The following is a 106,251-nucleotide window of genomic DNA, read 5'->3' as shown; positions in this document are numbered from 1 at the left end:
GGCCAGACCTCGGCGAGCTCCTGCTGCCGCCGCCGCGCGCGGCCGGACACGACGGCGACCGGCGCCCACGCACCGATCAGCCCGAACGCGACCGCCACCGGCGGGGTCCCGGAGACGACCTGGAGCACCAGCGTGGTGAACGCGCCGCAGACGACGCAGAGCGCGACGAAGGTCGTCACCGACACCTGGCCGAGGCCGGCCCGCGCGAGCAGCTCGGTCGCGCGGCCCGACGTACGCGACGAGCCGGGCGGGGTGCGCGGCAGGAAGAACGCGCTCCACACCAGCATCAGCCCGACGCCGACACCGAGCCCGACCAGCGCGCCCACGTCAGCGCTCCCCCGCGAGCAGCCGGTGCACGTCGATCCCGACCCGCTCGTAGCGCTCCGGGTGGGGTGGCCGCCCGCCGGTGCGGCGCAGCTCGCCGCCGCGCCGCTCGAAGATCGACTCGGTCTCGATGACGTCGCTCTCGACCCGGCCCGGGACGCCGACGACCTCGTTGACGCGGCGTACGCCGTGGTGGTCGATGCCGAGGTGGACGACGAGGTCCACGCTGCTGGCGACGGTGGGGACCACGAAGCTGCTGGAGATGTTCTCGCCGGCCAGCAGGGGCAGCGTGCACATCTTGACCAGCGCCTCGCGCGCCGAGTTCGCGTGGATCGTGCACATGCCGGGCAGCCCCGCGTTGAGGGCGAGCAGCAGGTCGAGGCACTCCTCGGCGCGGACCTCGCCGACGATGATCCGGCTCGGGCGCATCCGCAGGCTCTCCTTCACCAGCTCGCGCAGCCGGATCTCGCCGGTGCCCTCCAGCCCGGACTGCCGGGTCTGGAGCGCCACCCAGTCGGGGTGCGGGAAGCGCAGCTCGAAGACCTCCTCGGCGCTGACCACGCGCTCGCCGCCGGGGATCGCCGCGGCCAGGCAGTTGAGGGCGGTCGTCTTGCCCGCTTGGGTCCCTCCGGCGACCAGGATGTTGAGCCCGGCCCGGACCGAGGCCTCGAGGAACGCCGCGGCCTGTGGGGTCAGCGACCCGAGCTCGACCAGGTCGCCGAGGCGCGCAGCGCGGAGGACGAACTTGCGGATGTTGACCGCGGAGAACCCGCGGCTGATGCCCTCGAGCACCACGTGCAGGCGGTGGCCCTCGGGGAGCATGGCGTCGACGAACGGCTGGCTCAGGTCGATCCGGCGGCCGCTCGACTTCAGCATCCGCTCGACGAGCTCCTGGACCTGGGCGCTGGTGAGCACGAGGTTCGTCAGCTCGTGGCGGCCGTTGCGGGCGATGAAGACGCGACTCGGGTCGTTGATCCACACCTCCTCGACCGCCGGGTCCTCGAGGAACGGTTGCAGCGGCCCGAAGCCCGACACCCGGGCGACCAGCTCGCCGACCATCGAGTCGACGTCGGGCACGGGGGCGACCTGCCCGGTCAGGCTCCGGTCGTCGTGCGCGCGGACGACGCCCTCGGCGATCCGGCGCACCACGGCCGCCTCGCGCTGCGGGTCGACGGCCTCGCGTCGTACCAGCTCGCGGACGTGCTGGTCGAGCTGCTCGACGAGCTCGTCGTGCGCGTTCGCGGCGCGTGCGGACGGATGGGTCAAGGACATGGGATCCCCCGAGACGGAACCAGTGGCCGTCAGTCTTTCCGGATCGGCGCCGAGTTCAAACCGCCCTCGGGGAGACCTGTGGACAACGGGACCGATGAGGCGGTTGAGGCGCTCGACAGGTCCAGCCTGGCATTGCCGAACGAGTCGTTCGGTGCGACCGTCAGGCCGTGACCCACAGCCTGGACGACGCCGCTGCCGAGTTCTACGCAGCGCTCGGCGCCGTGCTCGGCGGGGACGCCGGACCGATGCTCGAGCTGTGGTCGCACGAGGACGACGTCAGCTACATGAGCCCGTTCGGCGAGCTGCTCCGAGGCTGGGAGCCGATCCGCGCGTCCTGGACGGGGCAGGCGGAGGCGCAGCTGGGCGGAGTGGTCCGGGGCGAGGAGCTGCACCTCGTCGAGGGCGACCTGCTCGGCTTCGCCGTCGGGTTCGAGCGCGGCGAGGTGCTGGTCGACGGAACGCCGACCCCGGTCGACATCCGCGCGACCAGCATCTTCCGCCGCGAGGACGGTCGCTGGCGGATGGTCGGGCACCACACCGACCCGCTCGGCTGAGCCGCTCCCTGCGACCGGCCGGGACGTCATACGAGGTGGTCGCCTCGGCAGCCAGGTCGCATGACGTCCCGGGCGACCCCGGGCGGACGTCATACGGAGCGGTCGCCCCGGCAACCAGGTCGTATGACGGCCCGGGTGCGACCGGGGGAACGTCATACGAGGTGGTCGCTCCAGCAACCAGGTCGTATGACGTTCTCAGCACGCACGGACCGAGGGCGCCACTCGCCGGTCAGAACTCCCGACTCAACGGGTCAGAACTCCCGACTCAACTGGTCAGAACCCTCGACTCAACCGGGCGACAGCCGGCCGCGGCGGAGGAGGAGGTCAGTCCAGTACGCCGGGGGCGACGTCCTCGTCCTCGACCCACTCCTCCGCGGTGTCGAAGACGTCGGGACGACGCTTCTTCTCGTCCTTGCCGTTGCGCCCGCTCCGACCGGCAGCGGTCGAGCCGGTGCCGCGCGCACCCGGGCCGCTGCGACCGCCGGAGGCCGAGCCGCGACGGCCGGCGGCCGCCGAGGACCCGCCGCGTGACGTGGCGCCGGTCCGTGCCGTGCCGCCGGTCCGTGCCGCGGCGCCGGTCCGGGCCGCGCCGGTCGAGCCGGAGGTGACCGAGCCCGCGCCGACGCCGCCGGAGCGGCCGAGCGCGCCACTCACCCCGGTGCGAGCCGTCGCACCGATGCCGCGGACCGCGCCGGCCGCGGTACCGCCGTTGCTGACGATGGGGGCGACCGCGCCGCCGCGGATCCCGCCCGCGGTGATGCCGGTGCCGAGCAGTCCGCCGGCCGCGCCACCGGCAGCAGCACCGGCCAGACCGACCCCGGTGCCGGCGCTGACGCCGCTCGCGGGAGCGCCGGTCGAGCCGCCGAGCACGCCGCCGGCGGTGCCGCCCGTCGCGGGCAGCCCGGCCGGGTCGACGGGGCCGCCGCCCTGCGGCGAGCCCACTCCCGAGGTCCCGCCCGGGTCGGTGCCCGGGTCCGCCGGGTCGTAGCCGGGCCCGGGGTCGGGCACGGGGACCGGGCCCGGGTGCCCGCCGGTGTGGCCGGGACCGCCGGTGTGGCCGACGTGACCCGAGCCGCCCGAGCCCACCGAGCCGCCGGAGCTGCCGGAGCTGCCGGAGCCACCCCGGACACCGCCGCCCCGCGTGCCGCCGCCCTGGTCGGTGGGCTCGGGGTCCGGCTCTCCGTGGATCTTCTTCATCGTCGCGGTGGACCGCTGGAAGACGTGGTCCATGGCGTCGGCCTGCGCCTTCGCGCGGGCCTCGTGGTCGGCGTACGCCGCCTGGTACTGCTGGTGCGCCTGACGGTTCTGCGCCTCGGCCCGGAGATCGGTCTTCGTCGGCGGCCCCACGGGGCGCTGGTACGCCGGCGGCTCGCTGAGCGGCTGCGCGGCCAGGCGCTGCTGCTCGGCCCGTGCCGCCCGGATGGCGTCGGCGGCATCGGCCAGCGCCGCGGCGCCCTCGGTGAGCTCGGCGCCCTTGTCGTGCATCCCGGTCGCGGAGCGGTGGAAGGCGGCGTCGACCGCAGGGCCGGTGCGCCCCCCGATCCGGTCCTTCACCTGCGGGGAGGCCGTCTCCAGCGCGAGGGCGATCTGGGTGAGGATGTCCTTGCAGCGCCGCCACTCGTTCGCACTGAGCTCGATGGCGCTCTCATGGGCGCCGTCGAGGGCGCGGTCGAGCCGGGCGCGCTGGGGTCCGTTCGCCACGTCAGTCCCCCTCGGTCGGCAGGGTGCAGGCGGAGTTCGTCTCGAAGCTCGGCGCCGCCACGCAGGCGGTGGACGTCGCGAGGTTGCTGAGCGCGGTCGCGCTCGAGGCGTCGGTCTCGCCGAGGTCGTCGACGAACCCGGCGAGGTTCTCGCGGTAGCCGCGCAGGCCGGCGGCCATCTGCAGGACCGCGTGCGAGACCTTCTGCTGGGCGACGCCGCTGTGGTGGCTCAGCTGGCCACCGGCGTCCGACCCGCCGAACACGGCGCCGATCGGCCCGACGTTGTTGTCCTCCAGGTCGTCGGCGCGCTTGCCGAGCATCCCCCGGACGTCGTCGATGAGGTCTTCGGGCAGCCCGAGCTCCCCGAGCATGTCCAACGCGTACATCTGGTGGTGTTCCTTCCCCCGAACGAAGGCCTGCTGCGTCACCGGCCACCTACCCCCCGGCTCCGGGGACCGAAACCTCCCACCGGCTAGATTTCCGGCAACCTCTCGGACCAGGAGCCTCTCGATGCGCCGCACCGCCGCCCCCGCCCGACTCCTCTTCCCCGGCCGACCGCCGGGTCACCCGCTGGGCCCGTCGCTGGGCCCGTCGCTGGTCCTCTCGCTGGTCCTCGCCGCCGGCCTGCTGACGGGCTGCAGCGGCAGCGACGACCCCCCGAGCACCGCAGCGAGCAGCCCGTCCGGCGGGTCGTCGTCGGCGAGCCCCACCGACGACGCCAGCACGGCCTCCGGACCCGCGCTGACGCTGCCGCACAGCACCGTGTCGGCCCCGGCAGGCTGGAAGGACACCCGTCAGATCGTCCGGGGCAAGGTCGCCGTCCGCAGCGCGGACTCCGCCTCCTTCATCTCCCTCGGCGAGATCGAGGCGTTCGGGTCGACAGCCGGCCCCGAGGAGCTCGGCCGGAACCGGCTCGCCGCCGAGGTGTCCCCCCGCAAGCCGGAGCTGCTGGCGCCGGCGACGCTCGACGGCGTCCCCGCGTACCACGTGGCCGGGTTCGTGAGTGAACGCGAGTACCTCGAGGAGTACGGCGCGATCCGCGACGACCGGATCGTCACCCTGACCTTCTCGTTCGACAAGTCCGTGCCGGAGGAGGAGCGCCGGGCGGTCGTCGACGAGGTGCTGCCGACGTTCCGCTGGCGGTGAGCCGCGGGACCGCCCAGCAGGAGATCAGCGGTAGCGCAGCGTGCCCGGGAACCAGTGGTCGGTCCACAGCTTCTCGGTGCGCACCCGGGCGCCGGAGTACGGCGCGTGCAGCACCCACCGATGGCCGTGGCTCGACCCCGCGTAGATGCCGACGTGGTAGACGCCGCCACCGTCGGTGAAGAAGATCAGGTCGCCGCGACGCATCGCGGAGCGCTTGATGTGGCGGGCGAAGTGCGCCTGTGCCGACGACGTGCGCGGCATGTGCCGGAAGCCGGCCTTGCGGAAGGAGTAGAACGTCAGCCCCGAGCAGTCGAACGCGTTCGGGCCGGCGGCGCCGTACCGGTAGGGCTCGCCCTTCTGGTGGGCGGCGATCGTGGCCGCGCTGGAGACCCGGCGGGCGGAGCGGCCGAGCGCGGGCCGCTGGGCGGAGCGCTCCCCGGCGTGGGTGACCGGGCGGTCCGGCGCCGTGGCGGCGCGGCCGGGGGTGGCGGGCGCGGTGCTGAGCAGGCCGACGGCGAGCGCGCCGCTCGCGAGCAGCCGGACACCGGTGCTGCGCGAGGCGCGCGCGACGGCAGGCAGGGTGGGCAGGGTGGGCATGCGGGTGGTTTCCTTCCCACGCCTGTGAGGTGAGCTGTCGGGTTCGGGCGAGAAGGTGCCCGGCCACCGGCTGGTGGCTTCACCCCGAGCGGCGGGGGCCGCGTGGAACGGTGGGTCCCCCACTCCTGCCTGTCCGTGGACGGTCGACGGCTCCGGGTGGCAGAACTCGGCGTGCCCGGGCCGGTGTCGCGTGGTGCGACCGGTCCCGGACCGTAGCCGGACCACCCGCCCGCAAGCCAACCGGAACGGTGTGGTTTCCCGTGGTCCGGGCCACACTCCCCGCCTGGGACCGGCTGCCGGATGGTCGAAGGTCACACAGTTACACGCCTGTCACCCGGCCCTCGTCGAGCCGCACCACCCGGTCGGCGACCTCCCACACCCGGGGGTCGTGGGTGGCGACCAGCACCGCGGAGCCGGCTCGGGCGGCGGCAGCGATCACGGTGACGACCTGGGCCACGTGGTCGTCGTCCTGGTGCCCGGTCGGCTCGTCGAGCACGGCCAGCCGCGGGCCGAGCAGCAGCGCCCGGGCGACCGCGGTCCGCTGCTGCTCGCCGAGGGAGGTCTCGCGGACCCCGCGCTGCGTGAACGCCGCCAGGTCCAGCTGCTCGGCGAGCCGGGCGAACGCCTCAGCCGGATCGACGCGGGCGCGGTAGGCCGGCAGGCAGACGTTGTCCTCGACGCTGAGGCCGGCGAGCAGCCCGTGCTGCTGCGGTACGACGGCGACGACCGACCAGTCCGCGGCACCGGTGGCGGGCCGGCCGTCGACGGTCACCGTCCCGCGGTCCGGCGTCTCGAGGCCGGCAGCGAGGTGGCACAGGGTGCTCTTGCCCGACCCCGACGGTCCGGCCAGCGCCACCAGCTCGCCCGGGGCGACGGTGAGGCTCACGTGGTGGAGCACCTCGACCCGGCGGCCCCGGGCGCCGTACCCGTGGCCGACCTCGTGGACGGTCAGCCCGACGGCGGCGTGCCGCCCGGTCACGACGGCTCCTGCGGCCGGCGGAGCCGGACCTGGTCGCCGTCGGCCTCGACGACGACCCGGCGGTCGGGGAACAGGTCGAGCAGCTCGGGCGGCAGCTGGAGCCGGCCGGTCGCGTCGATCACCGCCGCGGCGGTCCGCCGGCCCGAGGTCTCGCTCGAGACGACGCCGTGGCGCAGCCGGAGGAGCCGGTCGGCCCGGTGGGTCACCCGGTCGTCGTGGCTGCTGATGACGACCGTCGACCCCGCAGCGGCGACGTCGAGGAGCGCGTCCATCACCCGGTCGGCGTTGGCGTGGTCGAGCTCCGCGGTCGGCTCGTCCGCGACGACCAGCGCGGGCCGGCCCACCAGGGCCATCGCCACCGCGAGCCGCTGCTGCTCGCCACCCGACAGGGCGTCGCTGCGGTGCCGGGCCCGGTCGGCGAGCCCGACGGCCTCCAGCGCCGCGGCGGGCTGGTCGCGGCCGGCACCCCGCCAGCCGGCGACCTGGCGCAGCTGGTCGAGCGCGCGCAGGTGCGGGAAGACCGCGGCCGAGGCGCGCTGGGGCACGAACCCGATCCGGCGCCGTCGAAGCCCGCGCAGCTCGCGGGTGGAGGCCGTCCCGACGTCGCTGCCGAGCACCGTGAGCCGTCCCGCGCTGGGGCGGTCGCGGGCACCGAGGAGCGTCAGCAGGCTGCTCTTGCCGCTGCCGGAGGGGCCGGCGACCACGGTGAGCGCCCCGGGGTGCAGCTCGAGCCCGATCCCCCGCAGCGCGTGGGTCTCCCCCGTGACGGAGCGGAAGACCTTCACCAGGTCCTCGCAGGTCACGGTCCCGTCCAGGGCCCTCCCCAGGTCAGTCGCCGGCACGGAGCACCTCCGCGGCCGACCGGCGCCGGGCCAGCACGGTGCCGAGCAGCCACGCGGCGAGGACGAGGAGCGCCAGCACCGCGAGGAGCGCGACGGCGTCGGCGAGACCGGCCCGGGGCCGCGTGAGCGGCGGGACGCCGGCCGCGGCGTCGATCGTCGACGGGCCGAGGACCAGCACGGCGACGGCGACCGTCGCGGCCAGCACGCCGGCCGCGACGGCGTACCCGACCTCCCAGGCGCGTGCCCGGGCCAGGTCGCCGGCGGCGTACCCCATCCGGCGCAGCAGCACGTCGGAGACCGTGTCCCGGTCGGCGAGCCGCAGCACCAGCACCAGGCCGGCGGCCAGGGCGAGGGCCAGGGCGACCGCGCCGAGCGCGAGCACGTAGCCGGCCGCCCACGTGGAGGCCACCAGCCCGGCGTCGATCCGGGCCTGGGCGGCGGTCGTGACGGCGCCGCTGGTCTCGAAGCGGGCGTCGGTCAGCTGCGAGCGCAGGTCGGCGACCGGGCGGCTGCTCCACACGGTGGAGGTGAAGGCACCCGCGTCGTCGCTGGTCGCGCCGCGCACCCGGGGGTCGACCACCGGCGGGGTCCGCCCGAGCACCTTGAAGAGCCGGCGGCTGTCGATGACGACCGTCATCGTGCCGGTCTCGCGCTCGGAGCCGGGGAAGGCGGGGACGACGCCGAGGACGGAGACCGGGACCGTCGACCCGGCGGTGAAGCTGAGGACCGCCTGGTCGCCGGCGACCAGGTCGGTGTCACCGGCGAGGATCACCGGGAGCCCCTTCGCCGGGCGGGCCAGGTCGGGCACCAGGTCACGGCCGGCGTCGAGCTCGCCCGAGCCGCCCCAGTCCGCGACGTCGGCGAAGGTGTCGGGGTCGATGGCCAGCACGGGGACCTCCCCGAACACCGGCGGCACCGAGACGCCCCGGCTCCACACCACTGTGCTGTCGGGGACCGGTGGCGTCACGGCCCGGTCGGTGCCCTCCGGGTCGGTGCCGTGGCCGCGCAGGTCCTCGGCGACCTCGATGCTCGAGGCCGACCCGGTGAGGGCCGCGGTCTTGTCGGCGACGCCCTCGTCGATGCCGCGCTGCACGGAGAGGGTGTACGCGAACAGCCCGAGCGCGACGGCGACGACGCCGGCCAGGGCGTAGACCTCGCGGACCACCGGTCCGCTGCGCCGGGCCGCGAGCCAGCGCGGGGTGCCCGGCCGGGCCCGGGTACGCCGGCGGGCGCGCAGCCAGCCGAGGCCGCGCAGCACCAGCAGCGCGACGCTGGCGGCGACCAGGAACGGGAAGACGGTCGTGAGCGGGGTGCTGCTGCGCTTCCCGACGTCGACGGTCAGCACGGCAACGGTCACGACGGCCGTCGCGGCGAGCAGCGCGCTGCCCCACGGAACCGCCGTGCGGGCACCGCCCAGGCGGGAGACCCGGTCGAGCCGGTCCGTGGTGAACCCGGCCACCCCGGCCGCTGCCGCCAGCAGCACCAGGGCCAGGCCCGCCGCCACCGCCGCCCGTTGCACCTGCGCCGCCGTGAGCGCGATCGGCTCCGCCGACCCGGGACCGGCCACCGCGACACCGAGGTGGGCCAGGGCGAGGCCCGCGGGCACCGCCAGCACGCACGCGAGCAGCACCTCGAGCGCGGCGAGCCCGGCCAGCTCGACGGGTCGCAGCCCGAGGCCGGTGGCCAGGAGCTGCTCGCGCCGCCGGCTCAGCCCGAGCAGCACCCACGCGGCGACGAGCAGGACCACCGCGAGCACCTCGCCGCCGACGGCGTACGGACGGACCTGCTCGCGCGCGGAGTCCGCGGTGCGGTCGGCCGCCTCGACGATGACGGGCAGCCCGGTGATGACGCTGGGCGCGGCGCCCTCGGGCCTCCCGGTCGCGAAGTCGCCGTAGAGGTCGCTCCCGCCGTCGAACGCGTCGTCGTTGAAGGCGTCGACGGCGGCGACCGCCGCATGGGCCTCGTCGGGGGTCACGTCCGGGTCCAGCCGGAGGTCGGCGACGTAGAGCGGGTCCGCGTCGATGCGCGGGGCGACCCGGTCGAAGGTCGCCTTGTCCACGACCGCGATCGGCGCCGGCACGCTCGGCTCCTGGGGGTCGAACGGGACGAAGAGCCGGTCGGAGTCCGGTTGGTCCGCCACGGCCTGCGGGAGCGTCGACCCGGCCGCGGCGTCGAAGGTGCCGGCCAGCACGACCGGGACCAGCGCGGGCTTGTCGCCGAAGAAGGTGTCGACGGTGCCCAGCCGGAACGGGTCGCCGACCTCGAGACCGAGCTCGCGGGCGGTCGCGGACGTGAGCCAGACCCCGTCGGTGACGGGCTCGCCGCCGAGCGCCTCGACCGCGCCGTCGCGGTACCAGACGACCGCCGGCGCCTGCCGGTCCCCCGCGACCGCGACCCCGTGCTTCGACAGGCTCTGGGCGGTGCCGGACGCGGTGAGGGTCGGCTCGCCGTACGCCGGGATCGCGGCCAGCCGGTCGAGCACGGCCGCCTCGGCGCGGTTGCTCAGCGGCGCGTCCCAGGTGACCCGGAGGTCGCCCGACTCCTTGCCGTAGGGGTTGCCCGCGGTCGCCGTGAGGCCGTCGGTCAGCGCCGTCGCGCGGGCGGTGTCGACGAACAGCGGAGGGGCGACCACGGAGGCCACGAGCAGGGTCGCGGCCACGAGGAGCAGCCCGAGCCACCCCGGCGTGCGCAGCAGGCGGAACGGCGCGGCCCGCCACAGCGGTGGGACGGCCGGCCGGGTCACCGGGTCAGACTACGGTCGCGGGGGCCTCGTCCACCTCCGCCACGAGGTCCGCGATCGAGTCGACGACGCGGGTAGGCCGGTAGGGGAAGGTCTCCACCTGCTCGGGCCGCGTCGACCCGGTGGTGACCAGCACGGTCCGCAGCCCGGCCTCGAGCCCGCTGATGATGTCGGTGTCCATCCGGTCGCCGATCATCACGGTCGTCTCCGAGTGCGCCTCGAGCCGGTTGAGCGCGCTGCGCATCATCAGCGGGTTCGGCTTGCCGATGAAGTACGGCGTCCGCCCGGTCGCGGTGCTGATGAGAGCGGCCACCGAGCCGGTCGCCGGCAGCAGGCCGTGCTGGCTGGGGCCGCTCGGGTCGGGGTTGGTGGCGATGAACCGCGCACCGGCGGCGATCAGCCGGATCGCCCGGGTGATCGCCTCGAACGAGTAGGTGCGGGTCTCCCCGAGCACGACGTAGTCGGGGTCGCGGTCGGTCATCACGTAGCCGATGTCGTGGAGCGCCGTGGTCAGGCCGGCCTCGCCGACGACGTACGCCGTGCCCTGCGGCCGCTGCTCGGCGAGGAACTGGGCGGTCGCCAGTGCCGAGGTCCAGATCGCGTCCTCGGGCACGTCGATGCCGCTGCCGAGCAGCCGGGCCCGCAGGTCGCGGGGGGTGAAGATCGAGTTGTTGGTGAGGACGAGGAAGCGCCGGCCGGACGCCTTCAGCGCCTCGATGAACTCCTGGGCGCCCGGGATCGGCACCTCCTCGTGCACCAGCACGCCGTCCATGTCGGTCAGCCAGGTCTCCACCGGACGTGAGGTCATGGGGCCATCATCTCAACGGCGCGGCAGCAGCACGTCGATGCCGGCGGCTGGGTCGTCGCCGAGGACCCGGCCCCCGAGCGCCTCCACGACCGTGCGGGCCTGGGCGATCCGGTCGGGAACGTCGTCGTGGTGCTCGTTGCCGTGCTCCTCCAAGCGGCTCTCGGACTGCACGTGCACCCGCAGCTGGCCGCCCTCCTCGCCGTTGAAGACCAGCCGCACGGGGCCGGAGCCGCGGCGCACGACGTCGGCGAGGAGCAGGTCCGTGACGTGCTCGACCGGGCCCGGGGTGTAGGTGAGGGCGAGGTTGCCCTCCGCTGCCGCGCTCAGGGTGCGGCTGCGGGCGCTGAGCCGGTCGGCCCAGCGCTGGGCCAGCTGGGTGGCCAGGTCGACGAGTGGCAGCTCCGCGCCGGCGACCAGGCTGCCGCGCCGGGACATCTCGACCAGCTCTCCGGCAACGGTGCTGACCGAGTCGACCGCGTCGAGGCTCCGTGCCGCCGCCTGCTTGACGTCGGTCGGCACGTCGTCGCGCAGGGTGAGGTCCTCCAGCTCCAGGCGGAGGCCGGTGAGCGGGGTCTTGAGCACGTGCGACGCGTGCTCGGCGAACTGGCGCTCCCGGTGCACCCGGTCCTCGAGCTGGGTCGCGCTGGTGCGCAGGGCGTTCGAGATCGCGCGCGCCTCGGGGATCCGGGTGTTCGGGAGCTCGAGGTCGAAGCGGCCGCGGCCGAGGTTGCCCGCAGCGACCGCGAGCCGCTGGAACGGCGCGGACAGCAGCGAGGCGATGATGAAGCCGACGAGACCGGCGACGACCGCGATCAGCACGAAGAGCGCGGCCAGGGCGCCGAGGTCGCGCCCGATGATGTCCTTGATGACCTGGTCGGACTGGCTCATGGTGATCGTGCCGGCGTCGATGGTCGCGCTCGCGGACATGTCCTGCGCCGGGTCGTCGGTGCCGTCGTAGTCCGTGCCGTGAGTCACGACCGTGGCGCCGTCGGTCGACGCGTACTCGATGCGCGCGTCGTCACCGACCACGGACCGCAGGAAGGCCTCGTCGACCGCGCCGCCGGCGGCGAGCCGGTCCTCGGCGATCGCCGCGACCAGCTCCACCTCCTGGTGCAGGTGCGCGGACTCCTGCTCCCGGATCAGGTCGCGGAGCACGAACGAGCGGACCACCCCGGCGCCGAGCAGCAGGACGACGGTGAGGAGGACGAACGCGATCGTGAGACGTTCACGCATCGGGGGTGCCGCCTTCGAGGCGGAACCCCACGCCTCGAACGGCCACGACGCGATCCGTCACACCCACGCTCTCGAGCTTCTGGCGCAACCGACCGATCGTGACGTCGAGCGTCTTGGTCGAGCCGTACCAGTTCTCGTCCCACACGTCGGCCATCAGCCGGCCGCGGGAGACGACCTTGTCCCGGTTGGCGGCGAGGATGTTCAGCACCTCGAACTCCTTGCCGGTCAGCGGGACCTCCTCCTCGCCGGCGTAGACGCGGCGTGCGTCCACGTCGATCCGCAGCCCGTCGGTCGGACCGTCGGCGGTGCCGGCAGCGGCGGAGGTACGGCGCAGCAGGGCGCGGACCCGCGCCTGCAGCTCGGCCAGGCCGAACGGCTTGGCCAGGTAGTCGTCGGCCCCGTAGTCGAGGCCGACCACCCGGTCGAGCTCGCCCGCCCGGGCCGTGACGATCATGATCGCTCCCTCGAAGCCCGCCTCCCGAGCGCGCCGGCAGACCTCGAGCCCGTCGATGTCGGGCAGGCCGAGGTCCAAGATGACCACCTCGGGAGCGGTCGACAGGCTGTCCAGCGCCTTCTGGCCGCTGTCGACCCACGACACGTCGTACCCCTCGCGCTCCAGCGTGCGGACCAGGGGGAACGCGATGTCCTCCTCGTCCTCCACGACAAGAACTCGATGCGCCATGGGAGCGAGCATAGGGCCCACGAGCGGGGCGTCGGAGTCAGTCGTCACTGTTCGACCCCGCTCCCGCGCCCACCGGCGTGGCGGGCGCGGCCCGGGCGCGCCTGCTCCCGGTCGTCACGAGCAGGAGCAGCAGACCGGCGGAGCCGGTCGCGAGCAGCCAGAGAAGCGGTTCGGCCGCGAACAGGTAGGCGTAGCCGACGTACGGGAGCGCGAAGGCGACGCGCGGGACGACGGTGTCGCCGGGCTGGAGCAGCCAGGGGTCGGGCGCTGCGTTCGCGTCCCCCTGGGTGCGGATCCCGTCGGGCCCGATCGCGACGATCCGGTGGGTGACCATCCCGTCGACGTGCGCCGACGGCGGGGGCCGGAAGGTGATCACGTCGCCGGTGCGCAGGTCGTCGACGGGGACCAGGCGCTCGTAGACGACGGCGCCGCGCGGGATGCCGCCCGGCCGGTCACCGTCCATCGAGCTGCTGCTCATGACGTAGCGCTGGAGGCCGAGGCCGATGGGGAGCAGGACGAGGACCGAGACCGGTCCCAGGACGACGGCGAGCGCGACCAGCCGCCCCCACGGCGTCGACGCCGTGCGGTGCGGGGAGGTCGTGATCTCCATGTGGGGAACTTTCCGAGAGAGGGTCGTGCGGACCGCCCGTCCGGCGCGCCCCCCAAGCGCGCCGGCCGAGACCGTCCGTGTGTCACCGGTGCCGGGTCCTCCCGTCCGCGCTCCCCCCAGGTGCGCGGCCGGTCCTCCCGGTCACCTCGCGAGTGTCATCCACTCCACGATTCAGCACCGACATCCGAGTTGACCCAGTTGTACGCCGCCGATGCCGGAGCACCCTGGTTGGCGAACGGCGCGTCGTCCGGGAGCGACACGGTGAAGGTGAACGTGCTCGATCCCCCCGGATCGAGGACGCCGACGTCCTGTGCGACGTCGCTCATGGCGGCGAAGTCGCCGTCGTAGAGCGACCTGCCGTCCTGCTCGATCTTCAGCTGCAGCTCGCCGTCGGCGAACGGCGACGGGTCGCCGGTCTCCTGGAACGTGAGTCGGGACGGCTGACCACCCGAGTTGCGGATGGTCACGCTGCGCGAGACGGACTGACCGGGCTCGATCTTCGAGATGGTCAACGTCGCGCCCTGGTTGTCGTCGGCCAGCAGCCGGATCCCGGAGGAACCGTCGCCGGCGTTGGACCACGGCACACCCATCAGCATGGCCACGAGACCAGCGGCCACGATGCTGCCGACAGGAAGGATGAACTTCCTGGCCGTGGTGACAGCATTCGCGGTGCTCATCGACATAGCAGTCATGGACGCCCCCGGTACCTCTGCGATTCGTCCTCCAACGTAGGCCGGGCGGGTGCACGGAAGATCCACGCGATGTCCAAGGAACATCCACCGTTCGGTAACAGTCACCCGAACAGGTCGCCACGCTCCGCGACGCGCTCCAGGACCTCCTCGAAACGCAGCTGACCGAGGCCGTCGACGTCCTCGGCGCCCTCCTCGACCTCGTCCCACGACACGGGGGTGGCGACGGTCGGGAGCTCGCGGCCGCGCAGGGAGTACGGCGCGATCGTGGTCTTCGAGCCCGCGTTCTGCGACCAGTCGAGGAAGACCTTCCCGGTCCGCCGCGACTTGGTCATCGTCGCGGTGACCAGCGCCGGGTGCTCGCGCTGGAGCTCCTCGGCGACCTCCTTGGCCAGCGCGGTCGACTCGTCGGGGGGCAGCCGCTTCGGCAGGGTGGCGTAGAGGTGCAGCCCCTTGCTGCCGCTGGTCACCGGGCGGGCCTCGAGGTCGCGCTCGGCGAGCCGCTCGCGCACCAGCAGGGCCACCTGGCAGCACTCGTGCAGACCGGCCGGCTCCCCCGGGTCGAGGTCGATCACCAGGCGGTCGGCACCGCGCGGCCGGCCCTTGCCGTCCACGGTCCACTGGTGCACGTGCAGCTCCAGGGCGGCGAGGTTGACCAGCCAGGTGAGGGTGGCGAGGTCGTCGACGATCGGGAAGACCAGGGTGTCCCCGTTCTTGCTGGGGCCCCGGGACCCGGTCGTGGGGACCTTCGCGGTGTGCACCCAGGAGGGAGTGCCGTTCGGGACGTTCTTCTCGAAGAAGCTGCCGTCCTGGACGCCGTGCGGCCAGCGGATCCGGGTGACGCACCGACCCGCGAGGTGCGGCAGCAGCACGGGCGCGACCTGGGCGTAGTAGTTGAGCACCTCGCCCTTGGTGGTCCCGGTGCGCGGGTAGAGCACCTTGTGCAGGTTGCTGATGGTCAGGGTGCGGCCGTCGACGTCGACCCGCAGCTCTTCTCTCTCGGGCATGTCAGCGGCCGATCGCGATCACGGGGTGGCGGTCGGGGTCGAGGCGGAACATCAGCGCGCGGACGAAGCCGCGCGGGGCGCTCACGCAGCCGGCGGTGGCCCCCGAGCCGTTGACGTGCAGGAAGATCCCGGCGCCACGGTGCCGGACCTGGCCGCGGTTGAAGCCGGTGACGATCGACCACTCGTACTGCCGACGGTAGTCCAGCAGCCGCTCGGAGCTGTTCTCGGCGCTGGGCGCGAGCCACCACCGGAAGCCGCCCCGGCTCTTGTTGCGGTAGCGGTTGTAGAAGTCGCTGCCGTTGTCCTCGACCCAGTAGTCGCCGCGGCGCACCCGGCGGTAGTCGAGGTCCCACGCGGCTTCGCGCGGGTGCATGCCGAACGCCGACAGCAGGCCGTAGCTGCCGAGCGGGGTCGTGCCGGTGCCCTGGTGCCGGTGCCGGCCGACCACGAGGCCGCCGTACCCGGTCCGGCCGTCGGTCGTCCGGAGCCGGTGCTCCCAGTGCCCGTCGGCCAGCACCCACCAGGTGACGCGGGCGCGGTAGCCGTGGGTGTGGTGGACCGTGACGACCTGCGTCGTGCCGGGGTGCAGGCGGACCGTGACCCCGTCGAGCCGGACGGCGTCCCGGGCGCCCGGGACACGGGGCTCCGTCGCACGCGCGTCGGCCGGCGCCGTGAGGAGGAGCGCGACGGTGAGGGTGGAGAGCACGAGGCGCTTCATGCGAGGAGGTCCTCCGGTGCCAGGTCGGAGCGGACGCCCTGGAAGGACGGCTGACGCAGGCGTTCGTACCCACGTCCGTGCGTGTCGATGTCGACGACCAGCACCGGCTCCAGCCAGTGGGTGCCGCGAGCGTCGACGGCGGGGACCTCGTCGGCGAACGGGCTGTCGTCGCGCGCGAGTCCGGCCACCTGCTCGGCCAGCGCCCGGGACTGCTTGGGCCCGATCCCGCTGCCCACCCGCCCGCGGTAGCGCAGGCCGTCCTCGGTGAGCTCCCCGACGAGGAGCGCGGCGAGCCGGTCGGTCGTGCCCTCCTGCGGGCGCCAGCCACCCACGACGTAGGAGAGCCGGTGCCGGTGCGGCAGCTTGAGCCAGTGCGGCGTGCGCTCGCCGAAGCGGTAGACGGAGGTGCGGCGCTTGCTGACGATGCCCTCCAGGCCCTGCTGGAGGGTCGCCTCGTGGAGCATCGCGCCGTCGTCGTACTGCGGCGGGACCTGCCAGGTGCTGTCGAGCCCGAGCGCCTCGAGTCGCGCGCGCCGGGTCTCGAGCGGCTCCGAGGTGAGGTCCTCGCCGTCGAGGCGGAGCAGGTCGAAGACCATGTAGACGGCCGGCACCCTCGTGGCGAGCCGCTCGGCCGTCGCCGCCTTCCGGACGTGCATCCGCTCCTGGAGGGTGCGGAAGTCGGGGACGCCGCGGTCGTTGAGGGCGATGATCTCGCCGTCGACGAGCAGGTCGCGGTCGCCGTACGGGCTGGAGGCGAGCTCGGGCCAGGCGACGGTGATGGCGTTCTCGTTGCGGCTGGTCATCCGCAGCACCCCGTCGCGGACCTCGGTGAGCGCGCGGACCCCGTCCCACTTCACCTCGTGCACCCAGGCGTCGCCCGGGGGGACGTGCTTGCCGGGGGTGGCGAGCATGGGGCGCATGCGGTCATCCTGCCTGACCGAGGACCGGTCCCGGTCGGTCCGACCGATGACTCCGGGCATTCCCATGAGTCACACTGGGCACCATCCGTGTCGGGGTCGACCCTCGACCGGCGTCGGCAGGAGGCAACATGCGAGCGATCTGGAAGGGCGCGGTGTCCTTCGGGCTGGTCAGCGTGCCCGTGAAGCTGTACGCCGCGACCGAGTCGCACGACGTGTCCTTCCGGCAGGTGCACGCCAAGGACGGCGGCCGGATCAAGTACCAGCGGGTGTGCTCGGTCGACGGCGAGGAGGTCGCGTACGCCGACATCGCCAAGGGCTACGAGACCGAGGACGGCGAGATGGTCATCCTCACCGACGACGACCTCGCCGAGCTCCCGTCGACCTCCTCTCGCGAGATCGCCGTCGAGAAGTTCGTGCCGACCGAGCAGATCGACCCGATGCTCTTCGAGAAGTCCTACTACCTCGAGCCCGAGAAGTCCGGGGCGAAGCCCTACGCGCTGCTGCGCCAGGCCCTGCTCGACGCCGACCGGATGGCCGTCGTCACCGTCGCGCTGCGGCAGCGGACGACGGTCGCGGTGCTCCGCGTGCGCGACGACGTGATCGTGCTCCAGACGATGATGTGGCCCGACGAGGTCCGCACCCCCGACTTCTCCGTCGAGACCGGCGACGTGAAGCCGGCCGAGGTGAAGATGGCGACGATGCTGGTCGAGACCCTCGCGGGCGACTTCGACCCCGCCGAGTTCGAGGACGACTACGCCGAGGCCGTCGAGGCCCTGGTCAAGGCGAAGATCGAGGGCGGCGAGATCAAGCGCACCGCCACCTCCACCAAGTCCTCCGGCGAGGTCGTCGACCTCCTCGCGGCGCTCCAGCGCTCCGTCGACGCGGCCAAGACCGCACGCGGCGAGACGTCCGCGTCGGCCGCCGACGACCAGGACGACGACGAGAAGCCGGCGAAGAAGGCGTCCTCGAAGAAGACCGCCGCCAAGAAGGCGCCGGCCAAGAAGGCCGCCGCGAAGAAGACCGCGTCGAAGAGCGCCGCCAAGAAGACGACGAAGAAGGCCGCCGCGCGCAAAGCCAGCTGAGGTCGGCTGAGGTCGGCTGCTGCCGGCGGCTTGCGGGTCGGCTGGGGTTGCGACCGACAGGCAGTGACGCGGGTGCGGCGGGGCTTCTGGTGGCGGCTGGCTTCTGGCTCGCGGGTTGGCTCTGGTTGCGACCGACAGGCAGCGACGCGGGTACGGCGGGCGGCGGGTCACGCTCGCCTCCCGGCTCGCGGCGCTTTGAACCGGTGGTCTCTCCCGCGAGCGCCAGCGAGCGTCGTCGAGACCCCGGAAGATGCGCGGGGCGGTGACTGTCGGCATCTCGCCGTGGTCTCGGGTTGCGACCGACAAGCAGCAACGACGGGTACGGCGGGCTTGGGGTTGCGGTTGCCTACCGGGTCACGGTCGGCGCTCCCGGTGGTTGAGGTGCGAGGAGCGCCAGCGACGAACCTCGAAACCACCACCAGCAACACCCCGACGATGATGCCGAATCGTTACCTTCGGTTGGCTCAGATCCCTGTGGATACAGGGGATTCTCGCCTCTGACTGTCGGTGGCGAGTGCTTGAGTAGACCCATGAACCAGCAGGCCGGCACCTTGACTCCAGAGTCGGTGCTGACTGCCGCCCAGGCCCGACACCGGGTCGCGGTCGAGGCCGAGATCGACCTGCTCGTCCTGGCCACCGACTGGGTCGTCCTGCACCCGGGCGAGCAGGTGGACACCTCGATCGAGTTCGGGATGCGGGACCTCCAGATCGCCGGCGACGGCGCCCCGACCATCGACGAGGCCGCGGTGGCGGAGTTCGCGCTCGCGGTCGGGAAGACCACCGACGCCGGCCGACTGTTCCTCGGTGACGCGGTGGAGCTGCGGCACCGATTGCCGCGGCTGTGGGCTCGGGTGGTCGCGGGTGAGGTGGCGGTGTGGAAGGCCCGCAAGGTCGCCCAGGCCACCACCAGCCTCCCGCCCGGCGCCGCGGCAGCCGTGGACCAGCGGCTCGCGTGGTGTGCGCACCGGTGCTCGTTCGCCGAGATCGAGCGGCAGGTCGAGAAGGCCCGCCTCGAGCACGACCCCGACGCCGCGGAGCAACGCCGGGTCGCGGCGCTGGAACGGCGCCGGTTCGACATCGACCTCGACCACGCCACCCCCGAGGGCCTCGTCCACGTCGAAGGAGAGCTCGACCTGGCGGACGCGGTCGCGCTGGAGGAGCAGATCCGGGCGAAGGCCGCGACCCTGGACCTCGACCTGCCGTTGAAGGTGCGCCGGTCGATGGCCGCCGGCCGGCTCGGCGCCGGTGACGAGGACACCACCGAGGTGGTGGTCTACGCCCACGTCCGTCCCGGCCAGGTGAGTGTGGACGTCGACAACACCCGGTCCTCGATCACCCCTGAGCACCTCAAGGTCTGGTGCCAGGCCGCCGGCACCAGGGTCACCGTGCGGCCCGTCATCGACCTGAACGCCGAGCTGTCCACCGAGACCTACCGGCCGACCGAGCTGATGAAGGAACAGATCGGTCTCCGCGACCGGCAGTGCTGCTTCCCCGGCTGCACCCGCCCCGCCCGCAGGTGCGACGCCGAGCACCAGGTCCCCTGGCCCGAAGGCCCCACCGCCTCCTCCAACCTGGCCCCCGCCTGTCGGACCCACCACCGCCTCAAGACCCACGCCGGCTGGGACTACCAGCGCACCGCCGGGGTCGGGTTCGTGTGGACGACCCCGATGGGCCGCACCTACGTCAGCCCGTTCGTCACCGAACCACCGCTCGCGCCCGCAGCGCGACATACCCGCTGACCAGGACCCCGCCGACCACCGCCGACGGGGTCAGAGCCATGTCCGCAGGCGTGCTCTGGGGCGGCGACCCGAGACCCACGACGACCGGTCGGACTCAGCGGCCCCGGGCGGCCTTGGAGTCCGGGAACATCCGGTCGAACCGGTGGAACAGCCGGTCGGCCAGGCGCGGGGCCACCAGGTTGAGAAGCTCGCCGATGTTGCCCGCGACGGTGTTGACGTTCGGTGGGCGCCGCTCGATGGCGCGGACCACGCGGGCGGCCGCCTGCTCGGGCGAGGCGCCGCGGCCGGCGTACGCCTCGGTGGGGGCGGACATCGCGGTGCGGACCAGCGAGAACCGCATGTTGGTGAAGGTGACGTTGTCGCCCCAGGTCTCGCGGGCGGCGACCCGGCTCCAGGAGTCGAGCGCGGTCTTGGAGGCGATGTAGGCACTGAACTTCGGCGCCTTCATCTGCACGCCCCAGGTGAGGACGTTGACGACGTGGCCGAGCCGCTGCTCCCGCATCGCCGGCAGCAGGCCGAGGGTGAGCCGCACCGGCCCGAAGAAGTTGATGGCCATGCTCCGCTCCACGTCGTGGAAGCGGTCGTAGCTCAGGGCCAGCGAGCGCCGGATCGAGCGCCCGGCGTTGTTGACCAGCACGTCGACCGCGCCGTGCTCGGCCAGCACCTGCGCCACCAGCGTGTCGATGGCGTCGAGGTCCGTCAGGTCGCAGGGGTACGACGACGCGCGGCCGCCGGCGGCCTCGATCTCCGCGCGGACCCGGTCGAGCTCGTCGGCGCGGCGGGCCACCAGCAGGACGGTCGCACCGCGCGCGGCGACGGCCCGCGCCGTCGCCTCGCCGATGCCCGAGGACGCGCCGGTGACCAGCACCGTGCGCCCCGGCAGGGCCAGCGCGCGCCGCACCTCAGGCGTCGCCGGCGAGGATCGGCCACGGCCGGGCCTGCTCGAGCTGGGCGGACAGGGCGAACAGGGTCGCCTCGTCGTCGGTGCGGCCGACGAGCTGGACCGCGACCGGGAGCCCGTCGGCCGCGGTGCCGCACGGCACGGACGCGGCCGGGTTGCCGGCGACGTTCCAGAGCGCGGCGTAGGCGATCGACGGCATCGACCGGAGCGCGGCCGTGACGGTGCCGACCCCGTCGAGCCGACCCACCCGCGGTGGCCGGTTCGCGATCGTCGGCGTGAGCAGGACGTCGACCTCGTCGAAGACCCGGTTGGCCTTCGCCGACACCTTCTCGGTCTGCGCGAGCGCCCACTCGAGCACCTTCGGTGTCACCCAGGCGCCCAGCCGGTAGGTCTCCCGGGTACGACGCTCGAGCCGGTCGGGGTGCTCCACCAGGTCCGCCTCGGTGCGGATGCCAGCGAAGAACTGCGGCACGAACGCGGCCGTCGGGTCCGGGTAGCGCGGGTCGACCTCGCGCACGTCGTGGCCGAGGTCGGCGAGCAGGGCGGCCGTCTCGCGCACCGCCTCGACGTGCACGGGGTCCGGACGCACCCCGACGCTGACGGCCTTGGTGCTCCACCCGATCCGCAGCCGGCCGGGGTCGCGTCCGACGGCGGCGGCGAACGGCTCGTCGCCGCCGGCGGTGTAGAGGTCGCCGGCGACGTTGCCGCGGATCGCGTCGTAGACGACCGCGCTGTCCATCACGCTCCGCGTCAGCGGTCCGGCGGTGCCGAGCGCCCACCACAGGTGCGGGTGCGGCGCCGTCGTGACCCGGCCGCGCTGCGGCTTGAGCCCGAACAGCCCGCAGCTCGCGCTCGGGATTCGGATCGAGCCGCCGCCGTCGCCACCCATCCCGACCGGCACCATGCCGGACGACACCGCGACCGCCGTGCCGCCGCTGGAGCCGCCGGGCGTGCGGGAGGTGTCCCACGGGTTCCGGGTGATGCCGCGCGAGGACGACTCGGTGAAGGGGAACGCCCCGAACTCCGGCATCGTCGACTTGCCCACGACGACCGCGCCCGCGGCGCGGAGCCGGCGCACGACCTCGGCGTCGGCGGTGACCGGCGTCGAGTTGGCCTCGCCGCCGAAGGTCGTCACCGTGCCGGCGACGTCGATCTCCTCCTTGATGACGACCGGGACGCCGTGCAGCGGTCCGGCCGACTCCCCCGCCGCGAGCGCCTCGTCGCGGGCCTGCGCCTCGGCGATCGCCTCGTCGACGAGCAGGTGGGACAGCGCGTTGAGGCCCCGGTCGCGCTCCTCGATCCGGCCGAGCGCCTGCTCGACCACGCCTCGTGCCGACACCTCGCCGCTGGCGACGAGGTGGGCGGTCTCGGCCACGCCGGCCCGAGCGAGATCGGTCATGCCCGGCACCCTACCGACGAGTCACATGTCGTTGCCGATGAACTCCGGATCCCCGCCCTCGGTGCTCAGGTCCCCCAGCCGCTCGCACGGTGCGGTGGACACGGGGCAGTCGTAGACGACGACCGGGCCGCCCTTCTCGAACGCCGCCGCGAGGACCGACCCGTCGGTGTCGATCGTGAAGAACGTCGCGCCGCGCGGGACGCCGAGCCGGAGCGGCTCGCCGCCGTCGGTCGGCTCCAGCGTGGGCGACCACGCGAGGACGTACTTCCCGTCGTGGGTGAGCTGGGAGTCGATCGCTCCCTTCACGAGGTCGAAGCGGGACGCGGCCGGGCCGTCCGGGACCGGTCCGTCGTAGAGCAGCGTGCCACCGCGCAGGTCCGCGACCCGGGTGTCCGAGCCGGCGAGCCGGGCCACGCTCCCGTCGGCGACGTCCCACGCCACGGTGCCGGAGCCGTCGCGGAGCAGCACGACGCCGTCGTCGAGCGCGTCGATGACGACGCCCTCCCCGGCCTCGCGGTGGGCGACCTCCTCGCCGGTGCCGGTGTCACGGACGACGACCGTCGGCCGGCCGTCGAGGACCGCGCCGTACGCGACCCACGGGTTGGCCGCGTCGGCCTTCGCGGTCGGCGTGAAGCCGCCCCGATCGGCGCCGGGCTCGAGCTCGCGGGACCGCCCGGACACGTCGAGCAGGAGCGGGACGCCGTGGTCGTAGTAGACGATCCCGTCAGGGGTGGCGGCCGCGTCGGTGTCGAGCCCCGCCAGGTCGCCGTAGGAGAAGGTCTGGCCGCCGAGGTGCAGCTCGACCCCCGGGTCGGCGTAGGCCCGCAGGCCCTCGCTGTAGTCCAGCCGCCCCAGTGGCTGGACGCCGCGCTCCTGGGCTGGGGCGGCGCCACCGTGCTGGAGGAGGAGCACGCCGACCACGGCCCCGGCCGCCAGCACCCCGACACCACCGGCCGCGGCCCGGCGGCCGGTGCGGATCCGACCGCCACGGCGTCGTACGCCGGCCAGGTCGCCGGTCGGGACCTCCACCCGCTCGAGCTCGTCGTGCAGCACCTCGCGCAGCGCCGTCGTCATGCCAGGTCTCCGTTCGGTAGGACCACCGCGCTGCGGCGGAGGTTGGCGAGAGCGGCGGACGCCTGCGACTTGACCGTGCCCGGCGAGCAGCCGAGCACCGCGGCGATCTCCCGCTCGGAGAGGTCCTCGTAGTAGCGCAGCACGATCACCGCGCGCTGGCGCACCGGCAGCTCCTGCACGGCGGCCCACACGACCTGCCGGTCGGCGACGCCGTCCTCGGGCGACTCGAACCGGCCGGCGAGCTCGGGCTCGGCCACCGGCCGCTCCCGCCGCCACCAGCCGCGGCGGCGGTCGCCGATGATCTCGTTGACGACCATCCGGCGCACGTAGGCCTCCGGGTGGTCGGCGGCCGTCACCCGCCGCCACGACGCGAACGCCCGGGCGTACGCCGCCTGGAGGGCGTCCTCCGCCGAGGCCGCGTCGCCCGCGACGGCGTACGCCGTGCGGAACAACCGCGGCCAGGTGGCACGGAAGAACTCGTCGAAGTCGTCCCCAGGTGCGCCCACACCCCACAGATGCCCCCGGTGCTCTCGCGGGTTGTCCCGGGGCGGCACCTTTCTCAGCCGGTGGACAGCAGGCCACGCACCACGCGCAGGCCGACCGAGAGCCGCGCCAGGTCGGCGTGGTCGTCGGCGCAGATCTCGCCGAGGGTCTCGGCCGCCCGCGGGATGAGGACCGCGTTGTCGTCCTCCCAGGCCGAGATCCGCCGCGGAGCCGGCTCGTCGGCGGACGTGGTGGCGAGCACCCGCGCGGTGAGCTGCGCGTGCACGGCGTGCAGGTCGTCGCGCAGCGCCGCCCGGGCCATCGTCTGCCACCGGTCCGCGCGCGGCAGGCCGAGGATCCGCTGCACCAGGGCGGTCAGCCCGAGCCGCTCGCCGAGCGTGAAGTGCACGCGTGCCACCTCCGCCGGGTCGAGGTCCTCACGCAGCGCGATCTCCACGACGTTGAGGAGCATGTACGACGGCGGCAGGACCGCCACCCGCGACGCGAGGTCCTCGGGGACGCCCTCGCCGACCAGCTTGTCGCGACGGGCCTGGAAGGCTGCCAGCTCGCGACCGGTGATCAGCTCGGGGAGCACGGCCATCACCTGCTGCACCGGCGCGGTGAACTGGTCGACGGTGCCCTGGCTGTCCAGCGGCGGCCGCCGGTTGTTGACGAGCCAGCGCGAGGCCCGCTCGACCAGGGTGCGCATCTCCAGGCGCATCCGGGTCTGCACGGCGGCGTCGAGCTTGTTGTCCCACGACGCCAGCTCCTCGCGCATCGGCAGCGAGCCGAAGATCTCGCGCGCCACGAAGTTCGCGCGGGCCAGCTCGGCCGGCGAGACGCCGGTCTCGCCCGCGAGCCGCGGGACGAAGGTCAGGCCGGCACCGTTGACCAGGTCGTTGACGACCTGGGTCACGATGATCTCGCGGCGCAGCGGGTGCTCGTGCACCTGGCGCTCGAAGCCCTCGCGGACCGGGCGCGGGAAGTAGGAGCGCAGGTCCTGGTCGAAGTAGTGGTCGTCCGCGACCTCGGAGGACTCCAGCAACTGCTCGGCCAGGACGATCTTCGTCCAGGACATCAGGACTGCGATCTCGGGCGCCGAGAGCCCCTCGCCGTTGTCCAGCCGGCGCCGGACCTCCTTGCGGTTCGGCAGCCCCTCCAGCTCGCGGTCGAGCACCCCGTCGCGCTCCAGCGACCTGATCCAGTCCTCGTGGACGTGCATCAACGACGGCGCGTGGGCGACGGCGTTGGCCAGGGCGAGGTTCTGCTCGTAGTTGTCGCGCAGCACCAGGGCGGCGACCTCGTCGGTCATCTCCGCGAGCAGGTGGTTGCGCTGCTCCTCGGTGAGGTCCCCGTCCTTCACGACCCGGTCGAGCAGGATCTTGAGGTTCACCTCGTGGTCGGAGGTGTCGACACCGGCCGAGTTGTCGATGAAGTCGGTGTTGATCCGGCCGCCGCGCCGGGAGGCGTCGGAGCGGCCCCGGCCCTCGCGGGCGTACTCGATGCGGCCGAGCTGGGTGAGGCCGAGGTTGCCGCCCTCGCCGACCGCGTGGGCGCGCAGGTCGCGGCCGTCGACGCGGATCGCGTCGTTCGCCTTGTCCCCCGCGTCCGCGTGGGTCTCGGTCGACGCCTTCACGTAGGTGCCGATGCCGCCGTTCCACAGCAGGTCGACCGGCGCGAGCAGGATCGCACGCATCAGCTCGGCCGGGGTCATCGACACCACGTCGGCGTCGAGGCCGAGCGCGCGCCGGACCGGCTCGCTGATGGTGATCTTCTTCAGCGAGCGCGAGTACACGCCGCCGCCCTCGGAGATCACGTCGTGGTCGTAGTCCTGCCAGCTCGACCGCGGCAGCTCGAAGAGCCGCTTGCGCTCAGCGTACGACGTCGTGGGGTCGGGGTCGGGGTCGAGGAAGATGTCGCGGTGGTCGAAGGCCGCGACCAGCTTGATGTGCTCGGAGCACAGCATCCCGTTGCCGAACACGTCACCGGACATGTCGCCGATGCCGACGCAGGTGAAGTCCTCGGCCTGGGAGTCGATCCCCCGCTCGCGGAAGTGCCGCTGCACCGAGACCCAGGCGCCGCGGGCGGTGATGCCCATCGCCTTGTGGTCGTAGCCGACCGACCCGCCGCTGGCGAACGCGTCGCCCAGCCAGAAGCCGTACGACTTCGCGACCTCGTTGGCGATGTCGGAGAACGTCGCGGTGCCCTTGTCGGCAGCGACGACGAGGTAGGAGTCGTCGCCGTCGTGGCGGACCACGTCCTGCGGCGGCACGGTCCGCCCGTCGACGAGGTTGTCGGTGATGTCGAGCAGGCCGGAGATGAAGGTCCGGTAGCAGGCCACACCCTCGGCCAGCCACGCGTCCCGGTCGGAGGAGTCGGGGAGCTGCTTGCAGAAGAAGCCGCCCTTCGCCCCCACCGGCACGATCACGGTGTTCTTCACCATCTGCGCCTTGACCAGCCCGAGCACCTCGGTGCGGAAGTCGTCGCGGCGGTCCGACCAGCGCAGGCCACCGCGGGCGACCGCACCGAAGCGCAGGTGCACGCCCTCGACCCGCGGCGAGTAGACGAAGATCTCGTAGCGGGGCTTGGGCTGGGGCAGGTCGGGGATGCCCGACGGGTCGAGCTTGAAGGAGATGTAGGAGCGCGGTCCGCCGTCGGGCGCCTGCTGGTAGTAGTTCGTGCGCAGGGTGCCCTTGATGTGGGCGAGGTAGGACCGCAGGATCCGGTCGTGGTCGAGGCTGGCGACGCCGTCCAGCGCCCTCTCGATGCGGGCCTCGACCTTCTCCGCGCGGCTGAGGTCGGCCGTGGGGTCGAACCGGACCTCGAAGAGCAGCACCAGCAGCCGGGTGATGTCGACGTTGAAGCGCAGCGCGTCCTGGATGTAGTCGAGGGCGAACGGCGAGTTCCCCTGGCGCATGTACTTGGCGTAGGCGCGCAGCACCGTCGCCTGTCGCCAGGTCAGCCCGGCACCGAGGACCAGGGCGTTGAACCCGTCGATCTCGTTGTGCCCCTCCCAGATCGAGCGGATCGCGTCCTGGAACAGCTCGCCGGAGTCGTCGGGCAGCGCCCGGGCGTAGCGCAGCCCGAACTCGTAGATGTACGTCGGACGCTCCAGCCCGTCGAGCTGGTAGGGCCGCTCATCGACGACCTCGACGCCCATCGACGACAGCATCGGCAGCACGTGGGAGAGCGAGAGCGGCGAGCCGATCCGGTAGACCTTCAGCCGCGCCTCGCCCTGGCCGGCGTCGAGGTCCTGGTAGAGCGACAGGTCGATGCCGCCGCTCTCACCGACCGTCAGGGACTCCAGCCGTCCCAGGTCGACCGCGCCGGTGGCCGGCGGGAAGTCCTCCTTGTAGGCCTCCGGCAGCGAGTCCGCGTAGCGCCGGGCGAGCCGGGCACCGACCTGCTCGTCGTACTGGCTGAGCACGGCGCTGACGAAGTCGTCGCGCCAGGAGCGGGACGCCTCGGCCATCCGGCGCTCGAGGTCGGCGGCGTCGACCTCGAGGGTGGACGCGCCCTTCGGCGGGTGCACGACGAAGTGGACGCGCGCGGTCGTGGACTCGGTCAGCCGCACGGTGAACTCGACCGAGTCCCCGCCGAGCTGCTCCTTGAGGATCTGGACGAACCGCTCCCGGACCGCGGTGTTGTAGCGGTCGCGAGGCAGGTAGACGAGCACCGAGACGTAGCGGCCGTAGGTGTCGCGGCGGATGAAGAGCTTCAGCTGGCGCCGCTCCCGGGCGTGCATCGCCTGCTCGGCCATCGGCGCGAGCTCGTCGACGGTGGTGTGGAACAGCTCGTCGCGCGGGTAGGTCTCGAGGGTGTCCATGAGCGCCTTGCCGTCGTGGCTGTCGGGCGCGAACCCGATCCGCTTCAGGACCAGCTCGGCGCGGTCGCGCAGCAGCGGGATGCGGGTCAGGGACTCGGTGTAGGCGGCACTGGAGTAGAGCCCGAGGAAGCGGCGCTCGCCGACGACCTCGCCGTCCTCGAACTTCTTGACGCCGACGTAGTCGAGGTACGCCGGGCGGTGCACCGTCGAGCGCGAGTTCGCCTTCGTCAGCACCAGCACGGTCTTCTCGCGCGCCTTCGCCGCCGCCGCGGCCGGCAGCTGTCCGGCCTGCGCCATGTCCGGGTCGGCGCGCAGGATCCCGAGCCCGGTGCCCGGCACGGCGCGCAGGCACTCCCCGCCGTCGCGGCGCTCGAGGGAGTACTCGCGGTAGCCCAGGAAGGTGAAGTGCTCTTCGGCCAGCCACTGCAGCAGGTCGCGGGCGCGGTGCACCTCGTCGACGTCCACGCCCTCGGGCGGCTCGGTCGTGAGCTCGTGCACGATGTCGGCGATCTGGGCGTGCATCTTCGGCCAGTCCTCGACCGCCTCGCGGACGTCGCGGAGCACCCGCTGGATCGCGGCCTCGATCGCGGCGACGTCCTCGCCCTCGGTCAGCCGGTCCATCTCGACGTGCATCCACGACTCGCGGCGCGTGGTGCCCTTCTCGTCGACGTCCTCGTCGGGGCCCGCCCCCTCGGCCACCGGCCGGACCTGCTGCAGGGCGCCGGTGATGTCGCGGGTGACGTCCAGGAGCGGGTGCACCACCAGGTGCACGTCGTGCAGCTCGCGGGAGAGCTCCATCGTCAACGAGTCGACGAGGAACGGCATGTCGTCGACGACGACCTCGACCACCGAGCGCCCGTCGGCGGACCACCCGTCGTCGGCGGTGGTGGGGGTGAACACGCGCACCCGGGCCGTGCCCTGGGGCCGGTGGGACGCGAGCCCGTAGTGCGAGGCGACCGCGCCGTAGAGGTCCTCGCTGCTCCGCGAGGTCAGGTCCTCGACCGCGACGTGGCGGTAGTAGGCCCGGACGAGCGTGTCGACCGTGTCGTCCGGCGGACCGCCCGGGTCCCTCCGGGACCGGGCCAGCTCGATGGCTCCTGAGAGGAGGGTGGACAGGTCCTGCTCACGCGTCGACGTTGACACCCTCCGACACTAGAACCCCGGACCACCTACCAGCCAGTCACCCCCCGGCCAGCCGCTCAGAGCTGGCTGCGCAGGTCCCAGAGGAGCGGGTAGTACTGCACCGGGAGACGCGAGCGCAGGTAGGTCGAGCCGCTCGAGCCACCGGTCCCGGACTTGCTCCCGATCATCCGCTCGACCATCACGACGTGCCGGGCGCGCCAGCCCGCGGCGAGCTCGTCGTGCTGCAGCAGCGCCTCCCCGAGGGCCCACACCACGGCGTAGGTGTCCCGGTCGTGGGCCACGGTCCGCATCGACGCGGACACCTCCGCGTCGTTCCCGGCGGGGAGCCCGGAGGACGCGAGCACCGCGACGAACGCGTCCCAGAGCGTGGGCTCGGCGAGCCGGGCGTCGAGACGCGCCTGCTCGGTGGCGGTGATCCCCTTGAACCGCCGGAGGTAGGCAGCGTCCTTGGCCCCCGACAGGAACTCCAGCTCGCGGAACTGGACCGACTGGAAGCCGCTCGCCGGCGCGAGGCGCTGGCGGAACTGGAGGAAGTCCTGCGGGGTCATCGTCTCCAGCACGTCGACCTGCTGGACGAGCACCCGCTCGATGACGTGCGCGCGGGTCATCAGGTGCTGCGCCCACCAGAGCCGGCCGCCCTCGACCCCGCGCAGCATGGCGTCGCGCGCCGAGGTCAGCTCGTGCAGCAGCTGCTTGAACCACAGCTCGTAGACCTGGTGGATCGTGATGAAGAGCAGCTCGTCGTGCGCCGGCGGGTCGGACTCCAGGTGCTGGGAGTCGAGCAGCTGCGGCAGCCGGAGGTAGGAGCCGTAGGTCAGCTGCGCTCCCTGCTCTCCGAAGGATACGAACGTCTCGTCGGTCATGACCTGAGACTATGGCCGCATGAAGTTCCGACACGAGATGACGTACGACGCCTCCCCCGCCGAGGTCTTCGAGATGCTGGCGGACCCCGGCTTCCGCGAGGCCTCCGCCGCCGCCCAGGACGTGATCTCGGCCGACGTGGTCCTCGAGAGGGACGGCAACAAGTTCGAGCTCACGGTCGACCAGATGCAGCGCACCGACGACCTGCCGTCCTTCGCCCGTACCTTCGCGGGCCACTCGACCCACGCGATCCAGCGCGAGTCGTGGGCGGACACGACCGGCGGCACCCTGCAGATCGACACGCCCGGCAAGCCCTCGACGCTGATCGGGACGATCACCCTGCGCCCCGAGGGCTCCGGCACCCGCGAGATCGTCGAGCTCGAGATCAAGGTCAAGCTCCCGCTCATCGGCGGCAAGCTCGAGAAGCTGCTCGGCGAGAAGGTCGCCGCGGGCATGGACGCCGAGCACGAGGTGGGCGTCACCTGGCTCGCCGGCGGGCGCTGATGGCCACCCGGCTCATCCACGACATCACCTACGACGCCCCGCTCGACCAGGTCTCGGCGATGCTCGGGGACGCCGCGTTCCGCGAGGACGTCTGCGCCTACCAGCGGGTGCTGAGCTCCTCGGTCGACGTCGAGGAGCACGCCGACGGCACCCGCACCGTGGTCGTCGAGCAGGTGCAGCCCGCCCGGGGCATCCCGTCGTTCGCGAAGAAGTTCGTCGGCGACGAGATCGACATCGTCCAGCGCGAGGAGTGGACCTCCGCCGATGCCGCCGAGCTGCACGTGACGATCCCCGGCAAGCCGGGCGAGATGATCGGCACGATCCGGCTCGAGGAGCGTGACGGCCGGACGACCGAGACCGTCGACGTGCTCATCAAGGTCCACGTGCCGCTGGTCGGCGGCAAGATCGAGGGCCTGATCGCCGAGCTGCTGCGCAAGGCGCTGGACGCCGAGAACGCCGTCGGGCGCGGCTACCTCTCGGCCTGAGAGCCACCCTCGAGCCCGTCGGGGCCCTCGAGCTGCTCGGCGCGCGCGTCCTGGCGGCGGCGCACCCACACGACCGCCGCCAGGACGAGGAACGGGCCGAAGGCCAGGACCAGGGTCAGGGCCTTCTCCGCCGGGTGCAGGGCACCCAGGTGCAGCAGGATCACCCGAGGTACGGGTAGCGGTAGTCGGTCGGCGGGACGAAGGTCTCCTTGATCGACCGCGGCGAGGTCCAGCGCAGCAGGTTGACCGCCGCGCCCGCCTTGTCGTTGGTCCCGGAGGCCCGGCCGCCGCCGAACGGCTGCTGGCCGACGACGGCGCCGGTGGGCTTGTCGTTGATGTAGAAGTTGCCGGCCGCGAAGCGCAGCTCGCGCTGGGCCCAGGCGATCGCCCGGCGGTCCTGGGCGATGATCGAGCCGGTCAGGGCGTACGGCGCGATCGACTCCATCCCGCGCACGACCTTCTCGAAGTCGGCGTCGTCGTAGACGTGGACGGCCAGGATCGGGCCGAAGTACTCGGTCGTGAACATCTGGTCGGTCGGGTCGGTGGACTCCACGACCGTCGGGTGGACGAACCAGCCCACCGAGTCGTCGACCCGGCCGCCGGCGATCACCTCGAGCTTCTTCTGCCGCTTGGCGCGGGTGATCGCGGCCTTGTGCTTGGCGAACGCCCGGTCGTCGATGACCGCACCCATGAAGGTGGTGAAGTCGGTCGGGTCGCCGACGGTGATGGTCTCGATCTCGGCGAGGAAGGAGTCCTTCATCTTCTTCCACACCGAGCGGGCGACGTACGCCCGGGACGCGGCCGAGCACTTCTGGCCCTGGAACTCGAAGGCGCCGCGGATCATCGCGGTGCGGACCACGCCCGGGTCGGCCGACGGATGGGCGACGATGAAGTCCTTGCCGCCGGTCTCGCCGACGATGCGGGGGTAGGAGCGGTAGTTCTCGATGTTGTTGCCGACCTCGCGCCACAGGTGCTGGAAGGTCGGCGTCGAGCCGGTGAAGTGGATGCCGGCCAGGTCCGGGTGGGCCAGCGCGACCTGCGAGACCTCGAGCCCGTCACCGGGCAGCATGTTGATGACGCCCGGCGGCATCCCCGCCTCCTCCAGCAGCTCCATCGTCAGCGACGCGGCCAGCTGCTGGGTGGGCGACGGCTTCCAGATGACGGTGTTGCCCATCAGCGCCGGGGCGGTCGGCAGGTTGCCGGCGATCGCGGTGAAGTTGAACGGGGTGATCGCGTAGACGAAGCCCTCGAGCGGCCGGTGGTCCGTGCGGTTCCACACGCCGGGGCTGTTGGCGATCGGCTGGTCGGCGAGGATCTCGCGCGCGTAGTGGACGTTGTAGCGCCAGAAGTCGATGAGCTCGCAGGCGGCGTCGATCTCGGCCTGGAACGGCGTCTTCGACTGGCCGAGCACGGTGGCGGCGTTGAGCCGCTGGCGCCACGGGCCGGCGAGCAGGTCGGCGGCCTTGAGCAGGATCGCCGCCCGGTCGTCGAAGTCCAGCGCCCGCCACTCCGGCGCCGCGTCGGCCGCGGCCTTGACGGCGGCGCGGGCGTCGGCCTGGGTGGAGTTCTTCAGGGTGCCGAGCACGTGCTGGTGGTCGTGGGGCTGGACGACCTGGATCTCCCGGCCGCCCCCGGCCTTCCACCGCCCGCCGATGTAGGCGCGCAGGTTCTTCTGCTCCTTCTCGAGGCGCTCGATCTCGACGTGCAGCGCGTCGCGCTCGGGGGTGCCCGGTGCGTAGGTCAGGTTCGGCTCGTTGGTGGGAGCCGGCGGGGTGGTGACAGCGTCCATGCCAGCGAGGGTAGCGAGCACAAGGGCCCGGGGCCGAGCCGGTACGTCCTGCCCCGGGAGTGGTGCATTCGTACCGGGTCGCCACCGGTCGTAGTCCTCTAGTGACCAGCGCCCTACGCCCGTGCTCGGCACGCCCTGGCCGGAGGAGGCTTCAGGTGTCAGATCGACCACACCCAGAAGCCACCGAGGAGGTGACCTTCGATGAGTACCACCCCCCAGCAGATCATTGTCGGAGTCGACGAACGGCCGCAGACCGCGAAGGTCGTCGCCTGGGCGGCGCGGGAGGCCGTCCTCCGCCGGTCCTCGATCCTGCTCGTCCACGCGGTCGGCAGCCAGGTGGCCACCCACCTCGACATCGGCGAGGACCTCGGCACCGTCATCAACCGGGCGTCGGCCGACGGCCAGCGGATCATCGACCGCGCCCGCGCCGAGATCCGCGCCCTGGCCCCCGGGCTCACCGTCGAGGACTCGGTCAGCCTCAGCACCTCCGCGACCGCGCTGGCCAACGTCGGCTCGGTCGGGTCGATGGTCGTCGTCGGACCGCGCTCGGGTCGGGCCGGATCCACGCTGGACGGTCTCGGGGTCCAGCTGGACGGCGACCTCGGCTGCCACCTCGTCGGACAGAGCCCCGCGGGGTGGTGGGCTTTGAGGTGATCCTCGGTGCCTACTCGCCGGCCTCGATGGCGGCGATGTGTCCAGTATCGCTGTCGGGGTAGAGCAGCGCCATGGATCCCTCGGATAGGTAGCGGCGGTCACCGGTTGCCATTCGTGCATGCATGTCTGCCAGCACGGCTCCGACGAGCCTGATGACGGCGGCGGGGTTGGGGAAGATCCGACCCGCGCGGGCGCGCTTGATCTCCTTGTTGACCTCGTTCGAGCGGGTTGGTGGACCAGATCTTCTGCCAGTGCGCCCGCGGGAACGCGGTGAACGCGCACCTCGGCCTTGGCGTCGTCCATCAGCGGCCCGATCTTGGGAACGACTTGGCGAGCTGGTCGCGGACCTCGTCCCACGCGGTGCTGACGGCCTCGGCGTCGTCGGGGCTGGGCGAAGACCGTGCATACCACCGCGCCGCGACCATGTCGGTGTGGGACTTGGGCACGTGCGCGAGCAGGTTGCGGGCGAAGTGGACCCGGCACCGCTGGTGTCCGGCGCCCTGGAAGGACCGCTTGAGTGCCTTGACCAGCCCGGAGTGCTGGTCTGAGATCACCAGCCGCATGTCGTGCAGGCTCTGCTGCTTGAGCGCGACCAGGAAGCCGCGCCAGAAGGTCTCGTCCTCGCTGTCGCCGACGTCGAGTCCGAGGACCTCGCGGGAGCCGTCGGCAGCGATCCCGGTGGCCACGACCACGGCCATGGACACCACTTGGCCGGTGGCATTGCGGACGTTGAGGTAGTCGCGTCGAGGTAGACGCGGAACTCGGTGTGCTCCAGGGACCGGGGTGCGGAACGCGTCTACCTGTTCGTCGAGGCCGGCGCAGATCCGGGACACCTCGACTTGCTGATCCCGGCGTCGACGCCCATGGCTTCGACCAGCTCGTCCACGGCGCGGGTCGAGACACCGTGGACGTAGGTCTCCATCACCACCGCGTACAGCGCCTGGTCGATGGCGCCGCGGTTCCAGGATGACCAGGAAGAACGACCCTTGCGGAGCTTGGGGATCGTAGCTCGACATCACCGGCCTTGGTCGACAGCATCGAGGCCGTTGTTGATGCGGTCGGTGACCCGATCCGGGTGCGTTCGTGCAGGTGCTGCGCCGATCCTCCTCGGTCGCTTCGGCTTCGATCAGCTCCACCGGCGCGACGCCAGGCCGATTCACGGTCGAGTCCATGTCCTTGCGCAGGAACGCCTCGAGCAGCTCGAACAGGGCCGAAGTTGCAGACTGGGGCAAGGCCATCGGTGGATCTCCTTCAGTGTGTTGCTTGGTCGTTTCACACCGAAGATCCCGCCGGTGGCCGCCTACGTCAGCACGCCTCGCCGGTGAACCTCAAACCCCACCACTCCCTGGGACGCCTACCCTCGTCGAGGTCACGGCCGCGCCGACCGCCGACGGGGTGCTCGCGATCAGCGACGGCACCGTCTGGGCGATGCCGATCCTCGACGCCGCCTTCGAGCTGGCCGCCCTGCACGGCCTGTCGCTCACGGTGGTGCACTGCCCCGAGCCGGACGCCGACCCCGGCCTCCAGCGCTTCCTGCGCACGGTGCTCACCGACCAGGTCCACCAGCTGATCGACTGCTACCCGACCGCCGAGGTCGACCTCGTCACCGAGCCCACCGCCGTGCGGGCCGCGCTCGCCGCCGCCCCGGCCACCGCCTCCCACGTGGTGGCGGACGCCGCCCTCGTCGACGAGCTCCCGCAGACCTGCGTGCGCATGCTCGTCCACACCGAGCGCCGGCCCGAGGTCGTCGACGAGCCGGCCCCGGCGCCGACCCAGGTCGGCGGTGCCCGCCGCGAGCGGACCGACGTCACCGCCGAGCTCGAGTCGTGGTGGCAGCTGCCCGCCGCCGAGCCGGCCGTCAAGCCGGCCCTGGTCCGGGTGCGTCGCCGGCACCTGCGCCGCTTCGGCTCCGAGGCCTGACCCGGCCGGTCAAAACAGGTCCGGGACCTCCTGGGTCGCGAACCACGCCAGGTCCTCGTCCGGGTCGGCGCCGGCCGGCCGGTCCTCGACGTCGGCGTGCACGGCGACCACCTCGCGCCACGGCACCGCGGCGCCGACGGCCGGCTCGGCCGCCAGGTCGGCCACCACGACCACGCGTCGCCCGGCGCCCGCGAGCTGGACAGCCGAGGCGTCGGCGGCGGTCATGAGCGCGGCGTACTCGGCGTCCTCGCTGTCGTCCTCGGCGACCACCGCCCCGTCGGGCACGAGCACCGCTCCGGCGGCGTGCTGCTCGGCGAGCAGGGCGAGCGTCGTCGGCAGGTAGATCCTCACCGAGGCTCGTCCTTGCCGGGTGCCTTCGCGGGTGCCTTCGCGGGTGCCTTGCGCCGGCGCCGTCCGCGCGGTGCCCGGGTCCGGCCGCCGGTGGCGGAGTCGAGCAGCTCGTCGAGCGACTCGCGCAGGCACGGCCCGAGCAGGTCGGCGTCCGGGAGCATGTCGCGGTCGGCCGTGAGGCCGTAGTAGACGTGGCCGTCGTACGACGTCACGCCGATCGCCAGCGGGTGTCCCTCGAGCAGCGGCGGGACCGGGTAGGTCTCGAGCATCCGGGCCCCGGCGGCGTACAGCGGCGCCTGCGGTCCGGGCACGTTGGTGACGTTGAGCTGGTAGGAGCGGCGCTCCCGCGCGGCGAGCCGCGAGCCGATCGCGTGGAAGGTGGCCGGCGCGAAGCCCGAGATGCTCGTCAGCCGGCTGGCCGCGACGGCCCGGCCGGTCTCCTTGTGCGCCTGGAAGGAGTAGGAGACCTGGTGGAGCCGCACGACCGGGCTGGGCTCGCGGACCGGCAGGTCGACGAAGTGCGCCGCGATCTGGCTGCCGAGCGAGGTGGCCTCCATCTCGTCGTCGATCACCGAGATCGGCACCACGGCGCGCACCTCGCTCACCCCGTGCATCGACTCGGAGCGGGTCAGCAGCCAGGCACGCAGCGCGCCGGTGATCGTCGCGAGGATGACGTCGTTGACGGTGCCGCCGTGCGCCTCCCGGATCTTGCGGTGGTCGGCCAGGTCGGTGCGCACCGCGACGACGCGGCGCTGCTGCGACAGCGGGCCGATGATCGGCGAGCCCGCGGACGGCGTGCGGTTGGCCAGGGCGTCGAAGACCCGCCCGGCCGAGCGGGCGGTGTCGGCGACGCCACGCAGCACCGACCCGGTGGTGGTGCGGGCCGTGGCCGCGACCGTGGCGGGGTCGGTCAGCGAGTCGTGGACGGCGCCGGCCATCAGCCCGAAGGGTGACGGGTGGCCGCGAGGACGCCAGTCGTCGGTGCCGAGCTCCTTGGGCTCGGGCGACTTGTCCAGCAGCACCTGGCCGAGGTCGACGGTGTGCATGCCGTCGACGAGGACCTGGTGGGACTTCGAGAGCAGCGCCACCCGGCCGTGGGCCAGGCCCTCGACGAAGTAGATCTCCCACAGCGGCCGGCTGCGGTCCAGCGGACGCGAGACGATGCGCGCCACCAGCTCGCGCAGCTGGTCGTGGCTCCCCGGGCGGGGCAGCGCGGACCGGCGTACGTGGTAGCCCAGGTCGAAGTGGTCGTCGTCGACCCACAGCGGGTTCGCGAGCCGGCCCGGCACGGTCTGGATCCGCTGCCGGTAGCGCGGCACGAAGGAGAGCCGCTCCTGGACCAGGCGCACCAGCTGGGGGTAGTCGAAGCCGGACTGACCCGGGTCGAAGATCTCCACCGTGGCGTTGTGCATCGGCGTCGACGCCGACTCCTCGGCGAGCAGGGCCACGTCCCGCGGGCGGAGCCGCTCGCTCATGGTGCCGCCTCTCGTCGCATCACCGGGGTCACGTACCGACGGTTGGTATCACATGCGATTCTGACAGACGTCACGGACCGATCCGGTCACCTCCCCCCGAGCAGAAGGGCCCCGAGATCATGCGCCGAGCGCTGGCCAGCCTGACCCTCCTCGTGTGCGCGGCGGCGCTCGGCGCCTGCGGCGGCTCCGAGTCCGACGGAGGGCTCGGCGCCGACCCCAGCGCCGGCTCGGGCACCGAGCCGAAGGTCATCGACGTCACGGTCGAGGGTGACTCGGTCACCCCGAGCGGCGAGCGTGTCGAGGTGGAGGTCGGCCAGCCGGTCACCCTGCACGTCACCGCTGACGCCCCCGGCGAGATCCACGTCCACTCCAGCCCCGAGCAGGAGCTCGAGTACGAGCAGGGCGAGACCGACCTGGAGCTCACCCCGATCACCACGCCCGGCACCGTCGACGTCGAGTCGCACACGCTGGACAAGGTGATCGTGCAGCTCGAAGTCAGCTGAGGTGGCCACCGACGGCATCACCCTCGCCCACGGGATCGGCGGGGCCAAGGACCTGCCGATCTCGCCCGAGCTCGCGATCGCCGGTGCGACCGCCGCCCTGGTCATCTCGTTCACGGTCCTCGCGGTCGCCTGGCGCAACCCCCGGTACGACGCCGCGACGAGCGGCCGGCCCGCACCCGCGTGGCTGGCCCGGGTGGTCGACTCCGTCGGGTGGCGCGCGCTGTGGCGCACCGTCGGGATGCTCATCGCCCTCTTCACGGCGATGGCCGCGATCTTCGGCAAGGACCTGGTCATCAACCCCGCCCTCGGGATCTTCTACGTGTGGTGGTGGGTCGGGCTGGTCCCCCTCTCGATGCTCCTCGGCCCGGTCTGGAAGGCGATCAGCCCCGGGCGCACGATCAACCTGCTGTTCGCCAAGGTCGCCGGCGGCGACCCCGAGCGCGGCCTGCTGACCTATCCGGAGCGGCTCGGCCACTGGCCGGCCGCGCTCGGGCTGTTCGCGTTCGTGTGGATGGAGCTGGTCTACCCCTACTCCACCGAGCTCGGTCCGGTGCGGCTGTGGTGTGCGGGGTACGTCGCCGCGATGCTCGTGGGCGGCGCGGTCTTCGGCAACGTCTTCTACGAGCGCGCCGATCCCTTCGAGGTCTACTCCACGCTCGTGTCCCGGATCTCGGTCTGGGGCCGGCGCGGGGACCTGCTCGTGGTCCGCAGCCCGCTGGCCAACCTCGACACCACGCCGGTGCTGCCCGGCCTGCTCGCCGTCGTGTCGGTGCTGTTCGGCAGCACCGCGTTCGACTCGTTCAAGGACTCCACGCGGTGGGTCCAGTTCGTGCAGGGCAGCTCGGTGTCGTCGTACCTGCTCAACAACCTGGCCCTGCTGACGTTCTGCGTCGGCGTCGGCCTGGTCTTCGCGGTGGGCTGCGTGCTGACCGGGCTGGGCGACGACCTGCGGCGCCGCGAGCTGCCCAACCTGTTCGCGCACTCGGTGGTGCCGATCATCGGCGGCTACATCATCGCCCACTACCTCAGCTACCTCGTCGAGGTCGGCCAGCTGACCCTCATCCAGGCCAGCGACCCGTTCAGCAATGGCAGCAACTGGTTCGGGACCGGCGACCTGACGGTGAGCTACTGGCTCAGCCTCCACCCCACGCTGCTCGCCGACATCAAGGTGCTCGCGGTCGTGCTGGGCCACGTGCTTGGTGTGGTCGCCGCCCACGACCGCGCGATCCGGGTGCTCCCGAAGCGGCACCAGCTGACCGGTCAGCTGCCCCTGCTGTTCGCGATGATCGCGTTCACGGTCGGGGGCCTGTACCTACTGTTCGCTGCGTAGCCCGGCCGGCAGGCCACCGGACGTCATGCGCCCCGGTCGCCGGGGCAGCCGGACCGGATGACGTGCCGGCGCTCACCTGCCGCTGGTCGCGGGGCTCGCCGCGAGGACCGCGTCGGCCACGCGCGCGACGGCCCGGCCGAGCGGGGAGTCGCCGAGCTCGGCCAGGGTGCGGCCGGCGACCAGGGCACGGTCGACGGTCGGCTGGTCGTCGGGCAGGAAGTGCAGCCCGGCCGGCCGGGCGAAGCCGGCCACCATGCCGGCGATGTCGCGCTCGGACCAGCCGAGCGTCGGGCGCATCCGGTTGACGACCACGTGCACCGGCCGCCCGCCCAGCACCTCCCGGACCTGCACCAGCCCGCGTGCCAGCCGGGACAGCCCGACCGGGTCGGCGCCACCCACCACGACGACCTCGTCGGCCACGTCGAGGGCGCCGAGGGTGAGCTGGTTGCGCCCCGGTCGGGTGCCGTAGTCCGAGCCGGGGTCGTCCTCGAGGCTGAACCCGGTGTCGACCACCACCTCGCCCTGCGCTCGGGCCACCTCGAGCAGGTGCTCCACGGTGCCCGCCCGGACCTCGACCCAGCGGTCGCCGCGGGGCAGCCCGGTCACCACGCTGAGCCGGTCGTCGAGGCCCCGCTGGACCGATCCGAACCGCTCCTCCAGCTGGCCCGCCGACGCCAGCCGGGCCGCGGACAGCAGCCCCGAGACCTCGTCGAGGATGCCGAGCTGCTGCGCGACGGCGCCGCCGTAGGGGTCCGCGTCGACGAGGACGGTACGACGGCCGCGGCGTGCCACCTCGGCCGCGAGCCCGGTCGCGAGCGTGGTGCGACCCGGGGCGCCGGCGGGGCCCCAGACCGCGACCACCCGTCCCGGGCTGACCGGCCCCACCGCGCCGGTCGGCGGCGGTGGCGGGGGTCCGTCGGGCTGCGGCACCCGGACCGCGGTCTCGGGCGACTCCTCGTCGAGGACGGCGCCGGCGAGCGCGTCGAGGTCGTCGTCGGTGACCACCCGGGCGATGCCGGTGCGGGCGGCGCGGAGCCGGGCACCGTCGAGCGTGGCGCCGCCTGCGGCGATCGCGACCGGCCGGACGCCGTGCTTGCGGAGCAGGTCGACCGCGCTCCGGTCCAGCCCGGGCGAGTCCAGGCCGAGGACGGCGACGTGGGCCTGGCCCGCGGTGGCGGCCGCCAGCAGGTCGTCGACGTCGACGCACCGCTTGAGCAGCACGATGCGGGGGTGCTCGCCGAGGCGTTCGAGCACCGCCGGCTCCCAGGCCGCCCCGCTGGCGACCACGATGACGAGGGTGGGCTCAGCCATGGCGGAGGACGGTCAGGACCGGCTCGCGGACCCGGCCGACCTGCTCCAGGAACTCGGCGGCGTCGTCCGCGGGCACCGCGAGCACCAGCTGGCGGCGGCCGGTCGCGGACCCGAACGAGGTCGCCGGGCCGGGCGCGTCGACGACGGTCGCGCCGGTCAGCACGGCGCCGGCCCGGGAGCCGGCGAGGTAGATGTCGACCACGGACCCGGACCCGACCGACGGCGGCACCAGCTCGGCGTCGACGGCGACGGGCAGCTCGACGGCGTCGGCCGGCGCCCCGCTGCTGCCGACCGCCGCCCGCGGCAGCAGCTCGCCCGCGCCGACGCCGCGCACCAGGCGCAGCTCGGACGGCAGCTCGTCGTCGACGGTGAAGTAGCCGGCCAGGTCGGCGCCGTCCGCGAAGCGGACCCGGTGCGCGACGAGGTCGCCCGGGTCCAGCCGGGCACCCGGACCGGCGTCGGTGGAGACCGCCCACACCGCGACGGTGTCGTCGGCCGAGGCGAGCAGCCGGGCGCCGGCGACGACCGACACCGCCACGAGGAGCAGCCCGACCCACAGCCGCGGGTCGCGCCACGCGGACCGCGTGGCCCGGGTGGCGGCCGGCACGGCACCGGCCTCCGCCGCCGCGGAGGCGCGCTCTGCCGGCGCCGGCCGACGGGCCGGCGTCCGGGTCGTGCCGAGACTCACGCGGTCATTGTGGCCGGTGCCCGGCGCACCGAAACCCGTCCTCCACAGGCGGCGGGGCGCCCGCGCCGGCCGGTCCCGCCAGGTGCGACGATGGGCCCATGGCCGGCACCCCGCGCTTCCTCACGCTCGCCGACGTGGCCGAGGTCCTCAACACCTCCAGCGCCCAGGTCTACGCCCTGGTCCGGCGCGGCGACCTGGCGGCCATCAAGATCGGCGGCCGCGGCCAGTGGCGGGTGGAGGCCACCCAGCTCGAGGAGTTCATCCAGCGGATGTACGACGAGACCCGCACCTTCGTCGACGAGCACCCCTACGTCGAGACCGAGGCGCGCGACCAGGTGCCCGGCTCCGGTTCGGCCACGGAGGCAGCCGGCCCTCACTAGGGTGTGCCCGACCGAGGAGGGGCGATGCCGAGCACCCGGGTGCAGGAGTGGGCGGAGCGCGGGTCCAGCGTCCGCTGGCGCTCGACCACGCCCGAGAACGCCGGGCACGCCGACGTCACCGTCCGGGTCCAGGTCCGCGGCGACCGGGACCGGCCGGCGCTGGTCCTCGTGCACGGCTACCCCACCAGCAGCTACGACTTCCACCGGGTCGTGTCGCTGCTCGAGGACGACCACCTGCTGTGCCTGGTGGACCTCCCGGGCTACGGGCTCTCGGACAAGCCACGCGGGGACTACCGCTACTCGATCCTCGACGACGCGCGGCTGGTCGACCACCTGGTGCGCACGACCTTCGGGCTCGACCGGTTCACGCTCGTGACCCACGACCGCGGCGACAGCGTCGGGCTGGCGCTGCTGGACCTGGTGCGCACCGAGGGGGCGCCGTACGACGTCACCGGGCTGGTGATGCTCAACGGCAACGTCTGGCTGCCGCTCGCGCAGCTCACCGGCATCCAGAAGGCGCTGCTCAGCCCCGTCGCCGGTCCGCCGCTCTCCCGGTTGTTGCCCACGCGGGTGTTCGCGCGCGGCCTGGCCCGCCGCACCTGCACCCCGGCCCTGGACGCCGAGGAGACCGCGGCGATCGAGGGGATGCTCGCCCACCAGGACGGCATGCGCGTCCAGCACCGGCTGATCCAGTACCTCCACGAGCGTCGCGTCCACGAGGCCGCGTGGCTGGAGAGCCTGGCCGCCGGCCCGGTGCCGACCTCGGTCGTCTGGGGCGAGCTGGACACGATCGCGCCGCCCCGGGTGGCCGACCTCGTCTGGACCGAGCACCTGCAGGGCCGGCAGGTCCCGTCGGCGTCCTGGCGGATCCCGACGGCCAACCACTACCCGCAGCTCGACCGGCCCGAGGTGGTCGCGGCGCTGCTGCGCGTCCCACCGGGCACCGACCCCGGCCACCCGGTGCCGGGCGCCCGCCTGGTCGGCGCGACCGGTCCCACGGCCTGAGGTCAGCCGGTCTCGGACCCCAGTGTGAGGGTGATGGTCCGCTGGTCGCCGTCGCGGAGGACGGTGAAGTCGACCTGCTCGCCGGGCTGGTGCGCGCGGATGGCGACGATGAGCGCGATGCCGTCGGTGACCCGGTCGCCGTCGACCTCGACGATCACGTCCCCCTTCTCCAGGCCGGCGTCCTCGGCCGGCGTGTCCGGCAGGACCGAGTCGATCTCCGCGCCGTCGCCGTCGACCTGGCTGCCGGTCTTCACCTTGGCCCCGATGACGGGGTACTCGGCCTTGCCGGTGCGCAGGATCTGGTCGGCCGTGATGCGGACCTGCTCGATCGGGATCGCGAACCCGACGCCGATGTTGCCGGACTCCCCGCTGGCGGTGCCTCCGGTCGTGGCGATCGCGGAGTTGACCCCGACCACCTGGCCGCGCAGGTTGACCAGCGGCCCGCCGGAGTTGCCGGGGTTGATCGCGGCGTCGGTCTGGACCGCGTTGATGTACGACGAGTCGTCGCCGGTGCTCCCGGTCGTCACCGGTCGGTGCAGCGCACTGACGATGCCGGCCGTCACGGTCGAGCTGAGGCCCAGCGGCGAGCCGATCGCCACGACGCCCTCGCCCACGCGCAGCGCCTGGGAGGAGCCGAGCGCCGCCGGCACCAGGCCGCGGGCGTCCGGGACGGAGAGCACGGCGAGGTCGTAGACGGCGCTGCGGCCGACCACCTCGGCGTCGTACCGGTTGCCGTCCTCGTCGACGACCTCGATCGGCCCGTCGTCGGAGTCGGCGTCCTCGACGACGTGGTTGTTGGTGATCACGTGGCCCTGCCGGTCCAGCACGAAGCCGGAGCCGGTCGCGCCGCCCTTCTGGCCCTGGTACTCCGCCGAGATCTGCACGGTGCTCGGCAGCAGCCGGGCGGCGACCGCCTCGATCGACCCGTTGTCGTCGGGCAGCGGCGCCTCGGTGACGGTGTCGACGCCGGCCAGCCCGCTGAGCACGGTGCCGGAGCCGTCGTCGCGGACCTGCTCGTAGACCAGGCCGCCGATCGCACCGCCCGCGATGCCGACGACGAGGGCGAGCCCGCACACCAGCGGCCAGATCCAGCCGGGCACCCGGCCGCGCGGGACGACGTGCCGCGGCGCGGGCGGCGGCGGGGGCGGCGCCCACTGGTGGGGCGGCGACTGGACGGTCGGCGGCACCCAGCTCGGCGGCGGCATGCGCGGCGGCGGCGTGCTCGGCACGATCGGCTGGGTGGGCTCGTCCTGCGTCACCCCCCTATCTTGTCCGGTCGGACGAAACCCATGCCTTCCGGGTCAGCAACGGGCTCGTGGTGCGGGGGCCCTCGGACTGGCTGATCGAGGTCACCGGGGGCTGCCGGTCGACGCCGGGCGACGGAGCCGACGCGGGCCCCACGCCGAGGACCAGCACGCCCATGACCGCGGCACCCACCGCGCCGCCACCGATGGCGGCGAGGCCGGCGGCCCGGCGGCGCTCGGCAGGAGCCGACAGGAAGACGTCTCCGGGTGGGCCGGCGAACAGCGCCGCCCCGATGAGCGCTCCCTTGAGCCCCTCCGGGGTGGCCGGGGTGGCCACGTCGAAGGACAGCCCGGTGAGCCGGGACTTGATCCAGCCCTCGCGCTCGACGAGGTCACGGCAGGCGTGGCAGCCGTGCACGTGCTCCCACGCGCGCTCGGTCTCCTCGGGCGTCAGCTGGCCGTCGAGGAGCGCGCTGGTCCGTGAGCCGAGGTGCCCCATCACCGGGTGACCCCCCGGGGCGACAGCAGCGGACCGGCGTACCGGGCCCGGCCGGCGACCGGTGCGCGGTGGGCCAGGGCCGTGCGGAGCATCGCCCGGCCGCGGTGGATGCGGGAGCGGACGGTGCCGAGCTTGGCGCCGAGGATCTCGGCGATCTCCTCGTAGGTGAGCCCCTCGACGTCGCAGAGCACCACCGCGGCGCGGAAGTCCGGCGGCAGGGTGGCGAGCGCGCGCTCGATGTCGTCGTCGAAGGTCTGGTCGGCGTAGGCGACGTCCGGCGCCGGCGAGGCGCTGGTGAGCCGGTCGGCCCGCTCGTCGGAGAGCGCGTCGAAGCGGATCCGCTGCTTGCGGCGGGCCTGGTCGAGGAAGAGGTTGGTGGTGATCCGGTGCAGCCAGCCCTCGAAGGTGCCGGGGGTGTAGGTGGACAGCGAGCGGAACACCCGGACGAAGACCTCCTGGGTGAGGTCCTCGGCGTCGTGGCGGTTGCCGGTCAGCCGGTAGGCGAGCCGGTAGACGCGGTCGGAGTGGCGCTCGACGATCTCCTCCCACGTGGGCACGTGCTCATCCGGCTGGGTGTCCACCGGGGCCTCCTTGCCGCGCTCCCGCGCGTCTGCGCCGAACAGGGTCGTTGTCCTTCCTCACGGTAGGGACAGGTGCTGAAAGGAACCTGTGAGCCCGGCGTGTCCCTCCGGTGGGCTCTCGACAGGGAGAACGAGCGGGCGACCGGCGGTGTTCCCGGGTCGGGCGCCCGCGTCGCGATACGTTGAGCCCGTGAAGCCCGCGAGCTGGTCCTACGCCGAGGAGTACGTCGTCGAGGACGACGTGCTCGCCGCCGCCCGGTCGCGCGCCGCGGAGGTCGGGGTCGCCCCGATCGGCGCCGGCGGCGGGGCCGCCCTCCGCTTCCTCGCCTCGGTGCTCGACGCCCGGGCCGTGGTCGAGATCGGCACCGGAACCGGTGTCTCGGGGCTCTGGCTGCTGCGCGGCATGCGGGCCGACGGCGTGCTGACCACCGTCGACATCGAGGCCGAGCACCAGCGCCTGGCCCGGCAGTCCTTCGTGGACGCCGGCATCGCCGGTCAGCGGGTGCGCACGATCGCCGGCTCGGCGCTGGACGTGCTCCCGCGGCTGACCGACGGGCACTACGACCTGGTGTTCTGCGACGGCGACAAGGCGGAGTACACCGCCTACCTGCACGAGGCGTTGCGGCTGCTGCGCCCCGGCGGCGTCGTGGCCTTCGACAACGCCCTGTGGCACGACCGGGTGGCCGACCCCGCGCAGCGTGACGAGGAGACCGTCGCCATCCGTGAGCTGGGCCGGCAGGTCGCCGAGCACGACGACCTGGTCTCGGTGCTGCTCCCCGTGGGTGACGGGCTGCTGGCGGCGAAGAAGGAATGGACCCCCGCCAGCGAGTGACGTCCGCGGGCGGTCGATTTTCGTTCAATTGCTGGCGAGAGCCCGGCTGGGAGCGCGCCCACCACGGCCGGACCGCGCAATTGAACGAACCCCGGCACCCCGCAGGTTTCGTGGGCGCCGGCGTCAGTAGCGCGGTGCGGCGAGGAACCCGTCGCCACCCTCGGCGACCGCGACGACCGTGCACTCCTCGATCAGGACCGGCGGCGAGCCGATGATCTGCGAGCCCGGCGAGGTGGCCGCGGTCTCGCTGAAGCTGCGCTGGAACTCGGCGCGGGCCTCGTCGGAGGCGAAGACGTAGCAGCCCTCGAACCACTCCCCCGGCCGCATCCGCCAGGTCTTGAAGCGCAGCCCGTCCTTGCCCTCGAACCGCTCCCACGAGGTGTCCGCGACGTACGACGCCAGCTGGTCGGCCACCTCGGCGGGGGCGTCGGTGAGCGACCACCGGACGGTCAGGCCGTGCATCACAGGATCCCCTCGAGCGGGGCGTCGGAGCCGAGCCACTCCAGCAGCGCGCGGGCGCCGAACCCGGTGGGGCCGGCGGTCCACTCGTGCCGGTCCTCGGGGGCGTCGCCCACCGAGGCGATGTCGAGGTGCGCCCACGGCCTGTCGCCCACGAAGTGCTGGAGGAACAGCGCTGCGGTGATCGCGCCGGGACCGCCGGGCGCGTTGTCCGCGTCGGCCACCGAGGACGACAGCTTCTGCTCGTAGGCCTCGGCGAGCGGGAACCGCCACAGCGGCTCGCCGGCCGTGCGCGACGCGTCGACCAGCGCGGTCGCCAGCGCGTCGCGGTTCGCGAACACGCCGCCGACCTGCTGGCCGAGCGCGACCTTGATCGCGCCCGTGAGCGTCGCGACGTCGACCAGCACGTCGGCGTCGAGGTCGGCGACGGCGTAAGCGAGCGCGTCGGCGAGCACCAGCCGGCCCTCGGCGTCGGTGTTGGTGACCTCGGTGGTGCGGCCGCCGTAGTGGCGCAGCACGTCACCGGGGCGCAGGGCGTTGCCACTGATCGCGTTCTCGGCGGCGGCGACCAGCCCGACCACCCGGACCGGGCAGCCGACCTCGCGCAGCGCGGCCATCGTCGCCATCACGACGGCGCCACCGGTCACGTCGCGCTTCATGTTGACCATGGCCTCGCCCGGCTTGATCGACAGCCCTCCGGTGTCGAAGGTGATGCCCTTGCCGACCAGGGCCACCGTGGGGGTCCGCCGGGACGCCTTGCGCGGGGTGTAGTCGAGCCGGATCAGCCGCGGCGGCGTCGCCGAGGCCTGGCCGACCCCGAGGATGCCGCCGAAGCCGTGCTCGGCGAGCCACGTCTCGTCGCGGACCGTCACCTCGAGCCCGGCAGCCTCGGCGAGACGCTCCGCCTCGCCCGCGAGCCAGGCCGGGTTCTTCAGGTTGGAGGGCACCGTCGCCACCAGCCGGGAGCGCCAGCCGGCGCCGCCCAGGGCGACCGCCCGCGCCAGCACCGGCCCGAGCGAGTCGGGCAGGTCGGCCAGCACGATCCGCTCGACCGGCGGGTCCTCGACCGGGGTGGAGCGCCACTGGAACCGGAAGGACCCCAGCATCGCGCCGACGACGAACGCCGTCAGCCCGGCCTCGTCGACTACCGACGCCACCGTGGTGGCGACCGACTGCCGGCCCCGGACCTCCCGGGCCAGCGCGGCGCCTGCCCGGCGCAGGTCGTCGGGCCGCTGGGCGCCGACGCCGATCAGCGCGACGCACCGCAGCTCGCCGTTCTCCGGACCACCGAGCGGGACCGGCACGCACACCACCTCGCCCGCCCGGCCCGTCGCGCGGGCCGACTCGAGGATCCCCAGCAGGTCCAGGCCGAGCTGGTCGCCGAGCTCGGACCCGCCGGGCCCCAGGACCAGCGCGTCGTCCTCGCCCGGGAGCACCGGCAGGGCGACCACCTCGACGCCGCGCACGGCGTGGGGCAGGGCCGAGCTCAGCGCGAAGTCGGGCGGTGAGACCTGGGGCGGGAGCGTGTGGGTGTGTTTCGAGGGCACGTCAGCCGACGACGTCCTTGAGGGCGTCCCCGAGAGCGCCGGCCTCCTCGGCGTTGAGCTCGACAACGAGGCGGCCACCGCCTTCGAGCGGGACGCGCATCACGATGCCGCGCCCCTCCTTGGTGACCTCCAGCGGACCGTCGCCCGTCCGCGGCTTCATCGCCGCCATCCGCGCACCTTCCTTCGCATCGTCGAGTGCCACGGGGACCGAGCGGCCCCGTCTGCGCCATGCGCGCGGTCCATTATCCCTCATCCGGTGGTGACACGGAGCACAGGGACGAACCATGGCGCGCGCGTCGGCTGGCAGACTCGCCCCATGCAGGCTCGCTCGGCGTTGTTCGACGTGTACGGCGACCACCTGCGCTCCCGCGGCAGCCAGGCACCGGTGGCGGCCATCGTGCGGATGCTCGACCCGGTCGGGATCTCCGCTCCGGCAGTCCGCACGGCGATCTCGCGGATGGTGATGCAGGGCTGGCTCGAGCCCGTGCAGCTCGCCGGTGGCCGCGGCTACCGCACGACCGAGCGGGCCAACCGGCGCCTCGACGAGACCGGCAACCGGGTCTACGGCCGGGTGGTGCCGACCTGGGACGGGCGCTGGCACCTCGTCCTCGTCGGCCCGCCCGCGTCCCGCGCGGCCCGCACCCGGCTCCGGGCCGACCTCGCGTTCGTCGGCTACGCCGAGCTGGTCGACAACGTGTGGGTGAGTCCGTACCCGCGGGTCGAGCTCGAGGAGATCCTCGAGCGGGCCGGCGCGTCGGCCCGCACGGCGCGCGCCGACGGCTTCGACCCGGAGCCGACCGGCGCCTGGGACCTCGACCAGCTGCGCGCGTCGTACGACGTGTGGCTGGCCTCCGCGGACCAGCTGGTGCGTCACCACCTGGCGAGCCACGACGACCCGGACGAGGCGGCGTTCGCCGCGCGGTTCCACCTGGTGCACGAGTGGCGGAAGTTCCTCTTCGCCGACCCCGGGCTGCCGAGCGAGCTGCTCCCGGCCGACTGGCCCGGCCGCGACGCCGCCGACCTGTTCACCGCCGAGGCCTCGCGCCTCAAGCCCGGGACCGACCGGTTCGTCGCACGCTGCCTCGGGTCCTGACAGACTGCGGGCATGACCGACTCGCCCGTCCTCCTCGACGTCACCGAAGGCGTCGGCACCATCACGCTGAACCGGCCGGAGGCCTACAACAGCCTCGACGTCGCGACCAAGGAGCTGCTGCTCGCGACCGTCCAGCAGGTCGCCGACGACCCGGCCGTGCGGTGCGTGGTGCTGACCGGCACCGGCAAGGCGTTCTGCACCGGCCAGGACCTCAAGGAGCACATCCACCTGCTCCAGAACGGCGGCAGCGACGTGCTGTTCACGACGGTGGACAAGCACTACAACCCGACCGTCCTCGCGCTAGCCGGCATGGCGAAGCCGGTCATCGCCGCGGTGAACGGCGTCGCGGCCGGTGCCGGCGCGAGCCTGGCGTTCGCGTGCGACCTGCGCATCGTCGCCGACACGGCCGGCTTCAACCTGGCCTTCGCCAACGTCGCGCTGTCCTGCGACACCGGCGCCAGCTACACCCTCCAGCGGCTGGTCGGGCGCGCCAAGGCGATCGAGCTGCTCTACTTCCCGCGCACCATCCCCGCCGCCGAGGCGCTCGAGATGGGCCTCGCCACGAAGGTCGTGCCCCCCGACGAGCTGGACGCCGAGGTGGGCGCGCTGGCCGCCCGGCTCGCCGCCGGGCCCACGATCGCGCTCGGCGCGATGCGTCAGTCCGTCGCGTTCGCCGCCGGCCACTCGTTCGAGGAGTCCGTCGAGCTCGAGAGCGCGATGATGACCAAGACCGGCGCCACCGCCGACCACCAGGCCGCCGTCGCCGCGTTCGTCGCCAAGCAGAAGCCGGTGTTCGAGGGGCGCTGAGGCCGGCCCCGCGCCGCCGCAGGTTCACCATGGTGCCGTGGTGAACCTGCACTTCCCACGGCGAGCACGTCGTGGGAAGTGCGGGTTCAGCTGCAGACCGTGGTGAACCTGCAGCGCAATCCCGCCAGCAGGACCGCCTCACCAGGAGCCGAACGCGGTGCCGCCCCACTCGTCGGGCGCGACGTCGCGCACGGTCTGGGTGAGCTCCCAGCGGTGGCCGGCGAGGTCGGTGACCACGCACGAGCGCTCGCCGTACTCGTAGGTCGTCGGCTCGGACACGACCTCGCCGCCAGCGTCCCGCGCGCGGGCGAACGCCGCGTCGACGTCGGGGACCCGCACCTTGACCTCGTGGGTGTACCCGCTCCCCTGCGGCGCGACCCGGTCGCCGCCGTCGTCGGCGACCACCACGGCCCCGTCGGCGCCGACCCGCAGCTGGGCGCGGTGCGCGTCGCCGATGCGGACCCGCTCCTCGAACCCGAAGGCCGCCTCGAGCCACGCCACCGCCGCCCGCACGTCCGGGTAGACGAGGACGGGCGTCACGGTGACCGGCGGCGCCGATCGGTTGGTCAGCACGCGTCGACCCTAGCCCCGGCGGGCGGCCCCCGTCAGCGCCGAGTCGCGCCCCAGACCGACAGGATCTGGCGCGGCGCCGCGACGGTCATCCGGCGGTGGCCCGGGCGGGCGCCGTACTCGACGGTGACCGCCGAGCCGTGGAAGCGGCTGTTGAACCAGCCGGTCATCGTGCCGTGGCAGACGCCGCCACAGGTGAAGGACTTGCGCGGCAGGTCGAGCGCACGGGAGAGGCGGCGGGAGAACCGCTGGTTCTTGGTATCGGTGTCCACCCCGTTGAGCGGCTGGTGGAAGCTGACGATCCACTGCGGCCGGACGGCCTTGAGGAACCGCATCATCGCGCGGGTCTCGGGCTCCGAGCCGGGCCGCGGCCCGGACTCGTAGCTGCCGTCCAGGTCGGCCCAGTGGTAGGGGAAGTTGCGGTTGAGGTCGACGCCGTGGGCGTTCTTGCGCGTGTGGGCGGCGAGCCCGTCGGGGTTGTAGACCGGCAGCACCCAGAGGTTGAGGCCGTGCACCTCCTTGCCGTCGCGCAGCGTGGCCAGGATCTGCCGCGGCGCCCCCTCGTCGCCGTGCATGGTGGCGACCAGCAGCACCTTCGGCTCGCCCCGTTCGCCGAGCCGCCAGGCGGTGATCGGCCGGCCGCGCACGGAGTGCCCGATGACCCGCTTCTCGACGACGGCGCCGCGGTCGGCCGCCGCGGTGCCGGCGCCCGCGCCGGACGGTACGGCGGCCAGGCAGCCGACGGCGAGGGCGAGGGTCGTGAGCAGGGTCCCGAGGCGCATGGGCACCGACCCTAGGACACCGGCGCGGGCCGGACGGCTCACACCGCGGAGGTCAGGTAGGCCCAGCTGAACACCAGGACGCCGACCAGCATCCCGACGTGGGCCAGGATCGACAGACCCGGCCCCTCGGACCAGCTGTCCTCCTTGCCGTCCGACGCGTGCTTGCCGCGGGACGGCAGCCAGCGCACGAGGATCAGCAGGCCGGCGACGACCACGACCCACCAGAACGCGAGCGCGACGATGCCGAGCGTGTCGTTGCCTCCGACGAGGAAGGCGACCCAGAGCACGAGGGCCAGCACCCCCGCGCCGGTGTGCACGTTCAGGAGCGTCCGGCCCATCTGGAGCCGGCCCGCGCCGCCCTCGCCACGGCCCAGCCGCAGCCGGGTCAGGACGACCACCACGGCGGCGAGCGCAGTGAGGACGTAGACGATGACCTCGGTCGACATGGAGCGGAGTGTGCCCTACCCGGCGCTCTCCTCGCCACGCCGCGGCCCCTCCGGGGCGTCGGCCGGCGCGTCGACCGGCCCGCCCACCTGGTCGCTCACCGGGTCGCTCACCGGGTCGCCCACCGGGTCGCTCACCGGGTCGCTGATCGGCTCGCTCACCGGCTCGGTCACGGCGCCGGGCTCCAGCTGGCCGGCCACCCGGTCGAGCAGCGCGTCGACCTCCGACATCCGGTAGCCCCGCAGCGCCAGCGAGAAACGCACCCGCCGCAGGTCCTCGGCACGCAGCGGACCGTCCGCCGGGACGGAGGCGTCGGGCCGGTCGTCGTACACCTCGGCCAGCGGCGCCCCCCGGCCGGCGGCGACCAGCGCGATGCCGCCGAGCACCAGGACCACGAGGATCGCGAAGAACCACATCATCCGGCGTCACCCTCCCGCGCCGCGACCATCCGCGCGACGACCTCCTCGAGGTCGTCGGTCACGACCAGCCGCGCCAGGTCCTCCTCGCGGATGGTGCCGTTGGCGAGCGCCACGTCGCGCATCCAGGCCAGCAGGCCCTGCCAGTACTCCGTCCCGACGAGCGCGATGGGGAACCCGGTGATCTTGCCGGTCTGCACCAGCGTCGCCGCCTCGAACATCTCGTCGAGCGTGCCGACGCCGCCGGGCAGCACGACGAAGCCCTGCGAGTACTTCACGAACATCGTCTTGCGCGCGAAGAAGTACCGGAAGTTGACGCCGACGTCGACCCACTCGTTGAGGTCCTGCTCGTAGGGCAGCTCGATGCCGAGGCCGACGCTGACCCCGCCGGCCTCGCAGGCGCCCTTGTTCGCCGCCTCCATCGTGCCGGGGCCGCCGCCGGTGATGACGGCGAACCCCGCCTCGGCCAGGCGGCGCCCGACCTGCTCCGCGAGGGCGTACGTCGGGCTGTCGGCCGTCACGCGCGCCGACCCGAAGACCGAGATGGCCGGGCCGAGCTCGGCGAGCGCCCCGAAGCCCTCGACGAACTCCGCCTGCATCCGCAGCACCCGCCACGGGTCCTGGTGCACCCAGTCGGTCGGGCCGCGCGAGTCGAGCAGCCGCTGGTCGGTGGTCTCCTGGTCGACCTGCGAGCGGCGCTGGACGACCGGACCCTTGAACTTGGCCCTCACCACGAGAGCCACCTCCGCAGCTGCGCCTCACAGCGCTCGATGTGCTCCATCGGGACGTGCTCCTCCTGCTTGTGGGCGAGCATCGGGTCGCCGGGACCGAAGTTGACGGCGGGGACGCCGAGGGCGCTGAACCGCGCCACGTCGGTCCAGCCGAACTTGGGGTTCACCTCGCCGCCGACCGCCTCGACGAACGCCTTCGCGGCCGGGACGTCGAGCCCCGGGAGCGCGCCCGGCGCCGAGTCGGTGAGCGTGACGTCGTAGCCGTCGAAGAACTCGCGGACGAACGCCTCGGCCTCGGCCTCGGAGCGGTCGGGGGCGAAGCGGAAGTTGACCTCGACGACGCACTCGTCGGGCAGCACGTTGCCGGCCACGCCCCCGCGGATTCCCACCGCGTTGAGCCCCTCGTGGTACTCCAGCCCGTCGATGACCGGCCGCCTGGCGTCGTACTCGGCCAGCCGGCGCAGCACCTCGGCCGCGCCGTGGATGGCGTTGACGCCGCGCCAGCTGCGGGCGGAGTGGGCGCGCTCGCCGGTCGTGCGGACCTCGACGCGCAGGGTGCCCTGGCAGCCGGCCTCGACGACCGCGTTGGACGGCTCCATGAGGATCGCGAAGTCGGCGGCCATCAGCTCCGGGTGCGCCTCGGCGAGCAGCCGCAGCCCGTTGAAGCGCTCCTCGATCTCCTCGGCCTCGTAGAGCACGTAGGTCACGTCGCGGTTCGGCTCGGGCAGCGTGGCGGCCAGCCGCAGGATGACGGCGTCGCCGCCCTTCATGTCGCAGGTGCCGAGGCCGTGGAGGATCCCGTCCTCGCGCCGGGCCGGGAGGTTGTCGTTGACCGGCACCGTGTCGAGGTGGCCGGCGATGACCACGCGCTCGCCACGGCCGAGGTCGGTGCGCGCGACGACGGTGTGCCCGTGCCGGGTCACCGCGAGGTGGGGGTACGCCGCCAGCGCGCCCTCGACGGCGTCGGCGATCTCCTGCTCGTCGCGGCTGACGGACTCGATGTTGACCAGCTGCTCGGTGAGCGTGACCGCGTCGGTGGTGAGGTCGAGCATGTCCCTATCCAACCAGCCGGGCCAGCTTGGCCAGCGCCATCCTGGTGCCGGCCTCGTTCTGGTCCGGCGGGACGGCGTCAGGCATGCCGTCCAGGCGCAGCTCCACCTCGGTGCCGCCGTCGACGTCGCGCAGGGTCGTGGTCATCGTGATGACCCCGGCGAGGTCGGGGTCGTCGGCCTCGAACGCCACCAGCTCCACGACCCGCTCGTCCTGGACCAGCTCGAGGAAGCGGCCGGCGTACGTGTCGGTCGCTCCGTCGGTCTTGCCCGCCTCGGCGGGGTCGTCGTAGGTGAGCGAGATGCGGATCCGCCCGCCGACCCGGGGATCGAGCTCGTGGACCACGCCGGTCATCCCGTCGGGCACCCGCCAGGCGGCGACGGCACCCGGGTCCAGGAGCGCCCAGAACACCACCGAGCGCTCGGCCGGGACCACCACGCTCACGATCGTCGAGTACACGAGGGCGACCCTAGACTTCCACCGGAACTAGAACCCGTTCTATGTTTCGGTACGCTCGCTCCGCTCGCTACTCACCAACCGGAAGGCACAGTGCGATGCGCAACGGGCTCGTCCTCTTCACCTCCGACCGCGGGATCACGCCGGCCGCCCTCGGCGCGGCCGCCGAGGAGCGCGGGTTCGACACGTTCTACGTGCCCGAGCACACCCACATCCCGGTGAAGCGCACCGCGGCCCACCCCGGCACCGGCGACGAGACGCTGCCCGACGACCGCTACCTGCGCACCCTCGACCCGTGGGTCTCGCTCGCGACCGTGGCGGCGGTGACCACACGGATCCGCCTCTCGACCGCGGTCGCGCTGCCGGTCGAGTCCGACCCGATCACCCTGGCCAAGCAGATCGCCACGCTCGACCACCTCTCCGGCGGGCGGGTCGACATCGGCGCCGGGTTCGGCTGGAACACCGACGAGCTCGCCGACCACCACGTCCCCGCGGACCGGCGGCGCACCGTGCTGCGCGAGTACGTCGAGGCGATGCGCGCGCTGTGGACCCAGGAGGAGGCGTCGTACGACGGGCAGTACGTCTCGTTCGGGCCGTCCTGGGCCTACCCCAAGCCGGCCCGGCACATCCCGCTGGTGATCGGCGCCGGTGGGGGGCCGAAGACGTTCGCCTGGATCGCGGCGAACGCCGACGGCTGGATGACCACCCCGACGCAGCGCGACATCTCCGCGCAGATCGAGGCGCTCAAGAAGGCCTGGGTCGACGCCGGTCGCGACGGCGCCCCGGAGATCCGGATCCTCATCGCGTTCAAGCCGGACCCCGCGGACCTGGTGGCCTGGGCCGAGGCCGGCGCCACCGAGCTGATCTGGGGCGTCCCCGACCGGGCCCCCGACGAGGTGCTCGCCTCGCTCGACCGGTTGGCCGGGCGCCTCGGCCTCACCTGACCGAGTCCCCCACCTGGCCCGATCGGGCCATCCCGTCGAGCGGGCGCGGCTCCTAGGCTGAACGCTTCCTTGCCCCGGAGGTCCTGATGAAACGACTGCTCCACTCGCTCCTCAACCCGCCGATGGCCGTGGCGCTCCTGGCGCTGGTCATCGCTCTCGGGGGCACGTCGTACGCCGTCACCCAGCTGCCGAAGAACAGCGTGGGCACACCGCAGCTCAAGTCGAACGCGGTGACCAGCCCCAAGGTGAAGGACGGGTCGCTCAAGTCGACCGACTTCGGCGCCGGGCAGCTGCCCGCCGGTCCGCAGGGTGAGCAGGGTCCCCCGGGTGAGCAGGGCGCACCGGGCGCGGACGGGTCACCCGCGTTCGCGATGCTCAGCGGCCGCGGCACGATGACCGGGGCCAACCGGTCCTTCAGCCTCGACGGGGCGTTCTCCGGCGCCGCGACCGACGTGTCCACCCTCAGCCCCTCGGTGGAGGTGGTGGTCCGGAACTTCCAGGTCGAGGCGTCGGTCGCGCCCGGCGCCGGCAAGTTCTTCTCGCCGCGACTCAACGTCGACGGGGACCTGACCTCGCTCTGCAACATCCAGGACACCGCCACGTCGTGCACGGCGCCGGGCCCGATCACGATCCCGGCCGGCTCGCAGGTGCACCTCGGCGTCGTCGTCCCCGCCGGCACCCCCACCAGCGTGCTGCGCTGGGGGATGACCGTCGGCACCCCCTGACCCGGCGGGACGTCAGACGCTGGGAGCCACGGGTGACTCCGAGCGTCTGACGTCCCGGCCTCAGGCCGCGGGGCGGGCCCAGCCGGCGGCCCGCATCGCGGTCTCGACCTGGGCGAAGAACTCGTCGGGTCGCAGCCGGAGCCCGAGGAGCGGCAGGCGGAGGACCGTGTCGCCGTCGAGTGCGAGGGCGTTCTGCCGCAAGGCGTCGCCCACGACGTTCTCGGCCCACAGGTGGTGGATCCCGTCGATCTCGACGACCAGCTTCAGGTCGGGCCAGTAGAGGTCGAGGTAGTAGCGCCCGGCGCGGTCCTGGCGAAGCACCTGACGCACGGGCGCCGGCAGCCCGCGTCGACGCAGCTCGCGCCCGACGTCGAGCTCGCCGAGGCTGCGCGCTCCGTCCAGCAGGTCGTTCACGATCGCGTGGAGCAGGAGCCGCCGGCGGTCGCGGCGCACCCGCAGCAGCTCGGCGCCGATGGACTCCGGCCGTGCCAGGCCCTGCTGGACCACCAGGGTCAGCAGGTAGGTCGCCTCCTTGTCCGTGCGTGCCCACAGTGCGGCGCGCACGGCGGCCACCTCGACCCGGGTGCGTGGGATGCCGCCCGGAGCGAGGTCTTCCGCTGACCAGCGCCGGGTCTGCCGGATGTCGTAGCGACGGGTCCGCCGCACCCGCGATCCGCGCGGCACCGACACCCGGATGCTTCGGATCTCGAACCGCTGCAGCCCGGAAGCGACGAGGGCCGCGGCGCCATCGAGCCGGGCGTGCGGCCCGCCCTGGAGCACGGCTGCCCACAGGTGCCCGGTCAGGCTCACCTCGCTGTTGTGCAGGCACACCGCCTGGTCGTGGATGAGCTGCCACCGTCGAGCGCGCACGGCACTGCGGATCTCCCACCGCGTGACGCCCGACGCGTAGGCCTGCCGTCGCGACACGACACCACCCTGGTCGGCCGCAATCCGGCGCAGCGCGACCAGGCGCGGGTCGGGGTCCGGTGTCGGTCGGGTCACGCCGACGACCCTCACCCAGACCGGGCCCGTGCGCCAGCGCGATCGGGCGCACCTGTGGACGACCTCGGGACGTCAGACGCTGGGAGCCACGGGTGACTCCGAGCGTCTGACGTCCCGGCCTCAGGCCTTCGTCACCGTCACCGTCGGCTCGGCGCCGTCGGCGGCGACCACGTCGTACGACGTCGCGAGGGTCTCGCCGGTGATCAGGTCGCGGTGCGTGGTGGCTGCCGCCACGACCTCGGGCGAGCCGCCGATGGTCAGCGCGATCCGGTCAGACACGTCCAGGCCGGCGTCGCGGCGCGCCTGCTGGACCGCGCGGACCAGGTCGCGGGCGAGCCCCTCCGCGGCGAGCTCCGGCGTCACCTCGGTGTCCAGCACGACGAACCCGCCGCTGCGCAGCACGCCGGTCGCGGTGCCCGCGTCGGCGGAGCCGGCGACGGTCTCGAGGGTGTACTCCCCCTCGACCAGCGCGAGCCCGCCGGCGGTGACGGTGCCGTCCTCGGCCACCGACCAGTCACCCGACTTCGACCCCTTGATCGCCGCCTGGACGTCCTTGCCGAGACGCGGGCCGGCCGCGCGCGCGTTGACGGTGAGCTTCTGCTCGACGCCGTAGGAGGCGGCCTCCTCGGAGTCCGCCGACAGCAGCCGGACGCTCTTGACGTTGACCTCGTCGCGGACGATCGCGTCGAAGCCGGCCAGCGCCCCCGGGTCGTCGACGACCACGGTGAGCGTCGAGAGCGGCAGCCGGTTGCGCAGGTTGCCCGCCTTCCGCAGCGCGGACGTCGCCGAGCAGACCTCGCGGACGACGTCCATGGCGGCCACGAGCGGCTCGTCGGACGGCAGCTCGTCCACGAGCGGCCAGTCGGCCAGGTGCACCGACCGGCCACCCGTCAGCCCGCGCCAGACCTCCTCGGTGGCGAGCGGCATCAGCGGCGCGGTCGCGCGGCACACCGTCTCGAGGACGGTCCACAGCGTGTCGAACGCGTCGGCGTCGCCCTCCCAGAAACGGTCGCGGGAGCGGCGGATGTACCAGTTCGTCAGCACGTCGAGGAACGACCGGGTGGCGTCGCACGCGTCCGCGACGGCGTACCCGTCCAGCGCCACGGTCATCTCGTCGACGAAGTCGCGGCACTTGGCGAGCAGGTACCGGTCGAGCGGGTCGGTCGAGTCGGTGCGCCGCGTGGCGTCGTACCCCTGCCCACCCTCGTGGGCGTTGGCGTAGAGCTGGAAGAAGTACCAGCTGTTCCACAGCGGGATCAGCACCTGCCGCACCGAGTCGCGGATGCCCTGCTCGGTGACGACCAGGTTGCCGCCGCGCAGGATCGGCGAGGACATGAGGAACCAGCGCATCGCGTCCGCGCCGTCGCGGTCGAAGACCTCGCGCACGTCGGGGTAGTTGCGCAGCGACTTCGACATCTTGTTGCCGTCGGAGCCGAGCACGATGCCGTGGCTGATGCAGTTCTCGAACGCCGGCTTGTCGAAGATCGCGCTCGCGAGGATGTGCAGCGTGTAGAACCAGCCGCGGGTCTGGCCGATGTACTCGACGATGAAGTCGGCCGGGAAGTGGTGCCGGAACCAGTCCTCGTTCTCGAACGGCACGTGCACCTGGGCGAAGGACATCGAGCCCGAGTCGAACCACACGTCGAGCACGTCCGGGACGCGCCGCATCATCGACTTCCCCGTCGGGTCGTCGGGGTTCGGCCGGACCAGGTCGTCGACGTAGGGCCGGTGCAGGTCGGGCTCGCCCTCCTGGTTGCGCGGCAGCCGGCCGAAGTCGCGCTCGATCTCCTCGAACGAGCCGTAGACGTCGAGGCGCGGGTACGTCGGGTCGTCGCTCTTCCAGACCGGCACCGGCGATCCCCAGAACCGGTTGCGCGTGATCGACCAGTCGCGAGCGTTCTCGAGCCACTTGCCGAACTGGCCGTCGCGGATGTGCTCGGGCACCCAGTTGATCTGCTGGTTGAGCTCCATCATCCGCTGCTTGAAGGCGGTCACCTCGACGAACCACGACGAGACGCCCTTGTAGATCAGGGGCTCGCGGCAGCGCCAGCAGTGCGGGTAGCTGTGGTCGTAGGTCTCGCGGCGCAGCAGCACCGTGCCCGGCGTCACCGACCCGGTCGGCCCCTCACCAGCGGTGGTGTTGCGGAGGTGGTCGATGACGTGCAGGTTCGCGTCGAAGACCTGCATCCCCTCGTAGTCGGTGACCGGGAAGGTGAAGCGCCCGTCCTTGCCGACCGGCATCACCGCCTCGATGCCCTCGCGGTCGGTGACGACCTTGTCGTCCTCACCGAACGCGCCGGCGGTGTGCACCAGCCCGGTGCCGTCGGTGGTCGTGACGAACTCGGCCGCGACCACGCGGAACGCCTTCGGGTGCCCGACGTAGTAGGAGAACGGCGGCGTGTAGGTCAGGCCGACCAGGTCGGCGCCGAGCCCGCGCCAGGTCACCGACGGCGTCTCCCCCAGCTCGCGGGCGTACGACGCCAGCCGGCTGTCGGCGAGGAGGTACCGCTCGGTCCGGCCGGTGACGTCCGACTCCACGACGACGTACTCGATGTCCTCGCCGACCATCACCGCGAGGTTGCTCGGCAGGGTCCACGGGGTCGTCGTCCAGACGAGCAGCTTCACGCCCTGGAAGGGGCCCTCGGTCTCGACCTCGTAGCCGACCGTGACCGCGGGGTCCTGCCGGTTCTGGTAGACGTCGTCGTCCATCCGCAGCTCGTGGTTGGACAGCGGCGTCTCGTCGTTCCAGCAGTAGGGCAGGACGCGGAAGCCCTCGTAGACCAGCCCCTTGTCGTGGAGCTGCTTGAACGCCCACATCACCGACTCCATGTAGTCGGGGTTCATGGTGCGGTAGTCGTTGTCGAAGTCGACCCAGCGTGCCTGGCGGGTGACGTACTCGCGCCACTCGCCGGTGTACTTCATCACCGACGCCCGGCAGGCCTCGTTGAACTTCTCGATGCCCAGCTCGAGGATCTCGTCGGTGGTCTTGATGCCGTTGAGGCGCATCGCCTCGAGCTCGGCGGGCAGGCCGTGGGTGTCCCAGCCGAAGCGGCGCTCGACCCGGCGGCCGCGCATGGTCTGGTAGCGCGGGATCAGGTCCTTGACGTAGCCGGTGAGCAGGTGGCCGTAGTGCGGCAGCCCGTTCGCGAACGGCGGGCCGTCGTAGAAGACGAACTCGTTGGCGCCGTCCTCGCCGGCCTCGCGCTGGTCGACGCTGGCCTGGAAGGTGCCGTCCTGCTCCCAGTAGGCGAGGACCCGCTCCTCGATCTCGGGGAACCGTGGGCTCGACGGGACCGGGCCCGTGCCGGACGTGGAGACCTTCGGGTAGGTCATGGGTGGCTCTCCTGCGCTGCGTCGTCGTCGTGTGAGGACGACGCCCTGCTCGTCACAGGGACCCGCGGTACCACCCCACTTGCCCCCCACCCGAGGTCGGGGAGGAGCCACTCGTTCGAGGCTGTGACGGGCCCACCCGTCCGGTTCTACTGAGCCGGTGGTCTCGAGGCTCGCTTCGCTCGCCCCTCAACCACCGCGCTGTTCTTCCGGAGGCTCGCCGCTGATGACGGCTCAGACGCCTGTGCACACAGAGTACGGCGCCGCCCGGCTCGCCTGCCAATCGGATTGCCGTTGTCGGAGCCACGTGATCGGGTGGTCGCATGAGCAGCTTCTGGGAGCCGGACGGCGAGGATCCTCGGGACTTCTCCCCCACGCGGGGCGAGCGGCACACCGTGCAGACCTACCTGCGCAACTACCGGCACACGTTCCGGCTGAAGTGCGCCGGGCTCGACGCCGAGCAGCTGGCCCGGCGCTCGGTGCCGCCGTCGACGATGTCCCTGCTCGGTCTGGTCCGGCACCTCGCGCGGGTCGAGCACAGCTGGAACCACCGCATCCTCCAGGGCCACCGCGAGCTGCCGCGCCTCTACCGCACCGACGAGGACCCCGACCTCGACTTCAACGGCGCCATCGCCGACCCGGCGGTCGTCGAGGACGCCTGGGCGTCGTGGCAGCGCGAGACGGCCGCGGCCGACGACTGGCTGGCGCAGGAGCCCGACTGGGGCCGCCTGGTCGACGTGGACGGCGAGGAGATCGAGGTCCGCGACATCGCCGTGCACCTCGTCGAGGAGTACGCCCGCCACGTCGGGCACGCCGACCTGCTCCGGGAGTGCATCGACGGGCGGACCGGGCAGTGAGCCCGGCAGCGGCCGCCCCGGAGCCCGGCGAGCTCGCGACCCTGCGCCGGTGGCTGGCCGACTTCCGCGCGGCGGTCGAGCGCAAGACGGCCGGCCTCGACCCCGAGCAGCTCGCCCGCCGCTCGGTGCCGCCGAGCAGGCTGAGCCTGCTCGGGCTGGTCCGGCACCTCGCGCAGCTGGAGCACCACTGGTTCCGCCGGGTGCTCCAGCAGCACCCCGAGGAGACCCAGCTGTTCGTCGTCGACGGCGACTGGGAGTCGCAGTTCGACGGGGCGGTCGCGGACCCGGCCGTGGTCGCGGAGGCCTTCGCGACCTGGCGCGACACCTGCGCGCAGGCCGACGCCTGGCTCGACGGGCTGCCCGACGAGGCGCTGGCGTTCGTGCTGGACCCCGAGGACCGGATCTCGTCGATCCGCGACGTCTTCGTGCAGGTGCTGCAGGAGTACGCCCGCCACCTCGGCCACGCCGACCTGCTCCGCGAGGCGATCGACGGGCAGACCGGGGAGTAGCCGACCGGCGTACCGCAACTAGGCTGTCCCATCGTGACTGCGCCGACGACTGCCTGGGGCTTCGGCCTCGCCACCCTCGACACCTCCGGCTCGGTGCTCGACGTCTGGTTCCCGAGCCCGGCGCTCGGGGAGAAGCCCGCGGACGCGGTCTGCCCGGCCGACCTCGGCGCGCTCCAGGGCGCCGACAAGGACCGCGGCGTGACCCGCGACGTGCTGCTGGTCGAGATCGCCGACCTGCAGAGCCCGCCGACGACCACCGAGGACGTGTGGCTGCGCCTGCACCTGCTCTCCTCGCGCCTCGTGGCGCCGCACACGATCAGCATGGACGGCGTCTTCGGCCTGCTCACCAACGTCGTGTGGACCAGCGCCGGCCCCTGCGCCGTCGAGGGCTTCGAGGCCACCCGCGCCCGCCTGCGCGCCAACGGGCGCCACCTGACCGTCTTCGGGATCGACAAGTTCCCGCGGATGGTGGACTACGTCGTGCCGAGCGGCGTCCGGATCGCCGACGCCGACCGGGTCCGGCTCGGCGCGCACCTCGCCGAGGGCACCACCGTCATGCACGAGGGCTTCGTCAACTACAACGCCGGCACGCTCGGCGTCTCGATGGTCGAGGGCCGGATCTCCGCCGGCGTCGTCGTCGGCGACGGCTCCGACGTGGGTGGCGGTGCCTCGATCATGGGCACCCTCTCCGGCGGCGGCAAGGAGGTCGTCTCCGTCGGCGAGCGCTGCCTGATCGGCGCGAACGCCGGGATCGGGATCTCGCTCGGCGACGACTGCGTCGTCGAGGCGGGCTGCTACGTCACCGCCGGCACCAAGGTCGTCGTGGCCGACCCGGACCTGGCCCACAGCAGCACCCAGGTCATCAAGGCCGTCGAGCTGTCCGGCGCGAGCAACGTGCTGTTCCGCCGCAACTCGGTGACCGGTGCCGTCGAGGCGGTGCCGTGGAAGAGCGACGGCGTGGCGCTGAACGCCGTTTTGCACGCCAACTGACACTGGACGCATGAGGTTCAGGACGGGCGTGGCCCTGGTCGCGCTCGCCGGCGTCGGTGCGGTGGCGGCGGGGGTGTGGGGCGTCACGAGCCTCCTCGGCAGCGTGACGCCGTTCTTCAGCCCCGACGAGTGCACCGCGACCGTGAGCGGGCGCACGGTCACACTGTCGGTCGAGCAGGCCGAGAACGCCGCCCTGATCGCCGCCGTCTCGGTCCGTCGCGGGATGCCGGCGCGGGCCGCCACGATCGCGCTCGCCACCGCCTACCAGGAGTCGAAGCTCTACAACCTCGAGAGCGGCGACCGCGACTCGGCCGGCCTCTTCCAGCAGCGCCCGTCCCAGGGCTGGGGCACCCGCGCGCAGGTCACCAACCCCTACTACGCAGCCAACGCCTTCTACGACGCGCTCGACAAGGTCGACGGCTACGAGGGGATGCGGGTGACCGAGGCCGCGCAGGAGGTGCAGCGCTCCGGCTACCCGGAGGCGTACGCCGAGCACGAGGCCGACGCGCGGGTGCTCGCCTCCGCGCTCACCGGCAACTCGCCGCACGCGTTCAGCTGCCGCCTCGGCGGGGCACCGGACGCCGCCGGCCGCAGGCTCACCGACTCCGGGCTCACGCACCGGGCGGACGTCGTACGCCGGGAGGTCGACGAGGTGTTCGGCGACCCGCCGATGGGCGGGTTCGCCCCGGGCGGCGTCAGCACCGGCCACATGGAGGGATCCGCCCACTACGACGGCCGGGCGGTCGACGTGTTCGTGCGGCCGGTGAGCCCGGCGAACAAGATCCGTGGCTGGGCGATGGCGCAGTACCTCGTCGCGATGGCCGACCGGCTCGACATCGCGACCGTGATCTTCGACGACCGGATCTGGACGGCCGCCCGCTCCGGCGAGGGGTGGCGCGACTACGACCCGCCCGAGAGCTCCGGCGACCCCGCGGTCCTCGAGCACCGCGACCACGTCCACGTCGACGTGTTCGCCTGAGCAGAGGGCTCGGCCGGCGGCGGCGTGCCGACGACAGGGTTCGTCCGGACCCCTGCCTAATCCGTCGGGTGTGTTCTGGGTAACACCGGCTCCCGATTGAGGGGTGCGAGCGATAGTGGGAGCAGGCGAGCCCAGCCGCCTCGGCCACGCGCCACCCACCCGCGTGGCAGGAACGACGACGAAGGAACGACATGTGCAACCACACCCCGCGCTGTCCTGACACCCAGGCCTCCGACTGCTTCGACGCCCGCGTGGTCGCCGACCACCGGCACGACCAGGGCTGGTGCCGGCTGTGCAACGGCGTGATCCGGTTCGACGACGGCCACTACCTGACCCCCGACGGCCTCGACCACACGATCAGCCTCTCCGCCTGACCCCTCGGGTCCCTCTCCCCAGCGGACCAGACCAGGTTTTCGCACGGGTGGGTCGCGGAACCCTCCTGTCGGGAGGTACGACGATGTGCAATCACTCACCCGACTGTCCGGCCGCTGACGCCACCGACTGCGTCGCCGCGCACGTGGTCTCCGACCACCTGCACGACCAGGGGTGGTGCCGGCTCTGCAACGGCATCGTCCTCTTCGACGACGGCCACTACCTGACGCCCGACGGGCACGACGAGGTCGTCGTGCCGCTGTCCGCCTGACGGCCCGGGGGGCGGCTCGGCGCCGCCACCTAGGGTGGGCGGCATGCGATCTCGGGCGCTCTCCCTCTCCGTCGCCGGCCTGGCCGTGCTCGGCACCTCGCTCGTGGGTGCGGCGCCGACTCCGGCCGCCGGGCCCTGCTCGAGCCCGACGATTACCGGCACCGGGTCCGACGACCGGTTGCGCGGCACAGCGGGACCGGACGTGGTCGCCGGCCTCGGGGGTGACGACGTCCTGGTCGGCCTCGGCGGTGACGACGTCCTGTGCGGCGGCCCGGGGCAGGACGTGCTGCGCGGCGGCCCCGGTGCCGACCGCCTGCTGGGCGGCACGGACGCGAAGGTCGCCGAGGACACCGACTACTACGAGTACTACGGCGACGAGCTCGACGGCGGCCCGGGCTCCGACACCCTCGACGGCGGCCTCGACGCGCGCCACGACGGGAGCGTCGACCGGCTGACGTTCGCCGGTCTCCCCGACCCGGTCGTCCTGGACCTCCAGGCCGGCACCGCGACGTCGGGCGCCGACACCGACACCGTGACCGGCCCGGTCTCGGGCGTCCTCGGCACCGACCACGACGACGTGCTGATCGGCTCCGACGCGGACGAGAGCCTCGACGGGGGTCGCGGGAGCGACCAGGTCGAGGGCCGCGGCGGCGACGACTGGCTCGACGGCGGGACCCAGGGCTGGGACGACGAGAGCGGCGACGGGGACGAGCTGCCCAACACGCTCCTCGGCGGTCCGGGCGACGACGTGGTCGACGGCGACGCCGGCCCCGACCTCCTGCGTGGTGGCGGCGGCAACGACCTGCTCCAGGGGAACGAGGGCGTGGACCGGGCGTACGGCGGATCCGGCTCGGACGGCATCAACGACGAGACCTCCCCTGCTCCCGGCACCGTCCTGGACGGCGGCGCTGGTCGGGGCGACTACCTCGCCGGGGTCGCGCTGGTCGACGGGCGCGGGCGGTTCCGGGGCCACGTGACCGGACGCATCGACATGGCCGCCGGCACCCTCGCCGCCCGGATCGGGTCGACGGCCTGGTCGGTCGCGGTGCCCGGCTTCGAGGAGGTCCCGACCCCGCGGGGCGACCTCTGGACGGTCCTCGGCACCGACGGCCGCGACAAGATCTACGCCGGGTTCTTCTCGGACCCGGTGCGGATCCACGCCCGCGGCGGCGACGACAGCATCTTCGGCTCCGACCAGGACGACCTGCTCGACGGCGGAACCGGGGACGACCACGGCAGCGGCTGGGGCGGCCAGGACCGCTACGTCTCGGTGGAGCGCATCCGGGACCGCTGACGCCGTCCACCGGCGGTCGGGTCAGACGGTAGGTCAGACGGTCAGGCGGGCGACCGCGGCGTCGATGCGCTCGTCGGTCGCGGTGAAGGCGATCCGCACGTGGCGGGAGCCGGCGACGCCGTAGAAGGAGCCCGGCGCGACCAGGATGCCGCGCTCGGCGAACCAGGACACGGTCTCCCAGCAGTCCTCGTCCCGCGTGCTCCACAGGTAGAGCGACGCCTCGGAGTGGTCGATGGTGAACCCGGCGGTCAGCAAGGCCTCGCGCAGCTTGGCCCGCCGGGCGGCGTACCGGGCGTGCTGCTCGACCGCGTGCGCGTCGTCCTCGAGGACCGCCTGCATCGCGACCTGCTGCGGCCCGGGCACCTGGAGACCGAGGTTCTTGCGGACGGCCAGCAGCTCGGCCACGACGGACGGGTCACCCGCCACGAACGCGCAGCGGTAGCCGGCGAGGTTGGACCGCTTGGAGAGCGAGTGGACCGCGAGGATCCCGTCGTGGGAGCCGCCGCAGACGTCGGGGTGCAGCACCGAGACCGGCTCGGCCTCCCAGGCGCACTCGACGTAGCACTCGTCGGAGACCAAGAGGGTGCCGCGCTCGCGGCACCAGTCGACGACCTTGCGCAGGTGCTCGACCGGGAGCACCCGGCCGGTCGGGTTCGAGGGCGAGTTCAGCCAGAGCAGGGCCGGGACCTCGGGCCCGAACGACGTCAGCGAGTCGCGGGCGACCGGGGTCGCCCCGGCCAGGACCGCGCCGACCTCGTAGGTCGGGTAGGCCAGCTCGGGGTAGGCGACCAGGTCACCGGGGCCGAGGCCGAGGTGGCCGGGCATCGAGGCGATGAGCTCCTTGGAGCCGATCACCGGGAGCACCGAGCCGAGCGTCAGGCCGGTGACCCCGTGCCGGCGCTCCAGCCAGTCGATGCAGGCCTGCCGGGTCTCGGAGCGGCCGATCGTCAGCGGGTAGCCCGGGGAGTTCGCCGCCCCCCGGAGCGCTGCCTGGGCGACCTCGGGCGTCGGGTCGACCGGCGTGCCGACCGAGAGGTCGACGATCCCGTCCGGGTGCGCCCGGGCGCGCTCGCCGTGCTCGAGCAGGTGGTCCCAGGGGAAGTCGGGGAGCCGGCCCGACACCCGGCGCAGGCCCCGGCCCGGGGCCCGGTCGCGAGCGATCAGTGGTCCTGGTTCTGCGGCGGGAGCTCGGCGATCATCGGGTGGTCCTTGTCGATCTCACCCATCTTGGCGGCCCCGCCGGGCGAGCCGAGGTCGTCGAAGAAGTGGACGTTGGCGTCGTAGTAGCCCTTCCACTGCTCCGGGGTGTCGTCCTCGTAGAAGATCGCCTCGACCGGGCAGACCGGCTCGCACGCACCGCAGTCGACGCACTCGTCGGGGTGGATGTAGAGCATCCGCTTGCCCTCGTAGATGCAGTCGACCGGACACTCGTCGACACAGGCGCGGTCCTTCAGGTCGACGCACGGCTGGGCAATGACGTAGGTCACCGATTCCTCCTGTGGACTCGCGGCAGGTGGTGCTCCGGCACAGCCTAGTATCCGTGGGTGCCATCCGGTGACGACCCCCACGATGTGGCCGCCGGGGTGGCCGGGCACCTGCTCGGTCCCCACGTCGTCGGTCTGCGGGTGGTGGTCCGGCGGGTGCTGCGCGGCGAGACCGGCCCGAGCGGCGGACCGGCCATGACCGACGTGCTCGGCACCTGCCTCGCCTGGGCCGACGGCACCTGCGTCGTGCAGCCCGCGGAGGGTCCGCCGGTGACCATCGCGACCGCCGACATCGTGTCCGGCAAGCCGGTGCCGCCGCGCCCCTCGACCCGGCACCGGGTCGGCCCGCAGGAGGCGCAGCGGCGGGCGCTGGCCCTCTGGTCGGACCTGGTCACCATGCCGCTCGGCGACTGGCTGTTGCGGCACTCCCCCACCTCGACGGCCCGGCGCGCGAACTCGGTGCTGGCGATGGGCCCCTCCGGGGTCGCCGACGACTACGAGCGGGTGGTCGACTTCTACGCCGGACGCACCGGGCGGCCGATCGCCGCGGTGCTGCCCGGCTCGGCGGAGGACGAGCTCTTCCGGGGGCACGGCTGGGTCGCGGAGAGCAACGACGACGACACGCTGTTCCAGATCACCGGGGTGTCGGCCGCGCGGCGCGCGCTCTCGAGGCTCGCTGCGCCCGCACCTCGACCGTCGGCGGTCGAGGTGCGAGGAGCGCCAGCGACGAGCCTCGACACCACCGCGATCACCTACGACGAGGCCGGCGACCTCGTCACGGTGCGGGTCGGCGACGTGGCGACCGGGGTGGCGGCGTACGCCGAGGACTGGGTCGGCTTCCGCGGCATCCACGTCGACCCGGCGCACCGCCGGCAGGGCCTGGCGCTGGTCGTCATGGACGCGCTGCTGGAGTGGGGTGCCGAGCGCGGCGCCACGACGGCGTACCTCCAGGTGCTGGCCGACAACGCACCGGCGGTCGGTCTCTACGAGCGGCTCGGGTTCACCACCCACCACGCCTACCGCTACCTGGCGCCGCCCAGGTCCGCCTGACGGCCGAAGAACCGCTCCGACCAGGTCGTGACACGGGTCCAGCCGACCCGCATCAGCACCAGGACGAGCGCACCGGACAGCACCATGCAGCCGATGTTGATCCCGAGCTGCGCCGCGGACCCCCAGATCTCGCTCCGCTGCCAGAGCGCGAGGCCGAGCGCGAGGTTGCCGGCCGCCGGGACCGTGGTCACGCTGATGAAGACACCGACCATCGTCGCCGCCTTCGAGACCGCCAGGGCGAGCGCGCCGGCCGCACCGGCGAGGAGCGCCACGATCACCGACCAGGCGTCCGGGTGCCAGATGAAGCCGGTGTTGGGCCGCGGTCGCAGCACGTCGTCTGTCTCGACCAGCCCGATGCCGCGCCCGACCAGCGCGAGCAGCGCCACCACGAGGATCGCGAAGGCGAAGGAGTAGAGCAGCAGCTGCATGCCGCGGACGAAGAGCGACGGCCGGCGCAGGGCGACCCCGGCGCTCGCGGCGACCACCGCGCTGAACTCGGGTCCGACGACCATCGCGCCGACCACCAGCACCGCCGAGTCGGTGATCACGGCGATCGAGCCCAGCGCCACCGCGATGACCATGAAGACGAGGTACGACACGGTCGGCACGGCGCCGGCCTCGGCCTGCTCCTCCACGGAGTCCCAGAGCACCGCGTCGTCCGGATGTCCCGGCGCCGCCGCCTCGATCTGGTCCGCCGCGTCGAACGGCGTCCCCGTGGGCGTCGTGAGCACGATGCCGCCGCAGCTCTCGAGGCCGACGCGTCGCAGGTCGTCCATGGTCGAGCCCGCCTTCTCGCGGGCGACGTCGAACTCGACCACGTCGCCCTCCGGCCGCAGGCTCGCGCCCCGCTCCAGGGTCACGTTGGTGACCCACCCGTGGGGCAGCAGGAGGTCGACGACCTCCTGGGTGAGGTCGGCCGGCGTGGTCAGTCGGAAGTGCACGAGCACGGGTCGCACCGTATCCTGGCTCCGGCACCCGCGAGGCCTGACGAACCTCCCACGAGCCGGTGGAGCAGCGGCGCCCGCGCGTGCGGCGTACCGACGAGAGGCCGAACCCCGAGAAATCGGTAGAGCACTCGGCGAAGGTGTGGTGGCACCGCGATCTGGCCCCCGCCCACACCTCCAGGGCTTTCCGCCGACTGGAGGTCCTCGTGACATCGACACTGCAACGAACGCTCTGCTCCGACCTGCCCACCGCCGAGCCCGGGACGCCCGTCCGGCTCCAGGGCTGGGTCCACCGCCGCCGCGAGCTGGCGGCCCTCACCTTCCTCGTGCTCCGCGACCGCAGCGGCCTGGCCCAGGTGGTCGTCCGCGGCGGCGAGGTGCCGCCGGAGGAGACGACCGTCGAGGTCGTCGGGACGGCGACCGCCAACGCCCAGGCGCCGGGCGGCGTCGAGGTCACCGACCCCGTCATCACGGCGCTGACCGAACCGGCCGCGACGCCCCCGGTCGAGCTGTGGCGGCCGACGCTCTCCGCCGGACTCCCCACGATGCTCGACCACGCACCGGTGACCTGGCGGCACCTCGCGCAGCGGGCCCGGTGGGACCTGGCCGCGGCGTCGGTCCGAGGGTTCCGGGCCACGCTCGACGCGGCCGGCTTCACCGAGGTGCAGACGCCGAAGTTCGTCGAGTCGGCCACGGAGTCGGGGGCGAACGTGTTCGCCGTCGACTACTTCGGGCGGCCGGCGTACCTCGCCCAGAGCCCGCAGTTCTACAAGCAGCAGCTGGTCGGGGTCTTCGAGCGGGTCTACGAGGTCGGGCCGGTGTTCCGCGCCGAGCCCCACGACACGGTGCGGCACCTGGCGGAGTACGTCTCGCTCGACGTCGAGCTCGGCTTCGTCCGTGACCACCGCGACGTGCTGCGCGTGCTGCGTGACGTGGTCGCCGGCATGGTCGCCGGCATCCACGAGCACGCGGCGGACGCCATCGAGCGCAGCGGCGCGCAGGTGCCGGTCGTGCCCGACGAGATCCCGGTCGTCCACTTCCGCGACGCCCTGGCGATGGTCGGTGCGCCCGAGGACGAGCCCGACCTCGCTCCGGAGCACGAGCGGGCGCTCGGCGCGTGGGCGCTCGAGGAGCACGGCAGCGACTTCGTCGCGGTCGAGGGCTACCCGATGGCCAAGCGGCCGTTCTACACCCACCCCTGGTCTCGGGACGGCGCTGGCGCGCCTCCTCGACCACCGGGTCATGCGGGCTGGAGCAACAGCTTCGACCTGCTGTTCCGCGGGCTGGAGCTGGTCACCGGCGGGCAGCGGCTGCACACGCCGTCGTCGTACGACGCCGCGATCCGCGCGCGTGGCGAGGACCCGGAGGCGTACGCGGCGTACCTCCAGGCGTTCCGGCACGGCATGCCGCCGCACGGCGGCTTCGCGATCGGGCTGGAGCGGTGGACCGCGCGGCTGACCGGGGCGGCGAACATCCGCGAGGTGACCCTCTTCCCGCGCGACCTCCATAGGCTGACCCCGTGACCGCACCCGTGGACCTCGAGGCCGAGGGCGACCGGTTGCTCGGGTTCGCGCGGGCATCGGTGCACCCCGACGGCGGCTTCGCCTGGCTCGACGACGACGGCCGGCCCCAGCTCGACCGGCCGGTCGAGCTGTGGGTCAGCTGCCGGATGACGCACGTCTTCGCCCTCGCACACCTGCAGGGGCGGCCGTGGGCGGCCGCGCTGGTCGACCACGGGCTCGCCGCGCTCACCGGGCGGCTGCGCGACCACGAGCACGGTGGCTGGTGGGCGTCGGTCGACGCCGAAGGTCCGGTGGCCCGGACGAAGACGGCCTACGAGCACGCGTTCGTGGTGCTCGCGGCGTCCTCGGCGGCGGTCGCCGGGCGCCCGGGCGCGGACACGCTGCTCGCCGACGCGCTCGACGTGCTCGACCGGCGGTTCTGGGACGACGACGCCGGCATGGTCGTCGAGCAGTGGGACGAGGCCTGGACTCGGCTGGACGCCTACCGGGGGGTCAACGCCAACATGCACACGGTCGAGGCGCTCCTCGCGGCCGGCGACCTGGAGCGGGCAGGGCGGATCCTGGGCCGGGTCGTGCACGGGTTCGCGCGGTCGAACGACTGGCGGATCCCCGAGCACTTCGACGCGACCTGGACCCCGCTGCCGGACTACAACAAGGACGACCCCGCCCACCCGTTCCGCCCCTACGGCGCGACAATCGGCCACTGGTTCGAGTGGAGCCGGCTGACCCTCGCGCTCCGGGCCGCGCTCGGGGACGGAGCGCCGGACTGGATGCTCGAGGACGCCCGCGCGCTCTTCGACGCCGGCGTGCGCGAGGGGTGGGCCGTCGACGGCACCGAGGGCTTCGTCTACACCGTCGGGTGGGACGGGGCGCCGGTGGTGCGCCAGCGGATGCACTGGGTGGTCGCCGAGGCGCTGGCCGCGGCCGAGACGCTGCACCGGACGACCGGCGACCCGGCGTACCGGATCTGCGCCGAGCAGTGGTGGGCGTACGCCGACCGCCACCTGATCGACCACGAGCGCGGCTCGTGGCACCACGAGCTGGACCCCGCCAACCGGCCGGCCGCCGGGACCTGGGTGGGCAAGCCGGACGTCTACCACGCCTATCAGGCCACGCTGGTGCCGCGGCTCCCGCTGTGGCCGCCGTTCGCCCGGGCGCTGGCCGCCGGCTGACGTCCGGGGAGCGTCATACGAGGTGGTCGCCCCCGCAGCCAGGTCGTATGACGTCACCCCCGCCCACCCCGGGCCGTCATGCGAGGCGGTCGCCCCCGCAGCCGGTTCGTATGACGATCCCCGGGAGGCGGCAGCACGCTGACGGCCGAGGCGAGTTCTGTCGGCCGCCCCCGCCGATCAGGCGCCGCACCGACGCGCGCCCGGACGTCATGCGAGGTGGCCGCCCCCACGACCAGGTCGGATGACGTCACCCCCGCCCACCCCGGGACGTCATGCGAGGCGGTCGCCCCCACGACCAGGTCGGATGACGTCACCCCCGCCCACCCCGGGACGTCATGCGAGGCGGTCGCCCCCACGGCCAGGTCGTATGACGTCACCCCGGCCCACCCCGGGACGTCATGCGAGGTGGCCGCCCCTGCGACCAGGTCGTATGACGCCCCGGTGACCGGGGGCAGCCCGTCAGCAGGCCGGGCGGAACGCCGGGTCGGCGGGGCCGGGGCGCTCGAGGGCATTCAGGGCCCACTGGATCGCGGTGCGGCTCATCGGGATGAACACGTGCTCGGCGGTGTCGGTCGGGCACGAGTCCTGGATGGTGACGTTCGTGGTGCGCGGGCCGGGTGCGAGGTACGCCGAGGTGTACGGCACCACGACCTCGTCGTACCGCGTGGTGACCTGGGTGTAGCTGACGTCGCCGGGCGTCTCGTCGCCGCGGTTGAGCCGGGTCAGGAACGGCGAGCCGGCCGCCTGCTGGGCACACGCCAGGCAGAGGCCGCCGGTCAGGGGGTTCGAGGAGTCTCCGACGATCGTCGTGCCGTGGTTGGACGGCGAGAAGCCGACCAGGTCGTCGACGTGCGCGGCACCGCCGAGGAACTTGATGTAGTAGCGCGGCATCATCCCGCCCTGGGAGTGGCCGACCATCGACACCTTCGCGGCGCCGGTCGCGTCGAGCACCTTGGCGACGAACCGCTTCAGCTGACGGGCGGAGTCCCGGATGTCGCCGGTGCCCCGGTTGCCGTAGTCGAGGGAGAAGACGCAGAAGCCCTCGTCGACCATCGCCGAGGAGAGGTCGTCCAGCAGGCTCTTCCGGTCGCCGAACGTGCCGTGCACGATCACCACCGGCTCCGGTCGCTCGGCGCTGGGCCGGCACGACCAGTCGTTGGCGCCGGTCGGGTCACCGAACGGGTTGCCCGGGAGCGGGACGCCGTCGGCGCTCGCCGGCGCGGCCAGGCCGAGAACGGCGATCAGCAGGACGGACAAGGTTCCCAGGACGCGTCGCATGCCCGGCTCAACGAGTCCGGGTGACCGCAGTCACGGCGACCCCGTCCGGCGCGGCTGCAGGATCCTGCAGCCGGTGCGGTCACCGTGCACCGCTGCCGTACGTTTCGTCACGAGCCCGGCGGGTCACGCTCCGGGCGACCGCCACCGATCCCGGGAGGACACCACATGGTGCGCACGTTCGCCGCAGCCGTCGTCACCGTCGCCGCGCTCGCAGCGCCGGCCGCAGCCGCCGGTCACGGGGCCGGTCACGGGGCCACGACGACCGGCCGGGGCGGCCACACCGTCACCGTGCACGACGCCCGCGACGACGTCCGCGCCTACGCGCCGCGGACGAAGGCACCGCGGAGGTCCGTCGACATCCGCAAGGCGCAGGTCCGGCCGCTGCGGGTCGACGGGAAGCGGGGGTACCGCTACAGCATCGAGGTCACCCACCTGCGGGTCCCGACGAGCTGGCCGGAGTCGCAGCGCCGACCGCGCTTCGTCCAGGTCTTCGCCCTCGGCCTCGACCTGCGCGACACCTCGGGCGCGTACGTCGCCTTCAGCCTGTACGACCACGTCAGGGCCACCCCGGTCATCGGCGGGTCGGGCTCGCACGCGTGCCCCCGCGCGGTGCTGGACTTCGACACCACGACCGACACCGTGAACGCGTTCATCCCCAACGCATGCCTCGGACACCGGCCGTCCACCGTTGTCGCCCAGACGCTCCTCGAGACCCGGTCCGGACGCGACCTCGCCTCGGACCACACCCGCTACTTCGACCTCTGAGCCGGGCGGGGCAAGGTCGCGATCGCGACGACCAGCAGGACCGGGGCGAGCACGAGGACGGCGTACCCCTGCACGTCCTGGCTGACGAGGTAGTCGCCCTCGGCGCGCGGGAAGGTCAGCCAGCCGACCACCGCCACCCACCCGACCACGAACGCCAGTCGGCTCCACCAGCCGGGCGGCAGCGCGAGCGCGGTGAAGACGGTCACCACCACGGCGAGGGCAAGACCCCACCAGAGGTCGTGGAGCGCGACGGTGGCCACGGCGGTGGCCGCGCCGACGACGAGCAGCCCGAGGGCCGCCAGCACCCGCACGGGCGGATCCGTCAGAGCCCGGCGAACAGGTCGGTCTCGAGACCGTCCTCGTTCACCTCGCCCTGCCGGCCCTTGGCGATCCGGAAGAACTCCAGCCCCCACGCGACGTCGCCCTGGTTGTTGGACAGCGCGAAGAACGGCCCGTCGAGGGAGATCTGGGTCGCGTGCGCGCGCATCGCGGCCATCTTCTTGTCGACGTGCTCGGTGGCGTCGACCACGGCGGCGAGGTCCTGGTCGGCGGTGACGAAGTGCGGCAACGGCCCGTCGGGGTCCATGCCCTCGAACGACGTGGTGTCGCCGGCGTCGCGCAGCGCCCGCAGTCCGGCGCGCATCCGGCTCTCCGACATCGCACCCCAGTAGACCTTCGGGATGTCCCAGGCCTCGCCGAGGTCCTTGCGGTACGACGGCACGGCGGCCAGCGAGGTCGCGTAGGTCGCCACCCGGTGCGCCTGGATGTGGTCGGGGTGGCCGTAGCCGCCGAACTGGTCGTAGGTGACCAGCACCTGCGGCCGGACCTCCCGGATGACGGAGACCAGGTGGTTGGCGGCCTCGGTCAGGTCGGCGTGCCAGAACGCGTTCTCGTGGATGTCGTCCGCGGCGACGGCGTGGCCGTCCTCGTGCCACTTCATCCCGCTGTCGCGGTAGGTGCCGAAGCCGCCGAGGTAGCGGTGGTCGGTGACCCCGAGCTCCTTCATCGCGTCAGCGAGCTCGCCGCGACGGTGCTCACCCAGCCCGTCCTCGCGGTCGGCGGCGAGGTGCGCGAGCTCGGGCACCAGGATCTCGCCCATCTCTCCGCCGGTGCAGGTGACCAGGGTGACCGAGCGCCCCTCGGCGACGTACTTCGCCATCGTCGCGCCCTGCCCGATCGTCTCGTCGTCGGGGTGGGCGTGCACGAGGAGGAGGCGCTGGTCAGCGGTCATGAGGCGATCCTAGGAGCGAGGAGGGACGGTGCTGTCGTCTGCTCAACCACCGGAGGGGTGCAGGATCTTCCGGGCCGCGGGCAGGAGCATGCCGGGCCACGTGCGATCTGCGGCGACCTGCTCGCTAGGGTGGCGACCAGACCACTCACCCAGACGGGGGCACGACATCGTGCAGTTCAGCAAGGAACGAGTCATCCAGGCCCTCGCGGCGAAGGGCATCACGACCACGTGTCCGCGCTGCGGACAGAAGACGACGTGGGAGCTCGTCGACGGGTTCGTCCACTTCGACGTGAGTGCGGACAGCCAGACGCACGAGATCGGCGGCCCGGCGTTCCCGGCTGTCGCCCTGGGGTGCAACCACTGCGGCTTCCTCTCCTTCCACGTCGCCCAGCTCCTGGGCCTGGACGTGGCGCCTGGCCAGCCGTCCCCGTCCTCACCCCAGGAGTAGGACGCAGTCGCCCGGGACGGCGTGGGGCCGACCGGTCGAAGCTCGACCGTTGAGGTCTGGCACCACGGAGATGTCTGTCGATCGACGTGTCACCTCCCGGTCCGGGCTCGACGCCGGTGTGACCGCCCTCAGCCGCTCGGCGGGCGCTTGATCCTCCGCGGGGCCGCAGGCAGGTCAGGCGGCGGACTCGCCGGCGCTTCCTCCTCGACGTCCAGCCAGCCGTCGTAGGCATCGACGAGCAGCTCGAGGACGGGCTGCGGGGCGTCGGTCAGGACCGCCCACGGGTGGTCCTCGTCGTCGTCCTCGCCGGCCAGCCGCTCGCGCTCGAGGTGGGCGTCGTAGCCGTCGGCGGCGAGCCGGGCGACGACCGCCCGGGCGTCGTCCTCCTCGAAGAAGATGCCGCGCACCCAGCCATCATCCCAGGATCGCGGCAGCCACGTCGGCCAGGAAGGGGCGGTCCGGGTCGAGCCAGTCGACCGACCCGAGCTCGCCGGCGGCGAGCCAGCGCACGGCGTCGTGCTCGTGCGGCTGCGGCTCGCCCGCGACGAGCTCCGCGACCGCGACGGTCAGCACGTGCCGCTCCCCGATCGCGACCTGGCCGGGCAGCCAGCCGGTCACCGCGATCGTGCAGGCGAGCTCCTCGACGATCTCGCGGACCAGCGCGGCCTCAGGGGTCTCTCCCGGCTCCACCTTCCCGCCGGGGAGCTCCCAGCGACCGGCGGTCGCGGGCGGCGCCGTGCGGCGCGCGGCGAGCACCCGGCCGTCGCGGATGATCGCGGCCCCGACGACGCTGACGACGCTGGTCACGCCGCGACGCTACCGTTCTGGGGGTGGACCTGACGCCGACCTCCGAGCTCGCCGCGGAGATCGACGCGCTCGCGGAGCGGTACGGCGGCCGGGTCGGTCTCGACGCCGTCCTCGGCGACCTCGATCGGCGACTGCGGCGCACCGTCGCGCCGTGCCTCACGCCGCACCGGGCCTGGACCTGGGACCGCGTCGACCGGGCCGACCGGGGCTGGTGGCCGCAGGGGGTCTCGGTGGTGGGCCGCCGGGGGGCGGTCTCCTGGTACGCCCGGGGCCGCGGCTCCCGGGTCTCGCTGCTGGACCTCGGGACGCGGCGCTACCGGCACCTGCCGCTCGTGCTGCCGACGGCCGGCGGCTTCGAGCCGTTGCGCATCCACGCCGGCGGCCTCGCCTGGCACGGCGACCTGCTCCACGTCGCCGCCACGCGGGCCGGGCTGTGGGTGTGTGACACGCGTGACGTCGTCCGCGGGCCGGGCGGCTACCTGCTGCCGGTGCGGTACCGGCTCCGGTCGAGCGAGCCGTTCCGGTTCTCGTTCGTCTCGCACGCCGACGAGGGCCTGGTCGTCGGGGAGTACGGCAACACCGGCGGCACGAGCCGCCTCGGCCACCTCCCCCTCGGCGGCGGGCCGGTCGACGTGCACGACGGGGGGGTACGGCGCGCCCAGGGCGCCGTCCGGGTGGCCGGCCGGTGGTACGTCACCGCCTCGCACGGACCGCGGACCCCCGGCTCGGTCTGGAGCGGACCGACCGGCGCCTTGCGCGAGCACCGCTGGGCGCTGCCGATGGGGCCGGAGGACCTCGCGTACGACGAGAGCAGCGACCTGCTGTGGACCGTCACCGAGCACCCGCACCGCCGGTGGCTGGTGGCGGTGCGGCGGTCTCGATTCACCTGATGCGGATGGACTTCGTCACCCGGGGCGTCCACTCGCTGGCCGCCAGCCAGACCGTGTACTTCGTGGTCCGGTTGCCGTTCCGGTCCCTTGTCGTGAAGGTGTGGTCACCGTGCTCGTCGAGCAGGTGCGAGGCGCGACGCGCGCGATCGACGGCGAGAACGGCCCTCAGTCCGGCCGCGATGTCGTAGACGTAGACCATGATCCGGTCGCTGGATCCCGTCGACCCTCCGGCCAGCGTCATGGCGATCAACCCGCCGTCCGCGTCGACGAAGACCAGCTGGTCGGTCGCGAGACTCTCGAGGACAGGCTGGTCGCCCTCCTCGGGGCTTCCATCGGTGATCATCGCCTCGACGGTCGCGGTGCCCGTCGTCAGGCCCACGTAGGCGTAGGCGACCTGGCCGTGCTCGTCGGTCGCTCCGGAGGACTCCCCGCGATCGTCGCCGGGACCGGTCCGGACGAAGCCCACCGTCACTCCGGTGATCGGCCCGCCGTCCGCGTCGAGCGCCGTGTAGGTCTCGAGGACCGGGGTCCCGACGACCACGTGACCCGTCTCATCGGCGGTGAGGGTGTACGTCGGGCCAGCCGGATCGGCGCCGGCCGACGAGGGCAGGCCGAGCAGGGTCAGGCCGAGCGCGCACGCCGCCAGGATCGCAAGACCCTTCGCCACGCCGCCGATCAACTGTCTCACCCAGCCCACGACCCACGCTAGGCCGCGGATCAGGTCTCGGCGCGGTTGTTGCAGCACGCACGCCCAGCTGCAAGTAGTGCTGGCTCGTCACGACGTCACTTGATGGTGATGGACTTCGCCGCCCGGTTGGTCGTGTCGGTCGCGGCCACCTTGACGGTGTACGTCGTCTTCCGGTTGCCGTTCCTGTCGCGCCGGCTGAAGGCCGCATCACCTGAGGCGTTCAACGCTTTCGACGCCACCTGCGTCCTCCCCACCCACAAGCTGGTGCTCAACCCGGCGTGCATCTCGCTGTCCCGGACCTCGATCAGGTCCCGGTCGCCGCGCGACGCACCGGCGAGGCGCAGATTGATGGGGTCGCCCCCGCTCACGACGGACCTCGGGTCCGACGGGTCGGCGCCCCCCGATGCGGGTGCACCGACGAGCGTCAGGCCGAGGCCCACGCTGCGCAGACCGCCACGCCGGCCGAGACCTTGGTGCCGTTGATCATCGAGGGTCCTCCTTGTGACACGCTGCCGGACCGCACGCCAGGGCTCGAGCCGAGGGCATGCATTCTTCTTGCGGAAGGATCGGCGGGCCGCAGGAACGCTGCCCGAGAGGCCCCGGAGAGGCGCAAAGGCGCCACCGTCGACGGTGGCGCCGTTACCGGGACTTGCGGTCCGGATGCCCTAGGGTGAGACAGGCGGTCCGGACCATTCTCGCGCAGCGGCAAACAGAGAATGGCCCGGACCGCGTCTGTGTGTCCCGACTTGGTCGTTCAGTTGTGCTTCGGGGGTTGCGGGAGCAGCGCCCCCGAGGGGGGAGCTTCCCCTCGGGGCGATCTGGGACCGCCCCGAGGTTTCACCCGTGGTGAGCGCTCAAGATCACTTGATCTTGATGGACTTCTTCGCGGCGTTGGTCGAGTCGGACGGCAGCACCTTGACGGTGTACTTCGTCGTCTTGTTGCCGTTCTTGTCCTTGACCTTGAAGGTGAAGTCACCCGAGCTGTCGAGCGCGTGCGCCTTGATCTGCTGGCCGTTGCGGAAGAGCAACGCCTGCTTGCCGGCAGCGACGTCGTCGGCCATCGCCTTGATGACGTCCTTCTTGCCGTCCTGGCCACCCTTCAGCTTCAGGTTGATGTCGACCGGGCTGTTGCCGAAGGTGATCTCGTCGTCCGTCAGCTTCTGGATGAGGTCGTCGTCGCTGAGCGGGCCCCAGGTGTCGTAGACGAACCCGGTGACCTGGGCCGTGCCGGCGGAGTTGCCGACCCAGTCGTACGACGCGATACCGCTGTTGTTCGTGTCGTCATCCCAGTTGTAGTCGCCCTGCTGGTAGTTCGGACCCTTGCGGACGAACTTGACTTCGACGTCGTCGACCGGCTGGCCCTTCTGGTCCACGGCCTCGACCTCGGTGTGCACCGGGGTGCCCACGTCGACCGTGCCCACCTCGTCGCTGGAGATGTCGAGGATGGTGTTCGGGTCGGTCCAGTCCACGGTGTACCAGTTGATCGGCGCCGCGATGCTCTGCTGCGTCTTGGTCCCGACGTGGTCGGACGGGTCGACCGCAACCGTCGTCGGGTCGTCCAGCCAGGTGTTCGTAGCGGCCTGGTTCCCCGACCCGACGATCTGGGTCGTGCCCGGGGTCCAGGAGTAGGCACCCACGCTCGACGCGGTGTCGCCGCTGAACTGCGACAGACCGAAGTAGTCGGCAGCACCACTGTGGATCGGGTGACCGCCACCGGCCCACCAGTTGAGGTTGGGGGCGTCGAGTCCGGCCGCGGCGGTGTTGTCGCGGAACAGGACCTCGTCCTCGATCAGGTTGCCGAACGAGTCCTTCGCCTCGGTGCGGTAGCCCACCGACTGGTCGATCCGCACGTCGGGCAGGATCGTCGACTCCTGGTCGTCACCCAGCGAGATCTGGACGCCACCCGGGTTGAGCGGCTCGTTCGCAGCCCCGCCACCCGCGTAGAGGGTGTCGAAGGTGACCGTGTCGGCGAGCGTGGCGCTGCCGGCGGTCAGGTTGGCGACCTGGTCGACCATGCCGTCGTCGTCGAAGCCGGCGTCACGCTCGATGGCGCGGGTCAGGCTGAAGGTGCCGTCGGTGTCGCTGCTGGTGAAGTGCTTCGACGCCGTGTCGTTCTTCCAGACACCGTAGTCGGCACCGTCAGCGGTGGAGACGGGGACCAGGTTGGCCTCGCTCGAGGCGAACGCCGCGCCGTTCTTGCCCGGGGTGAAGAACCCGTGGTCGAGCGCAGCGGTCACGTCGACGTCGGACAGGAAGTCGCCCTGCGCGTTCTTGACGACGTACTTGTCGGTCACCGGACGACCCGGGGTGGCCTCGCCGCTGATCAGGAAGCTGTCGCCACCGACCTGGACGATCGACGCCGGAGCCAGCGACCGCAGGAAGTCGACCTTGAGGTTGTCGGTCTCCTGGGTGGCCGGCGGGACAGCACCGGGCGCGAAGACGGCCTGGGCGTTGGCGTTGAGCTCCTTGCCCTGCGGGTTGTCGGTCGGGTCGGTGACCGCGACCTTGAACACGCCGGACGCGTCGGTCTTGGCGCTCGCCTCGGTGTCGCTGATCCGGTTGGTACCGGCCGGCTGGCTGGCCTGCGCCGCGATCTTCGACGCCGTGCCACCGGGCTCGCCCGCGCCAGGCGTGTAGTTCACCGTGACGAACCGGCCCGCCAACGGCGTGCCGTCGTCGAGGACGAGCTTGCCCTCGAGCGTGTCGGTGGAGCCGGCGAGGTACTGGCTCCGGTCGCCACCGTTCCAGACCGGGGTGGCCTGGCCGGCCTTCAGGTCCTTCGTGACCGTCGGCTCGCCGGACTGGTAGCCCGGGGTGCCGTTGGTGTTCACGTAGGCCATCAGCTCGTAGGTGCCCTCGGTGCCGGCGTTGCCGCCCGGCCAGGTCGGCCGGTCGATGCTGGCAAGACCCTGGGCGTTGGTGTTCGACGTCGCCTCGGAGGTCGACCACGCGGTGTTGGTCGGCGAGGGGTTGAACGGCGTGAACTTCCAGGTGTAGCGAACGGTCTGGCCGTTCATCGGGGCGCCGTTCTGGTCGACGACCTTGACCTTGACGTCCGAGTTGGTCCACTCGTCGAGGTCGAAGGCGTCACCGTCGGCGGACGATGCCGTGAGCGTCGTCGGGGCCGGCGTGTACGAGCCGACCTTGACGTGCAGCAGGTAGTCGGTGCCGTCCTCGTAGCTCGTCGTGCTGGTCGTGTTGACCCAGTAGTAGTACGAGTTCGCGCCGGTGTTCGCCGGGTGCGAGACGGTGACCTGACCGAGGGCGTCGGTGTAGCCGACCACGTGGTTGGACGCCGTGCCGTTCGGGACACCGGTGGCCTGGTCGTCCGCGGACGGCGAGACGACCTGGGCACCGACGATCGGCTTGCCCTTCTGGTCGGTGACCGTGATGGTGATGTCGCTGTTGCCGCCCGGAGGAGTCGGGATGTTGGTGGGATCCGCAGCGATCGAGGCACCGGAGATGCTGGCGGAGTACGGCGTCACCGACTCGGCGTCGTCCGAGCCCAGGATCAGGCCGCCCACGGCACGCACGAGCAGCTCGTCGGGGTCGGTCGCGAAGTTGTAGCCGTCAGCACGCACGCGCCCGGTGAACGGACGGATTCCGTTGCCGTCAGGAGCACCCATGATCGCGACGCCGGTACCACCGAAGTCAGGCGCCGAGGTGAAGGCGCTTCCTGCGCTGGTGGTGCCGCTGATGGCGCCATCGGTGTGGTTGCCGTTGTACGGGGCAGTGAAGAGACCGATCTCGGACGCGGTCGAGTTCGAGATGTCGACGCTCGTGCCCGAGGGGTTCAGGTCCTGCGTGTTGGTCTCGGTGCCGGTCACCACGTTGTTCGAGTCGTAGCCGGTGGCCCGCACCTGCGTGCTGCCGGTCGGGAGGCCGGTGGTGTTCCAGAAGACCTGGGCGATGCCGTGCGAGACCGCGACCCGGTCGATGTCGGTCCAGGTGGTTCCGCCGTCCTGGCTGAACTCGAACTTGACCTCCTGGCTGTTGACGCCGGTGGCGGCAACGAGGTGGACGAGGGTGTCCTGGCCATCGGGGGAGGCGTCCCACTTGCCGCCAGCGACCTCACCGGTCGCAAGGTCGACGGAGTTGGGGCCGTAGCTCGCAGAGATCGGCTCCGCGTGCGCCGTGCCGGCGAGGAACGGAAGACCCGCCACCGCCAGGGCGGAGACGGCCGCTACCGACAGCCCCCGCTTGATGCCGCTGCTGCTGTTCATGCTGTGTTTCCTTCCGGAGTGAATGAGCACGGGTCTCCCGGCTCGTGTACAGGAGCCCGAGGCCCCGTGCATGCGGCACTCGTGAACGGATCCCGTGTGCCGAGCCGCACGTTAGGCCCATGGCCCGGGTCACGGCGTTCTTGTTGCAGCGGTCACGGAAACCTGCAACAAATGCACCTGCGCTTCAGCCGCGTGCCTCTGCCCGGCGCCTGCGCGTGACGCCTGCGCCGGCACCGTCGGACCACCCCCGGCGTCGGTCCGAAGCAGTGAGGTCACGCGATCTTGATCGACTTCGAGGCGGCGTGGGTCGAGTCGGATGCTGCGACCTTGACCGTGTACTTCGTCGACCTGGTGCCGTTGGTGTCCTTGACCTCGAAGGTGTGGTCGCCCGAGCTGTCCAGCGCGCGCGTCTTGACGATCTCACCGTTGCGGTAGAGGACGGCCCGCTGGCCGGCGGCGGCCGGGGCGGCCATCACCTCGATGACGTCTTTGTTGCCGTCCTGCGAGCCCTCGAGCTTCAAGTGGATCGAGACGGGGGTGCGCTCGAAGGTGATCTCCTCGTCCACGAGCTTCCGGACGAGCGAGTGCTCGCCGGCGGGGCCCCAAGTGTCGAAGACGTAGGCGGTGACCTGGGCGGTGCCGGCCTCCGCGCCGATCCAGTCGTAGACGGACGTGCCGTCGGCGTCGGTGCCGTCGGGGTCGGTGTAGTCGCCGTTCTGGCCCTTCGGGCCTGTGCGGACGAACTCGACGCCCAGCCCCGCCACCGGCTGGCCGCTCTGGTCCACGGCCTCGACCGTGGTGCGCACCGGGGTGCCCAACGGGACCGTGCCGGTGACATCACTGGAGATGCCGAGGACCAGGTCGGAGGCCGTCCAGTCCACCGTGTACCACCTGATCGGCGATGCGACGCTCTGCGACGTCTTCGCGCCGGTCACGACGCCGGGATCGACCACGACGGTGGCCGGGTCGTCCAGCCAGGTCTGGGTGCCCGACCGGTACTGCGCCTGCACCGACTGGGTGGTGTCCGGCGTCCAGGAGTAGGCCCCCACGCCCGCGGCGGTGTCGCCACCGAGCTGCGACAACGCCACGAACGGGGTGTTGCCGCTGTGGACCGGTGGCGGACCCGGGGTCTGGTCCCAGGTCTGCCCGGGGTGGTCCAGACCGGCGGCCGTCGTGTCGTCGCTGTACGAGACCTCGTCCTGCACCAGGTTGCCGAACGAGTCCGTGGCCAGTGCCCGGTACCCGACCGACTGGTCGATGCGCACGTCGGGCAGGATCGAGGACTCCTGGGCACCGGCCAGCGAGATCGCCATGGCGCCCGGGTTCAGCGGCATGTCAGCAGCGCCGGAGCCCTGGTACAGCGTGTCGAAGATGACCGGGTCGCTCAGCGTGGCGGCGCCGGCCGTCAAGGTCGCGGTCTGCACCGCCATGCCGTCGTCGTCGAAGCCCGGGTCGCGCTCGATGGCCCGGGTCACGCTGAACCGGCCGGTATTGTCGGTGACGACGTGCGTCGTGTTGCCGATGTTCCTCCACACCCCGTAGTCCGCGCCATCGGCGGTGGAGACCGGGACGAGCTTCGTCTTGTCGGCCGCGTAGCCCGCGCCGTCCTTGCCCGGGGTGAAGAAGCCCCGGTCGACCGTGGTGGTCACGGCGACGCCGGCGAGCAGGTCGCCCTCCGCGCTCCTCACCTCGTACGTGTCGGTCACCGGACGCCCGGGGGTCGCCTCGCCACCGATCAGCTGGGTGTCACCGCCGACCTGCGTGATCGACGCCGGGACCGAGGACCGGAGGAAGTCCACCGTCAGGTGGGCGTGCCTCACCGTGCCAGGACCCGGACCGAAGTAGGCGTCGGCGTCGGCTCCGGTCTCCTTGCCCTGGGGGCTGGTGACCGGGTCGGCCAGCGCCACCTCGAACACTCCCCCGGTGTCCGTCGGAGCGCTGGCCCGGGTGTCGCTGATCCGGTTGGTGCCGGCCGGCTGGTCGGCCTGGGCAGCGATCTTCGAGAAGGACCCAGCACCGCCGACCTCGTCGAGGCCGTGCGTGTAGTCGATGCTGACGTAACGGTTCGGCAGGACGGTCCCGTCAGCGAGCTGGAGCTTGCCGGAGATCACGTCCGGGCTGCTGCCCGCCATGAACTGCTTCCGCGTGCCGTCGCTCCAGGCGGGCGTCGCCTGACCGGCCTTCCACGTCGCCGTGGCGGCCGGGTCGGCCGGCTGTTGGCCCGGGTCGCCGAGGTCGACGTACGCCGTCAGGCCGTAGGTCCCGTCGGGGTCGTTCGCGCCAGGCGCCGGCAGCGGGACGGTCACGTACCCCTGAGCGTTCGTCGGACCCGCCTTCCCGCTCGCGGACCAGGCCGCGTGCGTGGTGTCGAACGGAGTCACCGTCCACTTGTACGTGACCGTCGACCCGGCGAAGTCCTGGTTCCCCTGGTCGAGCGCGCGCGCGCGGACGTCACCGGCCGCGTACTCGTCCAGGTCGAACGCGCTGCCGTCGGCCGACGACAGCTGGACCGTGCTCGGCACGCCGACAGAGGAGCCGATGTGCACGTGCCGCAGGTAGTCCGTGCCGTCCTGGTAGGCGGTGTCACCTGTCGTGTTGACCCAGTAGTAGTACGACTTGTCGCCGGCGGTGTTGGCAGGATGCGCCACCGTGACCTGACCGAGGGAGTTGGTGTAACCGACGACGTGGTCGGAGGCCACCCCGTTGGTCACGCCGGTGGCCTGGTCGTCGGCGGACGGCGAGACGACCTGGGCGCCGACCAGCGGACTCCCCTTCTGGTCCTTCACCGTGATCGCGACGGTGGCGGTGCCACCCGGAGGATTCGGCAGGTTGGACGGGGTCGCCGCGATCGACGCGCTGGCGACGGTGGCGGGGTAGACCGTCAGCGACTCCGAGTCACTCGACGCGGCGGAACCGTCGATCGCGAAAGCGCCCACCAGCAGCTGGTCGGGGTCGGTCGAGAAGTCGTAGCCGTCCGCAGCGACGACGCTCGTCCAGGGGCGGATCCCAGCAGGGTCAGCAGGACCGACGATCCCGGTGAAGACGCCACCGAAGTTGTACATACCTGACTGCACCGCTGGACCGCTGGTGGTGCCGGCGATGGCACCGAGGAGACGGTTCACGCCACCGTAAGGCTGCTGGAAGAGTCCGATCTCGGACGCCGTCGCGTTGCCGATGTCGATGCTCACGCGGGTCGACTGGAGAGACAGGGTGCGAGTGGACGGCACACCGGTCACCACGTTGTTCGCGGCGTAGCCGGTGGCACGGACCGTCGTCGGCCCGCCTGGCAGTCCCGCAGGGGCCCAGAAGACCTGCCCGACGCCGTCGGCGACCGCGACCCGGTTGATGGGCATCCAGGTGGAGCCGCCGTCCTGGCTGTACTCGAACGTGACCTCCTGGACATCGGCGCCGACGGCGGCCACCAGGTGCACCCTCGTGTCCTGACCGTCGTTCGAGTAGTCCCAACGGTCGTCGGCCCCGGAGGTCAGGAGAACGGTCGCGCCGGCCGCGTAGTGGGACGAGATCGGCTCGGCCCCTGCGGGGCCGGCAAGGAGCGGGAGCACCACCGTCGCCATCGCTGACACGACGACGGCCACGAGCCCTCGGGTGACGCCTCGCTTCTTCATGCTCTACCTCCCCGGCTGGACGGATCTGCGGGTCTGACGGCCGCAGGGCGCCGGAGGGGTGACGGCTGTGACTCGGGCGATCGACTGTCCGAAGTCCACCTCGACCGTAGGACCCCCGGCGGGCTGTCCTGTTCTTGTTGCAGCGCTCCCAGAAACCTGCAATAAATGTCCCTGGGTGCTCAGGGATGTGCGGAGCGGCGTCCATCGATCGGGGGATCACTTGGCGGAGCAGGGGGCTCCTGTACGGCGGCGCGGACGACCACAGCGGCTGCCCGACGACCCGCACCCGATCTCGTCGGGCAAGGTCGGCTGCGACCAGCGGATCGCCTGGCTGGTGACCGCCGCCCGGGTGCTGGGTCCGGACCCGGACCTGGCGCGCCGCGACGGCTTCATCGCCGCGCTCAAGAAGCGCGACATCCCGGTCGACGCCCCCCGCGTGTCGCGATGGGAGTCGGGCATGCACACGCTCCCCAACCAGGTCATCGCGACGTACGAGCAGGTGCTGAGGCTGCCCGAGGGCGCCCTGACCGCGGTGGCCGACGGGCTGCTGCGTGCCGTCCCCGACGACCAGCCCGCCCGCCGCTCGCCGGCCCGCGACGAGCCACTGCTGAACCACGAGATCGAGAGCCTCGTCGACCGGGCCGAGCTCGGTGCCGCGACCGGGGCGCACTGGCTGCGCCTCGGTGAGGAGCTGAACCGCTACGACCGGGTCTTCCTCCGCGAGCGGGAGTGGGCGCAGCTGACCCACAAGCTGGTCAGCGAGCTCGGGTCGGCCGTCGGACTCGCGTACGTGCGCCGCTACGAGGCCGCCGCCCGGTTCGTGCGGCACCCGAACGCCCGCCGGCACCTCGTGATGGCGGTCGGCCGCTTCGTCACCGACCCGCACACCCAGGTCGTCGCGCCGGTGCTCAACCTCCTTGGCGAGGTGGCGGACCCCGCCGCGTCCGAGCTCACGCTGCGGATGCTCACCGCCGACAGCGAGAACAAGTACCTCCGGCGCGCGGCGTCGTCGGTCGCCGCCGTCAAGCTCGCCCGCGGGCACTTCACCCCGGACGCGCTCCCCCGGCTCGAGTCCCACGTGGTCGGCGCGCTGCGGCGCGGCGAGTCGCTCGACGGAAGGCTGGACTCCTTCGACCTCGCCGTCCGGCTCCCCGACGAGTCGTGGGAGCAGATCTCGCACGCGCTGCGCACCCGCCGCGCCCACCAGCTGGTCCACGAGGCCCGCCAGAGCGACGAGATGATCACGCCCGCCCGCGCGGCCTCGCTGGTCGCCGACCTAGCGCCGGCCGTGCAGGCCAGCACGCCGACCCACCAGGCGCAGGAGCCGGACATGATGCTGCGCCGCCTGCTGCGCGAGGCGATGTTCCACTCCCACAAGCCCCGGCGGCACCACGCGGCGCTGTTCATCGCAGCGTCGCCGTACGCCCCGGCCGCGGCGCGGCACCTCCTGGAGGTGGCCGCCGACGGCAACGACCTGCTCGCCGCGCGCGCCTGGACCGTCCTGATGCGGATCGGTGACGGGGGGCGGCGCGAGGAGGTGATCGGGCTCGCGACCGACGACAAGCGGCCGTCGGTGCGGGCCCGCGCCCTGGTCAATGTCGGCCTCGGTGGCGCGCTCAGCCCCGACCAGTGCGGTGCGGTCCTGGAGCGGTTCGACAGCTCCCGCTCGCTCGAGCGGCACGCCACCCTCTTCGCCGTCGGCATGGCGGGCGCCCCGGAGCTCGCCGAGCTCGCGGCGGCCGAGGACCCCGAGGTGAAGTACGGCGCCACCTGGTGGCTGCGCCAGGGCAGCGCGATCCAGGACGAGGACGTCCTCAGCCGCCGGACCGCCGGGCCGACAACCTAGCCGACCGGCCGCGGCTGGCGGGCGAGCTGGCGGCTCTGGGCGACCAGCCGGCCGGCGGAGTCCCAGACCTCGCAGTCCTCCTCGAACATGCCGCCGGCCATGTTGCGCGTCGCGTGCCGGACCTTGAGCCAGCCCGGCGCCGGCCTCGCCCGGACGTGGGCGGTGAGCTCGAGGGTGGGCGCCCAGCCCATCATCCCGAGGTCGAAGGTCACCGGCGGCAGCGCGTCGACCACCATCAGCAGCGACAGCGGGTCCGGCTCCCGGCCGTCGACCAGCCGGAACCACGCGCTCAGCACGCCGTTGCCGCTGGGCTGCCCGACCGCCCAGCCGATGTGGTCGGGGTGGAAGCGCATGTCGAAGCGGTCCATCAGCGGCGCGATCGCCCGGACCTCCGGGGGCGCCATCGAGTTCGGGACGCACCGCTCGACCGGGGGCAGATCCGGCTCCTCGGCGGTGGTCCGCACGTCGTCACCGAGCCGGTCGAGGTCGCCGTACGTCGCCAGCGCGGTGATCCGCGCGTCGGGACCCTGGCGCAGGTCGGCGGCGGCGGTCGCGACGCTGCCACCTTCCCGGCGCACGTCGACGCTGATCGTCGCCGGACCGGGAGCGGTCGCGGACAGGTAGTAGGCGGAGACGGCGATCGGGTCCGGCTTGTCGGGGAACGTGTGGCGCAGCGCGTTGCCGATGACCGCCAGCAGGTAGCCGCCGTTCACGCCGCCGCCGACCTGCCAGCCGGCGGCGAGGTCGGCCGCCCACGTGTTGTCGCCGTCCCGGGTGACCGCGATGTGCCCGTCGAACTCGTACGTCACGTGATGACCCTAAAGTGCAGGCCATGACCGAACGCCGCCCGCAGTGGGTCTACGGCGAGGGCGAGGAGCCCGACCCCCGCTACTCCCTCGCGAACGAGCGCACCTTCCTCGCCTGGGTGCGCACCGCGCTGGCGATGCTGGCCGGCGGGGTCGCCCTGCACGCGCTCGGCCTCCCGGACACCGAGTGGGTCCGCAGCACGCTGGCCGTCCTGCTGGTCGTCTTCGGCGGGCTGGTCACCGTGATGGCGCTGGTCAGGTGGGCGCGGGTCGAGCGGGCGATGCGGACGCACCAGCCGCTCCCCCACTTCCGGCTGGGCTACCTGCTCACGATCGCGGTCGTCGTCGGTGCGGCCGTGCTGGCCGTGGCCTTCGTCTGACGACGGGCGGTCCTCGGTGACCCGCGCAGCGGGTGCCGCGCGCTCCGGCGGGACCGGCTCCGGACGCACGCGAGCCCCCCGCTCCGCGGAGCGAGGGGCTGCGTGGTCGTGAAGCCTCCGGAAGGAAGCCGTTCCTCGATCTAGGTGGTCACTTCACCCGGATGGAGTTGGTGGTGTCGGCCTTGGTCAGGTCCGTCGAGGCGACCTTGGCGACGTACTTGGTCTTGGCCTTGCCGTTCTGGTCCTTCACGGTCCAGGTGACCTTGCCCTTGTCGTCGAGCGTGCCCTGCTTGACCAGGACCCGCTTGCCGTTCGCCTTGACCACGAACAGCTTGACGGCCGCGCCCTCGGCCGTGGTCGGAGCCTTGACGGTGACCTTGTCCTTGCCGTTGGCCTTGTTGGAGCCGGTCAGCCGGGCGTCGATGGCGACCGGCGTGCTCGGCGCCTCGACCCAGGTGATCGGGTCGGAGTCGACTGCCACCGTCTTGCCGTTGTCGACGACCGGGTCACCGGTGCCGTTGACGGTGACCGCACCGGGCGTCATCGTCGCGGTCAGGGTCTGCGTGGTCGGTGCGTCCGAGAACGCCGTGACACCCGGGCCCGAGTTGGTGAAGTCCGTGAGCGTCGTGTCGGCGGCCTCGTCGGTGTCGAAGTCGGCGATCGGGGAGTCGTCCGAGACCCGGGCCAGCTCGTCGCCGGCCAGGTTGCCGAACTGGTCGTGCACGTAGAGCTGGAAGCCCAGCTCGTCGCCCACCGTGACGTCGCCGGCGGGCTCGCCCGCGGCCCGCTCGAAGGACGGGTCGGTCGCGTTGAGCAACGCCCGAACGTCGTAGGTGATCGTCTCGGTCTTGGTGACCGAGCCCGCCTTGACCGTGACGGTCAGGTCCGTGAGGCCGTCGTCGTCGAACCCGGCGTCCTTCTCGATCGCGGCGACCACACCGGCCGTGCCGAGACCCGCGCCCGCGTCGCCGGTGTCGACGGTCTCGTCGGTGCCGTCGTTCTGGAAGTAGCCCCAGAGGTCGCCGGCGTCGTCGTGGTCGGCGGCCAACGTGAGGTCGGTGGTCGACTCGGCGTTCGGGCTCAGGAAGCCCTTGTCCACCGTGACCTCCACCGGGACGTCCCCGAGCTTCGGGTCGTTGGCCGGGTTGGCGTCGCTGTCGGTGCCGTAGACGGTGATGTCGAGGTCGACAGGCACGCCCGGGCCCGCCTTGGTGACGTTGGTGCCGGCCGGGGCCAGCACCTGGGTGCCGATCTCGATGCGGCCGACCGTCGCCGGCTGCTGGAAGCTCACCGTGATCGAGTCGGTCGCGTCCGCCGGTCCCGGCGTGACGTCACCGGTGTTGAGGCCGGTCGCCACGGCCGTGAGGGTGCCGGTCTCCGGGGTCGGGGTCACGTTGGGCGGCACGGTCGGGTCGGTCAGGGTCACCGAGAACGTGCCGTCCGCAGCCGTCACCGCGGTCGCCTGGGTGGCGCTGGTGCGGGTGGTGCCGCTCGGCTGGGTGGCCGCGAACGACGCGTCACCGGATCCCGGAGCGTAGGTGAGCGCGACGGTGCGGCCACCCAGCGGCCCGGAGCCGTCGACGAGTGCGAGGGTGCCCTTGATCGTCGTCGAGCCGTTGACGGGCGCGTTCACGGAGTTGCCACCCTCGAAGGTGATCTCGGACTCCGCGACGTCCACCGTCACGGGGGTGCCGTTGAGCAGCCCGGTGCCGTTGACGTTGGGCCGACGCACGTTCAGCGTGTAGGTGCCCGCAGCCCCGGCGGCCGGGAACGGGATCGCCACCTGGCCCTGGGCGTTCGTGCTGCCCGCCGACGCGAATGCGGTGTCGGTGGCCGTGCCGCCGCCGCTCGGGACGAAGTGCCAGCTGTACTCGACCGGCTGGCCGGCGATCGGCCCGCCGTTCTGGTCCTTCAGGGTCGCGACGAAGTCGTCGCCGTTCTCGGCTCCGGTGACCTCGTCGAGGTCGAAGTCGGAGTAGCCGTCGACGGCCGAGGCGACGAGAGAGGTGTTGACCGGGGTGTACTCGGTGATCGTGACCGGGCTGGCGGCCACGTCGCCGGCGCCCTGGGTGGCCACGTCGGCGGTGGTGTTGGCGTAGAAGGTGTAGCTGCCCTTGCCCAGGCCCGGGAAGGTCGCCACGCCCTTGGCGTTCGTGCGCACCGCGGCCGCGGCGGAGTCGTCGGGCTCGGTGCCGGCGTCGGAACCGTCGGGGGTGTTGTAGTCCACGAGGGCGTTGGCCACCGGGTTGCCGCGCTGGTCCTTGACCGTCACGGTGACGTCAGCGGTGCCACCGGTTGGCACGTTGGTGCGCGAGGCGGACGCGGTGATGCTGGTGATGGTCTGCAGGTAGAGCGAGGAGGCCTCGGCGTCGTCGGTGGCACCGGCGCCGGTCGTCGCTGCACCGAAGACGATCTGGTTCGACTCGGAGCCGGCGGAGTACGCGTAGCCGTCGATGTCGACGATGCCGGCGAACTGGCCGTGGGTGGCGGGCGCCGTGACCGTCGACCCGGTCGTGGCGGTGCCCGCCGGCTGGGCCGGGTTGGCGCTGCGAGTGCTCAGGACGACGTCGCCGGCGTCCGAGGTGGTCCCGGTGAGGCCGACCCAGTCGGCGCCGGAGTCGGCGGCGTACGGGCTCTGGAAGACGCCGCGCTCGCCCTCGGTGCCGAGCTCGACGGTGGTGCCGGCCGCCGCGCTGCGCACCGCCTTGTTGCCGGTGCTCACGGTGTGCGCGAGCCCGGTGTTCGGGACGGCGGAGAAGCTCACCTGAGCCGTGCCGGCCGGGAAGGCGGGGGTCCAGTCGAGCTGGAAGACCCCGTCGGCGGTGCGAGCGGTCGGGCTGCCGATGTCGACGGGAGCACCGCCGTCGAAGCTCGCCTGGAACTGCACCGAGGTCACGTTGCTGCCGCCGCCGACCACCAGGGAGATGGTCGAGTTGGTGCCGTCGTCCTCGGCGGACACGCCGCCCGTGTACTGGCTGTAGAACGTCAGGCTGTCCGCGTCCAGCCCGGTGGTGAGCGGGTTGGCCGAGGCCGACGACGCGAGCAGCGGGAGTCCCGCCGCTGCGAGGGCCGAGACCGCTGCTGCCGAAAGACCCCGCTTGAGACCACTGCGATTCATGAAGTTCCTCTCCCGAAACGCCCCGGGAGAGTCCCGAGAGCGCAGGGGGGTGCCCCATGCGCCCCCCGACACCGGCCTAGACCGGTCCAGACAACCTAGCCGGTCCACCATCGGACAGCCACTGGCCCAAAGGTCGTAGTACCACCATGCGGACGGAATGGTCCGCTCCTCAGGCGTCCGCCAGCGCCTCCGCGGCCTGCGCGAGGTCGTCGACGCCGCGGGCGAGCTCCTCGGGCCGGTCGGTGGCCAGGTCGAGGTGGAACCCGTAGAGGGCGGAGTCGACGAGCGTCACGACCCGGGCCGCTCGGCTGGCGGGTGCACCGCTGCGCACCAGGTAGCCGGTGAGCGCCGCCGACCACCGCTCGTTGCTCGCCCGCGCCTCGCTCAGGTAGGGCTCGCTGCCGAACAGCCCCGTCGCAGCCGCCTGCACGTAGACGTCGAGGCAGCTGTCGAGCGGCTGCTCGCCGTACGCCGTCCACAGGGCGTTGACCGCGGCCCGGACGCCCCCGGCAGGCGGCAGCGCCTCGATGCAGCCGACCGCGCGGTCGGTGGCCCGGGTGACGACCGCGGAGACGAGCGCGTCCCGGCTCTCGAAGTGGTAGATCAGCATCCGGTCGCTGGTGCCGATCGCCGCCGCGAGGGGGCGCAGGGTCAGGCCGATCAGGCCGTGCGCGAGCACCTGGTCGGTGACCTGGTCGAGCAGCACCTCGCGACGACTCACGAGGTCAGCGTAGCGAGTGCTACACTGTAGCGACTGCTACAGAAGGAGAAGGACTGTGCTCGCCGGAGTGCTGCTGATCGTCGCCATCGCCATCGAGGTGGTGTGCACCGCCCTGCTGCCGAAGGCCGACGGCTTCTCGAACCCGCTGTGGAGCGCCGTGGTGCTGCTGGGCTACGGCGTCTCGATCTGGCTGCTCACCGTCATCGTCCGCACCATGCCGGTGTCGGTCGCCTACGCGATCTGGTCCGGCCTCGGCACCGCCCTGGTCGCGGTCGTCGGCTACGCGTTCCTCGGCGAGCAGCTCGGCTGGGTCAAGGTCGTCTCGCTGTCGATGATCGTCGCCGGCGTGGTCGGGCTGAACCTCGTCGGGGCGCACTGACGGTCAGGACCCTCGACTCAAGTGGTCAGAACCCTCGACTCGACCGTCAGACGGCGGCGGCAGCGGCCCGCCCGGCCGTCCGGCCGGAGAAGAGGCAGCCGCCGAGGAAGGTGCCCTCGAGGGCGTTGTAGCCCATCATCCCGCCGCCCCCGAACCCGTTGACCTCGCCGGCGGCGTACAGGCCCGGCAGCGGGGCGCCGGAGTCGGTGAGGCAGCGACCCTGGAGGTCGGTCTCGAGGCCGCCGAGGGTCTTGCGGGTCAACACGTGCAGGCGCACGGCGATGAGCGGTCCGGCCTTCGGGTCGAGCAGCTTGTGCGGGGTGGCGACCCGGATCAGCTTGTCTCCCCGGTAGCTGCGGGCGCCGCGGATCGCGGTGACCTGGGCGTCCTTGCTGTACGCGTTGTCGATCTCCCGGTCGCGCTGCTCGATCAGGTCGCGCAGCTCCGCCTCGACGATCAGCCCCCGGCCGTCGGGCGCGGGGTCACCGATGGCGTTCATGCCACGCACCAGCTCGGCCAGCGTGTCGGCCACGACGAAGTCCTCGCCGTGCTGCTTGAACGCCTCGATGGGTCCGGGCGCACCCGACCGCACCCGGGACAGCAGCAGCTTGACGTCCTTGTTGGTGAGGTCCGGGTTCTGCTCGGAGCCGGAGAGGGCGAACTCCTTCTCGATGATCTTCTGGGTCAGCACGAACCACGAGTAGTCGTAGCCGGTGCCCCGCAGGTGCTTGAGCGTGCCGAGGGTGTCGAAGCCCGGGAAGTACGGCGCGGGCAGCCGCTCGCCCGTCGCGTCCAGCCACAGCGAGGAGGGGCCGGGCAGGATCCGGATCCCGTGGTTCTCCCAGATCGGGTTCCAGTTGCGCAGGCCCTCGACGTAGTGCCACATCCGGTCCGGGTTGATCACCCGGACGCCGGCGGCCTCGGTGATGGCGAGCATCCGGCCGTCGACGTGCGCGGGCACGCCCGCGACCATCGACCGCGGCGGGGTGCCGAGCCGCTTCGGCCAGGTCTTGCGGACGAGGTCGTGGTTGCCGCCGATGCCGCCGCTCGTGACGATCACCGCCCCTGCGCGCATCTCGAACTCCCCGACCACGACCCGGCTGCTCGCGCGGCCCCGGGCCACCGAGCTGGGCTCGAGGACCGCACCGCGTACGCCGACCGCCGCGCCGTCCTCGACGACGAGGTCGTCCACGCGGTGCCGGAAGGCGAGCTGCAGGCGGCCGGCCGCTGCGTGCCCGCGGACCCGCCGCTCGAACGGCGCCACGACCCCGGGCCCGGTGCCCCAGGTGAGGTGGAAGCGCGGCACCGAGTTGCCGTGCCCGTCGGCGCGGCCGTCGCCGCGCTCGGCCCAGCCGACGACGGGGAACAGGCGATGACCCATCTGCCGCAGCCAGGAGCGCTTCTCACCGGCGGCGAAGTCGACGTACGCCTCGGCCCAGCGGCGCGGCCAGCGGTCCTCGTCGCGGTCGAACTGCGCGCTGCCGAGCCAGTCCTGCATGGCCAGCTCGCGGGAGTCCTTGATGCCCATCCGGCGCTGCTCGGGGCTGTCGACCAGGAACAGCCCACCCAGGCTCCAGAACGCCTGGCCGCCCAGCGACTGCTCGGGCTCCTGGTCGAGCAGCACGACCCGCTTGCCGGCGTCGGCCACCTCAGCCGCGGCCACCAGCCCGGCCAGCCCGGCGCCCACCACGATCACATCGGTGTCCACGGGCGGGATCCTCGCACGCGCCGGCCGACTCGTTTCCGGACGCCCGACGTCTGGACCACCGCCGGTCCAACGGTTCTGCTGAGCGGAAGCAACTCGTGTCGGCGTCCGTGACGGCGGTCACGGTGAGGACGCCCCCCTCGGGAAGGACCGCTCATGCCTGCCACCACCAGACGGACCACGTCCGCCTCCGCCCGCCCCGCCACCGCACCCGCGGACCGGCTCGGCCCCACCTGGCCGGTGCTGCTCTGCTGGCTGGTCGTCGCACTCGACGGCTTCGACCTCGTCGTCATCGGCGCGGTCATCCCCACGCTCAGCGCGACCGGCGACCTCGGCTTCACCGACGCGTCGCTGACGACCGCGTCGACCCTCGGACTGGTCGGCGTCGGGATCGGGGCCGCCCTGGTGGGCCCGGTCTCCGACCGCCTGGGCCGGCGGCGCACCCTCATCAGCTGCGTCGCCTGGTTCTCGGTGCTCACCGTGGCGACCGCGTGGGCACCGAGCGTCGGGGTCTTCACCACGTTCCGGTTCCTCGCCGGTCTCGGGCTCGGCGCCTGCCTGCCGACCGCGCTCGCCCTGATGTCGGAGCTCGCGCCCGCCGCGCGCAACGGCACCGCGATGACCCGGGTGATGACCGGCTACCACGTCGGCGCCGTGCTGACCGCCCTGCTCGCGCTCGTCGTGATCGACCCGTGGGGCTGGCAGGCGATGTTCGTCATCGGCGGCGTCGCCGGGCTGCTCACGCTGCCGCTGCTCTACCTCGCGCTGCCCGAGTCTGCCGCCTTCCTGCGCGCCGACACCGAGCACGTGCAGCCCACCCAGGTGCTCCAGGGGCGCTATCTGCGGGTCTCGATCGGCCTGTGGGTCGCCTCCTTCATGGGTCTGCTGCTCGTCTACGGCCTCAACACCTGGCTGCCCAAGCTGATGGGCGAGGCGGGCTACTCCATCGAGGCCGGGACGACGCTGCTGCTGGTCCTCAACCTCGGCGCGGTCATCGGGCTGCTGGTCGCCGGGCGGATCTCGGACCGGCGCGGCAACAAGCCGACCGTCCTGGTGTGGTTCGGCGTCGCCGCGGCCTGCCTGGCGCTGCTCTCCATCCGGATCGAGAACGAGCTGCTGGTGCTGGCCGCCGTGCTCGTCACCGGCATCTTCGTCTTCAGCGCCCAGGTGCTGGTCTACGCCTTCGTCGGCCACCTCTACCCGCCCGAGATCCGCGGCACCGCCCTCGGGCTCGCCGCGGGCATCGGTCGCATCGGCGCGATCGTCGGCCCGTCGATCACCGGCGCCCTGGTGACGGCCGGCGTCGCCTACCCGTGGGGCTTCTACGTGTTCGCGGGCGCGGCCGTGCTGGCCGTCCTCGCCCTGCTGACCGTGCCCGCGCACCCGAGCGAGCCCGCCGGCGTACCGGGGTAGCGGCAGCCGGGGTCAGCGGAGCGCGGCCCGCTGCGACGCGACGATCGCGTCGACGGCGGGCCGGGCGCCCCGGCAGAAGTACGGGAAGCTCAGGAACCCGTGCGGCATCTGGTGGAAGTCCTCGACGCGGACCTCGTTGCCGGCGTCGGCGAGCGCCTGCGCATAGCGGACGCCGTTGTCGTGCAGCGGGTCCAACCCGGCGACGACCACGACGGCGGGCGGCAGGTCGGAGAGGTCCGGGGCGTGCAGCGGGGACAGCCGGAAGTCCGTGACGTCGGCGTCCTCGGGCACGTAGTGACCGTGGAAGACCGCCATGTCGTCGTTCGACAGCACGATCCCCCGCACGTTGCCCACGTACGACGGGTCGCTGTCGATCGCGTCGGTCATGTCGGCCACGGGGTAGATCAGCGCCTGGTGGCCGACCCGCAACCCCGCGTCGCGGGCCATGATCGAGACGACCGCGGCGAGGTTGCCGCCGGCGCTGTCGCCCATCACCCCGATCCGGGTCGGGTCACCCCCGAGGTCGACCGCGTGCGCGGCCGTCCAGACGAGGGCGTCGTAGCAGTCCTCGACACCCGCGGGGAAGCGGTGCGTCGGCGCCAGCCGGTAGTCGACCGCCACCACGACGGCGTCGAGCTCCTTGGCGACGAGCGTGCAGGTCCAGTCCTGCTGCCGGGCGCTGCCGAGCACGAACCCGCCGCCGTGGTAGTTCACGACGACCGGCCGCGGCGTCCGCGACCAGGCCTCGGGTGTGTAGACCCGCAGCGGCAGGTCGCCGTGCCGGGCGGGGAAGGTCGAGGTCCGCACGTCCACACCGGGGGCCCGACGGCCGAGGAACAGGCTGGCCGGGGCGCCGTCGGGGATCGCCGTCGTCTGGGCCCGCTCGAGCTGCTCGGGGGTCATCCGGGCGACCGAGAAGCCGGCGTTCGCCTTCATCAGGCGGTCCAGCAGCCGCACGCCCGGCCGCAGCCGGTCGCTCCCGCCCACACCGGTTCCGGCGACGGCACCCTCGACGACTCCCTGCATGCCGGCCGAGTGTAGAAGCCGCCCTCCGGGACCGATCGCCCACTACCCTTTTCGACACCGGACGGGGCAACCGGAGGGGGAGGGCGTGGAGCGCAACCAGCGGTCTGTCGTCGTCGCGAGCCTGTGGGCGGTCGAGGTCGCGCTCGTCGTCCTGCACCTCGTCGACGCGTTCGGCACGTTCGGCGACACCACGTACCTCATCGGCGTCTGGCTCCCCGCGGTCCTCGCCTGGTACGGCGTCGCGCTGGCCCCCGCCGGTCGCCGACTCGTCCCCAGCCTCATCGCGGCCGGCCTCACGTCGTCCGCGCTCGGTGACCTGATCTGGCTCCTCTACACCTGGACCGGCCACGAGCCGAACGTCTCGATCGCCGACATCCCCTACCTCGCCGCCTACCTCGGGCTCGGTGCCGCGGTCGTCGTCGTCACGACGCTGCGGCGCGGCCGGACGACGTACGTCGACCCGGACGCGGTCATCGACGGCCTCACCGTGATCGTCGTCAGCCTGCTGCTCTTCTGGACGTTCTCGATCCAGGACATCGTGGCGGACGAGTCCATCTCGGCGTTCACGCGCGTCGTCTGGGCCAGCTACCCGATCCTGGACGCGGTGCTGCTCGCGCTGGTGCTGCGCGCCATCTCGGTGCGCAGCGCCCGGGACGCGATCGGCATCCCGTTCGCCGCCGGCGTGTGCTGCTGGCTGGTGTCCGACATCGGCTACCTCGTGCTGGAGGTGTCCGGGACCGTCTCGGCGGTCCTCGACGTCGGCTGGATGCTCGGCGGGATGCTGATCGCGACGTCGACGCTGCGGCCCCAGCTGCCGCCGCGCGCCGAGGACACCGAGTCGGCCGTCGCCCACCCGATGCGCAAGCTCGGCATCGCCATCGGCCCGCTGCTGGTGCCCCCGGTCCTCCTGCTCGCGAACGCGGTGCTGAGCCAGGACCCCAAGGCGGTCGCGGTGCTGGTGGGGATGTTCGCCCTGGTCGGGCTCACCTTCGCGCGCACGGCGCGGATGCTGCGGTCGGAGGCGCGGGCCCGGGCCGAGCTCGCCACGGCGCGCGACGCCGCGCTCGAGGCGTCGCGGGCGAAGTCGGCGTTCCTCGCGACGATGAGCCACGAGATCCGTACCCCGATGAACGGCGTGATCGGGCTGACCGACCTTCTGCTGACCACCGACCTCGACGACCGGCAGCAGCAGTACGCCGAGGGGGTCCGCGGGGCCGGCAGCGCCCTGCTCTCGATCATCAACGACATCCTGGACTTCTCGAAGGTCGAGGCCGGCCGCCTCGACCTCGAGCAGATCGACTTCGACGTGGTGCAGCTCGTCGAGGAGGTGGCCGAGCTGGTCGCCGAGGGCGCCCACGCCAAGGACCTCGAGCTGCTCGCCTACTGCTCCCCCGAGCTGCCCACCGGGCTCCGCGGCGACCCGGCGCGGCTGCGCCAGGTGCTGCTCAACCTCGCCGGGAACGCCGTCAAGTTCACCCACGACGGCGAGGTCGTGATCCGCGCGCAGCTCGAGACCCGCATCCCGGACGGGGTGGTGGCCCGGTTCGAGGTCGCCGACACCGGCATCGGGATCGCGGAGGAGGACCGCGCCGACCTGTTCGAGGCGTTCTCGCAGGCCGACACCTCCACGACGCGCCGGTACGGCGGCACCGGGCTCGGCCTGGCGATCTGCCGTCAGCTCGTGAACGCGATGGGCGGCGAGCTCGGCGTGACCAGCACCCCCGGCGAGGGCAGCACGTTCTGGGCGCTGGTGCCGCTGGAGCTCGCGGTCGAGCCCGCGCCGGTCCCGCCGCCGGCGGCCGAGGAGCTGGCCGGCCTGCGCGTCCTCGTCGTCGACGACAACCAGACGAACCGGATGATCCTGAACGACCAGCTCACCGCGTGGGGCATGCACGTCGACACCGCCGACTCCGGACCGGCCGCGCTGGCGCTGATGCGCAGCGCAGTGCAGGAGGGGCGCCGGTACGACCTCGGGGTCCTCGACCTCTGCATGCCGCACATGGACGGGCTCGAGCTCGGCCGCCAGGTCTCCGGCGACCCCGACCTCGCCGCGACCCCGCTGGTGCTGCTGACCTCGGGCCCGGACATCGGCCAGAACGAGGCCAACGCCGTCGGCATCTCGGCGTCGCTCACCAAGCCGGTGCTGCTGACCCGGCTCCGGACCGTGCTGCGCACCATCGTCGCCACCGCCGCGCCGGCGAAGCCGGTCACCCCCGCGCCGATCCTCCGGTCCGGCCGCGGGCGGGTGCTCGTCGTCGAGGACGGCGAGATCAACCAGCTGGTCGCGACCGGCATCCTCGAGAGCCTCGGCTACGAGGTCACCCTCGCCGACGACGGCCTCCAGGCGCTCGACCGGCTCGAGGACGCGTCGTTCGACGCCGTGCTCATGGACGTGCGGATGCCGAACCTCGACGGCTACGGAGCCACGGCCGAGATCCGTCGCCGCGAGGGCGCCGACCGGCACACGCCGATCATCGCGATGACCGCGAGCGCCATCGAGGGCGACCGCGAGGAGTGCCTCGCCGCCGGCATGGACGACTACCTCTCCAAGCCGATCGACCGCGCCGCGGTCGACACCGTGCTCGGGCGCTGGGTGCCGGCCCGCTGACCGGTTCCGCGCCCGGGCCCCAGTTGCTCCGGACCTCGGAGCAACTCGTCGTTCCGCGGCGGCCCGCGGATCACTACCGTCGAAGCGTGTCCGACATCGTTCTGCCGGTGGTTGGCTCGAGCGAGGCCGGGGGGCGGCCGGTGCTGGGGTTCACGTGCTACCCCGAGCTCCGGCCCTTCTCGACGGGGGACGGCGATGTGAACCTCGTCTGCGGAGGCTGCGGGTTCATCCTCGTCGCCGGCTCGACGGGCACCGCGCAGCGGCCTTCGATGCTGATCCGGTGCCCGTCGTGCGGACGCTACAACGACCCGGTCCCGCAGACCGCGTAGGCCCGCCCGGGCCTCGGCGCGACCTGCCGACCGATTTCCCGAGGTCGTTCGTCCGCACCTAGCATGGCCCGTTCTCGAAGACCCCCGACTCGGCGAGGACCTTCCGGCATGCAGCGCTCCACCCTGGCGACAGCCGTGCTCACCTGCACCCTGGCGCTCGGCACCTTCGCGGCGATCGGCGGCACGGCCGCCGGCGCCCGGCCCCCGGTCCGCGCGGACCGCGCCGCGATCGAGACCGGCCCAGCGACGGCACCGTCGCAGCTGCCGAGGCCGACGGACGGCGCGTCCCCGGAGCCCACCCGGGAGCCGGACCCGGCGCCCACCGCGGAGCCCACCCAGGGCGTGACCGGCGGGCCGGCCTACACCTTCGTCGCGGCTCCGGACTTCCTCAACCAGGACGTCGGCGACCTACGGACCCTGCCGACCTGGCGCGCCGGCGACCCGAACTCCTGGACGCCGCAGCTGGAGTCGAGCATCGACGTCTTCCTCGACGAGGTGGCCGACCAGGACCCGCAGGCGGTCCTGGTGCCGGGTGACCTGGTCGAGGGGCACTGGACCAAGGACACGGGCGGGACCGGCATCTTCGGTCCCTCGTCGACCACCCGCGACAAGGTCGCCATGGTGCGTCGGGCCGGGAACTTCTACCACTCGCTGTACCGCCAGCGGTTCGAGGAGCGCGGCCTCGACCTCTACCCGGCGGTCGGCGACCACGACATCGGCGACAACCCGTGGAGCGGGCCGAGGCAGGCGTTCAAGCGCGAGCACGTCGGCGTGTTCAAGGACCTGTTCGCGACGTGGTACCTCCAGGAGCGGGACGGCAGCCCCCGCTTCCCGGACCGGCCGCGGCACAGCCCCTGGGAGGACACGGCGTACGCCACCTCGCTCTCCCCCGACGTCCTGCTCGTGAGCGTCGACGTCTTCCACCGCACCAGGAACGACGTCCGCACCGAGGTCGTCGGCAAGCAGCTCGCCTGGCTCCGGCAGGTGCTGCACCGGGCGCAGGAGCGCGGGACCCGCTGGGTGATCGTCCAGGGCCACACTCCGGTCCTCGGACCGGTCCGCTACCGCTCGTCGTCGGACCTCGGGCTCCGGGGCGGCGCCCACTCGCCGTTCTGGAGGGTCCTGGAGCGCTACGGCGTCGACATGTACCTCGCCGGCGAGGTGCACGACACCTCCGTGCGCCGGGCGGGCGGCGTCACCCAGGTCGCCACCGGCGGCCTCCTCTACAAGGCCGAGGCCACCTACCTGCTCGGTCAGGCGTACGACGACCGGCTGGAGCTCGAGGTCCGCGAGCTCGACGGCGAGCTGACCGGCGCGGGTGGCAAGCTCTGGCAGCTCGGCGCCTACCGCACCAACGGCTCGCGGGAGCTCACGCCCGGCAGCAGCCACACCGTCGGGACGTTGACCCTCCGCCGCAACGGCGACCAGGAGGACGGGACCGGCAAGATGGTCCCGCTCGGTCGCTGATCCGTCGTCGTGCGCTGGCCGCCCCGTCGGACGTCATCCGGACCGGTCGCTCCGACCACCACCTCGCATGACGTCCCGCCCGCTCCCGCCCGGTTCGACGCGACCGCGGTCGGTTGGTGAGACTGGAGGGGTGCAGATCGATCGGGGTGTCGTCGGGGTCGGCCTCGGGCCGCGCAACCGGATCCGCGAGGACGAGCGCCAGCGGGTGCTCGACGCCGCTGCCCGGCTGCAGCTGCACCGCAGCGAGCTGGCGGCGGCGGTCGCGCGCGGTGAGCAGAGCGCGCTCCTCGTGGCTCGCGGGGCCGACGGCGTCAACCGCTGGATGTTCGCCGAGATCCCCCAGTGGCGCGAGCTGCACTCGATCCGCCCGGCCGCGACAGCCACGCAGCTGCGCGTGAGCCTGCCCACCAACCGGGCCCACGTGGCCCGAGGCCTGAAGATGGTCAGCATCTTTGCCGCGGACGGGCTCGACGTGGAGGCCCGACTGCTGCTGGCGCACGAGGAGAAGGGCGAGTACCTGCTGAGCGTGGCTCCGGTCCAGATGAAGATCGTCGACCGGAAGTCGGTGCTGCTCGACGGTCCGATGCTCGGCGACGAGGTCACGATCCTGCGCGTCACCGCTCCCCCGGTCCTCGAGGCCGCCTGGCGCTACTGGGACGCGGCCGTGGCGTGCGCCTTGCCGCCAGACGACGGCCTGGGGAGGTTCGGCGAGATCACCCCGCGCCAGCACCAGGTCGTGGCGCTGCTCGCGAACGGCGCGAACGACGACGCGATCGCCGCCGCCCTCGACGTCAGCGTGCGGACCGTCCGCTCCGACGTGGCCGCGATCCTCGACGCCCTCAACGTCCGCACCCGGTTCGCCGCCGGCATGCGCCTGCAGCTGTGGTCCGACGGCACGACGCCGTCGTGAGCTGCAGGTTCCTGCAGCGGGGCTGAAGCCGCGGCCGTCCTGGTGTTCCCTGTCCCCCGCGGCGGAGCCGGCCGGCACAAGGGGGAGTCGGCCGGCCAGCCGAGTCCTCGGGCGGGCGCCGTGCGGTCCGGTCACCTCTCAGGCCGGGTCGTACGGCGGCTGCGGCCGCGACGCCCCGGGACGTCGTTCGAGCCGGTCGTGCCAGCGACCGGTCCGGATGACGTGCTCGGCGCGCCGGGTGGACCGGCCGGCTCACCCCTCGCTGACCGGGTGCTCGCGCAGGTACGCCGCCGTCTCCTCGTCCTCGACGCGCAACCGGTCGACCACCTCGCCGCCGTCGCACCGGCACAGGGCGACCTCGGTCGTGCCGACGGCGTACCAGGTGCCGCCGGACCGCTGCCACCGGACGAGCTGGTCGAGCACGCTGCCCATGCGACCGACCCTAGCCCCGCCCGAACCGGCTGGATCCTCGTCGCTCCGGGCTAGTTGCCCACGCCGGGGCGCAACGCCGCGACGCACACCAGCGCACCCGTGCCGGCCACCGCCAGCCAGAAGCTGAGCACGCCCGCGCCGAAGCCGCCGACGGGGTACAGGGAGCCCCAGCCGAAGAACGGCGCCACGACCACGGGGCTGATCGCGGCGAGCGCCGCGGCTGTCGCCACCGTGCTGCCGGGCGCCGGGACCGCACGATGGGAGAGCAGGGCGGCGATGCCGGCGGTCAGGACGATGGATGCGAAGCCGACGAGCCACCACGCTGCGCGATCGAGCGGCAGGTCACCGGGGCGTACGACGATGGCGCCGCTCCAGACGAGGAGTGGGAGGCCCGCGACGCCGAGCCGAGCGGTACGCCGCCACGTCGAACCGCGTGGCGTGACCGCCACGACCTCGAGCGCGGCCTCGTCGAAGCAGAACGCCGCGGCAGCAGCGCAGCTGGCGAGCAGCGCGGGCAGCATGACCAGTGCGGTGGACGGCCACCGGTCCAGGGCGAGGACGAGCACGCAGGCGCCGGCGCAGCACCCGAGCAGCACCATCCAGGGGATGGCGCGGCGCAGGTACCAGCCGACGAGCATCAGGCGCTGATCTTGTACGCGACCGGCTCCGAGGTCTGGTCCTGGTCGTTGCCGGTGGTGATCGCGAGGGCGAGCGCGGTGAGACCGACGAGGGCGACCCCGGCGATCGCGGCCCGGAGCCGGCCGGTGCGAGCCGTCCGGTCGTGCCAGACGGCGAGCAGTGCCGCGCCGGCGCACAGGCACAGCAGGTAGAGCAGGTAGAACGCCGGGTTGCCGGCATACAGGGTCGCGGTGCCGTCGGTCTCCGTGCCGGACTGGAACATCGCCCACGGGACCACGAGCCGCACCTCGGAGTAGCTGTGGTCGACGAACGGCAGCTGGCCGACCATGTCGAGGGCGACGACGACCACCACGACCACCGCGGCGGCGCCGGGGAAGCGCAGCCAGCGTCCGGTGAGCACGCCGAGCAGGCCGCCGCCGAGGCAGGCCACCGGGCCCAGCGCGATCAGGATCGCCCACACCTGCCAGTCGGGCATGGTGCCGAACCACCACTCGTGGGGATGTGCCCCGTCGACGGAGACCATCACGAGCTCGGTCACGATCCAGATCGCCCCGGCCGCGAACGGCACCAGGCAGGCGAGTGCGAGGGCCGCCGTACGACGGGCCTCGGACCCGGGCGCCGTCTCGATGGCCTCAGCCGTCGCCTCGGTGGACCGGGTCAGCCTGGCCGTCGCGATCAGGCTGGTCAGTCCGATGAAGAACGCCGGGACGACCGGGAACGACAGGAGGTCGCCCAGGTGGGGGTCGTCGTTGAGGAAGAACATCAGGGCGAGCGCGCCGAAGGCGAGGACCACCCCGGCGATGAAGGCGGGGTGCCGGGCCAGGCGGCGGGCCTCGATGCCGGCCATGGTGCGCAGGCTGGCCGGCGTTGACGTGGAGAGAGCGATGTCGGTCATGGGTTGCTCCAGGGAGGGTGACGGGTAGAGGGTTCGGACAGGGCCCGACCCGCGGGGCTCAGCCGGCGGCCGGCGTCGCAGGGGCCGACCGCGCGTCGGCGCCGAGCATGAGGAGGTAGGCGTCCTCGAGGGTTGGTTCGGTCGGTTCGGCACCGGATGGCGGCGGGCCCCCGACGACGTGGTGCCGCCCGCTGCCGGTGCGCCAGCTGACGACGGCGTCCGGTCCGGGATCATCGGCGAGCCAGACCTGACCCGCGGCGGTGGCGACGAGGTCGTCGACGGCGCCGTCGAACCGGACCTTGCCCGCGGCGAGCACGATCACGCGCTCGCAGAGAGCGGCGACGTCCTCGGTCTGGTGCGTCGACAGGAGGACGGCGCCCTGGCCACCGGCCACCGAGAGGGTGCGCCGGAGGTCGGCCCGCTGGACCGGGTCCAGGCCCGTCGTGGGCTCGTCGAGGACCAGCAGCCGCGGATCACCGATGAGTGCCTGGGCGAGGCCGACGCGTCGTCTCTGGCCACCCGACAGCCGGGAGATCTTCTTGGCCGTGAGGTCCGAGAGGCCGACGAGGTCCAGCACCCGGCGCACCTCCCGGTGGCGTCGCCGGCGGTCGTTCCACTCCTTCAGCACCGCGACGTACTCCACGAAACCGAAGGCGGTCATGTCGCTGGGGTAGCCGAGCTCCTGCGGCAGGTAGCCGAGCTCGCGACGAATCGCCGTCAGGTCGGACTGCGAGCCGTGGGGGTCGCGGCCGAGCAGTCGCACCGTGCCGGCGTCGGCGGCGATCGAGGTGGCCACGATCCGCAGCAGGGTCGTCTTGCCGGCACCGTTGGGACCGAGCAGGCCGGTGACGCCGTGGTCGAAGGCCAGGTCGACCGCGGCCAGGGCGTGGGTCCGGCCGTAGGACTTGGTCACTCCCCGGAGGTCGATGGCGTTCACAGCACCGCTCCGATCCGACGATCCTGACGAGCCCTGAGGAGGAGCACGAGCAGCGAGAGCGCCGCGAGGGCGGCGTACGCCAGCTGCCGGTCGAGGTCGACCGGCCAGGTCGGCGGGACGACACGGACGGAGAGCAGCACCACGCCGCTCCACGCGACGGTGACAGCGGCGGCGCCGACACGGGGGCCGACGAAGCTGGACAGGGCCATCATCACGGGGACGAGCGCGAGCGCCGGACCGAGCCAGGCGACCGCGAGCCACACGGGTCCGGGGACGAAGAGGCCGGCGCCGATCGCGAAGGGGAGCACCGACAACAGCACGCCGAGGGTGCGGAGCAGGATCAGGCGGGTGCGCCCGTACGGCGTCGTCACGATCAGCGACTCCAGCGGGTCCTCGTGCGGTCCGTAGGCCGCGGCCACGCCGATGACCGGCACGAGCGGAGCGACGAGCAGGAACGGGGCGAGGGCACCGCCGCCCGACCAGTACACAGCCGCCACCGCGAACCCCAGAGCCACGAAGGCGCTGCTGATCCAGGCGGTCCGCAGCGAGGCGGTCGCACCGAGCAGGATCGAGGTCGGCTCGGTGACACCCAACCGCCTCGCCACCCGGGCAGACAGCGGCAGCACCGGAGCCTCCACGGTCTCGCGGATCCCCGACCAGGCGCGATCGAGCGCGGCGGTGTCGGCCAGGGGCCGCATCTCTGCCCGGCACCCGGCGCACCGGTCCAGGTGCTGTTCGACCGACGCGCCGCTGACCGGGTCGAGCGCTCCGGCGACGTACGCCGCGAGCAGGTCGCGGTCGGCGTGCCAGGTCTGGGTGGTCATCGCGGCCTCACCTCCACCTCTCGTCGAGGGCGGCCTCCGCCAGGGAGCCGCGCAGCTGTGCCTTGGCCCGGTGCAGCCGGGTCTTGACGGTGTTCTCACGGACGCCGAGCAGCCGCCCGGCCTCCTTGGTGGTCAGCCCGTCGAGCACGACGGCCTGGATCACCGAGCGGAACTCGGGCGAGAGGCGCCGCAGCGCGCCGGCCAGGTCGCCGTACTCCACGCCGAGCAGGACCTCGTCCTCCGCCGCGGGCGTCGCGCCGAGCGACGGCGAGTCCCACTCGGGCAGCAGCAGCACGTCCTTGCGCGAGCGCAGCCGGGACACCAACCGCCGGAAGGCGATCCCCCACAACCACCCGGCGGCCTCGCCGTCACCGCGAAAGGCGCGGGCGTCCTTCCACACCGCGACGAAGGTGTCCTGCAGCACGTCGGCGACGACCTCGCGGTCGTTGCACCGTCGCATCAGTCGGGCCTGCAGCCAGGGGGCGTGCCGGTCGTAGAGCTCCTTCAGCGCGCCACTGTCGGCCTCGACGATCCTGGCGACCAGGATCCTGTCGTCCTGGTCGCCGGTCGCTCCGGGAGCGGTGCCCGGACGCCCGAAGGCTGCCATGACCTCACTGTCGCACCGGGGAGTCGAGAAGGTTCCCCGATCGAGGTGGGACTTCGTCGACCGGACCAGCGGGCCGTCCTCACCGATGTCGGGGACGGGGCGGTCCCCGCTCGCCTACGATCGCCGCGGGCTCGGGAACGTCGACCAACGGAGGCTTCCATGAAGAGCAGACTGCTGCTGGCGCTCGTCGGCATCGTCACCGTCATCGCCGCCGCCGGGCTCGCGCCGAGCGCCGACGCGACCGCGGCCCACCGCAAGCCGGTCTACTGGATCGACCTCGCCGGGACCGCGTCGCAGCACCCCGACTACGTGTACTTCACCGCCAGCTCCGGCGGCTACATGGAGGACATCACGTGGCACCACTGGGGCGCGCGCAAGACGGTCGGCAAGGGCACGTTCGGCACGACCGCCCCCTGCAACCCCGGCCAGCCCTGCCCCTCCGGCCCGGCGACGATCACCATGCGCAAGCCGGTTCGGTGCACCCCAAAGTTCGGGACGAAGGAGGGCAGGACGGTCCGGGTCTACCGGCACGTGCGGCTCGACTACCCCGACGGCGAGGGCGGCACCGCGCA

Annotated in this window: 104 protein-coding genes, 3 pseudogenes and 1 riboswitch (1 of these 108 only partly in view); of the genes and pseudogenes, 39 read left to right on the top strand and 68 right to left on the bottom strand. The window is 72.8% G+C overall.

Translation table 11 applies throughout. The features are described from left to right. Both ACILQ5_RS05400 and ACILQ5_RS05395 read right to left on the bottom strand, forming a co-directional pair. A pseudogene (locus ACILQ5_RS05400) lies at positions 1–326 on the bottom strand (type II secretion system protein F); the annotation flags it as partial. A 1-nt stretch (position 327) separates the two neighbouring features. Further along, the gene (locus tag ACILQ5_RS05395; RefSeq protein WP_395656943.1) at positions 328–1,596 is read right to left on the bottom strand and encodes a CpaF family protein; all 1,269 of its coding nucleotides are present in this window, start codon (positions 1,594–1,596) and stop codon (positions 328–330) included. Between the two features lie 167 nt (positions 1,597–1,763). Between ACILQ5_RS05395 and ACILQ5_RS05390 the strand changes: the two genes are divergently transcribed. Next, complete coding sequence (locus tag ACILQ5_RS05390) at positions 1,764–2,150, top strand: YybH family protein (protein ID WP_395656942.1); 387 nt, start codon at positions 1,764–1,766, stop codon at positions 2,148–2,150. A 324-nt stretch (positions 2,151–2,474) separates the two neighbouring features. On the opposite strand, the gene ACILQ5_RS05385 is transcribed toward ACILQ5_RS05390, so the two are convergent. Further along, a complete protein-coding gene (locus ACILQ5_RS05385; RefSeq protein WP_395656941.1) occupies positions 2,475–3,851 on the bottom strand; it encodes a hypothetical protein in 1,377 nt (458 codons plus the stop codon). 1 nt (position 3,852) lies between these two features. Then, positions 3,853–4,236, bottom strand: coding sequence for a hypothetical protein (locus ACILQ5_RS05380; RefSeq protein ID WP_395656940.1), 384 nt, complete (start codon positions 4,234–4,236; stop codon positions 3,853–3,855). Positions 4,237–4,360: 124 nt separating this feature from the next. On the opposite strand from ACILQ5_RS05380, the gene ACILQ5_RS05375 reads away from it, so the two are divergent. Beyond that, positions 4,361–4,996: a hypothetical protein gene (locus tag ACILQ5_RS05375; protein ID WP_395656939.1), complete on the top strand. Its 636-nt coding sequence runs from the start codon at positions 4,361–4,363 to the stop codon at positions 4,994–4,996. 24 nt (positions 4,997–5,020) lie between these two features. Here ACILQ5_RS05375 and ACILQ5_RS05370 read toward each other — a convergent pair whose 3' ends face one another. The 12 genes from ACILQ5_RS05370 to ligD (ACILQ5_RS05315) all read right to left on the bottom strand — a co-directional run bounded on the left by ACILQ5_RS05370 (position 5,021) and on the right by ligD (ACILQ5_RS05315) (position 16,821). Further along, on the bottom strand, positions 5,021–5,593 hold the full coding sequence (locus ACILQ5_RS05370; RefSeq protein WP_395656938.1) for a C40 family peptidase: 573 nt from the start codon (positions 5,591–5,593) through the stop codon (positions 5,021–5,023). A 7-nt stretch (positions 5,594–5,600) separates the two neighbouring features. After that, positions 5,601–5,745, bottom strand: a riboswitch (cyclic di-AMP (ydaO/yuaA leader). 167 nt (positions 5,746–5,912) lie between these two features. Next, on the bottom strand, positions 5,913–6,572 hold the full coding sequence (locus tag ACILQ5_RS05365) for an ABC transporter ATP-binding protein (RefSeq protein WP_395656937.1): 660 nt from the start codon (positions 6,570–6,572) through the stop codon (positions 5,913–5,915). Then, on the bottom strand, positions 6,569–7,414 hold the full coding sequence (locus tag ACILQ5_RS05360) for an ABC transporter ATP-binding protein (RefSeq protein WP_395656936.1): 846 nt from the start codon (positions 7,412–7,414) through the stop codon (positions 6,569–6,571). Before ACILQ5_RS05360 ends, ACILQ5_RS05365 begins: the two co-directional genes overlap by 4 nt. After that, entirely contained in the window at positions 7,401–10,157 is a 2,757-nt protein-coding gene (locus ACILQ5_RS05355) for a hypothetical protein (RefSeq protein ID WP_395656935.1), read from the bottom strand. Before ACILQ5_RS05355 ends, ACILQ5_RS05360 begins: the two co-directional genes overlap by 14 nt. 4 nt (positions 10,158–10,161) lie before the next feature. Then, a complete protein-coding gene (locus tag ACILQ5_RS05350; RefSeq protein WP_395656934.1) occupies positions 10,162–10,962 on the bottom strand; it encodes an HAD-IIA family hydrolase in 801 nt (266 codons plus the stop codon). Positions 10,963–10,974: 12 nt separating this feature from the next. Beyond that, on the bottom strand, positions 10,975–12,195 hold the full coding sequence (locus ACILQ5_RS05345) for a histidine kinase dimerization/phospho-acceptor domain-containing protein (RefSeq protein ID WP_395656933.1): 1,221 nt from the start codon (positions 12,193–12,195) through the stop codon (positions 10,975–10,977). Then, on the bottom strand, positions 12,188–12,877 hold the full coding sequence (locus ACILQ5_RS05340; protein WP_395656932.1) for a response regulator transcription factor: 690 nt from the start codon (positions 12,875–12,877) through the stop codon (positions 12,188–12,190). The genes ACILQ5_RS05345 and ACILQ5_RS05340 overlap by 8 nt, the downstream gene beginning before the upstream one ends. Positions 12,878–12,914: 37 nt before the next feature. Next, positions 12,915–13,487, bottom strand: a complete 573-nt coding sequence (locus tag ACILQ5_RS05335) for a hypothetical protein (protein ID WP_395656931.1) — start codon at positions 13,485–13,487, stop codon at positions 12,915–12,917. Between the two features lie 155 nt (positions 13,488–13,642). Continuing rightward, a complete protein-coding gene (locus ACILQ5_RS05330; RefSeq protein WP_395656930.1) occupies positions 13,643–14,263 on the bottom strand; it encodes a hypothetical protein in 621 nt (206 codons plus the stop codon). A gap of 17 nt (positions 14,264–14,280) precedes the next feature. Beyond that, positions 14,281–15,183, bottom strand: a complete 903-nt coding sequence (gene ligD / locus ACILQ5_RS05325) for a non-homologous end-joining DNA ligase (RefSeq protein ID WP_395656929.1) — start codon at positions 15,181–15,183, stop codon at positions 14,281–14,283. Between the two features lies 1 nt (position 15,184). After that, the gene (locus ACILQ5_RS05320) at positions 15,185–15,901 is read right to left on the bottom strand and encodes a hypothetical protein (RefSeq protein WP_395656928.1); all 717 of its coding nucleotides are present in this window, start codon (positions 15,899–15,901) and stop codon (positions 15,185–15,187) included. Continuing rightward, the gene (gene ligD / locus ACILQ5_RS05315; protein WP_395656927.1) at positions 15,898–16,821 is read right to left on the bottom strand and encodes a non-homologous end-joining DNA ligase; all 924 of its coding nucleotides are present in this window, start codon (positions 16,819–16,821) and stop codon (positions 15,898–15,900) included. Before ligD (ACILQ5_RS05315) ends, ACILQ5_RS05320 begins: the two co-directional genes overlap by 4 nt. A gap of 128 nt (positions 16,822–16,949) precedes the next feature. Between ligD (ACILQ5_RS05315) and ACILQ5_RS05310 the strand changes: the two genes are divergently transcribed. Then, positions 16,950–17,903 carry a Ku protein gene (locus ACILQ5_RS05310; RefSeq protein WP_395656926.1) on the top strand — a complete coding sequence of 318 codons (954 nt, stop codon included), beginning with the start codon at positions 16,950–16,952 and terminating at the stop codon, positions 17,901–17,903. Positions 17,904–18,433: 530 nt separating this feature from the next. Next, the gene (locus tag ACILQ5_RS05305; protein ID WP_395656925.1) at positions 18,434–19,642 is read left to right on the top strand and encodes a DUF222 domain-containing protein; all 1,209 of its coding nucleotides are present in this window, start codon (positions 18,434–18,436) and stop codon (positions 19,640–19,642) included. A gap of 94 nt (positions 19,643–19,736) precedes the next feature. On the opposite strand, the gene ACILQ5_RS05300 is transcribed toward ACILQ5_RS05305, so the two are convergent. Genes ACILQ5_RS05300 through ACILQ5_RS05275 form a run of 6 tightly spaced genes read right to left on the bottom strand, consistent with a single transcriptional unit; the run spans position 19,737 to position 29,331 of the window. Further along, positions 19,737–20,543: an SDR family NAD(P)-dependent oxidoreductase gene (locus ACILQ5_RS05300; RefSeq protein ID WP_395656924.1), complete on the bottom strand. Its 807-nt coding sequence runs from the start codon at positions 20,541–20,543 to the stop codon at positions 19,737–19,739. 1 nt (position 20,544) lies between these two features. Then, positions 20,545–21,942, bottom strand: a complete 1,398-nt coding sequence (locus ACILQ5_RS05295) for an amidase (protein WP_395656923.1) — start codon at positions 21,940–21,942, stop codon at positions 20,545–20,547. Between the two features lie 21 nt (positions 21,943–21,963). Beyond that, positions 21,964–23,016, bottom strand: coding sequence for a hypothetical protein (locus ACILQ5_RS05290; protein ID WP_395656922.1), 1,053 nt, complete (start codon positions 23,014–23,016; stop codon positions 21,964–21,966). Beyond that, on the bottom strand, positions 23,013–23,522 hold the full coding sequence (locus ACILQ5_RS05285) for a SigE family RNA polymerase sigma factor (protein WP_395656921.1): 510 nt from the start codon (positions 23,520–23,522) through the stop codon (positions 23,013–23,015). The genes ACILQ5_RS05290 and ACILQ5_RS05285 overlap by 4 nt, the downstream gene beginning before the upstream one ends. A gap of 53 nt (positions 23,523–23,575) precedes the next feature. After that, complete coding sequence (locus ACILQ5_RS05280) at positions 23,576–28,468, bottom strand: NAD-glutamate dehydrogenase (RefSeq protein WP_395656920.1); 4,893 nt, start codon at positions 28,466–28,468, stop codon at positions 23,576–23,578. A gap of 56 nt (positions 28,469–28,524) precedes the next feature. Then, positions 28,525–29,331, bottom strand: coding sequence for a tryptophan 2,3-dioxygenase family protein (locus tag ACILQ5_RS05275; protein WP_395656919.1), 807 nt, complete (start codon positions 29,329–29,331; stop codon positions 28,525–28,527). A 19-nt stretch (positions 29,332–29,350) separates the two neighbouring features. Here ACILQ5_RS05275 and ACILQ5_RS05270 point away from each other — a divergent pair, with 19 nt between their 5' ends. Next, positions 29,351–29,833: a DUF2505 domain-containing protein gene (locus ACILQ5_RS05270; protein ID WP_395656918.1), complete on the top strand. Its 483-nt coding sequence runs from the start codon at positions 29,351–29,353 to the stop codon at positions 29,831–29,833. Next, entirely contained in the window at positions 29,833–30,318 is a 486-nt protein-coding gene (locus ACILQ5_RS05265; protein ID WP_395656917.1) for a DUF2505 domain-containing protein, read from the top strand. Before ACILQ5_RS05270 ends, ACILQ5_RS05265 begins: the two co-directional genes overlap by 1 nt. Here the strand turns inward: ACILQ5_RS05265 and ACILQ5_RS05260 are convergent. Next, positions 30,303–30,482, bottom strand: coding sequence for a hypothetical protein (locus ACILQ5_RS05260; protein ID WP_395656916.1), 180 nt, complete (start codon positions 30,480–30,482; stop codon positions 30,303–30,305). The genes ACILQ5_RS05265 and ACILQ5_RS05260 overlap by 16 nt on opposite strands. Further along, entirely contained in the window at positions 30,479–32,107 is a 1,629-nt protein-coding gene (gene pruA, locus ACILQ5_RS05255) for an L-glutamate gamma-semialdehyde dehydrogenase (RefSeq protein ID WP_395656915.1), read from the bottom strand. The genes ACILQ5_RS05260 and pruA overlap by 4 nt, the downstream gene beginning before the upstream one ends. Before the next feature lie 201 nt (positions 32,108–32,308). On the opposite strand from pruA, the gene ACILQ5_RS05250 reads away from it, so the two are divergent. Beyond that, positions 32,309–32,761, top strand: coding sequence for a hypothetical protein (locus ACILQ5_RS05250; protein ID WP_395656914.1), 453 nt, complete (start codon positions 32,309–32,311; stop codon positions 32,759–32,761). 160 nt (positions 32,762–32,921) lie between these two features. On the opposite strand, the pseudogene ACILQ5_RS05245 reads toward ACILQ5_RS05250, so the two are convergent. Beyond that, positions 32,922–33,167, bottom strand: a pseudogene (locus ACILQ5_RS05245) (hypothetical protein); the annotation flags it as partial. Next, a pseudogene (locus ACILQ5_RS05240) lies at positions 33,064–33,710 on the bottom strand (transposase). The pseudogenes ACILQ5_RS05245 and ACILQ5_RS05240, both read right to left, overlap by 104 nt. Positions 33,711–34,156: 446 nt before the next feature. Between ACILQ5_RS05240 and ACILQ5_RS05235 the strand changes: the two are divergent. After that, positions 34,157–34,681, top strand: coding sequence for a hypothetical protein (locus ACILQ5_RS05235; RefSeq protein WP_395656913.1), 525 nt, complete (start codon positions 34,157–34,159; stop codon positions 34,679–34,681). Between the two features lie 9 nt (positions 34,682–34,690). Here ACILQ5_RS05235 and ACILQ5_RS05230 read toward each other — a convergent pair whose 3' ends face one another. Both ACILQ5_RS05230 and ACILQ5_RS05225 read right to left on the bottom strand, forming a co-directional pair. Beyond that, positions 34,691–35,032, bottom strand: coding sequence for a DUF6912 family protein (locus tag ACILQ5_RS05230; protein ID WP_395656912.1), 342 nt, complete (start codon positions 35,030–35,032; stop codon positions 34,691–34,693). Continuing rightward, positions 35,029–36,507 carry a wax ester/triacylglycerol synthase family O-acyltransferase gene (locus ACILQ5_RS05225; protein WP_395656911.1) on the bottom strand — a complete coding sequence of 493 codons (1,479 nt, stop codon included), beginning with the start codon at positions 36,505–36,507 and terminating at the stop codon, positions 35,029–35,031. Before ACILQ5_RS05225 ends, ACILQ5_RS05230 begins: the two co-directional genes overlap by 4 nt. Positions 36,508–36,626: 119 nt before the next feature. On the opposite strand from ACILQ5_RS05225, the gene ACILQ5_RS05220 reads away from it, so the two are divergent. Continuing rightward, positions 36,627–37,010: a hypothetical protein gene (locus ACILQ5_RS05220; RefSeq protein ID WP_395656910.1), complete on the top strand. Its 384-nt coding sequence runs from the start codon at positions 36,627–36,629 to the stop codon at positions 37,008–37,010. Between the two features lies 1 nt (position 37,011). Continuing rightward, positions 37,012–38,340, top strand: a complete 1,329-nt coding sequence (locus ACILQ5_RS05215; RefSeq protein ID WP_395656909.1) for a hypothetical protein — start codon at positions 37,012–37,014, stop codon at positions 38,338–38,340. Positions 38,341–38,412: 72 nt separating this feature from the next. Here the strand turns inward: ACILQ5_RS05215 and ACILQ5_RS05210 are convergent, their stop codons facing one another. Then, positions 38,413–39,651: a CpaE family protein gene (locus tag ACILQ5_RS05210; RefSeq protein ID WP_395656908.1), complete on the bottom strand. Its 1,239-nt coding sequence runs from the start codon at positions 39,649–39,651 to the stop codon at positions 38,413–38,415. Further along, positions 39,644–40,339, bottom strand: coding sequence for a hypothetical protein (locus ACILQ5_RS05205; RefSeq protein ID WP_395656907.1), 696 nt, complete (start codon positions 40,337–40,339; stop codon positions 39,644–39,646). The genes ACILQ5_RS05210 and ACILQ5_RS05205 overlap by 8 nt, the downstream gene beginning before the upstream one ends. A 98-nt stretch (positions 40,340–40,437) precedes the next feature. Here ACILQ5_RS05205 and ACILQ5_RS05200 point away from each other — a divergent pair, with 98 nt between their 5' ends. Beyond that, positions 40,438–40,719, top strand: a complete 282-nt coding sequence (locus tag ACILQ5_RS05200; RefSeq protein WP_395656906.1) for a helix-turn-helix domain-containing protein — start codon at positions 40,438–40,440, stop codon at positions 40,717–40,719. Positions 40,720–40,743: 24 nt separating this feature from the next. Next, positions 40,744–41,724 (top strand): alpha/beta fold hydrolase, encoded by a 981-nt coding sequence (locus ACILQ5_RS05195; protein ID WP_395656905.1) that lies wholly within the window; start codon positions 40,744–40,746, stop codon positions 41,722–41,724. Between the two features lie 2 nt (positions 41,725–41,726). Here ACILQ5_RS05195 and ACILQ5_RS05190 read toward each other — a convergent pair whose 3' ends face one another. The 3 genes from ACILQ5_RS05190 to sigE are packed head-to-tail and all read right to left on the bottom strand — an operon-like array spanning position 41,727 to position 44,048. Beyond that, a complete protein-coding gene (locus ACILQ5_RS05190) occupies positions 41,727–42,983 on the bottom strand; it encodes a S1C family serine protease (protein ID WP_395656904.1) in 1,257 nt (418 codons plus the stop codon). Between the two features lie 4 nt (positions 42,984–42,987). Further along, positions 42,988–43,470: a zf-HC2 domain-containing protein gene (locus ACILQ5_RS05185; protein WP_395656903.1), complete on the bottom strand. Its 483-nt coding sequence runs from the start codon at positions 43,468–43,470 to the stop codon at positions 42,988–42,990. Further along, the gene (gene sigE, locus ACILQ5_RS05180; protein WP_395656902.1) at positions 43,467–44,048 is read right to left on the bottom strand and encodes an RNA polymerase sigma factor SigE; all 582 of its coding nucleotides are present in this window, start codon (positions 44,046–44,048) and stop codon (positions 43,467–43,469) included. Before sigE ends, ACILQ5_RS05185 begins: the two co-directional genes overlap by 4 nt. A 190-nt stretch (positions 44,049–44,238) precedes the next feature. On the opposite strand from sigE, the gene ACILQ5_RS05175 reads away from it, so the two are divergent. Continuing rightward, on the top strand, positions 44,239–44,880 hold the full coding sequence (locus ACILQ5_RS05175; protein WP_395656901.1) for an O-methyltransferase: 642 nt from the start codon (positions 44,239–44,241) through the stop codon (positions 44,878–44,880). 123 nt (positions 44,881–45,003) lie between these two features. Here ACILQ5_RS05175 and ACILQ5_RS05170 read toward each other — a convergent pair whose 3' ends face one another. Genes ACILQ5_RS05170 through ACILQ5_RS05160 form a run of 3 tightly spaced genes read right to left on the bottom strand, consistent with a single transcriptional unit; the run spans position 45,004 to position 47,055 of the window. Next, positions 45,004–45,342 carry a hypothetical protein gene (locus ACILQ5_RS05170; protein ID WP_395656900.1) on the bottom strand — a complete coding sequence of 113 codons (339 nt, stop codon included), beginning with the start codon at positions 45,340–45,342 and terminating at the stop codon, positions 45,004–45,006. Then, positions 45,342–46,886 (bottom strand): leucyl aminopeptidase family protein, encoded by a 1,545-nt coding sequence (locus tag ACILQ5_RS05165; protein WP_395656899.1) that lies wholly within the window; start codon positions 46,884–46,886, stop codon positions 45,342–45,344. The genes ACILQ5_RS05170 and ACILQ5_RS05165 overlap by 1 nt, the downstream gene beginning before the upstream one ends. Position 46,887: 1 nt before the next feature. Next, positions 46,888–47,055, bottom strand: coding sequence for a DUF3117 domain-containing protein (locus tag ACILQ5_RS05160; RefSeq protein WP_082574674.1), 168 nt, complete (start codon positions 47,053–47,055; stop codon positions 46,888–46,890). A 147-nt stretch (positions 47,056–47,202) separates the two neighbouring features. On the opposite strand from ACILQ5_RS05160, the gene ACILQ5_RS05155 reads away from it, so the two are divergent. Further along, on the top strand, positions 47,203–47,979 hold the full coding sequence (locus tag ACILQ5_RS05155; protein WP_395656898.1) for a PaaX family transcriptional regulator C-terminal domain-containing protein: 777 nt from the start codon (positions 47,203–47,205) through the stop codon (positions 47,977–47,979). Between the two features lie 12 nt (positions 47,980–47,991). Further along, complete coding sequence (locus ACILQ5_RS05150; protein WP_395656897.1) at positions 47,992–48,786, top strand: enoyl-CoA hydratase/isomerase family protein; 795 nt, start codon at positions 47,992–47,994, stop codon at positions 48,784–48,786. A 138-nt stretch (positions 48,787–48,924) separates the two neighbouring features. On the opposite strand, the gene ACILQ5_RS05145 is transcribed toward ACILQ5_RS05150, so the two are convergent. From ACILQ5_RS05145 to ACILQ5_RS05115, 7 genes are read right to left on the bottom strand one after another with little or no spacing between them, the layout of a single operon-like run. Beyond that, entirely contained in the window at positions 48,925–49,359 is a 435-nt protein-coding gene (locus tag ACILQ5_RS05145) for a VOC family protein (RefSeq protein WP_395656896.1), read from the bottom strand. A 32-nt stretch (positions 49,360–49,391) separates the two neighbouring features. Beyond that, positions 49,392–50,138 carry a M14 family zinc carboxypeptidase gene (locus tag ACILQ5_RS05140; RefSeq protein WP_395656895.1) on the bottom strand — a complete coding sequence of 249 codons (747 nt, stop codon included), beginning with the start codon at positions 50,136–50,138 and terminating at the stop codon, positions 49,392–49,394. A gap of 38 nt (positions 50,139–50,176) precedes the next feature. Continuing rightward, positions 50,177–50,584 carry a hypothetical protein gene (locus ACILQ5_RS05135; RefSeq protein WP_395656894.1) on the bottom strand — a complete coding sequence of 136 codons (408 nt, stop codon included), beginning with the start codon at positions 50,582–50,584 and terminating at the stop codon, positions 50,177–50,179. Between the two features lie 15 nt (positions 50,585–50,599). Then, entirely contained in the window at positions 50,600–51,001 is a 402-nt protein-coding gene (locus ACILQ5_RS05130; protein ID WP_395656893.1) for a DivIVA domain-containing protein, read from the bottom strand. Then, complete coding sequence (locus ACILQ5_RS05125; protein WP_395656892.1) at positions 50,998–51,732, bottom strand: TIGR00730 family Rossman fold protein; 735 nt, start codon at positions 51,730–51,732, stop codon at positions 50,998–51,000. The genes ACILQ5_RS05130 and ACILQ5_RS05125 overlap by 4 nt, the downstream gene beginning before the upstream one ends. After that, positions 51,726–52,781, bottom strand: a complete 1,056-nt coding sequence (gene dapE, locus ACILQ5_RS05120) for a succinyl-diaminopimelate desuccinylase (protein ID WP_395656891.1) — start codon at positions 52,779–52,781, stop codon at positions 51,726–51,728. The genes ACILQ5_RS05125 and dapE overlap by 7 nt, the downstream gene beginning before the upstream one ends. A gap of 4 nt (positions 52,782–52,785) precedes the next feature. Then, positions 52,786–53,238 (bottom strand): SRPBCC domain-containing protein, encoded by a 453-nt coding sequence (locus ACILQ5_RS05115; protein ID WP_395656890.1) that lies wholly within the window; start codon positions 53,236–53,238, stop codon positions 52,786–52,788. A 95-nt stretch (positions 53,239–53,333) separates the two neighbouring features. On the opposite strand from ACILQ5_RS05115, the gene ACILQ5_RS05110 reads away from it, so the two are divergent. Together ACILQ5_RS05110 and ACILQ5_RS05105 are read left to right on the top strand one after the other, a co-directional pair. Beyond that, positions 53,334–54,179, top strand: a complete 846-nt coding sequence (locus ACILQ5_RS05110; protein ID WP_395656889.1) for an LLM class F420-dependent oxidoreductase — start codon at positions 53,334–53,336, stop codon at positions 54,177–54,179. A gap of 86 nt (positions 54,180–54,265) precedes the next feature. Further along, positions 54,266–54,904, top strand: a complete 639-nt coding sequence (locus ACILQ5_RS05105) for a hypothetical protein (protein ID WP_395656888.1) — start codon at positions 54,266–54,268, stop codon at positions 54,902–54,904. A 60-nt stretch (positions 54,905–54,964) separates the two neighbouring features. Here the strand turns inward: ACILQ5_RS05105 and ACILQ5_RS05100 are convergent, their stop codons facing one another. Beyond that, entirely contained in the window at positions 54,965–55,906 is a 942-nt protein-coding gene (locus ACILQ5_RS05100; RefSeq protein ID WP_395656887.1) for an endonuclease domain-containing protein, read from the bottom strand. A 120-nt stretch (positions 55,907–56,026) separates the two neighbouring features. Continuing rightward, positions 56,027–59,239: an isoleucine--tRNA ligase gene (gene ileS / locus ACILQ5_RS05095; protein ID WP_395656886.1), complete on the bottom strand. Its 3,213-nt coding sequence runs from the start codon at positions 59,237–59,239 to the stop codon at positions 56,027–56,029. Between the two features lie 320 nt (positions 59,240–59,559). Between ileS and ACILQ5_RS05090 the strand changes: the two genes are divergently transcribed. From ACILQ5_RS05090 to ACILQ5_RS05060, 7 genes are all read left to right on the top strand, one after another. Next, a complete protein-coding gene (locus tag ACILQ5_RS05090; RefSeq protein ID WP_395656885.1) occupies positions 59,560–60,093 on the top strand; it encodes a DinB family protein in 534 nt (177 codons plus the stop codon). Then, on the top strand, positions 60,090–60,602 hold the full coding sequence (locus ACILQ5_RS05085; protein ID WP_395656884.1) for a DinB family protein: 513 nt from the start codon (positions 60,090–60,092) through the stop codon (positions 60,600–60,602). The genes ACILQ5_RS05090 and ACILQ5_RS05085 overlap by 4 nt, the downstream gene beginning before the upstream one ends. 30 nt (positions 60,603–60,632) lie before the next feature. Next, positions 60,633–61,592 carry a 2,3,4,5-tetrahydropyridine-2,6-dicarboxylate N-succinyltransferase gene (gene dapD / locus ACILQ5_RS05080; protein ID WP_395656954.1) on the top strand — a complete coding sequence of 320 codons (960 nt, stop codon included), beginning with the start codon at positions 60,633–60,635 and terminating at the stop codon, positions 61,590–61,592. Positions 61,593–61,602: 10 nt separating this feature from the next. Further along, entirely contained in the window at positions 61,603–62,571 is a 969-nt protein-coding gene (locus tag ACILQ5_RS05075; protein WP_395656883.1) for a hypothetical protein, read from the top strand. A gap of 191 nt (positions 62,572–62,762) precedes the next feature. After that, positions 62,763–62,945 (top strand): DUF5999 family protein, encoded by a 183-nt coding sequence (locus ACILQ5_RS05070; protein ID WP_395656882.1) that lies wholly within the window; start codon positions 62,763–62,765, stop codon positions 62,943–62,945. 83 nt (positions 62,946–63,028) lie between these two features. After that, positions 63,029–63,214, top strand: coding sequence for a DUF5999 family protein (locus tag ACILQ5_RS05065; RefSeq protein ID WP_395656881.1), 186 nt, complete (start codon positions 63,029–63,031; stop codon positions 63,212–63,214). 43 nt (positions 63,215–63,257) lie between these two features. Continuing rightward, entirely contained in the window at positions 63,258–64,508 is a 1,251-nt protein-coding gene (locus tag ACILQ5_RS05060) for a calcium-binding protein (protein ID WP_395656880.1), read from the top strand. Positions 64,509–64,541: 33 nt separating this feature from the next. On the opposite strand, the gene dapC is transcribed toward ACILQ5_RS05060, so the two are convergent. Together dapC and fdxA are read right to left on the bottom strand one after the other, a co-directional pair. Further along, entirely contained in the window at positions 64,542–65,630 is a 1,089-nt protein-coding gene (gene dapC / locus ACILQ5_RS05055) for a succinyldiaminopimelate transaminase (protein WP_395656879.1), read from the bottom strand. A 38-nt stretch (positions 65,631–65,668) separates the two neighbouring features. Continuing rightward, the gene (fdxA, locus tag ACILQ5_RS05050) at positions 65,669–65,995 is read right to left on the bottom strand and encodes a ferredoxin (protein ID WP_395656878.1); all 327 of its coding nucleotides are present in this window, start codon (positions 65,993–65,995) and stop codon (positions 65,669–65,671) included. Positions 65,996–66,052: 57 nt separating this feature from the next. Here fdxA and ACILQ5_RS05045 point away from each other — a divergent pair, with 57 nt between their 5' ends. Further along, positions 66,053–67,042: a GNAT family N-acetyltransferase gene (locus tag ACILQ5_RS05045; RefSeq protein ID WP_395656877.1), complete on the top strand. Its 990-nt coding sequence runs from the start codon at positions 66,053–66,055 to the stop codon at positions 67,040–67,042. Here the strand turns inward: ACILQ5_RS05045 and ACILQ5_RS05040 are convergent. Next, positions 67,015–67,989, bottom strand: a complete 975-nt coding sequence (locus ACILQ5_RS05040; protein ID WP_395656876.1) for a DUF389 domain-containing protein — start codon at positions 67,987–67,989, stop codon at positions 67,015–67,017. The genes ACILQ5_RS05045 and ACILQ5_RS05040 overlap by 28 nt on opposite strands. 203 nt (positions 67,990–68,192) lie before the next feature. Here ACILQ5_RS05040 and aspS point away from each other — a divergent pair, with 203 nt between their 5' ends. Further along, positions 68,193–69,509: an aspartate--tRNA(Asn) ligase gene (aspS, locus tag ACILQ5_RS05035; RefSeq protein ID WP_395656875.1), complete on the top strand. Its 1,317-nt coding sequence runs from the start codon at positions 68,193–68,195 to the stop codon at positions 69,507–69,509. Continuing rightward, positions 69,506–70,681, top strand: coding sequence for an AGE family epimerase/isomerase (locus ACILQ5_RS05030; RefSeq protein ID WP_395656874.1), 1,176 nt, complete (start codon positions 69,506–69,508; stop codon positions 70,679–70,681). Before aspS ends, ACILQ5_RS05030 begins: the two co-directional genes overlap by 4 nt. Before the next feature lie 459 nt (positions 70,682–71,140). On the opposite strand, the gene ACILQ5_RS05025 is transcribed toward ACILQ5_RS05030, so the two are convergent. Further along, the gene (locus ACILQ5_RS05025) at positions 71,141–71,959 is read right to left on the bottom strand and encodes an esterase/lipase family protein (RefSeq protein ID WP_395656873.1); all 819 of its coding nucleotides are present in this window, start codon (positions 71,957–71,959) and stop codon (positions 71,141–71,143) included. 165 nt (positions 71,960–72,124) lie between these two features. Between ACILQ5_RS05025 and ACILQ5_RS05020 the strand changes: the two genes are divergently transcribed. Then, a complete protein-coding gene (locus ACILQ5_RS05020) occupies positions 72,125–72,724 on the top strand; it encodes a hypothetical protein (RefSeq protein WP_395656872.1) in 600 nt (199 codons plus the stop codon). Here the strand turns inward: ACILQ5_RS05020 and ACILQ5_RS05015 are convergent. Both ACILQ5_RS05015 and mshB read right to left on the bottom strand, forming a co-directional pair. Beyond that, positions 72,709–73,035: a hypothetical protein gene (locus tag ACILQ5_RS05015; RefSeq protein WP_395656871.1), complete on the bottom strand. Its 327-nt coding sequence runs from the start codon at positions 73,033–73,035 to the stop codon at positions 72,709–72,711. The two genes, ACILQ5_RS05020 and ACILQ5_RS05015, sit on opposite strands and share 16 nt — an antisense overlap. Before the next feature lie 11 nt (positions 73,036–73,046). Next, positions 73,047–73,955, bottom strand: coding sequence for an N-acetyl-1-D-myo-inositol-2-amino-2-deoxy-alpha-D-glucopyranoside deacetylase (gene mshB, locus ACILQ5_RS05010; protein WP_395656870.1), 909 nt, complete (start codon positions 73,953–73,955; stop codon positions 73,047–73,049). Between the two features lie 169 nt (positions 73,956–74,124). On the opposite strand from mshB, the gene ACILQ5_RS05005 reads away from it, so the two are divergent. Next, positions 74,125–74,403, top strand: a complete 279-nt coding sequence (locus ACILQ5_RS05005) for a hypothetical protein (RefSeq protein ID WP_395656869.1) — start codon at positions 74,125–74,127, stop codon at positions 74,401–74,403. A 128-nt stretch (positions 74,404–74,531) separates the two neighbouring features. Here the strand turns inward: ACILQ5_RS05005 and ACILQ5_RS05000 are convergent, their stop codons facing one another. Together ACILQ5_RS05000 and ACILQ5_RS04995 are read right to left on the bottom strand one after the other, a co-directional pair. Next, complete coding sequence (locus tag ACILQ5_RS05000; RefSeq protein WP_395656868.1) at positions 74,532–74,810, bottom strand: hypothetical protein; 279 nt, start codon at positions 74,808–74,810, stop codon at positions 74,532–74,534. A 7-nt stretch (positions 74,811–74,817) separates the two neighbouring features. Beyond that, a complete protein-coding gene (locus ACILQ5_RS04995; RefSeq protein WP_395656867.1) occupies positions 74,818–75,210 on the bottom strand; it encodes a (deoxy)nucleoside triphosphate pyrophosphohydrolase in 393 nt (130 codons plus the stop codon). Positions 75,211–75,233: 23 nt separating this feature from the next. Here ACILQ5_RS04995 and ACILQ5_RS04990 point away from each other — a divergent pair, with 23 nt between their 5' ends. Next, positions 75,234–76,100, top strand: coding sequence for a hypothetical protein (locus ACILQ5_RS04990; RefSeq protein WP_395656866.1), 867 nt, complete (start codon positions 75,234–75,236; stop codon positions 76,098–76,100). Here ACILQ5_RS04990 and ACILQ5_RS04985 read toward each other — a convergent pair. The 4 genes from ACILQ5_RS04985 to ACILQ5_RS04970 form a co-directional block, all read right to left on the bottom strand. Then, positions 76,093–76,788 (bottom strand): hypothetical protein, encoded by a 696-nt coding sequence (locus ACILQ5_RS04985; protein ID WP_395656865.1) that lies wholly within the window; start codon positions 76,786–76,788, stop codon positions 76,093–76,095. The two genes, ACILQ5_RS04990 and ACILQ5_RS04985, sit on opposite strands and share 8 nt — an antisense overlap. Before the next feature lie 95 nt (positions 76,789–76,883). Next, positions 76,884–77,228 (bottom strand): hypothetical protein, encoded by a 345-nt coding sequence (locus tag ACILQ5_RS04980; protein WP_395656864.1) that lies wholly within the window; start codon positions 77,226–77,228, stop codon positions 76,884–76,886. 420 nt (positions 77,229–77,648) lie between these two features. Then, positions 77,649–81,011 (bottom strand): hypothetical protein, encoded by a 3,363-nt coding sequence (locus ACILQ5_RS04975; RefSeq protein ID WP_395656863.1) that lies wholly within the window; start codon positions 81,009–81,011, stop codon positions 77,649–77,651. Between the two features lie 272 nt (positions 81,012–81,283). After that, a complete protein-coding gene (locus ACILQ5_RS04970) occupies positions 81,284–84,637 on the bottom strand; it encodes a hypothetical protein (RefSeq protein ID WP_395656862.1) in 3,354 nt (1,117 codons plus the stop codon). Between the two features lie 220 nt (positions 84,638–84,857). On the opposite strand from ACILQ5_RS04970, the gene ACILQ5_RS04965 reads away from it, so the two are divergent. Further along, a complete protein-coding gene (locus ACILQ5_RS04965) occupies positions 84,858–86,483 on the top strand; it encodes a hypothetical protein (RefSeq protein ID WP_395656861.1) in 1,626 nt (541 codons plus the stop codon). On the opposite strand, the gene ACILQ5_RS04960 is transcribed toward ACILQ5_RS04965, so the two are convergent. After that, on the bottom strand, positions 86,480–87,292 hold the full coding sequence (locus ACILQ5_RS04960) for a thioesterase family protein (protein WP_395656860.1): 813 nt from the start codon (positions 87,290–87,292) through the stop codon (positions 86,480–86,482). The genes ACILQ5_RS04965 and ACILQ5_RS04960 overlap by 4 nt on opposite strands. Positions 87,293–87,315: 23 nt before the next feature. On the opposite strand from ACILQ5_RS04960, the gene ACILQ5_RS04955 reads away from it, so the two are divergent. Further along, positions 87,316–87,669 carry a YidH family protein gene (locus tag ACILQ5_RS04955; RefSeq protein WP_395656859.1) on the top strand — a complete coding sequence of 118 codons (354 nt, stop codon included), beginning with the start codon at positions 87,316–87,318 and terminating at the stop codon, positions 87,667–87,669. A gap of 148 nt (positions 87,670–87,817) precedes the next feature. Here the strand turns inward: ACILQ5_RS04955 and ACILQ5_RS04950 are convergent, their stop codons facing one another. Continuing rightward, the gene (locus ACILQ5_RS04950) at positions 87,818–90,787 is read right to left on the bottom strand and encodes a beta strand repeat-containing protein (RefSeq protein WP_395656858.1); all 2,970 of its coding nucleotides are present in this window, start codon (positions 90,785–90,787) and stop codon (positions 87,818–87,820) included. Positions 90,788–90,956: 169 nt separating this feature from the next. Beyond that, complete coding sequence (locus ACILQ5_RS04945; protein ID WP_395656857.1) at positions 90,957–91,508, bottom strand: TetR/AcrR family transcriptional regulator; 552 nt, start codon at positions 91,506–91,508, stop codon at positions 90,957–90,959. Positions 91,509–91,563: 55 nt separating this feature from the next. Here ACILQ5_RS04945 and ACILQ5_RS04940 point away from each other — a divergent pair, with 55 nt between their 5' ends. Beyond that, positions 91,564–91,887, top strand: a complete 324-nt coding sequence (locus tag ACILQ5_RS04940; RefSeq protein WP_395656856.1) for a DMT family transporter — start codon at positions 91,564–91,566, stop codon at positions 91,885–91,887. Positions 91,888–91,933: 46 nt separating this feature from the next. Here the strand turns inward: ACILQ5_RS04940 and ACILQ5_RS04935 are convergent, their stop codons facing one another. After that, a complete protein-coding gene (locus tag ACILQ5_RS04935; protein WP_395656855.1) occupies positions 91,934–93,595 on the bottom strand; it encodes an FAD-binding dehydrogenase in 1,662 nt (553 codons plus the stop codon). Positions 93,596–93,748: 153 nt separating this feature from the next. Here ACILQ5_RS04935 and ACILQ5_RS04930 point away from each other — a divergent pair, with 153 nt between their 5' ends. Continuing rightward, entirely contained in the window at positions 93,749–95,005 is a 1,257-nt protein-coding gene (locus ACILQ5_RS04930; protein ID WP_395656854.1) for an MFS transporter, read from the top strand. 12 nt (positions 95,006–95,017) lie between these two features. On the opposite strand, the gene ACILQ5_RS04925 is transcribed toward ACILQ5_RS04930, so the two are convergent. Continuing rightward, positions 95,018–96,031: an alpha/beta hydrolase gene (locus tag ACILQ5_RS04925; protein WP_395656853.1), complete on the bottom strand. Its 1,014-nt coding sequence runs from the start codon at positions 96,029–96,031 to the stop codon at positions 95,018–95,020. Positions 96,032–96,116: 85 nt separating this feature from the next. On the opposite strand from ACILQ5_RS04925, the gene ACILQ5_RS04920 reads away from it, so the two are divergent. From ACILQ5_RS04920 to ACILQ5_RS04905, 4 genes are all read left to right on the top strand, one after another. After that, the gene (locus ACILQ5_RS04920) at positions 96,117–98,639 is read left to right on the top strand and encodes a response regulator (RefSeq protein ID WP_395656852.1); all 2,523 of its coding nucleotides are present in this window, start codon (positions 96,117–96,119) and stop codon (positions 98,637–98,639) included. 86 nt (positions 98,640–98,725) lie between these two features. Beyond that, on the top strand, positions 98,726–98,968 hold the full coding sequence (locus ACILQ5_RS04915) for a hypothetical protein (RefSeq protein ID WP_395656851.1): 243 nt from the start codon (positions 98,726–98,728) through the stop codon (positions 98,966–98,968). A gap of 108 nt (positions 98,969–99,076) precedes the next feature. After that, positions 99,077–100,435: a metallophosphoesterase family protein gene (locus tag ACILQ5_RS04910; protein WP_395656850.1), complete on the top strand. Its 1,359-nt coding sequence runs from the start codon at positions 99,077–99,079 to the stop codon at positions 100,433–100,435. Positions 100,436–100,565: 130 nt separating this feature from the next. Beyond that, the gene (locus tag ACILQ5_RS04905) at positions 100,566–101,345 is read left to right on the top strand and encodes a response regulator transcription factor (protein WP_395656849.1); all 780 of its coding nucleotides are present in this window, start codon (positions 100,566–100,568) and stop codon (positions 101,343–101,345) included. Between the two features lie 252 nt (positions 101,346–101,597). Here the strand turns inward: ACILQ5_RS04905 and ACILQ5_RS04900 are convergent, their stop codons facing one another. Genes ACILQ5_RS04900 through ACILQ5_RS04875 form a run of 6 tightly spaced genes read right to left on the bottom strand, consistent with a single transcriptional unit; the run spans position 101,598 to position 105,679 of the window. Then, positions 101,598–101,777: a hypothetical protein gene (locus ACILQ5_RS04900; protein WP_395656848.1), complete on the bottom strand. Its 180-nt coding sequence runs from the start codon at positions 101,775–101,777 to the stop codon at positions 101,598–101,600. 50 nt (positions 101,778–101,827) lie between these two features. After that, positions 101,828–102,415, bottom strand: a complete 588-nt coding sequence (locus ACILQ5_RS04895) for a hypothetical protein (RefSeq protein ID WP_395656847.1) — start codon at positions 102,413–102,415, stop codon at positions 101,828–101,830. Further along, positions 102,415–103,311 (bottom strand): hypothetical protein, encoded by an 897-nt coding sequence (locus ACILQ5_RS04890; RefSeq protein WP_395656846.1) that lies wholly within the window; start codon positions 103,309–103,311, stop codon positions 102,415–102,417. The genes ACILQ5_RS04895 and ACILQ5_RS04890 overlap by 1 nt, the downstream gene beginning before the upstream one ends. 58 nt (positions 103,312–103,369) lie before the next feature. Further along, positions 103,370–104,248, bottom strand: coding sequence for an ATP-binding cassette domain-containing protein (locus tag ACILQ5_RS04885; RefSeq protein WP_395656845.1), 879 nt, complete (start codon positions 104,246–104,248; stop codon positions 103,370–103,372). Next, a complete protein-coding gene (locus tag ACILQ5_RS04880) occupies positions 104,245–105,072 on the bottom strand; it encodes an anti-sigma factor family protein (protein WP_395656844.1) in 828 nt (275 codons plus the stop codon). The genes ACILQ5_RS04885 and ACILQ5_RS04880 overlap by 4 nt, the downstream gene beginning before the upstream one ends. A 7-nt stretch (positions 105,073–105,079) precedes the next feature. Then, on the bottom strand, positions 105,080–105,679 hold the full coding sequence (locus ACILQ5_RS04875) for an RNA polymerase sigma factor (protein ID WP_395656843.1): 600 nt from the start codon (positions 105,677–105,679) through the stop codon (positions 105,080–105,082). Positions 105,680–105,838: 159 nt separating this feature from the next. Here ACILQ5_RS04875 and ACILQ5_RS04870 point away from each other — a divergent pair, with 159 nt between their 5' ends. Next, on the top strand, positions 105,839–106,251 hold the 5' portion of the coding sequence (locus ACILQ5_RS04870) for a hypothetical protein (protein ID WP_395656842.1). It continues 52 nt past the right edge of the window; the window shows 413 of its 465 coding nt (coding positions 1–413); it begins with the start codon at positions 105,839–105,841; its stop codon lies off the right edge, out of view.

The sequence above is a fragment of the Nocardioides sp. genome (assembly GCF_044226305.1).
Classification (GTDB): Bacteria; Actinomycetota; Actinomycetes; order Propionibacteriales; family Nocardioidaceae; genus Nocardioides.
The sequence above is the reverse complement of the archived record's forward strand: the minus strand, read 5'-3'. Positions and strand labels throughout refer to the sequence as shown.

Excerpts from the sequence above, each read along its gene's own strand:
- ACILQ5_RS05395 (WP_395656943.1), bottom strand. The coding sequence starts at position 1,596 with ATGTCCTTGACCCATCCGTCCGCACGCGCCGCGAACGCGCACGACGAG.
- ACILQ5_RS05380 (WP_395656940.1), bottom strand. The coding sequence starts at position 4,236 with ATGTACGCGTTGGACATGCTCGGGGAGCTCGGGCTGCCCGAAGACCTC.
- ACILQ5_RS05375 (WP_395656939.1), top strand. The coding sequence starts at position 4,361 with ATGCGCCGCACCGCCGCCCCCGCCCGACTCCTCTTCCCCGGCCGACCG.
- ACILQ5_RS05370 (WP_395656938.1), bottom strand. The coding sequence starts at position 5,593 with ATGCCCACCCTGCCCACCCTGCCTGCCGTCGCGCGCGCCTCGCGCAGC.
- ACILQ5_RS05350 (WP_395656934.1), bottom strand. The coding sequence starts at position 10,962 with ATGACCTCACGTCCGGTGGAGACCTGGCTGACCGACATGGACGGCGTG.
- ACILQ5_RS05345 (WP_395656933.1), bottom strand. The coding sequence starts at position 12,195 with ATGCGTGAACGTCTCACGATCGCGTTCGTCCTCCTCACCGTCGTCCTG.
- ACILQ5_RS05340 (WP_395656932.1), bottom strand. The coding sequence starts at position 12,877 with ATGGCGCATCGAGTTCTTGTCGTGGAGGACGAGGAGGACATCGCGTTC.
- ACILQ5_RS05335 (WP_395656931.1), bottom strand. The coding sequence starts at position 13,487 with ATGGAGATCACGACCTCCCCGCACCGCACGGCGTCGACGCCGTGGGGG.
- ACILQ5_RS05330 (WP_395656930.1), bottom strand. The coding sequence starts at position 14,263 with ATGTTCCTTGGACATCGCGTGGATCTTCCGTGCACCCGCCCGGCCTAC.
- ligD (WP_395656929.1), bottom strand. The coding sequence starts at position 15,183 with ATGCCCGAGAGAGAAGAGCTGCGGGTCGACGTCGACGGCCGCACCCTG.
- ACILQ5_RS05320 (WP_395656928.1), bottom strand. The coding sequence starts at position 15,901 with ATGAAGCGCCTCGTGCTCTCCACCCTCACCGTCGCGCTCCTCCTCACG.
- ligD (WP_395656927.1), bottom strand. The coding sequence starts at position 16,821 with ATGCGCCCCATGCTCGCCACCCCCGGCAAGCACGTCCCCCCGGGCGAC.
- ACILQ5_RS05310 (WP_395656926.1), top strand. The coding sequence starts at position 16,950 with ATGCGAGCGATCTGGAAGGGCGCGGTGTCCTTCGGGCTGGTCAGCGTG.
- ACILQ5_RS05305 (WP_395656925.1), top strand. The coding sequence starts at position 18,434 with ATGAACCAGCAGGCCGGCACCTTGACTCCAGAGTCGGTGCTGACTGCC.
- ACILQ5_RS05295 (WP_395656923.1), bottom strand. The coding sequence starts at position 21,942 with ATGACCGATCTCGCTCGGGCCGGCGTGGCCGAGACCGCCCACCTCGTC.
- ACILQ5_RS05290 (WP_395656922.1), bottom strand. The coding sequence starts at position 23,016 with ATGACGACGGCGCTGCGCGAGGTGCTGCACGACGAGCTCGAGCGGGTG.
- ACILQ5_RS05275 (WP_395656919.1), bottom strand. The coding sequence starts at position 29,331 with ATGACCGACGAGACGTTCGTATCCTTCGGAGAGCAGGGAGCGCAGCTG.
- ACILQ5_RS05270 (WP_395656918.1), top strand. The coding sequence starts at position 29,351 with ATGAAGTTCCGACACGAGATGACGTACGACGCCTCCCCCGCCGAGGTC.
- ACILQ5_RS05265 (WP_395656917.1), top strand. The coding sequence starts at position 29,833 with ATGGCCACCCGGCTCATCCACGACATCACCTACGACGCCCCGCTCGAC.
- pruA (WP_395656915.1), bottom strand. The coding sequence starts at position 32,107 with ATGGACGCTGTCACCACCCCGCCGGCTCCCACCAACGAGCCGAACCTG.
- ACILQ5_RS05250 (WP_395656914.1), top strand. The coding sequence starts at position 32,309 with ATGAGTACCACCCCCCAGCAGATCATTGTCGGAGTCGACGAACGGCCG.
- ACILQ5_RS05225 (WP_395656911.1), bottom strand. The coding sequence starts at position 36,507 with ATGAGCGAGCGGCTCCGCCCGCGGGACGTGGCCCTGCTCGCCGAGGAG.
- ACILQ5_RS05220 (WP_395656910.1), top strand. The coding sequence starts at position 36,627 with ATGCGCCGAGCGCTGGCCAGCCTGACCCTCCTCGTGTGCGCGGCGGCG.
- ACILQ5_RS05210 (WP_395656908.1), bottom strand. The coding sequence starts at position 39,651 with ATGGCTGAGCCCACCCTCGTCATCGTGGTCGCCAGCGGGGCGGCCTGG.
- ACILQ5_RS05200 (WP_395656906.1), top strand. The coding sequence starts at position 40,438 with ATGGCCGGCACCCCGCGCTTCCTCACGCTCGCCGACGTGGCCGAGGTC.
- ACILQ5_RS05195 (WP_395656905.1), top strand. The coding sequence starts at position 40,744 with ATGCCGAGCACCCGGGTGCAGGAGTGGGCGGAGCGCGGGTCCAGCGTC.
- ACILQ5_RS05170 (WP_395656900.1), bottom strand. The coding sequence starts at position 45,342 with ATGCACGGCCTGACCGTCCGGTGGTCGCTCACCGACGCCCCCGCCGAG.
- ACILQ5_RS05160 (WP_082574674.1), bottom strand. The coding sequence starts at position 47,055 with ATGGCGGCGATGAAGCCGCGGACGGGCGACGGTCCGCTGGAGGTCACC.
- ACILQ5_RS05155 (WP_395656898.1), top strand. The coding sequence starts at position 47,203 with ATGCAGGCTCGCTCGGCGTTGTTCGACGTGTACGGCGACCACCTGCGC.
- ACILQ5_RS05150 (WP_395656897.1), top strand. The coding sequence starts at position 47,992 with ATGACCGACTCGCCCGTCCTCCTCGACGTCACCGAAGGCGTCGGCACC.
- ACILQ5_RS05140 (WP_395656895.1), bottom strand. The coding sequence starts at position 50,138 with ATGCGCCTCGGGACCCTGCTCACGACCCTCGCCCTCGCCGTCGGCTGC.
- ACILQ5_RS05135 (WP_395656894.1), bottom strand. The coding sequence starts at position 50,584 with ATGTCGACCGAGGTCATCGTCTACGTCCTCACTGCGCTCGCCGCCGTG.
- ACILQ5_RS05130 (WP_395656893.1), bottom strand. The coding sequence starts at position 51,001 with ATGATGTGGTTCTTCGCGATCCTCGTGGTCCTGGTGCTCGGCGGCATC.
- dapE (WP_395656891.1), bottom strand. The coding sequence starts at position 52,781 with ATGCTCGACCTCACCACCGACGCGGTCACGCTCACCGAGCAGCTGGTC.
- ACILQ5_RS05110 (WP_395656889.1), top strand. The coding sequence starts at position 53,334 with ATGCGCAACGGGCTCGTCCTCTTCACCTCCGACCGCGGGATCACGCCG.
- ACILQ5_RS05105 (WP_395656888.1), top strand. The coding sequence starts at position 54,266 with ATGAAACGACTGCTCCACTCGCTCCTCAACCCGCCGATGGCCGTGGCG.
- ileS (WP_395656886.1), bottom strand. The coding sequence starts at position 59,239 with ATGACCTACCCGAAGGTCTCCACGTCCGGCACGGGCCCGGTCCCGTCG.
- ACILQ5_RS05090 (WP_395656885.1), top strand. The coding sequence starts at position 59,560 with ATGAGCAGCTTCTGGGAGCCGGACGGCGAGGATCCTCGGGACTTCTCC.
- ACILQ5_RS05075 (WP_395656883.1), top strand. The coding sequence starts at position 61,603 with ATGAGGTTCAGGACGGGCGTGGCCCTGGTCGCGCTCGCCGGCGTCGGT.
- ACILQ5_RS05070 (WP_395656882.1), top strand. The coding sequence starts at position 62,763 with ATGTGCAACCACACCCCGCGCTGTCCTGACACCCAGGCCTCCGACTGC.
- ACILQ5_RS05065 (WP_395656881.1), top strand. The coding sequence starts at position 63,029 with ATGTGCAATCACTCACCCGACTGTCCGGCCGCTGACGCCACCGACTGC.
- ACILQ5_RS05060 (WP_395656880.1), top strand. The coding sequence starts at position 63,258 with ATGCGATCTCGGGCGCTCTCCCTCTCCGTCGCCGGCCTGGCCGTGCTC.
- ACILQ5_RS05025 (WP_395656873.1), bottom strand. The coding sequence starts at position 71,959 with ATGCGACGCGTCCTGGGAACCTTGTCCGTCCTGCTGATCGCCGTTCTC.
- ACILQ5_RS05020 (WP_395656872.1), top strand. The coding sequence starts at position 72,125 with ATGGTGCGCACGTTCGCCGCAGCCGTCGTCACCGTCGCCGCGCTCGCA.
- mshB (WP_395656870.1), bottom strand. The coding sequence starts at position 73,955 with ATGACCGCTGACCAGCGCCTCCTCCTCGTGCACGCCCACCCCGACGAC.
- ACILQ5_RS04975 (WP_395656863.1), bottom strand. The coding sequence starts at position 81,011 with ATGAACAGCAGCAGCGGCATCAAGCGGGGGCTGTCGGTAGCGGCCGTC.
- ACILQ5_RS04970 (WP_395656862.1), bottom strand. The coding sequence starts at position 84,637 with ATGAAGAAGCGAGGCGTCACCCGAGGGCTCGTGGCCGTCGTCGTGTCA.
- ACILQ5_RS04955 (WP_395656859.1), top strand. The coding sequence starts at position 87,316 with ATGACCGAACGCCGCCCGCAGTGGGTCTACGGCGAGGGCGAGGAGCCC.
- ACILQ5_RS04950 (WP_395656858.1), bottom strand. The coding sequence starts at position 90,787 with ATGAATCGCAGTGGTCTCAAGCGGGGTCTTTCGGCAGCAGCGGTCTCG.
- ACILQ5_RS04930 (WP_395656854.1), top strand. The coding sequence starts at position 93,749 with ATGCCTGCCACCACCAGACGGACCACGTCCGCCTCCGCCCGCCCCGCC.
- ACILQ5_RS04925 (WP_395656853.1), bottom strand. The coding sequence starts at position 96,031 with ATGCAGGGAGTCGTCGAGGGTGCCGTCGCCGGAACCGGTGTGGGCGGG.
- ACILQ5_RS04910 (WP_395656850.1), top strand. The coding sequence starts at position 99,077 with ATGCAGCGCTCCACCCTGGCGACAGCCGTGCTCACCTGCACCCTGGCG.
- ACILQ5_RS04900 (WP_395656848.1), bottom strand. The coding sequence starts at position 101,777 with ATGGGCAGCGTGCTCGACCAGCTCGTCCGGTGGCAGCGGTCCGGCGGC.
- ACILQ5_RS04895 (WP_395656847.1), bottom strand. The coding sequence starts at position 102,415 with ATGCTCGTCGGCTGGTACCTGCGCCGCGCCATCCCCTGGATGGTGCTG.
- ACILQ5_RS04890 (WP_395656846.1), bottom strand. The coding sequence starts at position 103,311 with ATGACCGACATCGCTCTCTCCACGTCAACGCCGGCCAGCCTGCGCACC.
- ACILQ5_RS04880 (WP_395656844.1), bottom strand. The coding sequence starts at position 105,072 with ATGACCACCCAGACCTGGCACGCCGACCGCGACCTGCTCGCGGCGTAC.
- ACILQ5_RS04875 (WP_395656843.1), bottom strand. The coding sequence starts at position 105,679 with ATGGCAGCCTTCGGGCGTCCGGGCACCGCTCCCGGAGCGACCGGCGAC.